Here is a 115,343-nt window from a genome sequence, read left to right as displayed (position 1 = left end):
CTCATGGGCTATCTCTTCCTTCTTTTAGCAATCAGTCTAGGTGAAGCTATTATCCTGCTCAGATCTTTAAGGAGCGATAATAATAAGCCTGATAAAGACCCAGGCTTCCAATCATTGCAGCAAGGTGCCAGGCAAGGACTGTTTAAGCAGTTGGCTATTTGTATCAGCTATTTGCTTATCTTTCTTCCCGTCAGCCAATTAGGCTTCAGCTGGAGTCTACTGAAGGATTTTGATCTCCCTAGCTTGCTAACTCCTTATGGACAAGGGGGAGTGGTTGGCTTTATCGCTTGTTTGATCTGGGGAGTGCTGATTTTCCTCAATATCAGACTTCTCTTCTTTTTACCGCTAACTGTAATAAAGGGCTTAACACCCAGTCAGGCTCTAAAGCAAAGCTGGACACTTTCACGTATTCATCAGTCCTTACTCTTCAAAGTCATCCTCCTCTATACAGGGGTATCTTATTTTCTCTGGACTTTTTGCCGACTGCTTGTAACTTATCTGATAAGCCAACACAGCTTCATCAATAGTCTTGCTCCCTTCTTTTTCTTATTTGCTTCTGTATTGGTGATCCTAGGAAAATGGATACTTTCACTATTAGCTTGTAGCTTAATAAGTCAGGAACAAGCAAAAGTGTCCGTAAGACTATTGAACCAGCCTCTTTCCTATAAAGGATATCATCTAGTTGGTGTCATTCTCTTGCTAGGCTTATTGGGGTTTGGACTGATCACGTCTAGTCTTGAGACCAACTACCGAGACAGTAAAGCTCCACTTCTTATCGCACACCGTGGTTATACCAAAAATGCTGTCGAAAATTCGATAGAAGCGATGCAAGAGGCTCATAAAATTGGTGCTGATTACTCAGAGATGGATATCGTTATGACTAAAGATCAGCAGTTTGTCGTCAGTCATGACAATAATCTCAGGCGTCTGGCCCATCTCAATCGCAATATTTCCGATATGACTCTGAAGGAGGCCAAGACTATTACACTTAGGCAAAGAGGCTTTAGCAGCCATCTTTCTTCTTTGGGAGAATTTTTAAGTGCTGCTAAGGCTAGCCATCAAAAACTCATTATCGAGCTTAAGCCCTACCATTCAGATCCTGACACCTTTTTGAGAGCTTTTATCAGACAGGCCAAGCATGAACATCTATTTAGCACTCATGAGATCATGTCTACCAATCGTTCCCTCATTGAATCACTGGAAGATCAGGTCCCTCAAGCTAAAACCGGCTATATTATGAAATTTGTGGCTGGCAAGCTTCCTGATATTTCGGTAGATTTCTATGCTGTTCAAGAATTCTCTGTGACACCTTGGGCACTACTAGTTTCTCATGAACGGTCCAAGCCTATTTATGCTTGGACTGTCAATCAAACTAGTCAACTACAGGACCTTTCCAAGAGTTCTGTTTCTGGTATCATTACTGACCAACCTGATCTTTATCAAGAAGCAAGGTCTGATCTGTCTTTATCTCCCCCACTTATCAGCAATATAGGAGTTGAGGAATGACAGCTAAAAAGTCTGGACTTTTGGTTCCAGACTTTTTACTATTCATTTGATTGGCGCAGTAGTTGAAAGTAAGATTGAGTTGATATAACTAAGAAGTTATGGCCTGCACCCTTATCACTCATGACTGATTGTTTTTTAGTGCTTGGATCCCACCTGATACCGTCAGATAGACTGTCTAAGTATTAAGTGAAACATTAGCGTCTCTGAGCATTGAGCCAATCGAAGACATTGTTATAGGTTTGGTTATTATAGACTGCCTTAGCATCGCCACCGTGCGTTCTATTGCTGGCAACTATACCGTAATATTGATCCCAGTTTTTAGCATTATCTGTGTTTTGCACACCCGTCACCTGGTCATTGAGGAGATAAACCCAAGACCAGTGACCATTATAGGTTGCAGTTGGGATAAAGCTTCCTTGATTACTTTCAAAGTAAGAGAGCCATTTGTTTTGGGCACCAGCTTTGAGAAGATTCTTATAGAAAGGCAAAGCATTGTTATCTGCTAAGACCGTGTCATCTGCTCTGGTCTGAATGAGCCACATAGGCTGATCATAAAGGGCTGAGAGCGCCTGACTATCAATCGCTGTATTATTCTGACTGAGGTGGCTGTCAAAAGGTGCAGAAATCGGTAATAGAGCAGCAAAATAGTTAGGATAGGCAATTCCCATCTCTGCAACCATGCCGCCACCACTAGAAAGTCCAGCTAGATAGATACGATTAGCATCTACATCTGGATGAGAAGCAACGTATCCCCTAATGACAGACATCAAGCTAGCTGTATCTTCCTTGGTCCACTGAGCAGGTGATTGAAGGGCTAAAACATAAGCTCCTTTTTGGTCTCCATTTCCAGTAGAGCTAAAATGATTTTGAATAGGGTTATAGGTCAACTGGTCTACATCATTAGCCAAGAGTGGAATAGTGATATCGCTACCTGCTTCACCAACACCGTGCAGCCAAATGATTAGAGGATTCTTCTCACCACCACGAAGGCTGGTTGGGGCATAGGCGGCAAAGTTGTAACGGCCTACTGTACCACGCTCATTGAAGCGCTCAGTATCTGGCATGATACGATTTTGAATAGCATTTTGACTAGAGTGAACGACTTGGTGACGGCTAGTCCCTTGTGCTAAGACTTCTAAACCATCGACCGTGACAGTATAATCACTGACCCACTTATTTTGCCATTTAGACAAGTCGAATGTAAAAGGTGAGGCATTGTTGGCTGCATTATTTTGGTCGTAAGGTACTTCTAACTCTAAGGTAACATAATTGCTATCCTTGAGATAAACCACATTACCACGTGCATCAGACACATAAGAATTTGTAACCTTGCGCTCAGCTCCTGCTGTTGTCACCTTAGCTAGGTCATGGATCACAGCTGGTGTCACTGGACGATCGAATTGCAGGACTATCTTAGACACGCTGGGACCAAATTCAAAACTATAAATAACCAGACTAGTATTGACAACGTTAGCCTTGTCTTTAGCACTGGCTTGACCATTAGCGTTAAATTGGTATTCTAAGCCATCAATCTGGCGACTAGTATTTTTAAGCTGAAGTCCCTTAGTTTCTTCGTAGTAGTATTGAAGACCGTCGATCGTTACAAAAGTACCTTTGGCTTGCTTTCCTGTCGCAGGATCAAAATAAAGACTTTGGCCATCGATGGTTTGAGCCCCATAAACCTTGGCTCCGTCACTACCGTGATAGTACCAAGTCTTATCATCGGCCCCCATATGGAAGCGATTGACCCATTTTTCACCAGAATCTGCATCGTAATAGTAGACCTTGTCCGCAATAGTAACTTCCCGACCCTTGACCTGCTTACCATCTGCTTCAAAATAGTAATCTTTACCATTAATATTTTGCTGACCAGTGACATTATTACCGTTAGCATCCAAATAGTACCAATTTCCTTGGCTATCATCTACAAATGTGTTGCTGTAGCGGGTGGAAGCTACTGATTTAGGGCTTAGAGCTGCTGGTTTTGCTTGGCTAGCTTCTCCTTGATTTTCTAGGGGAGCTTGGACAGTCGGCACTTCCTGAGTGCTCACTGTATTTGAGTCTATTGGAGCTGCTTGGGCTGTTGACTCTGTGGTTTTTTGCTCAGGCATAGCTTGTGAGTTCTCAGGAACATTAGTCAGCTCTCCTTGAGTCTGGTAGGTAGAAGAGTCTGCCGGTTGCGTTGAGGATGACTCTTCTGTCACATTTGTCGATTCAAGCTGGACTGGTGCACCTTGGTTAGGCTCATCTGCGTAGACACTGCCCCCAAGTCCAGATATAGCTGTCGCTAAAACGACACTTGCTAAACCGACTGATAGTTTCCGATAACCAAATCGTTGCTTTTTTTCCAACATAATACTACTCCACTTCTACTACTTCATGATCCTATCAAAAGCTAAACACTACTATCTGATAGGAAAAAGGATAAACCCTTTTGGCTACTACTAGTCTAGTCTGTAGGATAGCGACTATTTCTCTCTTTCCCCACTAAGAAATAATCGCATATCCTTACTAGATTACGGGTCAATTTTAACATATCCTTAAAAATTTTTCAGATATTTATCGTTCCTGATCTCTTTAGGATCTTTACATTTTTTCTTCTAGTGCCACATCTGGATATTTGTCTGCAAACCAACGCAGGGCAAAATCATTTTCAAAGAGGAAAACAGGCTGGTCAAACCTATCCTTAGCTAGAATATTACGACTAGAGGACATACGCTCATCTAAATCTTCTGGCTTGATCCAGCGAACCGTTTTATTCCCCATTGGTGTCATAACCACTTCAGCATTATACTCACCTTCCATGCGGTGTTTGAAAACCTCAAATTGCAACTGGCCAACTGCTCCAAGCATATACTCACCGGTCTGATAATTGGTATAGAGCTGAATGGCTCCCTCTTGAACCAATTGCTCAATTCCCTTGTGGAAGGACTTTTGTTTCATAACGTTCTTGGCAGACACTTTCATGAAAATCTCTGGTGTAAAGGTTGGTAGGGGTTCAAACTCAAACTTATTTTTCCCCACAGTTAGAGTATCTCCAACCTGATAAGTCCCTGTATCATAGACACCAATAATATCACCAGCCACTGCTTTCTCCACATTTTCACGACTTTCAGCCATAAATTGGGTCACATTAGATAGTTTGACTCCCTTGCCAGTACGGGTCAAATTAACCCCCATACCGCGCTCAAACTCACCCGACACAATCCGGACAAAGGCAATACGGTCTCGGTGGCGTGGATCCATATTGGCTTGAATTTTGAAAACAAATCCTGAAAAGTTTTTGTCCAAGGGATCAATCACCTGGTCATCGATTGTCTTATGGCCGTGCGGTTCTGGTGCAAACTCTAAAAAAGTATCCAGAAAAGTCTGCACCCCAAAATTGGTCAAGGCAGATCCAAAGAAGACGGGGGTTAAAGCCCCTTTGAGAATGGCTTCCTTAGAGAACTCATTGCCAGCCTCAGTTAGGAGTTCAATATCCTCTTTGGCTTGATCATAGAAAGGATTGGCACTGAACCAGTTGTCTCCTTCTTCGATAGTGGCAAAGCGCTCATCTCCTTTATAGAGCTCCAAGCGGTTATTGTAAATATCGTAAAGCCCTTCAAAAGCTTTTCCCATACCGATAGGCCAATTCATTGGGTAAGCAGCGATTCCCAGCACTTCCTCTAGTTCTTCGAGTAAATCAAGCGGCTCTCGTCCATCACGGTCTAACTTATTGAAAAAGGTAAAAACAGGGATGCCACGATGTTTAACAACCTCAAAGAGTTTCTTGGTTTGTGCCTCGATCCCCTTAGCAGAGTCAACAACCATGACAGCTGCATCTACTGCCATCAGGGTCCGATAGGTGTCCTCAGAAAAATCCTCATGCCCTGGTGTATCTAAAATATTGACGCGCTTACCAGCATAATCGAACTGCATGACCGATGAGGTAACAGAGATACCACGTTGTTTTTCAATGTCCATCCAGTCAGATTTGGCAAAGGTGCCGGTCTTTTTCCCTTTGACCGTTCCAGCTTCACGAATTTCCCCACCGAAATAGAGCAACTGTTCGGTAATCGTTGTCTTTCCTGCGTCAGGGTGAGAAATAATGGCAAAGGTGCGGCGCTTTTTAATCTCATCTTCTAATGTCATATCTTTTTCCTTATCTTTATCTTTTAGTCTGCATGATAGATAGCTACTCAGCAATAGCATTTGCCTAAGCTAGCTAACGTGTCGTAATTCCCACTCATTATAACGAAATTGAGGGAGGTTTTCAATGTGAGTCTTTGGATTAAGCCCCTCTTTAAAACTCGCCTAATAAAAAGAGTCTGAGACAAACGTTCAAACTCTTTGGCACTCTGTTCTATATTACGAGATTGACCTGATTGATTTTCACTTATTCCTAGTCTCATCAAAGGGTTTCAGTCCTAGTAAAAGGTAAGCAATTTTGAGTATCTAAATCAAAATACTGGTTTTCGTCCCACCTCTATTGCGATGAAGCATCGCCACCTGGTAAGTTTAGATCTGTTTCTGAGCTTGCAGGGATATTAGGATCTGTGGAACTGGATGAAGAGGATGATTCTGGGGACTCTGAGGCACTGTCTGCACCACCTTCAGATGTTTCATCAGCTAGGTCTTCTTGATCTTGGGTTTTGGTACCACTGGCGTAAATTCCAACCTCCATATCAATAGTCGCATTACTGCCCACCTTATCTTTTATATCATCATAGTAGGGTAATTTCTTATCAATTTTTGATAGGGGAACTAAGACAGTATTACCGTCTTTCATCGTTAATTTCAGGAGATCTGGGGTCGTCTTAGATTTTGCCAGAGAAATAGTTTCAATCTGACTGACCAAGTCTTGGTCCATCTTGATTATCTTCTTAATAAGGAGAGTTAATTCCTTCCCGTTTTCCAGATTGATCGTCGTGAACTCATCTGGTAAATCACTGGCAGACACTGTATCCAATCTTTGACCACTCTCTAAAATTGGGAGATAGCCAGTGTCGGACTTGGCATAAGCAATGATACTATACTCTTTGACATGGATAGTGAAAGTCACTGGAAAGCGATAGCTAATCGTTGCTGATTTGATCCAAGGATCATTTTGCTTTATATTTTTTTCCAGCTGTCCTCTATCTAAAAAAGTAGATAGGGTATAAGCATCGTCCACCACACCTGTCGATTTTAGAACTTCCTGGGCCGTCGTTTGGTTGGCACCTCTCACTTCAAAGTGTTTGACCTTGCTGAGCGGCGTCATGAAAAAAATAGACAAAACCAGACCTAAAATGGCAGGAACAAGAATGCTGGCCATACGTCGGCGAAACTTTGGTGCTCTGGGATGACTAGGTTTAATGGGTTTAGCTTTTTTATATTGAGACTTTGTTTTAGACCCAGAGGTCTTTGTTGAACTTTCTTTGAACCCGGCGCCTGTTTTCTTAGAATTATTTTGCTGCGTCAGCGTTTCAATGGTTTCTGAGTCAGAGTTACCATTGTCTTTTAGGCGTTTGCGTTTTTCAGCTATCAACTCTTTCTGGAGCTTTTCTTGCTCCTTTTTTTCTTCTTCTTTTTGCTTTAAAAAGTCGAGGTTACGCTTTTGCCATTCAGTAAGCCCTTGATTTCCTTGAGATTTTTTAGAGTCTTTTGGGGGTGTCTTAGCCAACGTTTCCTCCTTCTTATTTCTTATGAGTAATAGCCTCGCTCAACAAGCTATAAAATTCATCTGGCGACTTCAATTCTTTCGTTTGTGCCATGGATTCTAGGTATTGGTCTTGATCATCCAAGAGCTGATCAATAGCGTGGTGGAGTTTATCAAAGGTCAGCTCAGGCTCCGGCAACTCAAGCGCATAGCCTTTTTTCTCAAAGTAGGCTGCATTTTCTAGCTGATCTCCTCTGCTCGCTTCCTTGCCAAGAGGAACAATCACATGCAATTTTTTCATCGCTAAGAGCTCAAATATAGTATTGGATCCTCCCCGTGTTACAACAACATCAGCCAGACTCATTAGGGGCTGATAGAGGTCTGTCACATAGTCAATACGATAGAGATTTTTCTCTAAGCTATTGAGGCTCTTATCACCAGATATATTGATGACATTGTAATGAGCCATGAGCTCAGGGGTTTGGATAATGAAATCATTAAAGACTTTGGCACCAGCTGACCCTCCGATAAAGAGCAGGGTTTTGAGATGCGGATCAAATTGAGCCTTAATGGGCGCTAGGGCTTCTTGGTCCTTGCTTGTCCAAGTAAAGTCCGTTACCTTAGTAATCGCTCCTACATGTTGTGCCTTGACTAGGGTTTGAGGCTGCTCAAATGTTGTATACATTTTTGTTGCAAACTTATAGGCGATTTTATTTGCCAAGCCCATAGATAGGTCTGACTCATGCACAAAGACAGGCACTCCTAATACTTTACTAGCAATGACGGGAGGTACAGATACAAACCCACCTTTGGAAAATAGGGCTTTGGGCCTGATACGAGCAATGATAAAAATTGACTGAAGGATCCCCCAAGCTACTTTAAAGACATCCCACATATTTTGGAATGAAAAATAGCGACGCAGCTTTCCTGTAGCGATATTATGGAAGGTCACTTCCAGATCAGACTTGATTAGCTGTTCATACTCAATTCCATTTTTATCACCAATATAGTGAACTTCCCACCCATCCTTCAAAAATTTAGGGATAAGAATAAGGTTCAAGGTTACGTGACCCACAGTACCACCGCCCGTAAAAACAATCTTCTTAGCCATGATTATTCTCCCTTGAGAGACTCGACGGCAGCAATAAACTCATCTCCACGAACCTCAAAATTTTTATACATATCCCAGCTAGCATTAGCTGGACTCAACAGGACGACATCACCCTTTGCTGCTTCTTGAAAGGCTAGTTGTGTGGCTTCCTTAACATCTTTAGCATCAAGATAGCTAACTCCGGCTTGATCTGCTGCACGTTTCAGACGTGGAGCAGACTCACCTAGGATTACCATCTTCTTTAGCCCTTTTATATCGGCTACTAGCTCATCGAACTCATTTCCACGGTCTAAACCACCTGCGATTAAGATGACTTGACTATTGTCAAAGCCTGATAGAGCTTTTTGTGTTGCTAAAATATTAGTTGATTTACTATCATTGTAGAAGGTGACTCCAGACACCTCTCCAAGCGACTGAAGGCGATGTTTGACGCCACCAAAGCTGGCTAGGGTTTCCTTAATAGCCTGATTGTCAATACCAGATAGTTTGGCAACAGCGATCGTTGCCAGAGCATTTTCTATATTGTGGCTACCTGGAACACCAAGGTCAGCAGCTGCCATAATACATTCATCTTTAAAATAAAGACCGCCTTCCTTAAGATAAGCCCCATCAACTTCTTCATTTGTCGAAAGAGGGACTACTGTGGCATGAGTCTTGGTAGCTAAATCCTTAGCGAGGTCCTGATTAAAATTGAGAACCAGATAATCCTCGGCAATCATGTTCTTTTGAAGATTCCACTTGGCTGCTACATAGTCTTCAAAACTGCCATGATAATCAATATGAGTTGGCATTAGATTGGTCACAACAGCTATATGGGGGTGGAATTGATCGATCCCCATCAGCTGGAAAGAGGATAACTCCATGACTAGTCTGTCTTTGTCTGAAGCCGTTTGAACAACCTCAGATGCTGGGAAACCAATATTTCCCGCAAGAAGTCCTGATTGACCACCAGCATTTAAAACATCCGCAATCATCGTCGTTGTTGTCGTCTTGCCGTTTGATCCTGTAATACCGATAATGGGGCTGTCTGATACTCGGTAAGCCAGCTCCACTTCAGTATAGACAGGAATACCTTTTTCTATAGCTTTTGAAACCATGGGATTATCGTAACGGATACCTGGATTCTTGACCATATAGGCAAAGTCTTCATCCAAGAGTTCGAGTGGGTGAGAGCCACAAATGACCTTAATTCCTTCTTCCAGAAGGGACTGAGCTGAGGGATTTTCCTCAAAGGCTTTCCCATCATTGACGGTTACGATAGCTCCAAGCTTAGACAAGAGACGTGCTGCTGCCTCGCCCGAACGTGCCAAGCCAAGAACCAAGACTTTCTTATTTTCAAAATCTGTAATAGTTTTCATACTGCACCCAATTCTACCTAATATCGTTCTTTATATTTTACCTTTAATCCCATGCTTTTTCAAGGTAAATACAAGGGAGTTTAGCTCCTAGTATATTGACATAAGTTTGAACTTTTGTGATAAAGAATAGCTGTTTTTTCCGTTCTTGTTATCAGTTTTAAAAAGAGCACTAAAAGCACCTCAATTGTTAGATTTTCTACCTGACTTTTTGGAGATGCAGGTCAGATATGGCAGTTTTACATAAAGTTTACTGAGACTTCCTCAAAAATTTTCAATAATCCTATAAGATTTAAAGTAACTAATAATAAAGAAATGAGGTCAGCAGATGAAAAGTTCATTCAAACTTGTGAAAAGCTGTAGTGCATTGCTATTCTCCATTAGCCTACTTGTAGCCTGTCAAAATAATAATGCTATTAGTAACTATAAGCTAGACACCACAGCTGTCAATAATAGTCAGGTAGCTAAAAAAACTGCAAACGGACGAGATGTGCAACTTTACGATACTAATCGTCCCAAAATCGAAGACTACACAAAAGTTAACACTAATCAAGCCAAATATGTTTTTTTGTTTATTGGGGATGGTATGGGAATAACACCTGTGACAGCAGCAGAAAATTATAAAGGTTTTACACAGACAAATAAGGATGAAGTGTACCCTGATTTGATGAATTTTACTGAAATGCCTGTGATTGGTCTGAAAACACAGTACGATTGTCACTCTTTCATTCCTGATTCAGCTTCCACTGCTAGTGCTTTTGCGACGGGGAACAAGACACAGACGAACTCCCTAGGGGTTTCTGGTGATTTTGAAAAGTCATCTGATTCTATCGCAGAGAAGGCAAAAAGAGCAGGAAAATCGGTCGGGATCTTATCCACAGTGACGCTCAACCACGCTACGCCAGCTGGTTTTTATGCCAACGAAGAATCACGCGAATCTTACTATGATATTGGTAAGCAAATGACAAAAACAGATTTTGATTATTTTGCTGGAGGATCATTAAATGAAAGAACAGGTAAAGCTAATAATCAAAGAGATATATATGATATTCTAAGAGATGAAGGCTATACGATTTATGAGACAAAAAAGGATGCCAAGAAAATCAATAAAGATTCCAAAAAGGTTTATTGGGTATCCGAAGATTTGCAGGATGAAGGCTCAATGACCTACGCTATCGATAAAACTAAAAAGAGTCAAGATTTTGGTGACATGGTGGCAAAAGGGATTGAAGTCATGGAAGATGATCCCGAAGGTTTCTTTATGATGGCAGAGTCTGGGAAGATTGACTGGGCTGAGCATGCAAATGATGGTGCGACCACTGTTGAAGAGGTTATCGATTTTCAAAATTCTATTCAGGAGGCAGTTGATTTTTATAATGAACATCCAGATGAGACTTTAATTGTAGTGACAGCTGACCATGCCACAGGAGGTTTTACTATTGGGAATGCTTCAACAGGATATGAAACTTATTTTGATGTATTAACTAAACAAAAAGGCTCACAAGTTGAATTTGATAATATTGTTACAGAAGCATTAAAACAAAATCCACAACTGACTTTTGAGGAGTTTAAATATAACATCGAGGAGTTCTTTGGTCTTAAATTAGAAGCGGATGCTCCATCTGAAAAGGTAAGTAACTCCGATAAAGACTCTTATCAGGAAGAAAAGGCTAATAATCGTATGCTTTGCTCCAAAGAAGAGTATGATCAACTGAGGGCTGCTTTTGAGGAATCTAAAAAGCCATCAGAAGAGCAGAATGTTAGCTATGGTGGCTATGTACCCGTGTCTGTGACAGCCACACGTATTCTTGATAAAAAATCAGGACTAGCTTGGTCAACCAATGACCATTCAGGTGAAAAGGTTCCTGTTTATGCTATGGGATCAGGTGCTTATATGTTTGATGGAGAGTTTGATGATACAGATGTTGCTATCAGGATAGCTGATGCTATGGGATTCAATGGCAAAGTGACCCAACCAACTGATAAAGGTGAAACTAAGACACAAAAACCATCAGGTGTGGGGCAGCAAAAACCAAACTCAAAATAATATTGTGCTATTTTTAACAGTGAAAAGAAATTTCCCTCTAAGCAGGTGTTCCCCTAAAAATTGGATAAGAAATCGTTGAAAGGATCTAGTTCTGTTTACTACAGAACTAGATCCTTTCAATTTTATCTTCATACGTTTTTATAAGTATCGTAAAAGCCAACATAATTAGCTTTTTTATCAAGTGGTTCACTTAGGAATAGTTTGGCTTTCAGTGTTAAACTTTTATTGTCTTAACTTAATGTCATCAGAAAAAATAAGCCTGAATCTATCAGACTTATTTTTTTGAGTGATCATCTTTAGCCTTGAAATAATTACGAATAAAACGATAGCTGCGAGAAAAATACTCAGCATGTTTATTTGGTTTTGGCGATAAGAGCAGGACATCGCGCAGTGTAAAAAATCCAAGCCCTATCATCACTATCCCTAGAAAGACCTCAGGAGGGGATTGGAGTAATTTTGCAAATCCAAGTATCGAGAGGACTAAAAGAATAGCTACGATCCCGATGATCAATATCATATTCATGGTATTCTTTATCGACTTAGGTGCCGCAAAGAAATAATAAAGGGCAATCAATATTGCCACAATAATATAAGACATCTCGCACTCTCCTTACCAGAAGTAAGAACACCATTACTCAGCTGTCTTTTTCTTACGCTTATTAGCCTTATCACGCTCAGCCTTGTTCAAGATTTGTTTACGTAAGCGAATAGACTCAGGCGTTACTTCCATGTACTCATCATCATCTAAGAACTCGAGAGATTCTTCTAGAGTCAAGATACGAGGAGTCTTGATGACAGCTGTCTGATCTTTGGTTGCAGACCGTACGTTGGTCATTTGTTTAGCAGTTGTGATATTAACACCAAGGTCATTTTCACGGGCATTTTCACCGACGATCATTCCCTCATAAACCTCGGTACCTGGATTAACAAAAATCGTACCACGCTCCTCGATCCTCATGATAGAGTAAGTTGTCGCTTTACCAGTATCAATAGAAACTAAGGCACCACGATGACGTCCGCCAATTTCACCAGCAACGACTGGCAAATACTGATCAAACGTATGGTTCATAATCCCGTAGCCACGTGTCATCGATAGAAATTCGGTTGAAAAGCCAATCAAACCACGCGCAGGAACCAAGAATATCAGACGTGTCTGACCATTACCAACCATCTGCATGTCCAGCATATCACCTTTACGTTCAGATAAGGCTTGGATGATAGAACCTTGGTATTCTTCTGGTGTATCGATTTGAACCCGTTCAAACGGTTCACATTTAACCCCATCAATTTCTTTAATGATAACCTCTGGGCGGGATACTTGAAGCTCATAGCCTTCACGACGCATGGTCTCAATGAGAATGGACAAGTGAAGCTCACCACGACCTGAGACCGTCCATTTATCCGGTGAATCAGTCGGATCAACACGGAGAGAAACATCTGTTTGAAGTTCAGCTAAAAGGCGTTCCTCAACTTTACGAGAAGTTACGTGCTTCCCTTCTCGACCTGCAAAAGGCGAATTGTTAGCCAAGAAGGTCATCTGAAGGGTTGGCTCATCAATATGGAGGACTGGCAGGGGTTCTACAGCATCCGTAGGGGTAACTGTTTCACCAACAAAGATGTCTTCCATACCTGAAACGGCAATCAAATCACCGGCCTTGGCTTCTTCGATCTCACGGCGCTCCAGCCCAAAGAAACCAAAGAGTTTAGTAACACGGAAATTCTTCGTTGTACCATCGAGTTTGGAGAGGGTTACTTGATCACCAACCTTTACTGTCCCACGGAAGATACGTCCAATACCGATACGTCCAACAAAATCATTATAATCCAGCAGGGATACTTGGAACTGCAGAGGTTCCTCTGAATTGTCAACGGGTGCTGGGATATGGTTGATAATAGTGTCAAAGATTGGAGCCATTGTAGCTTCTTGGTCAGCTGGATCATCAGACATTGAGGATGTTCCATTGATAGCTGACGCATAGACTACCGGGAAATCAAGTTGAGAGTCGTCTGCTCCCAGTTCGATGAAAAGTTCTAAAACTTCATCCACAACTTCTGCTGGGCGGGCAGCTGGTTTATCAATTTTATTAACCACAACAATTGGCGTCAAATTTTGCTCCAAGGCTTTTTTCAAAACAAAGCGAGTTTGTGGCATAGTTCCTTCGTAGGCATCAACAACCAGTACGACACCATCAACCATCTTCATGATCCGCTCAACTTCACCACCAAAGTCGGCGTGACCTGGTGTGTCCATAATATTGATTCGGACATCATTGTAAGCAACGGCTGTATTCTTGGCAAGAATCGTAATACCACGCTCTTTTTCAAGGTCGTTTGAGTCCATAGCACGCTCATCAAGCTCTTTACGTGCATCTAAGGTTTGCGACTGCTTTAAAAGCTCATCGACCAAGGTTGTTTTACCGTGGTCAACGTGGGCAATAATGGCAACATTACGAATATCTTCTCTGAGTTTTGACATGTTTTCCTCTGTATCTCTATAAAATTTTAGCTTTTACATTGTACCATAAAAATGGCGCCTCTATCAGTATTTTAGTCATGTAAACGTTTTAGATAGGGCAATCTTCTTATATAGCTTTAAGTATTTTTATCAAGAAGGCTATAGAACAGACTTATTTCCTAAATTATTTAGCGTATCGCTTGCAAGACCTTCCTACAAGCTGATTAAAAGGCTATCAGATCTTAGTTATGGATACCTTCTTCAACCAAAGTTTCCAACTCTGTCAGTCTTTCTTCAAAAACTTTGAAAGCTGCTTCTAAATAATCACTCTTGGTCATATCAACACCAGCTTTAGCAATGACTTCAAGGGGATAGGCTGAGCTACCAGCCTTAAGATAATCGAGATAGTGCTGTCTATCGTCATCATTTCCATGGACAATTTTTTGTGCTAAATAATTGGCTGCTGCAAATCCTGTCGCATATTGATAAACATAGAAATTATAATAAAAATGAGGAATCCGGGCCCACTCGTACTGAATTTCAGGGTTATCTTCCTTAGCTAATCCATAATACTTCTCATTGAGTTCAGCATAGAGATCGTTGAGATACTGGCTGGTCAAAACCTCTCCAGCTGCATCAGCGAGGTGGATGGCCTGTTCAAACTCAGCGAAGTGAGTCTGACGAAAGACTGTTCCCTTAAAACTATCTAGATAGTAATTGAGCAGAGCAAAGCGTTCTTTAGAATCCTTGGCTTCCTTAAGCAGGACTTCCGTCAAGATGTTTTCATTGGTCGTTGAGGCGACCTCTGCTAAGAAAATGCTGTAATCACCATATACATAAGGTTGATTTTCACGTGTAAATACTGAATGCATACTGTGCCCAGTCTCATGAACAAGTGTATAGAGATTATCTAGCGTATCTTGCCAATTTAGTAAGATAAAGGCATTGGTATCATAAGATCCACCAGAATAAGCACCTGAGCGCTTGCCTTTATTAACATCCACATCAATCCATCGTTCATGAAAGACCTTGTGGAGATTTTTCTGGTACTCCGGGCCAAAAACAGCTAGTACTTTTTCAGCTTTAGCGATGGCCTCTTCATAGGTCAGAGAGAGGTCCAGCTCAGATAGGGGCGTATAAAGGTCATACATTTTTAATTGCTCTAACCCTAGAATTTTCTGTCGCAACTTCATATAGCGCTGCAAAAGAGAAAGGTGGTCATTAACTGTAGACACCAACTGTTCGTAGACTTGTTCAGGAATGTAGTTATTGGCTAGGGCAGCTTGCCTGGCAGAGTCATAGTGATGAACCTTGGCAGTATAGTTATGCTGCTTAACGCTAGTTGCTAACGTTTTAGCATAAGTATGCTGAAACTGTTGATAGATACTGTAATAGGCTTGATAGACTCTCTGTCTGAGCCCACGGTCTTTCGACTCCATTAGGGTGATAAAGTTACCATGTGTCAGCTCAATACTTTTCCCCTCTTCATTAGTGATCATAGGAAACAAGACATCTGCATTATCCAAGATCTCAAAAGTTTCACCGGCAGCCTCAAAGATCTCTTGGGCACCAGCTAGAAGATTTTCTTCACGTTGAGATAAAACATGAGATTTTTGGGTGAAAATCTTCTCATAAAAATGGTGGTAAAGGCCAAGATTCGCCTCTTGATGACAAAAGGTTTGATAAGTCTCCGAAGGAAGCTCTAACAACTCTGGTTCAAAAAACGAAAAGGTCTGAGCATAATGTGCATATAAGCTAGACGCTTTGGATTGTAGCTCCTGATAGGTACTCACTGTAGTATCTTGATCATTTTTCATCGAAGCATAGACATACAGTTTTTCTAGTCTGCGAGATAAGTTTAAATAGGTTTCTGTTACCTCAAGAAGATCTTTAGCTGAGCGAGATAAACGGCCGGATAAATGCGACGCTTGATCAAGATCTTGAGAAAGCTGAGAAAATTCTGTTTCCCAATCTTGATCGCTGGCAAAAATACTCGTCAAGTCCCACTGTCTTTTGGGATCAATATGCTCACGATTGCTAGACATTGTGCTACCTCTTGCAGGGCTATATACTATCCCTACTACTTTCTAAATTCACTTTGATCTTATTCTAGCATAAAATTTTGGCGGGTATAAAACTTGGATATCCTGCATAGCTTGGCTCTTATAGTAGTCCAAAAACTGGTCCTCATACAAGTCTAAGGCTCTGTCGATTTGAGCAAAGGATCCTTTAGGAAAGCGAACTTGAGGAAAATAATCCTCCAATTTTTTCGTCAAAAGATTCTCTCCTTTATTATAAGCACATTCTTGGCGACGCATCCATTTGGGATTTCTAGCTATCAGTTGCTTTTGAATGTAGCTGAGTAGGTCTCGATCCATCGCTACCTGATAGGATGACATTTTTTGAGAGCGAAAAGGATGGCGGAAAAAATCCATAAGTCCTTTCCCTAAAGGGAACTCTTCAACCAAATAGTGAACCTGGTTATGCCAATCTTCGTAAATAAGATATTTTAATCGAATAGTCTTCTTTGCAAGATCCAATTCCCACAGATGGAAGCCCATATTCTCTGAAAAATATATAAAATCACGATGCAGGGGTGCTAGTCTTTTACCGAGCCATAATTTTTTCCCTAGCAGCCAAAGCACCCGATAGCCATGCAGGTGATAGGCTTTAGTTCGTGTTCTCAGGCGTTCTGATGACAAACGACTGCACTGTACTTCCAGAGCCAGATGATCATTTACCATGAGATCAGCAACCTGCTTTATTTGGGGGATCACTCGCTCCACTTCAACTTTTTCTTGTACTACTAAGGCTTGATAAAGCAGAGCCTTTAAAGAAAGGTGTTCAGCAGATTCATTTTCACTATAGAAAAGACAGTCCTTCAAACTCATATGAGCAAAGTGAGGGCGCATGACTGACCCTTGCCTTAACCTTAAGCGTCCACCACAGCTTGGGCAAAAAAAGTTTTGTTTCTCAGGTGGTAATTCCTCAAGCAAATTGATTAAATATCCCTTGGCATCATAAGCTACTAACATAAGCGTCCTCCTCACCTATTTTATCCGTAAAAAAAGAGAGTAGGACAAGACAAATGAGTTTCCACTTTTGTCCCAAACTCTCTATGTTTTTTCATTTTGTTTACGGAATGCGACCATCTTTTGTAGCTGGCTTTTTCACTATCTTTGTCAAAGGACCAGATAACTTAGTTTCATTTTGTCTTAGAGGTCAGACCCATTAGGATATGCAAGGTTTCATCCCAAGTAGTTTTTTAGAATATTCTTTTCTCGAGTATTTAATTGTCGATATTCTCCAGATTTCAAGTCACCAAGCTCCAAGCCTCCAAAACTGATCCGTTTGAGCGTTGTTACTTTTACTCCATAAGCTAAAAACATCTTTTTCACTTGGTGGAACTTTCCTTCTGATACCGTAACCTCTGCCTTTGATAATTCTGGATGGCTGGATAAAATCCTAAGATTAGCTGGCTTGGTCCTAGTACCATCTAAAAAGATTATTCCCCTTGCAAAGAAATCCTCAGCATCTGAAAGTAAGGGACCATTGACTTCAACATAGTAGGTTTTATCAACATGATACTGGGGATGAAGCATTCGATAGCCTAGAGGACCGTTAGTTGTCAGCAATAAAAGCCCCTGTGTATCACGATCCAAACGACCGACGGGGTAGAGTCCTTGTCTTTGATCTTCTTTGGCAATCAAATCAATGACTGTCCGATGGTTCTTATCACTGACAGCACTCACAACACCTGAGGGCTTATTGAGTAAGTAATAACTTTCTGCCTCGTAGTCAACTTGCCTCTTCCCTACTCTTACTACCTGCAAGCCCGGATCAGCATTTTGACTATCATCGCGGACTAATTGACCATCTATGGTTACCTGCTGGCTCCGTATAAGCTTTTTAACAGCATTTTTAGATCCATAGCCAGCTAAACCTAAGAGCTTATCAATTCGCATAAGTGGATGGTAGTAAGCTGGCAGCAGCTCTATCTAGGATGAGGACGACATCTGGATGAGTTTGTAAGATACTACCTGGGACATCTAGCTTTATAGGCCCACAGACAGTATCAACTATGGCTCTGGCTTTTTCCTCACCGTAGGCAAAAAGAATGATTTTTTTAGCCGATAGAATCGAACTAATCCCCATAGAAATAGCTTGACGGGGAACCTGGTCAGAATTGACAAAAAAACGGCTATTGGCCTGAATTGTACTCTCTGTCAAATCAACGACATGGGTCTGACTATCAAATGGGGTCCCCGGTTCGTTAAAGCCAATATGACCATTGCGACCAATTCCCAATATCTGGATATCTATCCCTAGTCTTCTTACTTGCTTCTCATAGGACTTTACTTCCAGGTCTAAATCCTCAGCCATACCATTGGGGAGATAGCTAGCTTTGAAGGGTTTTGCCCTAAACAAATGGGTCTGCATAAAATGGTGGTAGGATTGTGGATGATCTGCTGGTAGACCAACGTATTCATCAAGATTAATGGAAGTCAGTTTTGAAAAATCGAGATCACTAGCGACTAACTCTTGATAAAAAGCCAGCGGAGAACTGCCTGTGGCTAGGCCTATTGTTTTAGCCCCTTGCTTCATTGCTAGACTCAAGATATCTTTGGCTAGCCTTGCGCCTTCTAGTTGATTGTCTACTGTCTTAATTAACATGGGATTCCTTCTTTCTTCTCGCTAAGGTTCGCTTATCCATGTAGCTTGCTTCATGCCAATTATACCACGTCATGGACTATAGCAAAAGGTGATTGATTCTAGGAGTCATGGTATAATGAGAATGCTAAATAAAGGAGAACTATGACACAGATGAATACTAATGATTTTGATTTTAACCTTCCTGAAGAGCTCATTGCCCAAACACCCTTAAAAGAGCGAGATCACTCTAGATTACTGGTTATCGACAAGGAAAAGCATACGATGGTGGATAGCTACTTTGATCATATTATTGACGAGCTAAATCCTGGTGACGCCTTAGTCATGAATAACACCCGTGTCCTTCCAGCTCGTCTCTACGGAGAAAAGCCTGAAACTCACGGCCATGTGGAATTCCTCTTACTTAAAAATATCGATGGAGATCAGTGGGAAGTGCTAGCAAAACCTGCGAAACGACTTCGCCTTGGTAGCACTGTCAGCTTTGGTGATGGCAGACTGAAAGCTACTATTACTCAAGAGCTTGAGCATGGTGGTCGCGTTGTTGAATTTCATTATGATGGTATTTTCCTTGAAGTCTTAGAAAGTTTAGGAGAAATGCCACTACCTCCTTATATTCATGAAAAATTGGACGATCGTGAGCGCTACCAGACCGTTTATGCTAAAGAAAATGGATCTGCTGCTGCTCCAACAGCTGGACTTCATTTTACCAAGGAGCTCTTGAAAAAAATTGAAGATAAGGGTGTGAAACTGCTTTATCTCACCTTGCATGTTGGGCTAGGAACTTTTCGACCTGTCTCTGTTGATAATATCGAAGAGCATGATATGCACTCTGAATTCTATAGTCTCTCAGAAGAAGCTGCTCAGGTCCTACGTGACACCAAGAAAGCTGGAGGACGTATAGTGGCTGTTGGAACGACATCTATCCGGACCTTAGAAACCATCGGTAATAAATTTGGTGGTGAGATTCAAGCCGACTCAGGTTGGACCAACATCTTTATCAAACCCGGTTACACCTTCAAAGTCGTCGATGCCTTTTCTACTAATTTTCACCTTCCAAAATCAACACTGGTGATGCTCGTATCAGCTTTTGCTGGACGAGAATTTGTCCTTGAGTCTTACAAGCATGCTATTGAGCAGGGCTACCGCTTCTTTAGCTTTGGCGATGCTATGTTCGTAAAATAAGTCCTCTCTTTCGTTCTAGCTTCACTCCAGCAATCGTGTTATCGGCAAAAAGCTACTATTTTGTAAAATAAAGAGAAAGGAGTCTGGAATAAAATCCAGACTCGTTAATATTATTCCAGGTTTCACTAGATTGACAGTCTTTATCTCGAGGGGCGTTTCTATTTTTAGGCGTCTCCTTAAACAGTCCAGTGGCTTTTGGCAGTCTGGGATAGACTGCCAAAGCCTGTCACCGAAAAATAGAAAAGCGGCAGAGACCTGAGACTAGAAATAAAAGAGCGATGAAAATCAAAACCGTGATGTGCTCACGGTTTATTGATTTTCATCCCACTCTCTTTTTACTTAATTTTTTTAATTGCCTGCTTAGCTTCTTTAACCATATAAAGGGAACTATTGGCTTGGGCTACTTTCTTATAGAATTTCTTGGCTTCATCTTTTTTGTGATTTAGAGAGGCATTTTCTGCTTGCAGGTAGTCGAGAAGTAATTGGTCCAATTCATGACTTGGAGATAGATTCTCTAAATCATCTTGGACTTCTTGATCGACCAAAATAGCAGACAGAGCCTCAATAATTGCAGCTGTGAAGGCCTTCTCCTTTTCTTCTTGATCGTTTTGGACGACCAGATCATTAATAGCAGACAGGGTCATTTCTTTCTTCGCTTCTTCACCTTCAAAAACCTTGGTAGCAAAGTCAACCAAGTAATAAGTCAACAGCAGGCTTGTGCGCTCTTTAGCAGATACTCTCACCTTGAGAGGTGCGATCATTTCTAGAAATTCTCTAGCTTTTTTGAAGTCACCTTTGAGCCAAGCTAATTGAGCACGGCGAATAATAATACGATCCCAGTTGGTTTGGAACCTAGTGGTTACCAGGGTTTCTTCTTCTAAGACTTCTTGATAGGTTTCGATATCCAATTCTTCTGTCAAGATAGCGGGAGCTTCCTGACGATAGATATTATTTTCTCTGGCATATTGAACGCCTAAAGCTGCTAAGGGCAACAGCGCTGTGAAGCTAAAAGCAGCTCCCATGATATTGTGAGGATTAAACCACCAGTAAGCTAAAGCTGTTAGGAATAAGATAAGAAAAATCAAGAACCAATTTCTTACAACTGTGAGGTAGGTATACATTCTATTTTTGATATCTTCCAGTTGAGCATCGCGGTAAGATGTCATTATTTTCTCCTTCATGATCCAATAGACTTTTAAGTAAGACAGTGACCCTATTATAGCATATCTAAAATCATCTTGAAACTGGAAATTGGAGCTAGTTCATATTGACACGGTGCCACTCATTAATGACATAAGTCAGCATAGCTAGTTGATTGTAACCATAAGAATTGACTTCTGTTGTTTCCTCAGTTGATCCTCCTAGATAGCGGGTATAGATAGCCACTAGATAGGGACTCTTCTCCATAACGATTGCATCCACATTCAAGGCCTCTCCAACATAACCCGGTTTTTGATAAATGGTCAAATCAGATGGCAAGAAGGTTTTATAGTATTCATCTGGGAAGGATTCTCCTATAAACTTAAGGACATCCTTATATTTTTTTTGATGTTTATAAAGGTAATCAAGCAGCTGAATGTAGTAGCTGGTTGTTGTTTTATTGCCTTTGGTTTCAAAGGCAGGTACTTGTTTATTCTTAGATTTACCATAGTGATCAAATTGGCTGTAAGCCTTCTTACGCCCTCCAAGAATAGAGGCCAGACCGTAAGCTGGGGTATTTTCTGAGACAACCAAGGAGCCATACTGCATCTCAGGTATTGTCATGGCACCGCCGTAATTAGCAACATAGGCGTCGTGCTCGCCTTGATATTCATAGTTCAACTTGGTAATGTCAAACTCTTGCTCATAAGTAAACTGTCCCTTATCCACAGCATCAACAACCAACATGTTTAAAGGGAGCTTATAGGTAGAACCAGCCGTCATCAGCTCAGTATCGTTCATTGAAAAGGACTCATTAGTCTTAGGATTTTTGTAAGAAAAGGCAACTTGACTTTCATCAATCCCTTGCTCAGTCATAAAAGCTTTTACCGTATCAACTAAACTGAGTTTGGCATAGTCATAACGAAGTCCAAGAGCATCCATCTCTGGAGCATCTGCTTCCATGACCGCTTGCTTTTCCTTAGCGGACTTATTCCTCGGTACAACTTTATTTTCAGTTCTCTGCTTTTGCTTATTTGCTTGAAGTTCTTGTTTTTGCTGAGTTGTTTCAATTCCATCCTGCAAATAAAAACTGCCCAGAAATCCAAGGACAATCGCTAAAATAATACTCAAAATAATTGTAAGTTTGTTAGACATAATTTACCTCATATCTATTTTAAGTTAAATTAGCTATTTTTCAAGACTTACGGCCTATTTTTTTCATTTTTTTTAAAATATGATTACAATTAGGTGTCTGAGTAAGATCTTATTATGAGATGGATGCCCTTTGCAACTTGAACAAATAAGGACAAAAGAAAAAGCACCTGAGTGCTTTAAACAATATATTATTTAGCAGCTGCGTAAAGTTCAGCAACCTTATTCCAGTTGATGACTTCAAAGAAAGCCTTGATGTAGTTTGGACGAACATTACGGTAGCTAAGATAGTAAGCATGTTCCCAAACATCCAATCCTAAGATTGGCTTTTGACCCTGCATGATTGGCGTATCTTGATTAGCGGTAGAAGTTACTTCAAGATTGCCTTCTGCATTAACAACCAACCAAGCCCATCCAGAACCAAATCGTGTTGTTGCTGCTGTTGTGAAGGCCTCTTTAAAGGCTTCAAATGAACCGAAAGTCTGATTAATAGCTTCAGCTACTTCTGAAGTAATTTCTGTTTTTTCTGGAGACATCAATTCCCAGAAAAGAGCGTGGTTAAGATGACCGCCACCATTGTTGATAACCGCTTGGCGAATGTCGGCTGGAATTGACTCAACATCAGTTAAGAGGGACTCAAGATCCTCACCAATTTCAGGGTGTTTTTCTAAAGCAGCATTGACATTAGCAACGTAAGTGGCGTGGTGCTTATCATGGTGTAGAGTCATTGTTTCAGCGTCGATATATGGCTCCAATGCATCATAAGCATACGGAAGATCTGGTAGAGTAATAGCCATAAGGATTACCTCTTTCTTTTTTCTAATATATAGGCTTATTTTATAGAAAAGCACCTTAATTTTCAAGGAATTAGTCCTATACCTTAGGTCTGGATAAGCATTAAGCATCTACTGCTTGCTGCCAAGATACTAATTTTAAAAGAGCTAGATCAAATAAGTAATCTTTATCAAACCTACCTTGTTTGATATCATAGTCGGTCTGAATGAGTAACTGCAGCGCTTTTTTTAAAAAAGAAAGGGAGAGATTTCTACTATCTCGGATAGCAAACCTGAGTTGATAAGGATTCATCCTTCTTCCTTGTATATCGGATAAGATAGTAAGCATACTGGACTCGTTTCGGCCTTCATGAAATAGTATTTTTACTTGGAGAAAGAGACGAAACTGTCCGACCATTATAGCCAATAGTTTAATATCGTCTTCTCCCTGCATTCTTAGATCACGCACCAATTCCCTAGCTTCCTCAACACGACCATTTAGTATGAATTGGGTCAAATCAAAAATATTATCTTGCAACGTTTTAGGAATAGCCGTTACTACATCTTCTAAGCTAACCAGATCATCCGATTTGTAGCCCTTTAAAAATAAAAGATTTTTTTGAATATCACTAAAATCAAAGTTAGATTTTATCAGTAGTTGTTCAAAAGCCTGTGATTCAAACCTTAATCCTTGAGTGTGGGCAACTTTTTGAAAGTAAGTCTTGATTTCCGCTTCCTTCAGCTCTTTGGCTTCCAAGATTTTAGCATCTCGTTTAAGTAATTTAACAATCCGCCGTTTGCCATCTAGCTTTCCAGGTGCAAATATGATCAGCCGTGTTGTTGCTACAGGGTTTAATAAATAATCTTCTAGCTGCTGTAGCTCCTTATCATTCAGATAAGATTTTTTTGCCGTCGTTAAATCCGCTAAATTATCTAAAATAACAACTTTTTCATCCGAAAAAAAAGGTAAGCTTTCTAAGTCCATCTGGGCATCAGCAAAGCTAGATTCTGGAAAATCAAAATAAGAATAAGTCAGATCACTATTATCAAAACCAATACTTTCAAACAATCGTTGTTTTATCTGACTGTACTGTCCTAAATCCTCTCCACTAACCAGTGTAATCGGAGGAAGTTTTTCCTTGGTTATTGCTGCTACTTCTTCAATTGCTATCATGTTGCCATTATAGCATATTTCTACACAGGTTTTCCCCTATAGCATCAATAAAAAAAGCTTAGCCTTTGGCTAAGCTTTTCTCATTTATTTCAGTCTTTTAAAACTTACAAACAGTATTAAAGATTACCGATATCCTACCCTTGCGGTGGATTTTGTGGATTTTGTGGCATCCCTGCTACTGGATCCATTGGCTGAGGAACTGCTTGTTGAGGCATTCCTTGGAACTGAGAAGGTTGAGCAGCAGCTTGCGGTTGAGCAAAGGAAGGTTGTCCCTGAGGCTGCATAGGTTGCTGTTGGGGCATTGCTTGCGTTGGCGCTAACGGCCTAGCACCAGGTGCTGCCATTGTGCCATTTGGCATTACTGGAGTCACTTGAGGTTGAGCTTGTACATAAGTAGGAACAGCTGGCTTCACCGCTTTTTCACGGCTTGGAAAAGCGCAGAGAACTACTGCCGGTGCCATAGCAATACCCGCAAGGATAAACCATAGCAAAGCGGCTGATGGAGTAAGAACTGCCACGAGACCGCAAATGTAGGAAGCCACAAATAAAAAGCTAAAAGTCCAATGAAAAGCGGCATCTTTGAGGCGACGAATAGCCACTGTAAGACCAGGTAAAATATGGGCAAGTTCTAATAGAACCCAAACCACTATCACAAAAATAATGCCTGGGGACAAATTAGACCATATAGTTAGACCTTCATCTGAAAGAGCAGCCTCTTTCAACTCTTCTTGTCTTCTGAAGAATGGTAACAGCAATGAAAGCAATAGCATTAGATAAAAACTAATTCGGAAAATACTAATGATTAAAAATGGCCACCAAAATTCCGAGCGTTTTGATCGACTTTTAAAGTCCAACATGTTCTTCCAATATTGAGAATAAGCTGTAAACATAATGATCTCCTAAATAAAATAGATGTTCATAGAATAGCATAATTCACCATTAAATTCAATCTTATAGCAATCCTATTAAAAAATACTTATCCATTAATCCCTTCTAACCGTTTGAATTCGCCACTGTCGCCAACCGATAAGACGAATGGCACCTTGTTGATCTGTACGATAAATATGACTTCCAACTGCTTGCAAACGCTTTAGAGTCTCTTGGTTTGGGTGATGGTATCGATTATCCTTACCTACAGATATTAATGCAATCTTGGGTGATATTTTATTTAAAAACATCTGACTAGAGGATCCTTTCGATCCATGATGAGCAACCTTTAAGACATCTACCGGTAAATTCGGATAACGAGCCATCAAGGCTTCCTCGCCTGATTTCTCCAAATCTCCTGTCAATAAAAAATGCTGGTTTAGTAGCTTTCCATAAAGGACCACAGAATCATTATTGCTGCCATCTCCCACTTCCCAAGGTGAGAGCACTTGCAAATGGCTCCCCATGATAGGCAACCTGTCACCTGCTCTTAAAATTTTAACAGGAATGTTTAAACGCACCAGTCTCTTTTTAAACGCATGGTCTGTAAGACTACCTGGACTTACTAGAAATTCCTTCACTTTTATTTCCTTTGCTAAATCATCTATATCTCCTGTGTGATCACTGTCACTATGCGTTAGTAAAACCTGATCTAACTGAGAAATTCCTCTGCTCTTTAGATAAGGAATTAGGGTTTTAGAAGCATTACTGGACAACTGGCGCTTCCTCCAGGGCTCTTGTTTCTTAAGCTCTGGTCGTCCTCCTGTATCAACTAGAAGGGTCTTCCCCCAGCTATCTCTGATCAATAAACTATCTCCCTGTCCTACATCAATCATAGTAACCTCATTCGTTAAAGGGTGCTTAACACTTATAAAAACGAGACCAACTAAAAATAATAAAAGCCAACGTACTAACTTTTTCGACCATAATTCGTATAAAACAGACAGTAATCCTATCAAAACTATTAAAATAAATGGGCTTGGTTTACCTATTATCCACGGTTTAATCAAAAAAGAGGATAAGAAACCAATGATTTTCTCCAACCAAACAAATAATCCATTAAAAATATCCATAGATAATAAAGGACGCAGGAAAAAGGCCGACAATAATAATGGTAACAGCACGTAATCAAATAATAAGGAAAATACTAGTGTTAGGATAATAGAAAAAGGCTGAAAGGTACTGAATACAAATGTTAATAACGGTAAAGTTCCCATAGATAATTTAGCGCCTTCACGAATTTGTTCAAAAAAATTTACCAGATAATTTGTGTTCAAAATAGCCATCAAAAAAGCAAAAGCATAAGTCAGGACACCAGCAACTGTCATCAAGAAGTAAGGCTGAATGAAAAACATCACACCTATACTCAAGGATAAATTATTGAGTCCTTTAATATTAAATCTCCTGAACATAGCCTGAAGCAGGCTACGGATAACTGAGACCGCAAATCCTGTCATAGCAGCATAAAAAACTGAAAAAACCACTTGGCTATAGTCAACCCAGTCGTCTCGTAATCCTATACGCAGCAAGGATCTACGAAATAAGGCGATAAAAAATCCTACCTGCATCCCTGAAAGGGCGAACAAATGAACAATACCTAGATCTCTGTACTGCTCCTTGATCGAATCAAAAGAGCTATCTAATTCCCCTAGTAAGAGACCCGTCATGTAGTTTGACATTGGTTTTGGAAAAGATTGCTGACAATATAAAAGCGCCTGTCGTCTTAATTTGTGTAACCGTTCAAAATTACTCAGGCGCTTGGGTCGAGTGACCTTATTTATACGAGTAATCGTTATTACCCTGTCAATTCCTTGATAATAGAGGTAGGAGCGATAATTAAAGCCATTAAAGTTTCTAATCGGACTTGCTTCCTCCACCTCACTAGAAATTTGCAAATCTAAAGGGGTATCTAATTTTTCAAAAAAGTTCTTTTGCTCTCGATTCTCTAACTGATAATACACCTGGTAACGTCGATTTCCAGTCTGTCCAAGAAAACTAAGCTGATCACCGTTGATACGAATCGTATCTGGAATAATTCTTATATCATTGACTATTTCTGGTGCCGTCTGATAATGCTGAATTCTGTAGTGATGATAGCCATACCATGCGCCTATAAAAGCGAACCAAATGATGAGGATCCTACTAGCTGATTTTAATGATAACTGTCTAAACAAAAACCAAACAAGACCTATGATTAAAACCAGTAGGAAATGATAACCCACTATAATATAATAACAAGTCACAATAGCTAGAATAGCCAAATAAATCGGCTGAATTTTAAGGTTGGTTATCACACCGTTACCTCATCTTTGATCTTTTCGAAGGTTTTATCACCGATGCCTGAAATATTTTTTAATTCTTCTACCTGAGTGAAGCCACCCTTTTCTTCTCGATAGTTAATGATATCTTGAGCTCGTTTTTCCCCGATACCTGGGATAGTCTGTAGTTCTTGTGCTGTTGCAGTATTTAGATTGACCTTTTCCTTATCACTACTGCTCCCAGGTTCTCCTGAATGTTGAGAACCAGACTGATCTTGTGAGGGCAAGGCTACTTCTTCTCCTATTTTTGCGACATAAATAACAGCTTCGTCCTCTAATTTTTGAGCTAAATTGACAGACCTTTTATCCGCCTCTTTTGTAAATCCTCCCGCCTTGGCAATCGCATCTGTTACTCGACTCTCTGATGGTAATTTATAGACACCCTCATGCTTTACTGCTCCTTTAACATCAACCACAATATCCATCCCCTGTTTACTGCTAGAATTAGCAGCTAGACTAGAACTCGCTGTTGGTATAGAAGACAAACTTGTCAAACTTTCCGAATTTTTATGGCTACCAAGATTACTTGCCATTCCCATTAATAAAACCACAACCAAGCCTAAGAGTATTAGAAGTATTTTACGCTCTTTTAACCAATCAATCCATTCTCTGATCATTTTAAATTACCCCCAAAATAAGAGTCAGCAGACCCAGTAATAGCAAGACCAAACTTAAAAATAGAGATTCATTTTTCATAGATCTTATCCTCTAATTATCTATCCGTAAAAAATAAAAAAAATTAGGAGCAAGCTCCTAATTTTTTTATCATAGATAAAGCCAAAATGATTCAGAGGCTACTCCTATTATTTGAGATGCTTTTCTGGATTCCAAATAAAACTTGCTAAAAAGCTAAATAAGAGCGTCAACAGAATCAATACTATTGCAAGGATCCCTAAGGGAAGACGATAAATATAGGTCAAGGGATTGAGCTTTTTGTGGCTATTATAAATTTCATTTTCCTTATCTAATTGTTCAAAGGCCTGGTTAATCCGATCAGCGATGGTCTCAATCCCTTCATCGTTTAGACGTTTAACATCAGATATATCTATAGCAGGACCAAAGTTCATATCGATCCGCTCACCCTTCAATAAGCCAGATAAAGATCTAGGACCGCTGTAAACTGCTGGTTGAATCTTAACTTTGGCCATCTTAGCAATGACAGCAACTCCCCCTTTTACATCATTAGAGTGACGACTACCACTCGGGAACATAATCAAAGATCGTTGGCTATTTTTTAACATCTTAACTGGATACTTGATAGCCTCCTGCCCTGGATTCTCACGATCGATCGGAAAAGCCCCGCACATGCGAATCCACCAGCCAAAAATTCTATTTTTGAAAAGTTCTTTTTTGGCCATAAAGATAAATTGTTTTGGCTTGGTTGCAAAAGCCAAATAAACAGGATCCCAAAAAGTCCGATGAGGAGATACCAAAATATAGTTATCTTTAGCATGGCGGATATTATCACGATTATGATAATGCGCATTACCGTTGATGACCCAAAGCAAAAAAGAAACTAGACCACGCAAATAGGCATAAAACATCTCTAATATCCTCCTATTTCACTAACTCAGGATCAAAGTCATAGAACCCTGTGTCAAGATTTCGATTGATGGGGTGGAGCTCATGGATGGCCTTATCAAAATTTTCAGCCTTTTCTTTGCTCCACTGTTCTGCCATGAGGAGATCACGCGCCTCGACAAAATACTTGACAATAGCTAAAAAATTATCGCCAGGCGAGTAAATCCCATCTAACTTCCAGTGAGTGTAGCCATGCGCTGTCAACTCATCTAAGTGCATCATCATATCAATATCGTTGTTAGCAAAAATATGGGTGCCATGATTATCCTCATAGATGGAATAATGAGAATTCCCATCATTTGGTTCTGCTAAAAAAAGGTCACGTTGACGAGATTTTTCGTCGTCTATATGGGTAAAGTTGTAGTAATTTTGCAGTAAAGGGCGCTTAGAGTGATGAATGACACTCGCTCCATAGACAAGGATCTCTGCTGGTATTTCCAAATTTTCCGCCATTGCAAATAATTCGGCAGAAGGAATTTCTCGAGCCAATACAGCTTCCTTAACACCACCAACCTTACCCCAAAAGTTAATCTGACGGCTAGAGGTTACCATGGTCGAGGCATCGTAGATGATCTTAAAGGGACGCTCGTCTCTCTGGCAAATATAGATCACTCCAGCATCTCCTACTGTGATATAGTCAGCACCAATTTGCTCTAGGAAATCTAAATATTCTGGTAGGGCATCCATCATTCCCTGGTGCATCAAGGCGTTAACTGCTATGGTCACCTCCTTGCCTGCAGCATGTGCCAAATCAGCAATTTCTCGTAATTCTTTATCTGAAAATGTTTTAGGAAGGCGAAGGCCAAAAGCCTTCTCACCTATATAAATGCGGTCAATGCCGATTTCTAATAATTGTTTAGCCTGTTGTACACTGTCTGCTGTTGCTGTTATAATAATGTCTTCCATAATGTCATTATTATAGCAAATTTTACCCCAATTATCAGGCCTCCGTCAGCTTGATTATTAAAATTATCTAATTTTCCTTTCAATTCTAGCAAATTTTGTGAAATCTACTGACAGGATTCAATTTTTATGATAGAATTATCCAGAAATAAGGAATGGTGTGCATCATTCTTAGAACATTTTATAATCTTTTCTGACCTCTAAATCGGCTAAGATATTAAAATCTAAAGCGAAAGGAGTCTTGTATATGTCTGCCCAAGGCCAACGCGATTATCGTATACTAGACGATCAAGATCGCTATATCCATCAAGACCAAGCCAATCAACCTAGTTATCAAGAATTTTACGAAGTCGATACGCAAAGTGCTAAATTAAGAGAGTTACTCTTTTTTGCTCGTATCACACTCTTTTGCATCTCATCAGTACTACTAAGCTTTCTCTTTTTAAGTCTTGGTCTCGGTACTTTAGTAGCCTTTACACTGGCTATTCTCTTGTCTGTCGCTATCACTTCTACGGTAGCTACATTTATCTTATCTATGAAAAAATAAAAAAAGAAGCCTTTAAAGGCTTCTTTTTTTATTATCTAGTCATCTGTCTCTTCTTTTTTTACAGCCTCGTAGTCGATAATAATATCGCTGTTATCTGCTTCTTCTAGCGCTGTTTCCACTTCTTGCGATGGGACTTCTTGATCTTTCTTGGAAGTGATTTTTTGCCTTAAATTTTGCGCATGATTTGTTGCAAGGCTGCTTGCTTGTAGCACTTTTTCTTTTGCAGCTGCCACCAGATCATCTGCTGTTAGCTCACCTGTTTCAATTTTTTCTTTGTAGCTTTGGAAAGTATGACTAGCCAGATCTCCAGCTTCTGCAAATTTTTGCTTGGCCAGATGATGGTAGGCTTGAGGGTTTTCTTTATAGTCTTGGGCTAATTCTATGCTTTTGGCTTTGATTTCCTTACCTTTTTGAGTTGATAAGGCATAGCCTAGAGCTGCTCCTGCAGCTACTCCTGTTACCAATGTTTTAATAACTTTTCCCATACCGCTATCTCCTTTTTTTCTTAAATAATTTACTAGCAAAGCGTAGAGCTGTTGCAGCTGTTCCTACTTTGGCTGCTCCTGAGCCAACATTTGTTGCTTTCTTTCCTAGACCACGTGCTTGAGTATTTAAATCTGACACACTGAGGGAGAGATCCGCAACCGCCTCAAAGAGGGGATCAATAGTCGCTACTTTGCCATTGATATCATCAACTAAAATATTAGCTTTCGCTACTAATTCATTCGTTTGGTGCAAGGTGACATCTAGATCTGATGTCAAAACATTAATGGTTCGCTTAGTATCATCTAAGGTTTGAGTTAATTTATTAAGAAAAATAATAAGATAGATAACCAAAGCAATAAAAGCCAAGGCAATCAATAATACTGAAATTTCGATCATGTGTTACTCCTTTATATTTTTTGGTGACGATGGATGACTATAAAAGGGTTGTTTTAGACTTTTTCGACCATAAACTGTCAAACTAAGCCCTAGCAAAATGAGTAATAGAGACAGCCATTGGGAGACGCGTAGACTACCTAGCATTAAACTATCTGTACGTAATCCTTCAATGACAAAGCGGCCTGATCCATACCAAATAAGATAAAACCACGCAACTTCACCACGTCTTAATAAATTAAGGCGGCGTCTAGCTACCATAATTAGGAGGAAGCCGAGTAAGTTCCATGAAGATTCGTACAAGAAGGTGGGAAGACGATAACTGCCGTCAATGTACATCTGATCTTGGATAAATTTAGGTAGATAATTCAGATGGGCTACTGCCCGTCCGTAAGCCTCTTGGTTGAAAAAATTCCCCCAGCGGCCAAAACTCTGGGCCAGCATGACTCCAGGAGCAGCAATATCTAAAAAATCATAGGCATTGATTTTTCGCTTCCAGGAAAAGATTAGCATAACCAGAGCTCCTGCTATCAGAGCACCATAGATAGCAATCCCTCCTTGCCAAGTAGCTAACACCTCATCAAAGTGATTTTGATAATATTGCCATTCAAAGGCAACATAGTAGAGGCGAGCCCCTAAAATGGCGATAGGAAAGGCAAGGAGCATAAAATCCAGAACATCATCGGAGGTCATTCCCTTGCGAGGGGCTTCCCGTATAGCCAACCAGACTGCTAAAATCATCCCTGTTACAATACAGATACTGTACCAGCGAATCGCTATGGGACCGGATTGAAAAACGATTGGATCAATAACAGCTGCCATCAGTCAGCACCATTTTCTGTGATCAGATTGGTTAGGCGGTCCTCAAAGGTCTTGGTAGCATCAAAGCCCATCTGCTTAGCCCGATGGTTCATGGCTGCCGCTTCGATAACAACTGAGACATTACGACCAGTTTTAACGGGAATGCGAACTCTAGGAATTTTAACTCCTTGCAGTTCAATTTCCTCATTGCCATTTCCTAGACGGTCAAATTCCTTACCTTGCTCAAAATTTTCTAGATAAATAGAGAGCTGTACTTGAGAAGAATTCCTAACAGCACTGGCTCCGTAGAGGCTCATGATATCGATAATCCCAACCCCACGAATTTCTAACAGATGGCGTAAAATCTCAGCTGGTTCCCCCCATAAAGTCTCTTCGTCTTTGGCATAAATATCCACACGATCATCTGCAACCAAACGGTGACCACGTTTGACCAGCTCTAATCCAGTCTCGCTCTTGCCGATACCTGAGTCACCTTGGATAAGTACTCCCATACCGTAAATATCAACCAGAACACCATGGACACTCGTTCGTTCTGCTAAGCATGAATTAAGATACCAGGACATCTCACCAGCAATGCTAGAAGTCGCTTGATGAGATTGAAAAATGGGAGTATCCTCTTCTTCTGCAGCTTTAAGCATCTCCTGTGGAATCTCTAGATCACGTGCGACAACCAAGGCAGGTGTTTCGGAGCGAAAGATTGCTTTGAGAACTGAATAACGGTTATGAGAAGTCATGGCCATCATATAAGACCATTCTTTCATCCCCATAAGCTGGACACGCTCAGGTGCATAGTAATCAAAGTAACCTGTCAGCTCTAAACCTGGACGAGAAATATCTGACGTGGTGATTTCCTTTGTTAAATGTTCTGGCTTAGTAAAAACAGCTTCTAGCTTAACTTTCTTAGCTAGCATGTCAACAGTAACTGTCATAAGCACTCTCATTTCTTTTTTAATAGGCTTATTATAACACAATTTTTATAGCCTCAATGTCCATGGAACCCCTGAAAAAGAAATTTTTTAAGATGTCTACGAAATAATCAGCCTAGAGGCTGATGTCCTTTGTTGCTAGAGGTAGTATAATACTTATAGAGTTAGGAAAGTAGGGGTAACAGGACCTTCTTTTCAACTACTGCTTAGCAAGAGAGGCGGAAGTTATGACTGAATTCTATAAATTACGGCGTGGTCGTCTTATCTGTGGTGTTTTAGCAGGTATCGCAGATAAGTTTGGCTGGGATATTGTTATTGTTCGTGTTTTATATGTTATTTTTGCATTTATTACAGATGGCTTTGCGATCCTTCTCTATCTCTTGCTGGCTATACTCCTTCCTTACAAGGATACTAAGAGTACTAGTCACTATCAGGATAGCCATCGGCGTCGCAAAGATGCAGATGTTATTGATGTTGACTAACTATGTTATTTTCTTTCCCATTATTTAAGTTCTAAAAGGGCGATCCAGTTGGGTCGCCCTTTTAGAACTTAAAAACAAAATTGTCCCTTCAACTAACCTTCCTTATACAAGATTAGCTTGCCTTGGCATCTGCCACAACGAAATTTATTCGTATTGACTCTTCTCTGACGTTGGTAGGTCTGGGTGCAGGATTGACAGATATAGTGGTACTTATAACTTTGTAGCCTCTTAGGAGCATAGCGTAAGCCCTCCACCTCTTTCAACAATCGTTTGAAATCCGTGTCAGTATGCTTATAACCTTCACCTGCAAAATAGAGATGATAATGACAAAGTTCATGTCGGACAATACCACGAAAAATAGTTTTATCAAACTCCTCGTACATAGCGGGATTAAAATCAATATGACCATCCTTTGGAAAAAAGCGGCCTCCAGTCGAACGTAGACGAGGATTCCAAACAGCCCAATGATTAAAAGGAAGACCGAAATCTTCCCTTGAAATACGTTTTACATAGTCATTAAGATTCACGAGGGGCCACCAATGATAAATTAAGTTTTTCGTGGTCGACATCAACTTTAGAAACCCAGACTGTCACGATATCACCGACTGAAACGATCTGGCTGGGATGTTTGACAAAGGTCTTGGACATTTCTGAAATATGAATAAGACCGTCCTCATGTACACCAACGTCTACGAAAGCTCCAAAGTCTACAACATTGCGGACTGTTCCTTCCAATTTTTGACCGATTTTAAGATCCTTGAGATCTAAAACATCTTGACGAAGGGTTGGTGCCTCAAAATCATCACGTAAATCACGACCAGGCTTAAGTAGATCAGCAATAATATCTTTAAGCGTTTCTTGACCAATAGTTAAGTCTTTGGCTGTCTGGGCAATATCGATATGACTCAATTTTGTCTTAGCTTCTTCATTTAGGTCTACGATTCCAAGACGTTGAAATAGCTCCTTGACCGCCGGATAAGACTCTGGGTGGACTCCTGTGTTGTCTAAGATATTTTTGGAATCAGGAATCCGCAAGAAACCAGCTGACTGCTCAAAGGCCTTGTCCCCTAAACGGGGGACTTTTTTAATCTCTTGCCTAGAGGTTAGTTGCCCATTTTCTTCACGATATTTGACAATGTTTTCTGAAATTGTCTTATTAAGTCCAGCGACGTGACTCAATAAGGCTGGACTAGCTGTATTAACATTGACGCCAACTTGGTTCACCACAGTTTCAACGACAAAGTCCAAATTCTCAGATAGTTTTTTCTGACTAACATCATGCTGATATTGACCAACACCAATAGACTTAGGATCAATTTTCACTAGCTCAGCCAGAGGATCTTGTAAGCGACGGGCAATGGAGATGGCCGAACGCTTTTCTACTGTCAACTCAGGAAACTCTTGACGGGCTAGCTCAGACGCAGAATAAACAGAAGCTCCACTCTCATTGACAATAATATAAGATACCTCTGGAAAATCTTGAAGCACTTCTGCGACAAAAGCTTCACTTTCACGGCTGGCAGTCCCATTTCCAATAGCAATGATTTCTACCTTGAAACTATGAAGAAGCTCCGCAAGTTCCTTTTTACTGGCTGCAATCTTAGCCTGACTGGCAGGGGGAACAGGGTAGATAACATGAGTCGTGAGAAGCTTACCTGTTTCATCCACTACAGCTAGTTTGGCACCTGTCCGAAAAGCAGGATCAAATCCTAAAACCACTTTTCCTTTCAAAGGAGAGACCAAGAGGAGATGACGGAGATTTTCGGAGAAAAGTTGAATAGCACCGTCCTCTGCTTTTTCGGTTAACTCTGTTCGAATTCGACGCTCCATGGCAGGAATAATTTTCGTCTTAGCCGTTTTTGTGATGGCTTCGTCAATATAAGCATTTCTTACCTTGAAGCGTGCTTGATAAAAACGCATAATCTTGTCTAGATTGTGCTCAAATCCAACCTTTAGAACACCTTGTTTTTCTCCACGATTGAGCGCTAAAACTCGGTAACCTTGAATGTCCTTTACCTTTTCAGAAAAATCATAGTAAATTTGATAAATTGATTTTTCATCTAGGGTTTGGTCTTTTAGAATGGATACCAATGAGCTATAGTTCCAGATTTCATTATAGGTCCAGGAACGCAAGCGATTATCCTCTGATAGTACTTCTATAAGAATATCTACAGCACCTGATATGGCTTTTTGTACAGTTGGAAAGGCCTGGCTAGTCATGCTAGCAGCCTTAGCTTCTAGATCGCTGGCATTTTGCAATAGTAAACGAGTCAACTCTGCTAACCCTGCTTCACGCGCCACTGTCGCCTTGGTTCGGCGTTTTTCCTTATAAGGGAGATAGAGTTCTTCAACCTCAGCTAATTTTTCAGCAGTCTCAATAGCTTTTTTGAGCTCGGGCGTCAGTTTCCCCTGCTCCTCAATCTTAGCTAAAACCGCCTCTTTTCGGTCAGACAAAGCTGTCAGAGACTTGTCCGTATCAATAATAGATTTGATCACCACTTCATCTAGATTGCCTGTCATTTCCTTACGGTAACGTGCTATAAATGGAATGGTATTGCCTTCTTGGGTCAAGTTCAAAACTGATTGAACCTGATCCATCTTAATGCCCAAATTCTGAGCAATCACTCTTATATTTGAATTTTCCATAATGCCTTCATTATACCATAAGATCTAACAAGCGCTTGCTAGAAGCATTCACAAACAACTTTCTAGCTTTCCTTTGCCAGAAAGTTATTGATCTCCTCAGTGATTTTTTGCTTAACATTTGGCTCTGAGATATCATAAAAGTGGGTCTTCATGCGGTTTCTAAACCAAGTTAGTTGACGTTTAGCAAAACGACGAGTATGTTGCTTGATCTTATCAATGGCTTCGGGCAAAGTCACTTCCCCTGCAAAAAATGGGAATAATTCCTTATACCCTATCGCACGGGCTGCCTGAGATTTTGGATAAGTCTCATAGAGCCAGGATGCCTCGTCTAGAAGTCCGCTTTTTACCATTGAATCTACACGCTGATTGATCCGCTCATAAAGCTTTTGACGATCATCGTTTAAGGTGATGATATAAGACGCATAAGGACTTGCCTGATTTTTCAAATGCTTTCCAAACTTTTGGAGCTCCAGCGCCCGGATGATTCGCCTTCGATTAGGCTGTTCTGGCTTGTCAGTTAGTTGCGACATTAGAGAAAAGATCGCTTCATCCGATAGGGATTCGAGCTTTTTACGATAATCCATAACAGCTTCTTGATCAACTTCACCACCTAGATGGTAGCCCTCTAGCAAACTCTGGAGGTAGAGACCTGTTCCTCCGACAATGATGGGGAGTTTTCCTTTAGCTTGAATATCTTCAATAGCGGCTCTTGCTTCCTGTACAAAATCATAAGCCGAGTAGGACTCATCGGGATCACGCACATCAATCAGATGATGAGGCACTTGAGCCTGCTCTTGTAAAGTCGCTTTTGCTGTTCCAATATCCAGCTTACGGTAAACCTGCTGACTATCACCACTGATAATCTCTCCATTAAAGATCTGAGCCAAGTCAATTCCCAGGGCAGTCTTACCGACTGCTGTTGGCCCAGTAATAACAATTACTTTTGTTTTCATCTTTTTCCTTGAAATAAATCTAATTTTTGCTAGTATATATTATAACATAAGAAAAAAGGAGAGCTTTATTATGGCTAAAAAACATCCATTCGTACGTGGACTGGCAACAGGTATCATCGGTACTGCAGCTACTGTAGCTGGTGCAGTATTTGCTGTTCAAAAAAAGGTCATCGAACCTGAAGAAAAGAAAATTGCTTTTATCGAGGAAAATCGCAAGAAAGCTGCACGCCGCCGTATCGCACGCTAGACCAATCTAATCTACTGAGCCATTTGGCCATTCAAAAAATAACGACAGCACCCTGTCTGAAATCTGAATAGATTTTGGTGGGGTGCTTTTTACAAGGCCGTGAGGCATCTATAACATTTCAGGACGAATAGAAATAGTTGAAAAGGACTTGAAAAATTTATTTCAGTCCTTTTCTTTATCATTTTATCCCAAAATTTGCTCATCCTTAATGCCATGCTTTTTTAAAAGGGCTTGGATGGCATCAAATTTCAAGCGAAAGTGTTCTAATTTGTGCCCGTCAGATCCTAAAGAATAGGTGTGACATCCTAATTGAGTCAATAGAGTGAGAGCATAGTCATAGAGTTCTTCATGCTCATAGAGATACATACTCTTGGCATTGAGCTCAAAAGCCATATTACGGTCAATCATCTTTTTAAAGATACGCATAAGCTGGTCCTGATAGTTTTTCAGCTCATCGACAGAGACCTCAAAGAGACGAAAGCCATAATCAAAATGAGCTAACACATGGGCATCTACTCGTCCAATGGCAGTTTCTAAGAGATCAAGGTACTCTTGAATAATCTCATTTTTATCACGATCAGCGACCTCATCATCTAGGTAGTCATTAGTTCCATTGTGATGGATAGATAGCAATTTGAGGTCGTATTCCTTGTTTTCTAAAAAGTTTAGAATATCCATTTCTCTAGGCTGGTAATAACCGATCTCGATGCCGCGCTTGATACGATCTCCATAGATCTGTTTGAGCTGGTCAATTTTCAAACTATAGGCTTCATAATCTGGGATATCGTCTTGCTCGGTGTAAGGATTGGATAAGTCATAGTGCTCAGTCGTCACAATTTCACCTTCATAATTTTCCAGATAATCTTCAAAATTGGCATCTGAATCATAGGAAAAGTAAGTGTGCAGGTGATTATCTCGCATCTGGTTTTCCTTTCTCTCGGACTAAGAGTCTTAATAATTTGTTATTTCCTTGCGGTCATGAACATTGGATGTCTTACCCTGACGGGCTCTAAGAACCGCTTCAACATCTTCTGGTTTTACTTCTGTTTCAACCAGCATAACGGCTAAATGATAGAGCAGATCCGCTGTTTCATTGGCAATTTCTTCTTTATCTGTATTTTTAGCTGCGATAACGACTTCAGTCGTCTCTTCACCGACCTTTTTCAAGATTTTATCCAGACCTTTATCAAAAAGGTAGTTAGTATAGGATCCTTCTTTGGGATTAGCCTTGCGGTCTTTTGCTTCTTGGTAGAGTGTTTCTAACATGGTCTTCTCCTTTTAAGTCTAATCTTGATTGTCTTGGTAGATCGTATTGAAAAAACAAGAATATGAACCGGTATGGCAGGCTGCACCGACTTGTTCGACGCTGGCAAGCAAGGTATCGCAATCACAGTCTGTCTTTAAGTTTTTGACATATTGGAAATGTCCGGATGTAGCCCCCTTGTGCCAGATTTCCTGACGCGAGCGACTCCAATAGTGCATCTGCTTGGTTTTGAGGGTTAGTCGGTAGCTTTCCTCATTCATATATGCTAACATGAGCACTTGTCCTGTCTGATAATCTGTGACAATGACAGGGAGCAGCCCATCTTGCTTAGCAAAATCCAGTTTAGTATCTGTCATAATCTTACCTCGATACCATGCTCCAACATGGCTTTTTTGGTATCTGCGAGACTTATCTGTCCAAAATGAAAGATTGAGGCTGCTAGGGCACCAGTCGCTGGGGTTTGTTCAAAAACCTCTACTATATGTTCAATATTTCCGGCACCGCCTGAGGCAATGATGGGAACTTCTACAGCATCAGCTACTGCCTTGAGCATGTCCAAATCAAAGCCAGATTTTGTGCCGTCTTTATCCATGGAGGTCAAGAGGATTTCCCCCGCCCCGAGACTGACTGCTTCTTTGACCCAGTCAAGCAAATCCCTGCCGGTATCCTTGCGGCCGCCTGCTACATAGACATGCCAACTGCCATCTGCTTCTTTTCTAGCATCAATTGCCACCACGACGCATTGATTTCCAAATTTTTGAGCACAGTCACTGATCAGTTGAGGATTAGCCACAGCTGATGAATTAACAGCTACCTTATCAGCACCTGCCTTGAGCATCTTGTTCATATCTTCAACCGATCGGATACCTCCGCCTACAGTAAAGGGAATAAAGACCTGATCAGCAACTGCTCTGACCATATCAACGGTGGTATTGCGTTCCTCATGTGTCGCTGTAATATCCAGGAATACTAACTCATCACAACCGGCTTGGTAATAAGCACGTGCTGCATCAACTGGATCACCAACATCCGTCAGATTCACAAAATTAACGCCCTTGACGACACGGCCATCTTTGACATCTAGGCAGGGAATAATTCGTTTTTTGAGCATACTAACCTCCAAACATCTTTAATTCATCTAGACTGATACGACCATTGTAGTAGGCTTTCCCCACAATAGTTCCTGCTACTCCGATAGCCTCAAGCTCCTTGAGATCACTAGCTTGCGCAATTCCTCCTGATGCGATGATCTGCGCTTGATCCAACTCAGCGACTAAGTTGCGATAATGCTCTAAATTAGGGCCTGTCAGCGTTCCGTCACGGTCTACATCTGTATAGATAAAGAGGCGTACTCCCATTTTTTCCATAGTTTTTGCCAGAGTCAGATAGTCAACGGTACTCGTTTCAAGCCAGCCCTCTGTTGCTACGAAACCCTTTTTAGCATCAATACCGACAATAATCTTTTCGGGGCCGAAGCGCTCTATAACTGCTTGGACAAAAGATGGATCCTTGACTGCCATAGAGCCGATGATGATACGATCAATTCCAACTGAAAGATAATCTTCGATCTGCTCCACAGTGCGTATCCCACCACCGACTTCAACTCTTAGGCCAGAAGTGTCCTTGATTTTGGCAATTAAATCACGATTAGTTGCACGACCCTCCAAAGCACCATCCAGATCCACTACATGTATGAATTGTATCCCTGCCTTTTTAAAAATCTGAGCTTGTTCAAGCACATTCGGATTAACGACTGTCTGATGATTAAAGTCTCCTTTGAACAGACGGACAGCTTTTCCATCTCTAATATCAATTGCTGGTAGAATTTGCATAATATAAGATGTGAGAGCGTCTAAAAGCGAGGGAATTTTAGGAAAGCGGCAAGGAATCCTCATTCCTTAGACGACTTATCTAAACTCCAAGTTTTTAGCTCGAACTCAAGTCCTTTCTATAGTTTATTTCCATCAGTTACACAGGCTCACGAATTTTTCAAGAATCCCTAAGCCCACATCTCCTGACTTCTCCGGGTGAAATTGGACACCAAATACCCTATCCTTGTGGATCATGGCAGGAATATCCAGACCATAATCAGCCGTGACATCAATGTATTGTTCAGGTACATCTGTATAGTAACTATGAACAAAATAGACGGCCTGATTCCCAAGCCCTTTAGTCATGGCGTTTTCCTGTCTGAGAGTTAATTCGTTCCAACCCATATGCGGAACCGGTCTTGCCTGGTTGGCAGGGATTGCTCGACAAACACCTGGAATAAAACCTAATCCCTTGGTTTCATTGTGCTCCAAGCCTCTTTCTGTCAAAATTTGCATGCCCAGACAGATCCCCAATAAGGGGGTTCCTTTGGTTACCGCTTTACTGATAGCCGTTACCAGACCTCGCTTTTCCAGCTCGGCCATAGCAGTCGGATAAGCTCCGACTCCCGGCAAAATCAAGCCATCTGCTGCTAGAATTTTTTTGAAATCTGCTGACAGTTCTGCTTCTATCCCCAATTTATGCAGGGCTCGAAGAACATTAGCTGTATTACCTGCATCATAGTCAATAACAATTATCTTCATAAGACCCCCATTTTATCCGTTACAAAAATTTAGAGCATGCCTTTAGTTGAATTCACCCCATGAATATCCGGGTTAATCGTAATGGCTTCACGTAGAGCACGACCAGTCGCTTTGAAGAGACTTTCTGACTTGTGATGAGTATTTTTCCCATGGAGAATCTTAAGGTGCAGATTCATCTGAAGATTGAAAGCTAGGGCTTGGAAAAATTCCTCTACTAATTCTGTATCAAAATTCCCCAACCGAGGATTGTCAAATTCACAATCAAAGACCAAGTAACTACGTCCAGATAGATCCAAACTTGCCATCCCCAAGGTCTCGTCCATGGGTACGAAACTCGTACCGTAACGATTGATACCTTTCTTGTCTCCAAGAGCTTCCTTGATAGCTTGACCAAGAACGATACCAACATCTTCAACCGTGTGATGACTGTCGACATAAAGATCACCATCTGCCTTGATCTCTAGCGCTATGCGGCTGTGGCGGGCAAACAAGGTCAGCATGTGATCAAAAAAGCCAACTCCTGTATCAATGGCAACTGGTTCTTGGGTGTCTAAGTTGAGATTCAATTTAATTTTTGTTTCTAAGGTATTGCGTTCAATACTGGCTTGTCTCATACAGTCCTCTTTCTATCTTATTGATTGCTACGTCTTGTCTCAATAGCTTTAGCGTGAGCTTGCAGTCCCTCAGCGTAGGCGAGAGTCGTGATATCGTGTTCGGCAAGGTTGACTGCATTCTTGCTATATTGGGTATATTGTATGCGCTTGACAAAATCGTACACCCCAAGTGCTGAAGAAAAACGGCTGGTTGCTGTTGTCGGAAGCACATGGTTAGTTCCTGCATAGTAGTCTCCGATCGGCTCACTAGTGTAGTGGCCAAGGAAGACTGATCCAGCATTGTGAACCTGATCCAGATAATCATAGGCATGTTCCAGAGCAAGCTCTAGATGCTCAGGCGCTACTAGATTCATAAGTTCAAACATGCTGTCCTTGTCTGGAGCAACAATAATGCGGCCATTGTTTTCGATAGATGGACGAGCAATGTCTTGACGTGGCAAGTCTTTGAGCTGTTTTTCGATCTCAACTTCCACCGCATCTGCTAAGGCTAGCGAATCGGTTACAAGAATAGCACGAGCGCGTACATCGTGTTCCGCCTGTGATAGTAAATCAGCCGCCACATACTCAGGCAGTGCTGTTTCGTCGGCAATGACCCCGATTTCCGATGGACCTGCTACCATATCGATGCCAACCTGACCAAAAACTTGCTTCTTAGCAGTTGCTACAAAGATATTTCCCGGGCCGGTAATCTTGTCGACCTTTGGAACAGACTCTGTCCCGTAAGCAAGAGCAGCAATACCTTGAGCTCCGCCGATCTGGTAAATTTTATCGACACCTGCTAGTTTAGCAGCTACCAGAATAGCTGGAACAAAATGGTCCTGAGGCGGGGTGATCATGATGATCTCTTTGACGCCAGCTATCTTAGCTGGAATGACATTCATCAAGACAGAGGAAGGATAAGCAGCTGTTCCACCAGGCACATAGACACCGACACGCTCAATTGGTCGGATCAGTTGACCACGCAGAACACCTTGACTGGGTAGATCCTCAAAGCCAGTTTCCACCTGCTGGCGATGGTAGGACTCAATATTGTCTTTAGCATTTTCAAGAGCGATCAGCACATCCTTATCCACTTCTTCAAAGGCTTGGTCGATCAAATCTTGCCCCACTTCAAAGGTGGTCAGACTAACTTTATCAAACTCCTGACTGTAGTCACGCAAAGCCTGATCACCACGCTCTTTCACCTCATTAATAATATGCTTGACCGTTTCTTCAACGTCAGTGTTTTCTTGGCTCAAGGCCAACTGCTCCTCATAGAGAAGCGCTGCAATTTCGTCATTCGTTCCTGTTAATCGTTTCATTGAAAAGGAACCTCCTCACTTCCAACAATTGTCTCAATTCGGCGGATAAATGGTAGCAGATCTTCATTGTTTTTCAGCGCTGCCTCGTTGACAATCAAACGTGCTGAAATGCGGCAAATATCTTCGTAAACCTGCAAACCATTAGCCACCAGGGTATTACCTGTCTCAACAATATCCACAATAGCATCGGACAAGCCTAGGACAGGCGCAATTTCAACACTACCTTGGATAGAAATAATTTCGACATCTTCACCTTTCTGATTGAAATAGTCAGTTGCAACCCTAGGATACTTAGTCGCAATGCGCTTGCGCTTATGGTCTTCCGGATCGTAGGAATCTGTTGAGGCAAGGGAAAATTTACAAAGGCCAAAATTTAAGTCCAGCATCTCTAAGTAACCGTTGGGGTGCTCAATCAAAACATCTTTGCCAACAATCCCAATATCGGCAACACCGTGACGAACATAGGTCGTTACATCCGGTGCCTTGACTAAAAGGAAACGAAACTTTTGATCTGGACTTTCAAAAATCAAATGACGCCCCTTATCAGCCATGAAGGACATATCAAAGCCTGCTTTCTCCAACAAGGCAAGTGCATCTTTTTCGATACGCCCCTTGGTCAGAGCAATGGTGATTGGTTTAGCTGTCATTTATGTTCACCTCCAAACGTTAAATCATCGTGTACAGCCTGGTAAATCGAATCAATATCCATAGCCCAGCCGACCGCTGTCAGCTCACTGGCTCCAAATCTCTCAAAGAGCTTATCGTAGCGTCCCCCCGAGATAAAGGCATCCGGGACCTTATCTCCGAAGACCTTGAACATCATCCCTGTATAGTAAGGCATGCTAGGCAGTTGGGCCAAATCTAGGGTGGTCTTAGCTAAGGTATCTTTGAGACCTAAGGTCAGGATTTCCAAGCTATCTAAGGCTGTTAACAGCGCTTCATTGCTGGTCAGTTGGCGTGCCCTATCTAATACGGCTCTGGTTTCCCCAAAAAGGAAGGGGAGCTCTTGAATCAAGCGATCAAATTCACTTGGTTCTTGTCTCGTAAATTCATTGAGACCTGTGATATTCTTATCACGAATCAGCTGGGCAAAATGAGAAGCCTGGCTATCGGAAAGGTTCAAGGAAGCAACTATCGTCTGCAGAATTCTGGCATGAGAAAATTCGAACTGATAATGCTTTACACCAACTCTATCTAAGGCTTCTTTGGCAGAAAAGATTGCTCCGCTAAGCGCCTCCGATACTGGAAATCCAATGATTTCAATACCAGCCTGGGTATGCTCATTAGCTAAGCCGCGCATTTCCTCATTGTTTAAAAAGACCTTACCAGAATAGGAGAATTTAATGGGAGTTTGGATATTAGTAGAGGCTATGACACGACCGATCTGACTGGTGATATCGGGACGCAGACTGAGGAGCTCACCTTTTTTATCAAAAAGATGATAATGGTTGGGAACTATCTCATCACCAAAAACTTCAAAGTGTTCTAGGGTCGGTGTTTCGATTCGATTAAAGCCCTGAGCCATCAAGAGATCGCTGATGCTGCGCTCCATATCATACATGGCCTTGGCTCGTTTAAATAATTTATCATGCATTCCAATAGGTAAGGTTGTTTTTTTCATCAGCTAGTCCTCTTGTTTCTGTGTTAATGTCTGGTGGATAACTTCCAGCACCTGCTCCATTTCCCTTCTTGTTCCGATGGAGATCCGTAAAAAATTCTTCAGGCGTTCTACTTTTGGAAAATAACGGACATATATCTTGTTATAAGATAGGATGTCAAACAGTTTGCTGGCCGGCACCCCTTGAGGTTCTACTAGGACAAAATTGGTCTGAGAAGGAAGAACATGGTAGCCTATCGCCCTGAGCTCGCCGATAAACCAGTCCCTTGTTTTCATAATCTTTCGACAATTCCTGCGATAGTATTCCCAAGAGTCGATAGCTGCACAGGCCAGACTCTCGGCGATAGCATTGACATTATAAGGATTGATAGAATTTTTGATTGCATTAATAACAGCCATCAGTTTAGGACTTCCTATGCCATAGCCCACTCGCAGTCCGGCTAATGAAGCATCTTTTGAGAAAGTTCGGGTGATAAAGAGATTCTCATACTTATCTAGCAGAGAAAGAGCTGACTCCCCCCCAAAACTAATATAGGCTTCATCAACAATAACCACCACATCTTGATTGGCCTGTAGAACTTTTTCGATGGCTTCTAAGCTCTTGTAGATACCTGTCGGTGCATTAGGATTTGCCAGTACGATGCCACCATTAGCTGCAATATAATCCTCTATCACCCATTCAAATCGATCGTTTAAGGGAATTTCTTGATAGTTGATGTGATAAAGTTCAGCCCAAACCTTGTAAAATCCATAGGTCAAATCTGGAAACAAAACCGGCTCATCACTGTTAAAAAAAGCTAGAAAGGCCATGGACAGGATATCATCGGAGCCATTGCCCACAATGATTTGATCGGTATCAACCCCTAATTGTTGGGCTAGACGGTAACGTAAACTTTCTTGGGTCAAGCTGGAATATTTACGTAGATCTTCAGCCTTGAACTCCGCTAGTGCCTCATAAACTGCTGGGCTAGGCCCATAGGCATTCTCATTCGTATTGAGTTTGATCATATCCTGATCTTCAGGCTGACGACCAGCAACATAAGGATCAACTTGACGTAAACCTTTTATCATCTCTCCACCCTCTTTCTAGCTATCACCTTATATTTTTAAAGCGTAATATAAAACGCCCTCGCAAAAAAACTTTTGCCAGGACGTTTCCACGTGGTTCCACCTTGATTCGAATGACAGTCACCTGTCACTCCTCATGAAGTCACTATTTGGCGACTTCCAGTTGATAACGAAACTACCCGTCAGATACTACTCTAAACCAATTTCGCATCTGCACTCAAGAATGTGTCGTTTGAGATTGGTACGCTTTCTCAGCTACTAGCGTTCTCTGTCTATAGACTCAAACTTTTTCTTTCAACGCTTTGTTTTATACCATTCTACACTAAAGACTTCTGGATTGCAAGAGAAAATGTATATTTATTCATGCTTATGAAATTTTCTTCCCCTCCTAAATTTACGCAATTTCTACTAAGAAAACAAAGCAGGGGAAGCCAGAGGCAATAGTTGTCACTCGGCTAACAAAAAAAGAGAAACTATCACAAAAAATTTTTGATCCAGCCCCTCTTTTATATACAAGCCATATTTGACATGTTAAGCTTTGACTGCTTCTGGTAACTGTTCACCAATAGCTTCTAGGCGAGCTGCCCATTCTTCACGAGTCAGTCCGTGTTCTTCAACATAGCGGTTGCGCTCATGAGCACGGCATTCTGGAGAGCAGCCTCTGACATATTTGTCTTCTGTTTCTTCTGTCATAAAGATTTGCTTATTACAGAAAGGGTTGGCACAGTTGACATAGCGTTCACATGGCTCACCAGTAATGTGGTCGTGAGAGATAACCGTTGGATTAACTCGGTTAATCGGCACTGAGATTCGGTCATCAAAGACATACATGGCACCTTCCCAAAGATCACCTTGCACCTCAGGATCTTTACCATAGGTCACGATACCGCCATGAAGTTGACCAACATCCTTGAATCCTTCACGGACCATCCAGCCAGAGAATTTTTCACAGCGTACACCACCAGTACAATAGACTACTACACGTTTTTCCATGAATTTTTCTTTGTTATCACGGACCCATTGTGGTAGTTCACGGAAATTGCGGATATCAGGACGCACTGCTCCCTTGAAATGGCCAAGGTCATACTCATAATCATTACGGGTATCTAGCACAATGGTATCCTCATCAAGAAGAGCCTCTTTGAATTGCTTTGGATTTAAGTATTCACCAGTTATCTCAAGTGGATTGATATCCTCGTCAAAGTCATTATCTTCAAGACCTAGATGGACAATTTCTTTCTTGTAACGTACAAACATTTTTTTGAAAGCATCTTTAGGCTCTTCATCAATCTTGAACCAAAGATCTGCAAAGCGCTCATCAGAGTGCACCCAGTCCATATATTTTTGAGTGGTTTCAAAATCACCAGAAACTGTCCCATTGATCCCTTCGTCAGCGATCAATATACGTCCTTTGAGACCAATTGATTTACAAAATTCCAAGTGAACCTTGGCATATTCCTGAGCATTTTCAATCGGTACATATTTATAATAAAGTAGAACACGAATATCCTTAGACATTGTTATCCTCATTTCTTATTAGTATTGACTAACATTATAACACGATTCTAAAAATTTTTTTGCGGAAATGCCTATTAAAGTCCAGTTACTTTTTTACATGGTGAGAAAAAAATAGTAAGATTATGTGAGGAGGGTACCATGAAGAATTTTTTACGGACAGTATTTGCACTGTTAGCACTGTTTCTGGTTGGATTTTGTATTTGGGCTATGACCAGTGAGCCATCCCAAGACGGCTCAAATGCTAAACAGGCTAATAGCCAGAGTGAGTTTCAGCCTGCAACGGAGTCTCAAGCTAGCAAGAGCACAAGCAAGACAAAAGCTTCTAGCTCTAAGAATAAAGCCTCGGATACTGATAAAAAAAAGAAACCATCTACCCCAAAATCATCTATCGATGATGAGGCCCTTGTAGCTGGAGATTATACCGGTATTGTTGGTACCTGGTCCGATGCTACTGGACGCAGCTTGACTATCACGGTTGATGGTCAAGCTGACTATGCTGGTAACGGTGGCAATATTGAAGTTGCTCAAGATGGTAAGGGTGAGTTACTGATGACGGTTTATCTGGAAGATGGAACTAGCCTACCTGTCCTGATCTACAAGGCTGGTCAAGAAATTCCTGATCGTCATTTCCAAGATGGAAAAGACAGTTCTGATCAGGATAAAGATCGTATGGTTATCCCTACTACCGATATTTTAGATGAATCCGGTAAGCAAGCATTCACAGAGCAAGTCCTTTATCGAGAAAGTTAAGAGTTGATCTGCTTGTCCTGACTAAAGGAGTTACTTGTCTTTCATACTTTTCCTACGATATAAAAAAGCTGGGATGTTTTCCCAGTTTTTTTATATGCTTAATCGTTGCTGCCAAACAATCCCAAGATATTGATAAAGAGATTGATAAAATCTAAGTAAAGATTGAGCGCCATAGAAATCACCCAGCCATCTGAAACTTGACCACGCGTTTGTCCATAGACTTGCTTGATCAGTTGATTATCGTAGGCGATAAGCCCTGCAAATACGATAACGGTCAAAGCACTTAAACCAAATTGTAATAGCGTTGATCCCAAAAAGATGTTGACAACTCCAGCAATGATGATCCCAATCAGAATAGCAATTCCAGCCTTAGCTATGCCTGACAAATCTTTCTTAGTCGTTGCTCCAATCAAGGCCATAGCAAAAAATACTAGTGATGAGCTAATAAAAGCACCTGCAATAGTCGTACCGGTGAATCTGAGCAATAAGAAACTTAGAGTAAAACCATTAAGGGCTGAATAGATCAAGAACAAGGGCAAGGATAAGGGACTATTCTTGCGTGCTGCGATACTGGCTACTACGACAAGCCCTAACTCTCCAAAAGTCGCCAAGTAATAAATATAAGGGGCGGTGACCATGACCATCAGGGTATTATCTATAAATGGTCCAAGCATCAGGTAGGATACAATAGCGGTAATAGCAATACCAAAACCTACCATGCCATAAATTTTTGCATAAAAACGATTTAGACCCGTATCAGTCTGTGTGATTAATGTGTTTGTACGATATGATTCCATATTTTTATCTCCTTATTTAACTGGCTCAATGGTGATGTGAACCAAGTTCTTTTCGCTTGAAGCGTTTCCGATTTTTAATTTTTTGACGAAGAGGGTAGATTCCTTCTTTAATCGCCCAATATTTGTCAACCAAGGTAACTACATAAGACTCTTTGAAGCGAGGGGGAGCAGCTGTCGCCCCCCACATGTGCTTGAGGATAATATCCTCTTCTTTTTTAGAGAGGTTGATTAATTTCTTAGCATTCTTAACGGCAATACGGGGATGTACCCAGGCATGACTTTTATTAAACTTTGTATCTCGCCAATCATAGAAAAAGAAATCATGCAAGAGTCCTCCACGTGCTGTCGCCTTGGCATCCCAGCCCAACTTGCGAGATACCTTAAAGCTGGTATAGGCAACATTGATCGAATGCTTCATGCGTGTGGAATGGTAATGATGCGTTATGTCATCTAGCTTTTGAAATTTGGGATTGTCGATCAAATGTCCGACTATCTCCATAAATTCCTTATCTTCTTTATAACTTTCTGTCATCATTCTCTCCTTATCTTATTGCTTCTCTCGATCAGCCAAAATAGCATGATCCCCGTTGCTACAGCTACGTTAAGACTTTCTGCCTGTCCAGGCATGGGAATATGTGCCAAAACATCAGCCTGTACCGCCAGATTCTCAGTGATACCTTGTCCTTCATTTCCCATCGCAAGGACAAAGTTTGCCTCAGGACTGAGTGCTTGATAATCTACCGAATTTTCTGCCAGAGTCGTTGCAATTAGCCTGATTTTAGATCCTCTAATCAGATCTAGTAAATCCCGAATGGGAGCCCGATAGATGGGAAGGTGGAAATGGCTGCCCTGCATAGAGCGCAAGGTCTTTGGGCTGTAGATATCTGCTGTCTTATCTGTGATGAGCACGCCTGATAAACCAGCAGCATCAGCTGTCCGAATCATCGTACCAACATTTCCAGGATCTTGGATATCCTCCAGGAGGAGATAAGAACCGTCTAAACGATCCGGAAGCGTCGAGTCCTCAAGTGCTACCTGACAAACAATTCCTTGAGGGGTAGGACTCTGACTGAGTTCTTTTAAAACCTCCGGTGTCACAAGGGTAACTTGAGAAAATTCATCCTCCAATCGATCCCATTGTTCTTCAACTATGAAAATCTGCTCTATCTTAGCCTGATTGGCTACCGCCTCCTCAAAGAGATGCCAACCTTCGATTAGGTAGGAAGTCTGGCGGTGCTTTTTTTGAAGCAACTTCTTAGTTTTTTTGATGAGATTATTGGATTTTGACGATATAATAATCATATAGCTATTATATCATAATTACGCCTATTATCTGCTAGGTCCCGAGGAGGAATTTTTATGAAAAAAGTAAGACTAGTCGTCTCTGGACGTGTACAAGGGGTCGGCTTTCGCTATGCTACCTATACACTTGCTCTCGAAATTGGGGATATTTATGGTCGTGTGTGGAATAACGATGATGGTACTGTTGAGATATTAGCTCAATCAGAAGATGCTGGTAAGATGGCTAAATTTATTCATGGTGTCCGCAAGGGACCTTCTACTTGGGCTAAAGTTTCTTACGTTGATGTCAGCCTAGCTAATTTTCAAGACTATACTGATTTTCGGATGGCCAATTAAAATTCCAACTTAAGAACTATTGTATAATCCTCTAAAAAACAGTAAAATAGTACAGTATTATTAAAACAAAAGGAAATTAATGTGAAAAACATACATAAACGTTTACTCTTGACAGGATTCTCTCTGAGCCTGCTCTTGCTTTTATCAGGATGTGTTCGTACCGATGAACATCACAAACCTGTCGGTACCATCTGGAATCTCCTTGGTAAGCCCATGTCATCTTTGATCACCTACTTCGCTGATCACCTTGGCTTGGGTTTGGGAATGGGGATTATTCTGGTTACTGTCATTGTTCGCCTGATTATTTTACCACTTAGTCTTAAGCAATCATCTGGTGCTGCCTATCAGACTGCTAAGCGTGAACATCTGGCTCCTATTTTTGAACCTATCAATAAGCGTATTAAAGAAGCTCAGACTAGAGAAGAAAAAATGGCGGCTAATGCTGAGTTGCTAGAAGCCAATCGTGCTAACGGTATCAGTCTCCTAGGCGGTATGGGCTGTTTGCCTTTCCTGATTCAGTTTCCCTTCTTCTCAGCCTTATATTGGGCTATACGTTATACCCCTGGCATTAACAAAGAAAACTTTCTATGGTTCAATTTGGGACAGAGGGATCTATTGTTGATGGCCATCATTACCTTGCTCTATCTATTCCAATCTTGGTTGTCTGTGCGTCAGATGCCACCTGAGCAGCGTGAACAGGTTGGTTCTACTACCTATATGATGCCACTTTTTATGGTTATCTTTGGTTTTGCATCAACATCTGCTTTTGTTCTTTATTGGTTAGTCGGTGGAATCTTCTCTGCATTTCAACAACTACTAACCATCTTTTTCATCAAGCCTCATATGAAGAAAAAAGTGGCAGAAGAATTTAAAAATAACCCTCCAAAAATGCCTCAGGCAAGTCAAAAGGCTCGTAAGGATGTGACCCCAAAGCAATCTGCTCAGGCTATTACTAATCAAAATAAAAAGCGAAATGCTGGTAAACAAAATCGTAAATAATAATCTCAAGCTATTTGTCAACTGTAGTAGGGAGGACTTGTAGTCTAAGTACCAGAGAAGACGAAGTTCGTCTTTTCTTTTTTGATATTCAAAGTGTGGTAAATGTTATGAATTTCTTGAAGTTTTTCCAAGCTTTGATAATTACAAACATTGTACTTAATGTCTTTGAGTTATTTAACAATAAAGATTTAAAAGTTAATAAGTTAATATTTTTTACTTTTGAATCTTCTAAAATCGTTTATGAGATATTTTATAATTTTGTATCATAACTATCTTTGATTTTTACCTAAAAATCTCTGTAAGTCAAATTGTATAACTTTGCCTGAATGGTCGTTTTTATTGCCTGAACGGTAGTTTATTTTGGAATTTTTAGCCATTCAGGTATTTAAATTAACATTTTGAGTAAAAAATGATCATATGCTAAAAATTTTAGTATACTAGCTATGTTGCTTGGCCAAGTTAACAATAATTTTTAGTCATAATGGAGGATATTATGGAATTACATTCAATTAATTATACAAATTTAACTAATAATGAACTATCAGATATTTTTGGTGGTAAAAAGAATAAAGCTGTTGATACAGCACTTAGAATTGCAGGTGGGGCAGCTTCTGGATTTACTTACTGTTCTACAAGTGGAGTATGGCATCCATATGCGCTTGCAGCTTGTGCTGGAGTCGGAGCTGTTGGTGCAGGCCTAGGATACGGTGCCTAGGATACGGTGTAGCTACATAGTGCACGGATAAAAATACGACCATCTGTTTTAATTAAAGATATAAGTCTATAAAATAAAAGCCAGTGTTTAAATACGCTGGTTTTTATTTTGTTTAGTTTATCTCGACCGGCTCTCCCTATGTAGTGTTCGTATGCTTACCACTGTGTTTAATGACCTTCTGACCTTAAATATTAATTACCAATTTATATTTCAAATTTGAATGTTAATCGAACATTGTGAAAACACTCTTACCTCCAAGGTTCTAGTAAGCTCAATAAAAAGTATACCCAAAAGAAAACTTTAGGGGAGGTTCTTATTCTCTGTAAAGTTTGCAAGAACATAAACAAGCCGACCAACATCATGGCTATTATATAGTTGATAGGATCTAACACTTCTATTAAAACAACGGCTAAGAATAAGATCCCCAACAAGGCTGGTCCTGTTCGATACTGTTCCAGCTTTTGAGGCTGTTTTTTGCAAATATAGCCAACGATAAAAATGCCTGCTCCTATCCAAAGAATTTTGGGCATGAGCGTCATCACAATGGACATACTGTATCCTTTCCAAATATTTCATTATGTCTATTTTAGCAAAAATAAAACTAAAGAAAAACTTAAAAAGAAATAACAGGCATAAAAAAAGAATTCGGAAGAGACTTTCCGGATTCCTTTCATTTTATGGTGTCAATAGGACTTACTCTTCTGTTTTACTGACCGTAAGAATTTCAACTTCGTAGCTACCTGCTGGGGATTCAATTACAGCCTTTTCTCCAACTTTTTTTCCGATAAGGGCTTGTGCAATTGGACTTTCGTTTGAAATCTTACCTGAGAAGACATCGGCACCAGCAGAGCCAACGATAGAGTAAGTATCTTGATCGCTTGTTCCTACTTCTTGAACGACAACCGTTTTACCAATAGCAACTTCGTCCGAAGCAACTGCATCACTATCAATAATTTCGGCATAGCGAATTTTTGTTTCTAAAATTTGAATTTGACCTTCGACAAAGGCTTGCTCATCCTTGGCTGCATCATACTCTGAGTTTTCAGAGAGGTCACCGTAAGAACGTGCGATCTTGATACGTTCAACCACTTCTGGTCGACGAACTAATTTCAACTCCTCTAATTCTTGTTCTAATTTTTCCTTTTCTCCGAGAGTCATCGGATAGGTTTTTTCTGCCATTTTCTTTCTCTTTTCTATTTTTCTGAATGCCTAAGCGGCTTTATTTTTTAGAGACTTTTTTATTGACGTAGGTCTCAACATTTTTTTGATGTTCCTTGTAATTGTCTGTGTAGTAGACAGTACCTGTCTCTACATCTGCCACAAAGTAGAGATACTTGGTTTTAGCCGGATTAACAGCAGCTTTAATAGCCGAGAGGCTAGGACTATCAACCGGTCCAGGCATCAAACCTTTGTGCTTATAGATATTATATGGAGACTTGATATTGGTATTGACTTTCGTGTCTTCTTTTAGGGTCGTTTCTTCACCCAGTTTCCCCATCGCATAGAGTATAGCGATGTTAGATTGCAAAGGCATATCTGCTTTCAGACGATTATAAAAGACACTGGCTATATTGCGACGATCCTCATCGGTCTGTCCCTCTTTTTCTATCAAAGAAGCCAAAGCCAAGGTTTCATTGACAGAATAATCCGAGCTTTCAATTTGATCGTAATAATCCGTCAAGTAAGTATCCATGGTTGCAATCATCTGCTCTGCTAAACCTTCCAAGGTAAGATCCTTGCTATAGTCATAAGTTGCTGGGAAGAGATAGCCTTCTAGCTGATAAGTAGCATCCTTCTTATTTGGTATATCTGCTAATAATTTAGGATACTTCTCCTTCATCTTTTTGATAAAAGCATCATTTTTCATCAGCTTGAGAAATTCTTTAGAGCTATAAGGCGTTTTATCGCCTTTAGTTTTTGTCTGGTCATTGCTCTCGATCGCTGTAGCAATCTGCTCAATAGTATAGCCTTCTGGAATAATAATCTTACCTGCTGACGGATCTGTCGGTTTAGCAGTTCCGCCACTTTGCAGTTGCTTGATGATATCATCGATACTCATGCTAGCCTTAAAGTTGTAGAAGCCACTCTGAAGGTTACTGATATTTTTAAACTTGGTATAGTAATTGAAAATATCAGCATTTTTGATAATGCCATTATCTTCTAGGATCTGTCCAATTTGTTTGCTGGAAGCCGAGGACGGAATCTCAATAGAAACATACTTACTCGCTTTTTTATCTAGCGGTTCAAGACTAGATTTAACATAGTAAGTTCCGTAGGCTCCTCCTGCCAAAAGCACTAGAACAATGGCTGTAATAAACCAAAAACTAATGCGCTTGGCTAGGCGTTTTTTCTTCTCACGTTTAGCAGCTCTCCGCTTCAGTCCGTCAAAGAGATCTGTCGAGCCTTCCTCATCCGTCACCGCTTCATCTTCTTTGTCCTCTTGATCAGGCGACTGAGCCTGATCTACTTCGTCAACACTATCAGCTGGAGAATCGTATGAACTGTCAGTTGGTATGACACTGCCACTATCGACCGGATCGGGCAGTGATACTGTTACGACCGATGTCTGATCAGAATCAACCGTCTCAGCCTCATCAATAGCCGATCTAATGTCTGTGATAGGAATTGGAACTGTAAAGCCTGATAGATCGACATCTTCAATCTCATCATCTTGAGGATGAGATGGCTTGGTTGCGGCTAATATCTCTGTTAAATTATCGTTTCCGAGGATATTGCTATCTGGCTTAAGACCAGAGATTTCTGATGATAATTGACCTTCCCTTTGTTGAGGGGTAGTCTGAGGCTGTGCAAATGCTTGCTTTTCAGTCGCACCTGCTTCATTTTCTTTGAGCTGGTTAGCAGCAGCCTGCCAATCAAATTCAGAATTATTTTTATGCTGACCATAGCCATTAACGTTGCTTGCAGTAGATTGATTTCTACCATCATTATAGAGGCCTTTCTCCTGCTTTGCCTCTTCTAATTCGCTCAAAATCTGTTCTTTGAAATTTTCAGATTCAGACCTTGATCGTCCTTTATTCAAATCAGTCAAAGCTTTTCCTCCTCATAATTATCAGTCGCCATTATATCTAAATTTAATGACAAATGCAAATCTTGGCGGCTAAGCCTTTAAATGCGGGTTGTCCCAGACCATGTTGAACCATTCTTGATCACCATGTGTCGAATCAGATTCTCCCTCATCACTAAAGCCATTTGCCTCATAATAAGCAATCAAGTCTGCATGACAGGTTAAAGTAATGCCTAAACGCCCTTTAGCAACAGCCAAATCTTTCATAGCTGCGAGTAAAGCTGCCCCCAGACCTTGGCCTTGGTAGGACGGTGCTACAGACAGAGATTGAACTTGGATATAGCCACCTGTCTTGGGATTAGAAGTCACTTGGGTAAATATTTGATCGTCTAAGTAGCGTTCTTGCCCAACCGGACCTACGATATAGGCAACAAGTCGACCGGATTGCTCAGCCACTAAAAAGGTATCTGGGAGGTACTTCATACGCTGAGCCAGCACTTGGGGGCTTGCCGCTTTTTGGTCAGAAAAATTAGCCATTTCGATATCAATTATTTCTCCTAAATCATCACGATCTACCTGTCTAATGCTTAGCATAAGATCATTCTCCTTTCTAGTCTTGATAAAAGCGAGTGGATATCCACTCGCCCTATTTATCATTGGGTATTTTTGGCTAGATTTGCAATCAGTTCTTCAAAGGAGCGTTCGTATAGTTGAATATCCCCAGCTCCCATAAATACGTAGACAGCGTTATTATGATCTAGCAGTGGTGATACATTGTCTACGGTAACAACCTTGGCAGGTTTCTTGATTTTGTCAGCCAAATCTTCAACCTTAACATCACCCTTGTCACTCTCACGGGCTGAGCCGTAAATTTGGGCTAGATAGACGCTATCTGCCTCATTGAGAGCGTCTGCAAACTCATCGAGTAAGGCAATGGTACGGGTAAAGGTATGGGGCTGGAAAATAGCGACAATTTCCTTGGAAGGATACTTTTGACGAGCAGCATCCAAGGTTGCGATAATCTCAGTTGGATGGTGAGCAAAGTCATCGATGATAGTTGTATCATTAATAATTTTTTCCGTGAAGCGACGTTTAACACCGTTAAAACTTCGGAGATGCTCAGCGACCAGGTTCATATTAAAGCCTGCCACGTAAAGATTAGCAATAACTGCTGTCGCATTTAAGATGTTGTGGCGGCCGAAGGCAGGTACATGGAAACTACCTAGCTCTTCATTATTATGCTTAACCTTGAAATCAGAGCCATTGGTCGTACGAACAATATCATAGGCGACAAAGTCATCCGTATCCTCAAAGCCATAGTAATAGATAGGGGCCTTGGCCGTAATTTTTCTTAGGTAGGGATCTTCACCATAAACAAAGAGACCTTTTTGAACCTGCTTAGCATAATCATTGAAAGCACTGAATACATCATCAATAGAAGTGAAATAGTCAGGATGGTCAAAGTCAATATTAGTAATAATAGAGTAGGCTGGATGATAAGGCATAAAGTGGCGCTCATACTCATCAGACTCAAAAACAAAGTACTGACTATTGGCGGAACCACGTCCTGTACCATCACCAATTAAGTAAGAGGTATCTGTGATGTTACGCAAGACGTGAGCTAACAGGCCTGTGGTCGAGGTTTTACCATGAGCACCTGCCACGCCAAGACTGATAAACTGATTCATAAACTCACCTAGGAATTCATGATAACGTTTAAAATTGTAGCCCTTTTCCATAGCATAGGCTATTTCAATATTGTTATCTTGTCTAAAGGCATTCCCTGCAATCAGCTCGACATCACTAGTGATATTGGCTTGATCAAAAGGTAAGATCGTGATACCAGCTTGTTCTAGCCCTCTTTGTGTAAAGTAGTACTTGTCCACATCGGAGCCTTGCACCCTGTGTCCCATTTGATGGAGCATCAAGGCCAAAGCACTCATCCCTGATCCTTTAATACCAATAAAATGATAAGTTTTAGTCATGCGATCTCTTTTCTAATACTCACTGTCAAACATCAAATTGAGCTCCTTAGCAATTTGATGACTGCGGCGCTCTTGTGTCTCTTTTTGATTGTAGATTTGGCTTCGTTTCAAGAAGTCATAATTGTTTTTTGTATGTTTTTTTGCAGATGGATTACTAGGCTCATGATAGACCTTGGGAAGCTCTGCTAAAATATAACTCTCCTGATGAAGTTTGCGATTGAGCCTCGTCAAACGATCAGTCGGCAGCTCTTCTTTATGTCTAGCATTGGCCTTACGTCCATTAAAAAAGGCTGTCGGGAGTTGGGAGTCAGAGTTCTGCTGATTTTTTCGCCGCTGAAAACTGAGTTTGCTCGGAATTTTAGTTTCCTGAGCAATCTGTGTCTGACGCTTACGCTTGAGGTCTTGTTTGGCTTGCTCACGTACAATCTCAGCATAAGATTTTTCTTCGGTCTTTGCAGGCTTTTGACTAATGGAGGACGCCTTAGGCACCTGGGTTGTGGCTGTTGGTTCTTGGCTGATTAGCTCATGATTGTCAGGATAGGTCTTACCTGCATAATCTCCATGAATATTATTAATCAGATCTTTGTTATCGTAAAGCTCCATCCTTGGGGGTGAGGAGATGACTAACTCTTCATCTGCTACCAAGGGAAACTGTCGTTTTTTTCTAACCATAGTCACTCCTTTCCTGCCAAATCCTTAGCGTGACACTAACGCTTCTATTATACCCTAAATCATGAGCATGTCAAAATGATTAGGAACTGATCCCTAAAATTTCCTTGATCTCTTCAATGCTCATGTTGCCTCGGCTTTCGTCACCATCTAGAACCGTTGTGACAAGGTTGCGCTTGGATTCTTGCAGTTCTAAGATTTTCTCTTCTATAGTTCCTCTAGTAATCAATCGGAAGACCTCAACATTTTGCTGTTGACCGATCCTATGAGCTCGGCTGATCGCCTGCATCTCAACCGCAGGATTCCACCAGAGGTCGATGAGTATGACCGTGTCTGCCCCGGTAAGATTCAAGCCTACACCTCCTGCTTTTAGAGAAATCAGGAAAACGTCCTTGCTCCCATTATTGTAAGCTTTGGTCATTTCCTGACGTGCCTTGGATGGTGTCGAACCTGTAATCTTATAGGTTCCCAACCCTAGTTCTTCAGATAGATTTTCAGCAATATCTAGCATATTTCTAAACTGTGAAAAGATCAAGGTTCTATTGCCGCTCTCTTTGATCTGAAGTAGGAGCTGTCTTAGACTATCAATTTTACCACTCTCACCTTTATAATTCATAAAAAGAGCTGGTGTATCACAGATTTGGCGCAGTCGAGTAATACCAGCTAAAATTTGAATCTTCTGGCTGTTTAACTCACTATCGCTCGCCTGTTGAATATCGGCTTGCATCTGACGTAGCTGGGCCAGATAAATAGCTTTTTGCTGGTCATCTAATTCATTGTAATAAGTCGTCTCAATAAGATCTGGCAGCTCAGGAAGAACTTCTTCTTTGCGACGACGTAAAATAAAGGGAGTGATCAGCTTGGCGACTTCCTTTGGTTCAAGCTTGAGAAAAGCTTTTTTATTAGGAAGAAGTCCTGGAAGTACAATTTGGAAAATGGACCATATTTCCAGTAGCTTATTTTCGATGGGGGTTCCAGAAAGGGCAATGCAGTTACCTACTTCAAATTCCCGTAGATTTTGAGCAATCTTGGTTTGGGTGTTTTTCATCACCTGGGCTTCGTCCATGATCAAATAATCATAATGACTGGCTTTATAGGTCTCAAAATCCTGCCTAAAGGAGGCATAACTGGTGATAGTGACTTGATGCCCTTGATTAATATCTGCCAGACGATCGTCCTTAGGACCATAGGCCACAGCGACATCTATCTGCGGAGCAAACTTAGTAAATTCATCTTTCCAGTTATAAATCAAGCTAGAGGGAGCTAAGACGAGAACTCTTGATTGCCCTGTCAGACGTGAACTCAAAAAAGCAATGGTTTGAAGGGTTTTTCCCAGTCCCATATCATCAGCTAAAATACCACCGAAGCCATAATGATCCAACATAGACATCCATTTAATCCCTGTCAGTTGGTAATCCCTCAATTCTGCTTGGACGCTGACTCCACTGATGTCAAAATCTTGGGGGTGGGTCAAGTCATGGGCTAATTGCTTGAAATCTTCCGAAAAATCGACACGACTGAATGATTCAAGGGTATCAGTTAATTGAAAAGCCGACAAGGTTGATAAGGATAGATGCCCTCTACCTGCTGCTTTAGCTCTAAGATCTTTTAGGGATTTGCTGATGCGTTTGGTTTCATCATCAAAAACAACTAAGCGTCCTTTAGCATTGATAAAATAAGGTTGATTTTGTGTCAGAGCGTTCATAGCCTGGTCGATATCTCCCTCTTCCAAACTAGAGAAATCAAAGGAGACATCCAATAAACCTGCACTAGTCGTTACAGAGACTTGTGGCGTCTCTGTCAAGTAGAGATCTTCTAGGCGCTGACTCAGCTCAACATCCCCAAATTTTGACAGACGTGGAATGGTTTGGGTGAAAAATTGATAGAGCTCTATTCCTTCCAGAGGCTGACGGCGAGCATTAAAATAGCCAGTAAAACCTTGGCTTTCTATAAGGCGTCTAATTTGTTCCTCGTGCTTAAAATTACTTGCAAAAGGCAGATTGGATAAGGTAGACTTATCTGATACCTGAATGCCGTTATAATCATAGGTTAGCCTGAGAAGAACGTCACCATTATCGGATAGGTCTAACTGAAATAGTGGCTTAAAATCACGAATTTGAAAGGTTTTAGGTGCTTGGACTAAACCAATTTCTGAGAAATCTAGGAGACTGGCAGCCAGCTTGGCTTGATCCTCTAAACCCAGGTAAACATGCTTATTAAGATCCGCCTCGATAACCAAGGTTTTTAGTGCCTTTACTAGCTTGATCTGCTTATGGTTGAGATGGTAAAAGGTGTTGCGGTGGAGCAGGTAGGTTTGCTCAAAGAAATCCTGATGAAATTTCTCAACAATAATTAACTCAATCGATTGCTGATGAACCTCTACTTTAAAGGTGTAAAGGCCATCTTCACCTTCCAGCTCCTTAAATTGTAGAGATTTATACTCTTGCTGGTTGATGTTGACCTGAAAGTCATAGAGTGACTGCAAGAGGTGGACGCCCTCCTCAAAGAAGCCTGCAGGAAGAGCAAGGTATCTGGCCTTACTAGGAAGGAGATAGTCTAAACGACTGATCTCTTCGTCAGGAATCAAACGATTCAAAAAATCAAGAACCTCTCGACTTGCTTCATCAAAATTCAAATAAGACAACGATTCAAAGTAATTTTTTCCAATTTGGTAATGATCTTCTTGGTCAATGATTTTTAAAAAACTTTTGATGTCTCTGATAACATAACGTCTATTATCAGGAAGACGATTGATATAGAATGTCCACCAGATGGTTGCGTGATAATCATCTTGTTCGCCCACTACTGATAGGCGATATTTCAGGCTGTCGTCATCATTGATTGATAGACCATCTAAAAAGAGGTTCCCAAAGGAAAAGAGATTTTCTTGATGCTTTTGGTATTGATCCTCACTATTGAATTTTTCTAAGATCTCTTGGCCTTCAGGACTCGTTTTCAAATAATGCTCTACAGCTGCAATGTGCTGGCAATAATTCTTCTCCCTAAAGAGATCACAGCTACAGTCCATCTGGTCATCATCGAAGTCAAAGGTTAAGGTTAAGCCATCTACTTGGGCTTTAATAATTTTATCTACTGTTGATAAAATGGTCACCTTTCCCGCTTGAGATAAGGCATTTCCTTCGTTGCGTATCCGACCAGGAATCAATCGTACCATATCACATTTCCAATCTACTTTTAAGATAACTTATCCCTTGATTATACCAAATCTATACGGAGTTCACACAAAAATAGTGTCTTTTGGGGCTTTATGTTATACTACGACTAAGGTATTATCCTTTTTGCTTATCAAGGAGAACAGATTATGGCAATCACTATACGCCTTGCTCAAGAAAGCGATGCTCAGGATCTTTTAGCAATTTACAATTTTTATGTGCAAAATACTGCTATTACTTTCGATTATCATTCACCTGACCTAGATATATTTCGGCTCAACATCGCTAATATTTCTAAAACTTATCCTTATTTGGTCGCCCAAGAGGGGAATCATATTTTGGGCTATGCCTACGCTTCTGCCTTTCACCGCCGTCCTGCCTACCAATGGTTAGCAGAGGTTACGATCTATCTGGCGCCAAATGCAAGGGGAAGGGGAACAGGTAAACGTCTCTACCAAGCTATCGAAGAGGCTTTACAAGAACAGGGAATCCTAAAGAGCATGGCTTGTATTGCAACGACAACTGAGGAAGACCCTTATCTCAACAATACCAGTTTGGCCTTTCATGAACATTTGGGCTACAAAATTGTCGGGAGCTTTAATCAGTCTGGATACAAGTTTGGACGTTGGTATGACATGAAATGGCTAGAAAAAAGCCTAGCCTCACTACCTGATAAGCCACTGCCTATTATCCCCTTTGTTCAAACACCCAGCTATAATTGTTATCAGAGCAAGGAAGCAGAAATCGATAATGAAAAAAATTGATTACTCAGTAACCTGCCTATCTAGCCGTTAGGCATTGAGATTGCAGCGACAGGGATTAGTTGGAGATTGAGCCTAAGCAGTAAGAGAATAAGGAAATTTAGGATCATGCTTTTTTCGCACGACTTACTCATATCCTTTTTTAATGTGATCAATCAGCTCTACTAGCTTGTAGAGATTTCGCTCCTCAATATGGTAGGTTGCTTGCTGTTGAACAATCGGTTTAGCACAAAAAGCAATCCCGATCCCTGCTGCTTGGATCATGGGGAGATCGTTAGCGCCGTCTCCCATTGCAATCGTTTGGGAGAGGGACAGATGATTCTTGTCCGCCCATTCCTTAAGTTTTTGCAGTTTGACCTCTTTCGTGACGATTGTGCCCTGAGTACGACCGGTCAGCCTCCCTTGGACAACTTCTAGACTATTGGCCTCAACATAATCAATGTCCAGTTCCTTGGCTAAACGATCAACCGTCTCATGAAACCCTCCAGAAACCAGACCAATTTTATAACCACGTTCATGCATTTCCTCAATCAAAGCTTTAGCGCCAGGTGTTAAATGGATCTGGGTATAAACCTTATCTAGAATAGTTTGTGGCAGCCCTTTCAGGCAAGCAACACGCTCTGCTAGAGCTTGCTTAAAATCCAACTCGCCTTGCATGGCACGCGCAGTAATGTGAGCTACCTGATCTGCTAGCCCTGCTTCATGACCTAATAAATCAATGACCTCTTCTTCTATTAGAGTGGAGTCCACATCCATAACTAAGAGTCCTTTAACTGTTGTCATTATTGTCTCCTTTATCTGCTCGACTATTTCTTTTACTATAGCAAACGAGGGCTTTTCCATCAAGGAAGCCCCGACTTTTTCTCCTTATCATTCGTAAAAAAGGGTCAGATGCCTTTGTTAGGCTTCTGACCCTTTTTACTAAAATATAATGAATATCCTTCTCTTACAAAACTACTTGCGTTTGCGTGCGATAAGGTGGATCGGTGTCCCCTCAAATTCGAAAGATTCTCGGATTTGGTTTTCTAAAAAGCGCAAATAAGAAAAGTGCATGAGTTCTTCTTCATTGACAAAGATCACAAAAGTCGGTGGCTTGACAGCTACCTGAGTAGCATAAAAAATCTTAAGACGACGACCCTTGTCTGTCGGTGTTGGATTGATGGCTACGGCATCCATGATCACATCATTGAGGACTGCAGATGGAATGCGAGTATTTTGACTTTGACTAATGCGCTTAATGAGCTCTGGTAGTTTGTTCAAGCGCTGCTTGGTCTTAGCCGAAACAAAAACGATTGGGGCATAGGAAAGAAACTGAAAATTATCTCTGATATCAGCCTCCCACTGACTAACAGTGTGGCTGTCTTTTTCAAGGGTGTCCCATTTATTGACGACAAGGATAATTCCTTTCCCAGCTTCATGCGCAAAACCTGCAATTCGCTTATCGTACTCACGGATGCCCTCTTGTGCATTAATCACAACAAGGACGATATCTGAGCGATCAATAGCTCGCATGGAGCGCATGACAGAGTATTTTTCAGTATTTTCATAAACCTTACCAGACTTGCGCATGCCCGCTGTATCAATCATGGTGTACTCTTGGCCTTGGCTATCCACGAAATCTGTATCGATGGCATCACGGGTAGTACCAGCAACAGGACTGGCGATGACCCGCTCTTCGCCTAGCATAGCATTGATAATACTGGATTTTCCTACATTAGGGCGTCCAATCAGGCTAAAACGTATGATATCAGGGTTTTCCTCTTCCTCTTCGGTTGGAAGATTGTTGACAATAGCATCTAAAATATCACCGGTGCCAATACCATGCGTGGAAGATACCGGATAGGGATCCCCAAGTCCTAATGAGTAGAAATCATAAATGTCACTGCGCATCTCTGGATTATCTACTTTATTGACTGCTAATATCACAGGTTTGTGCGTGCGGTAGAGGATCTTTGCGACATACTCATCTGCATCCGTCACGCCTTCTTTACCAGAGACCACAAAGACAATAACGTCGGCCTCTGTCATAGCGATATTAGCCTGGTGCTTAATCTGCTCCATAAAAGGAGCATCTACATCATCAATTCCTCCTGTATCAATCAGGCTGAACTGGCGATTGAGCCACTCAGCCTTGGTATAGATCCGGTCACGTGTGACACCTTCAACATCCTCGACAATAGAGATACGCTCACCGGCAATACGGTTAAAGAGGGTCGATTTTCCAACATTAGGACGCCCTACAATAGCAACTGTTGGTAAAGCCATTTGCTTTCCTTTCTGAATCTATCTGTACTTTGTATTTAGCGACGGTTTTCTCCTTGGAGATGGACTGGTTTTGCTAGATAGCGTATCCGCTCCATCACACGCTTGCTCTGCCAACTTTCGTCTGTTCCACGGATATTTCCCATCTTAGCCTCTAGATCGTCAAAGCTGTAATTTGACGTAAAGAAGGTTGGTAATTCTTCAAGCATACGATGTTGCAAGATAACCTGCAAGACCTCATCACGTACCCAAGATGTCGTCTGTTCCGCTCCAATATCATCTAATATAAGGACTGGTACAGACTTAACAGCATCAATTTCATCTTTGACACTGCCACTAGTGATAGCATTTTTGATATCAATCACAAAGCTAGGGTAATGAAGCAGCGTCGTTTGAGCCTGTTTTTTCTCCGATAGCTCGTGAGCCATAGCTGCTAGCATGAAGGATTTACCAATTCCCATATCACCATAGAGGTAGAGTCCCTTTTGTTGGGGATCAGGATAATTGGCTACAAATTCTACTAAGTCTTTTAGTACTTGGGCACGACTTCCAGTCCAATCCACTTCTTCAAAAGTAATTGTTTTATAGGATTTAGGCAGACTGACAACCTGGATACGATCTGCAATAGCTTTTTGAGTTTGTGCTTCCTTTAAGGCCTTGGTCTCACGATAAGAGACATCCGCATAACCCTCGTTCATGACAAGGATAGGCTCATAGCCTTTAGCACTGTAGGATTGATCTGCAGTCTGATACTTAAAGCGCTCACCTAGATATTGGTTAAACTTCGGTAAGCTGCGCTTGATTTGCTCTTGGGACATCTGATGTTCTGCGATAAAGGCTGCAATAACAGGATCCGTCATAATCTGATTGGTCAGTTCATTAAGATCAATACGACCACTCATTTGTTCGGCTATAGTTTTTCCTACAGGTTCCATCTAGTCATCCCCCTTTCCTAATTTGGCTAACATCTGACGCTTCATATCGTCCAGTCTTTTCTGCTCTTCTGGTGTGGTCTCTTCCTTGAAATCTGGATTGCTCCACTCAGGAACACTGCTGCCCTTCTTTTGAGGTTTTTGCTTACTAGCACTAGCAGAGGACTGAGACTGATTCTCTCTCATCTTAAGGATAGCTGATTGGGCCGTTTTGATCTTTTGATACAAAAAGTCATTGGCCAACTTCATGATATAGCGACGATTGAGATTGGCTGATTTGGTTTTATTAAAAGTGTAGAGAACCATGATATTGATCACTTCATCTAAAAAGCTCATTTCAGCTAATTCCGCTAAAATTTTCCGCTCATCACTGGTCACCACCATGGCTTGCCGGCCTTGTTTTATCTTGGCTAAGAAATGATCAGCCGATGTTGTTTGGGCTTCCTTTAGAACGATTTGTTCCTGCTGAGTCAAATCTGATAGCGCCGCTTCTTGAGGCTGCTCAATCTTGGCCAGGATACGTTTTGGCATGATTTTATGCCGACTGGCTGTATCTTTGGCTAGCTGATAAAGCTCAAACCAGGTTAACTTAAAGCGTTCAGATAGGTTATACAGTGCAATAACATCCTGCTTTTCTTGGTTAAAGCTGAGGCCGTCTGCCAGCATGCGCTGCTTGAAACTCTCCAGATCAAAATCATTTTTCATGCGTGTGGGCTGGAGGTCAATATCTCCCTTGTCAGAGAAGACTTCTGAGAATTTCTTAGAAAGATCCTGAAGGTCTCTTTGAGCTAAGTCTTCGGGAAGAAGCTCTGAAGCAGCTAGATCCCCAATATGGCTAGCCAACAATCTGCGGTAGACAGCATGGGATAGAAATTGATCAGTATCCAAGGGCTCCTTGAGCTTAATAAGGTAGTGGTCTAAATCCTTATACAAGGTCACCAAATCCATCCCAGTCAAAATAGCCAGAGCTTTCTCAAAACGCGGCAGATCAAAAAGAGTATGATTTAAAATATCTGAAATTTTATGGCGTCTCTTGCCATCATCATAAAAACTAGTCAGATACTGATAGACTATCACTGCATCACTCCCCACAATAGGCAGGTAGAGACGAATCAAGTTGGTCATATCTCGGCTGACTTGATTATTCTTTAAAAAAGAAAAATCATCAATCGGTTTCATGCTTATCCTTTATTTTTATTGCGGCTACGAACACGACTGGTAATCTCTTGTAGGAGATCCTCAATCTCATCGACATCCTTGAAACTACGATAGACGCTGGCAAAGCGTACGTAAGTGATTTCGTCAAGATCCGCCAATTCATCCATCACTAAGTTTCCGACGACCTCACTGGATACCTCGCTGTCATATGCACTGCGGATCTTTTGCTCAATTCGGCTGATAACTTTTTCGATATCATCACTTGAGACCGGGCGCTTTTGGGCACTTTGGATGATGCCATTGAGAATCTTATCTCTGGAAAATTGCTCTCTGGTACCATCTTTTTTGACCACTAGGAGTGGCATCTCCTCAATACGCTCAAACGTTGTGAAGCGAGCACCACAGTTATCGCACTCACGACGTCGTCGAATTGTTTGACCATCATCTGCCTGACGACTGTCTATAACACTGGATTTATTATGATTACATTTGGGACAACGCATACAATCCCCATCCTATCTTCTTTTCTGGTAGCTTATTGTACCATAATTTAGGGTATAAAAAAAGCTGGACACTCAGGTCAAGCTCGTATTGAAGGACTTTTTCATCCTTTTATGACATACCCTCTACTGCGAACCGTTTGGATATAGGATTCCTCTCCTGGAATGTCGATCTTTCCACGAATATAGCGAATGTAAACATCGACAACATTGGTTTCAACGGTGCCCTCACTTTGGCCCCACACGATATCCAATAGTTCTTCACGTCCCATAACAGTATTACGGTTTTTTAGCAGGGTGGATAAGAGGGTATACTCACGGTTGGTCAAGGGAATCGATTCTCCTCGACGAATAACGGCACGGTTGGATTCATCTAGAATCAAATCACGATAGGAGGAGACAGCATGCGATTGTTGGGGGACCCTTTGGGATAAAAGTTCCTCAACAAGGGCTAATACCTCTTCGACAGTAAATGGCTTAACTAAGAGCCCATCAGACAGAGATTCTACCTGCTTGGGCAGACTAGATAAGCCTTCTCTGTCTACCAAGATCACGATGGCTATCCTTCGCTCTTTTTTTAGCTGATTAAGCTGTCCAAAAGTTTGATCATCCAAGAGATTGTGATCAATAAAGATCAGTTCAACACCCTTGTTAAAAGCTGTCGTTAGCCCATCTTGGCTAGCCTGACTCGTTTTTACTTGGTAGCCCTTTTCTTGTAGCTTCAGCGATACTAAACGAGAGACTGGCCTCTCGTTTTCAATCATAAGGATTCTCTTAGCCATCGTCAACCTCCATTTCATAATCTCCTAATCTATGGTTAAAAGCGGAAATGTCTAATGATAACACTTCCACACCATTTATAAATCCTAAACCTATTCATCATCGAACAAGCCATCCAAACTTGCAAAAGGATTGCTTGCTGCCTTTTTCTCTTCCTGAAGGGATTGGTACTGCGATTCGGTCAATACTGTCCAATCCTGTCCGGAAGGGAGCGTATCACTTGCAGCTTCCTCATCTGTTAATACCTTGAGAGGGATATTCAAAAGAATATTATCCATAACGCTCTCAGCTAAATCAATCTCATCTGACTCTAGTATTAAGACCAGATCATCATCGACTAATTCTTGCTTGGAGGCGACATCTGAACCTTCAATAAACACTTCTGATACAAAAAAGGACATCGCTAACTCTACTGGTGTCATAGAGCGGCTTGACGGGAGAGTCAGTGTATAGGAGAGGTCATAGTTTAGCAAGAAAAGGCCGTCATCATAATTGACCAATCCCTTAGCTACTACATCTCTCACTGCCGAGATGTCCGAATTTCGCCTTTTCAACTCCTCTTCGATAGCAAGCTGTTCATCGAAGTGAATCCCATCTGGGTTCTTTTTTAATTCCGTCGTATAAAACATGTCTTCTCCTTAACAATCAAGTAATCCCTGTATTTTAAATCTGGGTTGATTGGATCCAGCGCTATTGCCCTTTAATATAACAGAAATAGTTTGCAATTTCTTTACATGTCAGCAAGTTTCTCTAAATCGACATACTGCTGTAAAGATTATGATTTTTGCAGGCGGGCAATTCTGTCTTCTATCGGTGGGTGAGTAAAGAATAATGCCTGCATCCCTCTTTTTTTCTTAGGGTCACTGATATAGAGAGCAGCACTAGCATCATCAACTTGATGGCTCATGGGCTGGGATTGGTCTAATTTGCGCAAGGCATTGATCAAGCCTTGGGGATTTCTGGTCAATTCAACTGAACTGGCATCTGCCAAGTATTCACGCTGGCGGGAAATCGCCAACTGAACTAAACTGGCTGCTAGAGGGGCTAAAATCAGCGCTACTAATGAAAAGACCAGCATCAAGGCACCGAGGCTACCGCTATTGTTATTATTGTCGTTAGAGCGACGAGAGGTGCCACCACCCCACCAAAGCATACGCGTTCCAATACTTGAGATCAGGGTAATCGCACTGGCTAGCGCCACTGCGATGGTTGAAATCCTGATATCATAATTGCGAATATGGCTGATTTCATGACCGATCACTCCCTCCAACTCCTCACGATTCAAGGCTGCCAGAATACCTGTCGTTGCAGCAACGGCAGCATTATCTGGTGATGAGCCTGTCGCAAAGGCGTTTAAAGATGGATCCTGGATAACAAATACTCTGGGCATGGGGACTTGTGCAACGAGCGCCATATCCTCTACGATATGATAATAATCTGGGTAATCCTTGGGACTAATCTCTCTGGCACCATTCATGGACATGACCACATTGGTAGATTGAAAAATCATAGAAGCCGCATAGATCAAGCCGATCACAAAAGCAATTATGGCACCGCCATAGCTGGAGCCTAGCCAGAGATAACCCGCTGCTGCACCAATCAGGCTCAATAGACTAAAAAATAGGAGCAGCAATAGATAAGTGCGGCGTTTATTTGAGGCGATTTGTTGATAGAGCATAGGCTAGACCTCAATTAAAATCAACTTTTGGCACAGCTTTTTCTTCCTCGGCTGTTTCAAGAAATTGTGAGGGTTTAAAGTTAAAGAGTTTCCCAATGATACTGCTAGGGAAGGTTTCCAACTTGGTATTGTAATTAGCGGTTGTTGAATTAAACAGCTGACGTGAGTAAGAAATCTTATTTTCTGTGTTGGCTAGCTCTTCTTGAAGAGAGACAAAGCTCGTGTTAGCTTTTAGATCTGGATAGTTTTCTGCCACTGCAAAGATGCCAGAAACTTGTCTTGTCAGGGCATCACTGGCCTGCATGGCTTCTGCTGGTGTTTGAGCCTTAGCTACCTGGGTGCGCAATTCAGAAATCTGAGTGAGGGTCTTTTCTTCATAAGCTGTGTAGCCCTTCACTGTTTCAATAAGATTGGGAATCAGGTCATTACGACGCTTGAGTTGAACATCAATTTGACTCCAAGATTCTTTGGTCTGCATGCGCAGACGTACTAAGCCATTGTAACTAATGACAGCAAAAATAACGAGAACAATAAGAATGATTAAAATAATCCATGGTATCATGTGTTTTCCTCCATAAGGGTAATTATAGTTGTTTCCCTATTCCTCTCATTATACCATGCTAAGTAGTAATATAAAGTTTTTTAGTGCTATTTATCCCTTTCTTACCGCTAGTATCATCTAGGGTTAGAAAGATATCATGTCTTTTAAAAAAATGATAGAATAAGAGAGATCGATCACGATATAAGAAAGGTAAAATTATGACTCCCCAAGAATTCTATCAGCGTCTAGCTGAGGATGGCTTTGATATTACCGACCATCAAAAAGAGCAGTTTAACCGCTATTTTCACCTACTCATTGAGTGGAATGAAAAGATCAACCTCACTGCCATTACTGATGAGGAAGAGGTCTATCTCAAGCATTTCTATGATTCACTAGCACCGGTGCTTCAAGGACGTATCAGCAATTCTTCCATTAAGTTATTAGATATAGGAGCTGGTGCCGGCTTTCCCAGTCTGCCTATGAAAATTCTTTGTCCAGAGATTGAAGTGACCATTATCGACTCGCTCAACAAGCGTATCACCTTCCTTAAGGCATTAGCTGAGGAATTGGACTTATCAGGTGTCCACTTCTACCATGGACGCGCTGAGGACTTCGGGCAAGACAAAATCTTCCGTGCTCAGTATGACTTGGTTACTGCTCGCGCTGTTGCTCGCTTGCAGGTTCTACTTGAGTTGACCATTCCCTTTCTCAAGGTCAAGGGGCAGTTAATCGCTCTCAAGGCGGCAGCTGCTGATGAAGAAGTCAGCCAGTCTAAGACAGCTCTTTCAGCCTTATTTAGCCAAGTACTTGACAATAGCACTTATCAACTGCCAAACGGGGACAAGCGTACTATCACGGTGGTTGAAAAGAAAAAGGAAACTCCCAATAAATACCCACGCCGTGCTGGTATGCCTAATAAAAAACCACTCTAAGGAGCCAGGTCATGACTAAGTTTTTCAGACATCTTTCTATCGTTCAGATGATTAGTTTGAGTTTTCTGGCTGTCATTCTAATCGGTAGTCTTCTTTTGTCCTTGCCAATCATGCATTATGACCAAGCTCCTAGTACTAGTTATTTAGATCATCTCTTTAATACGGTCTCTATGGTCTGTGTCACGGGCTTATCTGTCTTTGCTGTCGGAGAAGTCTACAATGGACTTGGTCAGCTCCTAGTCATGCTACTGATGCAGATCGGTGGACTTGGTCTGGTGAGTTTGATTGCAGTGGGTTACTATAGTATCAACCTCAAGCTCTCGCTTAGAGATCAGGAGCTCCTCCAATCCTCTATAGGTAATAACTCAAATGCTGATCTGAAGGAGCATCTCTTTCGAATTTATAAAATCACTTTTAGCTTAGAAGCCTTGGTAGCTTTGACACTAATGGTTGATTTTATTCCACGCTTTGGTCTAGGAAACGGGATCTTCAACAGCCTCTTTTTAGCCATCTCTGCCTTTTGTAATGCTGGCTTTGATAACCTAGGCAACAGCAGTCTCATCAATTATAAGCTCAACTGGGTCATCAATCTAGCAGTTGCTTTTGCTATCTTTGCTGGAGGTTTTGGCTTTCAGAATTGGATGGCCTTGATCGACTTGACAAAAGGCTATCTCTCTCAAAAACCTCGTCAGCTTAAAGTAGCTCTGAGAAAGCTAAGCGTCCAGACCCGCCTGGTCTTAGCCATGACAGCTGTAATTCTCCTAGGAGGAAGTCTTTTGGCTTGGGTACTCGAAAGGGATAATCCAGCAACTATAGCTAATCTCAAGGGGAGCCAGCAAGTCTTGGTCAGCTTCTTTCAGACTGTAACCATGCGGACAGCTGGCTTTGCTACGATTGACTACACGCAAGCTGGACATTCTTCCAATGTTCTCTTTATGATTCAAATGCTGATCGGTGGAGCTCCCGGCGGTACGGCTGGAGGGATAAAGCTGATTGTCACAGCTATCGTCTTTTTAGTGATTCGGGCAGAATTTTTGGGACAGAGCAAGGTCAGTGTTTATCATCGAACCCTCTCAACCCAGCTCATCAAGCAGGCTATGACTATCTTGGTTGCTTTCTTGGGGGTTTTACTAAGTGCCTATGTTGTCCTGTTAGAGCTGGAGCCTGATCTCTCACCCTTTCGCTTACTCTTTGAAGTCTGCAGTGCCTTAGCTACTGTGGGAGTCTCTATGGATATTACTAGTCATCTCTCAGCAGGGGGACGTTGGGTTATCATGGCCTTGATGTTTATTGGACGTGTCGGTCCGATCACTGTTCTTCTCAGCTTACGTCAAAAGACTATGACAACCATTAACTACGCTAAAACAGATCTCACATTAGGATAAGGAGGACGCTATGTCACAACACATCATCGGAGTCTTAGGTCTAGGTATCTTTGGCTCCACTGCTGCTGAAAAATTAGCGGCATCTGGTCAAGAAGTCATCGCTATTGATAACAATCCTGAGCATGTCGAACCTTTAGCTGATAAGGTTAGTAAGGCTATTATCGGCGATATCACTGATCTTGATACCCTCAAGAATGCAGGTATTGCAGAGTGCCAGAAGGTCATTATCGCTACAGGTAATCATTTGGAAAGTTCAGTATTAGCTCTTATGCACTGTAAAAAATTGCAGGTTCCTTATATTGTTGCCAAAGCTAAAAGTAGTACTTTTGAGGAGGTTCTGCATGAAATAGGGGCAGATCAGGTCATCTCACCTGAACGAGAAACAGGCCTGCGTTTAGCCGCTAATCTGATGCGTGAGCATATCCAAAATATCTTTTATATAGAGGATGGTTTACGCCTGCTAGAGTTCACACTGCCCCAATCCTGGAAGAATCATTCTCTTAGCCAGCTCAATCTTCGCCAAAAATACGATCTCAATGTCATCGGTTATCGCCTCAATCCCAAGGGGGATTTGCAAACAGATCTATCACCTGATACTACTTTTACAGATCAGGCTATTCTGATTGCTGTCACTGGTTCTGATACCTTTGAAAAATATGATGCTCTGAAACGTATCAAATAAAATTGACCATATAAATAAGGCTGAGAACTTTTGTCTCAGCCTCTTTTTTATAGTTTAAGCAGCTTTTTTCTTCCAAGAAGAGTATTCAGCCACTGCTGTAAAGTAAACATCTGTTGACGAATTAAGGGCTGTTTCACACGAGTCTTGGATAACACCAACGATAAAACCAGCTCCCACAACTTGCATGGCTGTATCATTATCAATCCCAAATAAGCTACAGGCTACTGGGATTAAGAGCAAGGATCCCCCAGCCACTCCAGAAGCACCACAGGCTGAAATTGCTGCGACAACGCTGAGAAGAAGGGCTGTCAGAAAGTCAACATGGATACCAAGGGTGGTTGTAGCAGCCAGTGTCAAGATATTGATAGTGATAGCTGCACCCGCCATATTAACTGTAGATCCTAGCGGAATAGACACTGAATAGGTATCTGGGTCTAGGCCTAGGTCCTCACAGAGCTTCATATTTACAGGAATGTTAGCTGCGGATGAGCGTGTGAAAAAGGCTGTAATCCCAGACTCACGCAGGCAGCGCAGAACCAAAGGATAGGGATTTCGTCCCATCATGACAAATCCAATTAAAGGATTGACTACCAAGGCTACAAAGATCATAGTACCAACCAGGACTAGGATCAAAACGCCGTACTTGGAGAGGATTCCGACACCATTTTCAGCGATGGCCTTAAAAACTAAACCGAGGATACCAAAGGGGGCTAAGTTAATGATCCACCGCACCACCTGACTGGTTGTTTCAGCCATGGTATTGAGCAAATCCTTGGTGTGCTCACTGGCTGTACGCATGGCAAATCCAAAGACAACAGCCCAAACTAAAACACCGATATAGTTTGCTTGGGCAATGGCATTGATTGGATTGTCTACCATATTTAAAAGAAGGGACTGAAAAACAGAGCCAATGCCCTTAGGCGACTGAGCTACGTCGGAGGCAGCTTTCGCTGCCTGCTCTGAAAGAGGGATAGTGATAGGAAAGATATAATGGGAAACAACGGCGCTCAAGGCCGCTGCAAAGGTCCCAAATAGGTAGAGTAAGACAATAGTCAGCATATTGGACTTTTGACCCTCGCGTGTTTGCGATAAAGCATTGGCCACGAGGGCAAACACTAAGAGCGGTGCTACCGCTTTAAGTCCACCTACAAATAGCTCACCTAAAAGTCCAATAATCGTAGCCTTACGGGCAACAATCCCTAGAATAGCACCTAGCAGGACACCGATAGCGATGCGCTTGAGCAGACTGGTACGATTCCAGACTGTAAAGATATGTTTCATCAGAAGATCTCCTTATTTATCGAATGCCTATTATCAGAAAGTTTTCACTATAGACCCTCTAATCATAATATAATTCTAGTAGCAGGTCAATCTCATTTTCATAAGAAAAGGCCTAATGGCCTTTCTAGCGAGACTAACGGTGGCTGATCTTTCGTGAAAGCCAGTCACCAGAAAATTGGATAATGATGATAATCAATAAAATCAGCAGGGTCGCTACTAAAGTGACATCCGTTTGGTTATACTGATCCCCAATATTGATAGCCATATCTCCTAAACCACCAGCACCAATGGCTCCTGCCATGGCTGTCTCACCAACAACTGAGATCAGTGTCACGGTAGAAACACGAACCAGCTCTGGTAGTCCCTCGCTTAAGTAGACCTTGATAATGTCCCAGAGGTTGGCTCCACTCGCTTGAGAGGCTTCGATGACGCCTGAGTCTAACTCAGAAAAGATCACCTGTACCTGACGAGCAAAGAATGGGAAAGTCGCAAAAGATAGGGGAACAATCGCTGCAGTAGCTTCGATGGTGGAGCCCACCAGTACCTTAGTGAAACCACCTAAAACTGCTACTAAAATAATAAAGGGGATAGCCCTAAAGATCGAAACGAACTTGTCCAAAATCCAGTAGATAGGACGGTTAGCAATCACACCACGAGGACCCATCAAGACTAAAAATAACCCTGCGATCAGACCGGCTGTCGCACCGATGAGAAAGCCCCAAAAAGTCATATAGAGGGTTGCCTTAATAGCATCCCACCAACCATCAGTTAAGCCACCTGTCCAGCCAATATCATAGACATTTGGCAAATATGTTTTAATCCAATCCATCATGCACGATCTCCTTTCAGAATGGCAACACTAACGTTTGATTTTTCAATCTCCTTGAGTGCTTCTGAGACCTGCTGGCCAGACAGCACGACGATCATCTCACCCACAGGCGTATTGTCTAAGATTTCAATATTGGCATAGAGAATGTTGGCTGTGACCTGAAATTCTCTGTAAATGGTATTAAGCAAGGGTTCATCCGTTGAGGCACCTGCATAGCGTAAGCGCACTAGATAGTCTCCTGCAGCCAGATTTTCAACAGCTTCTTGCTGGTTAATCTTGTCCAGTGCTTCATCAATACCGGTTGCTGTCTTGATAAAGTCTTGAGTTAGCTCTTCTTTTGGATTAGCAAAGATATCTAAAACACTGCCTTCCTCGATCAGGTGACCATTTTGCATAACGGCTACACGGTTGCAGATATCCTTGACAATCTGCATTTCATGAGTGATCATGACGACCGTCAAACCGAGTTTTTTATTGAGATCCTTTAGCAAGGCCAGAATTTGCTTAGTCGTTTTAGGGTCCAAGGCAGAGGTCGATTCATCTGAAATCAAAATTTTAGGGTCATTAGCTAGGGCACGTGCAATGGCTACCCGCTGTTTTTGCCCCCCTGAAAGCTGGGCAGGGTAATTTTCTGAGCGATCTTCTAACCCAACTAAGTGTAAGAGATCCTCGACTTTTTTAGCCTTTTCTTCCTTACTCAAATGGGAATGCTTGAGGGCAAAAGCGACATTGTCTCGTACATTTTTTTGAGACATGAGATTGAAATGTTGAAAGATCATACCAATATCCTGACGCTTTTGGCGCAAAGCAGTCCCTTTAAAGGAAACTTCCTGCTGATCAAAGAGAACATCTCCTGCTACTGTCACTTTTCCAGCAGTTGGAATCTGCAAGAGGTTGATGACTCGAACTAAGGTCGATTTCCCAGCACCAGAATAGCCGACAATACCATAGATATCCCCTTGATTAATCTCAACTGAGACATCTTTGACGGCTTCTATGATACGTTTTTTCTGGTGGAAGGTGATATCAATATGCTCTAAGGATATAATGGGTTTATTCATAAGATTTTATTAACTCCTTAATCAATTCTATGTGGGTATAGTAATCCGCAATGGAGACATTCTCATCTCCCCCATGGTCACGGCTGTTGGGATTGCCAAGACCAAACTCAGCCATGGGAATACCAAGTGCTCGGTGCATCTTGTGCATGGGACCAGTACCTGCAGAGGTCGGTAAGATAGAGATACCAGCTTGATAAAATTGCTTGGCCAGCTCTGTTACACGAATAATAGCATCGGCGGACATATCTGAGCGGTGACTTTCCTCACCCAGGGTATAGATCACTTTGACACGATCAAATCCTTTATCTCTGAGATGGGCTTTGATACATCCTAGGACATAATCCGGTGTCAAGCCGGGCACCAGACGCATCTCCATCTTGGCACTAGCCTGAGAGGGTAAAATTGTCTTGACCCCTTGACCTTGATATCCTGATTGGATCCCTTCGATGGATAAGGCTGGCTCAAAATAGTAGGTCTTTAGAAAATCACGTCTTTCTGACTTAAGGGTAGGGAGGCGCAGCCCATATAATTTATGGAGATGCTCCCCATTTTCAATGGCATAGGTCTCCACTAGATCCAGCTCTCGCTGAGTCGGGGGAATGACCTTGTCGTAGATCCCATCAATTAAGATGCGACCTGATTGGTCACGCATACTTTGAAGGGCATTGATCAAATACCAAGGAGCTGATTCAATCACGGCACCAAATTTAGAATGAATATCTACTTCTGCACTCTCAACACTGAGATCAAAAGTCACAATTCCTTTATTGCCCCCTGAAATTTCAAACTGGCCTAAGCTATTTTTTATTCCCTGCTCCCATACCAAAAGATCGGCTGGTATAAGTTCATTGCGATACTTCTCTAAATACTTATCCAGATCCGTAGAGGCTGACTCTTCTGCTCCCTCAATGATAAAGGTGATGTTAACCGGCAGCTCTCCCTCCTCACGGAGGTACTTGCGTACGGCTGTCAGACGAGCCGTAATATGTCCTTTGTCGTCATCAACACCCCGCCCATACATATAACCATCTCGAATGCTCAAGGTAAAGGGATCGTGGGTCCAGGGCTGGTCGCTATCAGCCGGAACTGTATCATAATGATTGTAGAAAATAATAGTCGGCGCCTCTGTTCTTGGACTCTTGAATTTGGCCATAACAAAGGGAGCTGTATAGGACTCATCGATGGTCACTTGGGCACCAACACTGGAAAAAATCTCTCCTAGATAAGCTGCCACCTCTGCTAAACCAATCTGCTGAGCAAAAATAGATTTTTTGGCAATCAAGGTCCGCAGGACTTCAAAATAATGCTGGGCAATATCGTCATTTCTAAATTTTTCAATCTGCTCATCTGGACTGGAAACTGTCATGCTTTCTCCTCATAAAACACGAAATAGAGGCTGAGACGAACCGTCCCAGACCTCTATTGTATCGTCTAGGGTGCTGTTACTTGCTTGATGCTGTTGTATCTGGGGCACCCTTCCAGATTGGAACATCAACACCATTTGATGATTCACTAATTAATTGGCCAATTTTCTTCGTTTGATAGACCTTGACTAAGGTCTTGATAGCATCTGCCTTGTCTGATTTTTTCCAATCGCCATTGGCACTGATGACATTGATAAATTTCTTAGAGCTTTCGCCTTTGACATCTTCAGTATAGATCGTTGTCTTATAGTCGATTTTAGAGGCTTGAGCGTAAGAGTTATTAATAACGGCAGCATCGACATCACCACTGCGAAGAATCTTAGGAAGCTGACCGCCATCAACCGTTGTAAAATCAAAGTTGTGTGGGTTATCAGTGACATCTTTGACTGTTGCTAGGTCCCCTTCTTTGGTTGATAATTTAATCAAACCAGCAGACTGTAGGAGAAAGAGGGCACGGCTTTGGTTAGACGCTTCATTGTTAAAACCGATTTTAGCACCATCTGGGATATCTTTGACATCAGAGTAAACTGCTTTATTACCCTTGGTCTTAGAAAAGAGGCGGATAGGGCTGATCAAAGTATCACCTACAGAAACGATATTAGTCTTATGAGTATCGTTCCACTCATTCATGAAGTCGTAGGTTTGGAAGGCATTGACATCAATATCACCAGAGTCTAGCGCATCATTAGGTTCAGAGTATTTTGCAAACTCTACGAACTCTAATTTGACTCCTTCCTTCTCAGCATCTTTTGCAACCTGATCCCAGATAGGTTTAGACACTTCATCCAGAGTCATAACACCGACTCTCAGGGTGCTTTTATCGCTTTCTTTATTACCACAAGCTACAAGAATAATGGATGCTAGGGCGATGAGCCCAAAGGCACCTAAAAATTTTTTAAAGGTCATAGCTAGTCTCCATTTCTATTAGTTATGTCCCTATTATCCCACAGCCCTCTTGTCCTTTCAAATTGTTTATAATTGTATATACATATAGGTAAAAACTATAGGATGTCTCTAGACAGAAGAAAAGAGGGAATTTGGGATAACTTTTAAAAATAAAAAACAAGGAGGATCATATCCTAAACGGATTGATTCCTACCTCGCTATTATTAATTATTATTTTGTAGGGACTTTCATTTCATCGGCTACTGGTGCATAGTCTTCCTTACCTAGGTATTTCTTAGATAATTTAGCCAGGGTGCCATCTTTTTGAAGCTCTACCAAACGCTTATTGACAAAGTCTTGAAGGTCTTTTTGATCATTTCCAAAGACAAAATAAACAGAGTCATTAATATCAGCACCGATATCTTTGGTATCAAAGTCGATCAGTTTAATGTCTTTAAGGTTTTGTTCTTTGACAATTGATTTAACTGATTGAGTTTCAAAGATCTTATAGTCATACTTACCATTGTTGACATTGCTCAGCATTTGACTGATATCTTCCTTGGTATAGTTTACCTTGGTTTGATCATTACTGTTCTTCTTGTTGTAGTCTTCTAGCATAGAAGCTGTTGATGTCCCAGCAACAACCTGTGTAGACTTACCAGTGATATCATCAATACTATTGATACCGCTATCCTTGTTAACCGCTAAGACCAAAGGATTTTTGGCAATAGGGTTAGAATAGAGGAAGTTCTTACGTTCTTCATTGTAACTAATATTATTACCTGCCATTTGGAATTTACCTTGCTGGACACTGGTGAAGAGCGATGACCATTCCGATTTTTTGAATTCTACTTCATACTTATCAGAATCCTTAAAGACAGCCTTTGCGACTTCAATATCGTAACCAGTCAACTCGCCCTTTTTTTCTGAGTAAGAGAAGGGGCGAGTAGTCCCTACTGTCCCGAAGATAACTTTCTCTTTTCCGGAATTAGAAGATGACTTGCCTGAACTACATGCTGCCAAGATGGCAACAGAAGCCATTGCAACAGCACTGATCTTCAAAATATTTTTAAGCTTCATGTTACTTCTCCTCTAGTTATATAGTGAATTAATCATAGCACCTTTACAAAAGGACTACAAATATTTATAACTTATCAAGGTGATAAAAAATAATTATCACCTACCTCATATCAGGCTACCTTAGCTGGTTTAGGCTTGGCACTAAGACAGCTCTAAGAAGCAGGCGAGCAGGATTTTCTCACAGGAGCTCTGTCCCTGATGAATCTTGCTTGATCTTTCCTGCCTTCATGAGACTGCCTAGCGCCTTTTTAAATTGACTCTTAGAAATAGCAAACGTCGCCTTGATATCCTCAGGTGAGGACTTATCATTGAGGGTCATAAATCCTGCATTGGCCTCTAAGTAGGTCAAAATCATTTGGGCATCATTTTCTAACATTTCAAATGAACGTGGTTTCAATGACAGATTAAGTGTACGATCTGCCTGTCTAAATCCAATAACACGGGTCTGAAGTTCCTCACCCAGACGAGGCTCTTGATAGCGTTCACTGGGATGGATGAAGCCCAACATATTATTGTCAGGCAGATAGACAAAAGTTCCAGATAATTTTAGGCGGTAGACAATCGCTCGTAAATTTTGATTGTGCATATTATCATAGGCTGGTCTGGCTATATGTTGGAAGACTTCTGGATCTGCTGGTGTAGCCCAAATACGGTCTTTTTTATCCAACTCTAGCTTGACATAGAGTTTATCCCCTTTTTTGGGCCAGAGTTCCTTAAGTTCTGGCAAGACATCTAAGGATACTACGACTTGCTTGTCAGGAAGTCCCGTATCAACAAAGACACCTAGATCACGACGAACCTCTGTCACTTCACCCCAGCCATAGCGATCACGGGACGCTGTGATAGGAAGTGTGGTCAGGCGCAACTTTTGGTGCTGATCCATATAAGCAAATCCCTGGACCATATCACCGAGGGCATACTCTCCCTCGCTTTTATCTAGGGCTAAGGTTTGCCCATCTTTTTGGGCAAAGTAAAATCTGTCATTTTCATCTGTGACCATAGCCATGATGGTCTGCGCTAGTAAGTTATTCATCTTATATCCTCTTGAAAAAGCCCGAGACGTTCATGACTACCTCAGGCTATCTTTTTTATTATTAAACTGTTAGGATTTCTTTTTCCTTCTCAGCAATCATGCTATCAATTTTCTTGATCGCTTCATCCGTCGCTTTTTGGATATCATTTTCCAGAGTCTTCAACTCATCTTCTGTGATTTCTTTGGCTTTTTCTTGCTTTTTAGCTTCATCCATGGCATCACGGCGGATATTGCGGATGGCAATTTTAGCGTTCTCACCAGTCTTCTTGACTTCCTTGGCTAACTCTTTACGAGTTTCTTCAGTCAGAGCTGGAATCACCAAACGGATGACAGAGCCATCATTAGCGGGGTTAATCCCAAGATCAGACTCATTAATAGCACGCTCGATATCCTTGATAGATCCCTTATCAAAAGGTGAAATCAAGAGAACACGTGCTTCTGGCACAGTGATGGAAGCTAGCTGATTTAGAGGAGTAGGAGCACCATAGTACTCCACTTCGATACGATCCAGAAGGCTAGCATTAGCACGGCCAGCACGGATAGCAGAAAATTCCCGACCAAGGGAATCATGTGAGTGGGTAAAACGTTCCTTTGCAGTTTCTACGATTGGGTTTGCCATGTTTTCTCTCCTTATTGCTTATTTTGATGGGTTATTTGAAACTGTTGTCCCGATGGTTTCACCAAAGACAACACGCTTGATATTGCCTGGCTCATTCATATTGAAGACTACTAAATCAATATCATTGTCCATGGACATGGTTGCTGCGGTGGCATCCATAATCTTGAGCCCTTTCTTGATGACTTCGACATGGGTCAGTTCGTCAAACTTAACAGCATCCGCATTTTTACGTGGATCATCATTATAAACCCCGTCAACACCATTCTTAGCCATTAGGATGGCGTCAGCTTCGATTTCCGCTGCACGAAGGGCTGCGGTGGTATCGGTTGAAAAATAGGGGGATCCAATGCCAGCACCAAAGATGACGATGCGCCCTTTTTCTAGATGACGAAGGGCACGCCCCCGGATATAGGGCTCTGCTACAGACTGCATGGCAATAGCTGTCTGCACACGTGTATCAACGCCAACCTGCTTGAGACTGTCAGCCATAACCAGAGCATTCATGACAGTACCAAGCATACCTGTATAATCGGCTTGAACACGATCCATACCAGCATCGGCCGCTGGCTCTCCACGCCAGAGATTGCCTCCACCGATAACTAAGGCAATCTCAACGCCAGACTCATGGACTTCTGCGATTTCCTTAGCCATCTTTTGGACAGTAGGAAGATTGATACCAACACCTTTTTCCCCTGCCAAGGCTTCGCCTGAGAGCTTGATCAGCACGCGCTTATACTTTGGTTCTACCATTTCCTTCTCCTTCTATCATATCTTAAGTGATGATTGACACTAGCGGTATTTTCCCTAGAACTATGAAAGGAACATCTATACTAATAGATGAGGGAGTTCCACTCTTTCTTAAGGAAAACAGCCGTGTCTCCACTTGACCTTATCCTATTTATTTTATCATAAAAAAAGGTGTTCTCCTAGCAGTTTTATAGATAAAATTTCTTCTAAGATAGGGGATAAGGTTTGACTTAGTCCAATCTCTTATCCCCATTGGCCCTAGCAATTTTATTTTTCTGTTATAATGGTCGGTAATAGATACCCGCATGCACAAAGGTAGGACTAATAATGATAAATGCACGAAAACTACTACAAGAAAACTATCTCACTAGGCTAAAAACAGATTCTCGTCTCTTTATTGGTGTTGAATTTGAATTTCCCATTGTTAGCCTGGATAAATCCTCGACTAATACTAATGTCACCAAGGCTCTTCTTGACTACCTTGGAGGGTTAGAGGCTTTTACGATTGGAAAACGTGACCAAGATGGACATGCTATTGAGCTGATTCACAGTCCCAGTCAAGACCATATCGTCTTTGAATTTTCCTATAATGTGATCGAGTTTGCCTTTGAAAAAGCAGAAAACATTGAAGAGATCGAGAGACGCTTCAAGGACTATCTGGCCCTCATCCAGCCTTGGCTAGCTGAAAGAGGGCATGCTCTCCAAGGACAAGGTATCCATCCAAGCTGGGCTGAGAATGATAATAGTCCCATCAAGACTTCTCGCTACCTCATGCTCATGCGCTATTTACAACTTGGCAAGACCCTAGAAAGAGCTGACTTTCACCATTTTCCAGACTATGGAGGCTTTATCTGCGGCAATCAGGTTCAGCTGGATGTAACGGCAGCTAACTATTTAGACGTGCTCAATGCGTTTAACAAGGTCGAAGCCGTCAAGGCCTATCTTTTTGCCAATTCGCCCTTTGACGGTGCAGACTGGGACACCCTGATTTCTAGAGATATTTTCTGGGAACAATCTATGCACGGTTATTATGAAGAAAATGTCGGCATTTTTCCACGAGAGTTTGCCGATACAGAAGACTATCTGGATTGGCTGGAGCTCAGTTCGATATACACGGTTGAGCGTGATGGTCAGATTTATTATTTTTCACCGATTCGTGCTAGAGACTTTTTAGCTCAAGAGAGCGTCTTAGCCTATGCTCTTGATGGTAGTCAACATGTCATCGTCCCTCGTCCCGAAGATTTTCGCTGGCACCGTGCCTACCACTATCAGGACTTGACCAAGCGGGGGACTGTTGAATTCCGTAGCACCTGTGCTCAAGCACTCGATCAGTCTTTTGTTCCTGTTGCCTTTCACTTAGGTCTTATGGCCAATCTAAATCGTCTCAAAGATCTCCTCAGGGATGAGCCGCTGTTTCACTCCTTTGATCATGACTACAGGGCTATGAGACGCTACTTCTCAAAACCAAGACTTGAGTCACACTATTTAAAAGATATTCACGCCCTTAGCCAACGTGTCTTGGACTGTGCAGAAAGTGGACTCAGGCAACGTGGTTATGGTGAGGAAAGTTATCTAGCTGATCTCATAGCCAAATTAAAATCTGACTACCTACGCTAGTTTGGATTGACTTTTCATCTTTAAAAACCGCTTCTCTAAAGGATAAAATTATCTCTAACCTTTGGGAAGCGGTTTTTGTACGGGGGTTATGATCTTGTGATTTGAACGCTGGTTCCTTGACCAACTTGACTGCTAATCGCAATAGTCAAGCCAAGCCTGTCCAAGATTTGCTTGGTCATATAGAGACCTAACCCTGTAGCCTTCTGGTGCTCGTGACCATTATAGCCTGTAAAACCTTCTTCAAATAGTCTGGGAAGATCTTCCTGTAATATCCCTATTCCTTGGTCACTGATAGATATACCTTGCTCAGTCATGGTCAAGGTGATTTGGCTATCGTCATGGGAGTATTTAATAGCATTGTCCAGAATCTGGGCTAGGGCAAAGGTCAGCCATTTTTTATCCGTCTCGACCTGCCAATCACCCTCAATGCTCACCGATAGATTTTTAGCAAGGCAGAGGGTGCGATAGGTCTTAACAAGATCGACAGAGAGCTCTCGCACAGAAGTCTTCTCAAAACGAAAGTCATCATTGTACTGGCTAAATTTTAGGTAGGCTAATAAGGTGTTGAGATAGTTTTGGAGCCGTTGCAGTTGCTGCTCGACTTCGTTCTTGTCCAGCTGCTGAGTTTGGGCCATAAGCGATAGAGCAGAGATCGGCACCTTCATCTGATGGGACCACATTTTAATCATGGCTTCTAGACGATTGCGGTCTTGCACTGTATCCAATAGGATCTCAGCTTCCTTGGCTTTTAGATCAGCGATAATAGCCTGGTAACTTTTGTCACTAGGGGACTGCCATCTTTTAAAATCCGACAGTTCAACATGAACCGCAGTATTATTTAGCTGTTTTAACTTGCTGGAAAAACGGCTATAAAGCCAGAGACTAAAGCCAAGAAACATCAGAGTATTAAAAGCTAGCGTATTGATAAAATAGATCAGAGGCAAATGGTAGAGCCAAAAGTTCAAAAGGAAGAGGACAACCATGAGAGCGTATATCAGATACCAAAGCCCATATTCCTTGATAAATTTCCTAATCATTTGATGATATAGCCTACTCCTCTCACTGTATGGATATGGTTGAAAGCCAAGGGGCTGACTTTTTTACGCAGACGGGTCATATTGACATTTAAGGTGTTTTGGTCGATAAAACTCTCATTTTCCCAGAGCTTTTCCAGCAATTCTTCCTTGGAAACCACTTGATCCTTGTGGGAAAGTAAAATGGTTAAAATCTTATTTTCGGTTGGTGATAAGGTCACCTGCCTATCACCGTTAGACAAAAGACCGTCACGTGTCAGACTAAATTCACCTATATGCAGAACATCAGCCGTAAACTGCTGGGCTCTGCGTAGAAAAGCTGAGATTTTAGCATCTAAAAGGGGCAGCGAAAAAGGTTTGGCAATAAAATCATCACCGCCCATATTGAGTGCCATGACCATGTCCATCTCATCGTCGCTAGAGGAGATAAAGATAATAGGCAGAGTCATGGACTTGCGAATCTCTGTTGTCCAATAAAAGCCATTGAAATAAGGCAGGGTAATATCCATCAATATGAGATCAGGTTTGAACGCTTCAGCTTCTTGACGGACATCACGAAAATTGCGGACACTGGCCACCTGATAGCGGTCTGATAAATGCTGGCTAAGGAGCGATACGATGGTCGGATCATCTTCAACCAGATAAATTTTCCCTTTGGACTGATTCATAGGCGTCCTTTCTAAAGCTAATTTCTCTAGGGAGATTATTAGTCATTTTAACATAAAAGGCCCTGAGTCGAAACTGCCGACCCAGAAGCCCAGGGAGTAATTCTTTGAGATTAGCGCTCAATCAGACGGTAGTATGTGCGACTGGTTAAGCGATAGATGATAAAGTAGATCAAAGCGATAAGCGCAACCGTTATAAGGCTGACAAGGTAGACCAGATTGGAGCTGGATACACCAAAAGCTAGAAGCAGCTGCTTAAGCATGGGAATAGCCATGACAAAGTGCAAGGCAGCAAAGGCCAGGGGCATAAAGAAGACAAGGATAATTTGTGAATTGATGGTCTTTTTTACCTGTCCTTCACTCATACCGACTTCTTGCAAGATACGATAGGACTTCTTGTCTTCATGCCCTTCAGAATATTGTTTATAGTAGATAATCAGGGCTAAGCCCAAAATGAAGCTGCTGCCTAGAAGGACACCTGTGAAGAGTAGCCCGCCGAATATCCTATAGCCTTCTGCTAGGTAGTCTTGGCGCGTGTCCAAGATCCCATCATCACCAATAATGCTATTATTGACATCTGGCGCAACTTGCTTGATCTCCTTATCAGATAAATCCAGATAGGCTGTATAATTTTCACTAATTTCTGTCATCTTAGATAGATAGGGGTTGTAAGCTGCTACTATAGCCTTGGCTTCCTGGCGATTGGAGACGACTAGGACACCTGAATTGTAGGTCGTTGCAGCGTCTGGCATCTTCACATCTTTAAAGTTTTTGACAACGTCGTAATGCCGATCAAATAGATCAAGGCTTTTTAGCTGGCTGTTCCCCTTTTGGATATAGAAGGCTGCTTGTTTCTTTTTCAGGTTGGGGAAAGCGTTTCCTAATCTACGGAAATCAGATTGGGTGATAACATAGATAAACCCTTGCTTTATAGCACCTTGAGAGATAGTATCAGCCGTCACTTGGATAGACTTTTGCTTGCCTACGGGCATAAATATCATATTGGTTGTATAGTCTATCAGGTTCTTGTCTGATTTATCCAATTTGTCTAGAACATTTGCTTGTAGCTGTTTACGACCATCAGCATTCTTGGTACTATACCTAATTCGAACAGACTTTGGGAAGGTCTCTCTAGCTATATTTTGGGTATTGCTGTAGAGGGACACTGTGGTGGCGATGGTGACCAGAGCCATGACCGCTAACAGGGTGATGCTAGCTAGCCCTGTCGCATTTTGCTTCATGCGAAAGATCATCTGCGAGGTGGTCACAAAATGTTCGGGCTGGTAGTAATAAGCCTTGTTTTTACGACGGTGCTTGAGGTACCAAGTCATAAAACTGATGTAAAAGAGATAGGTCCCTGCAATAACCAATAGCACAGCGATAAAGAAACGGTAGAGGACCACGAGAGCTGCAGAATCGGTAGATGTTAAAGCAAGATAGTAAGCCCAACCCAGTGATAAGAGTCCAGCTGCTGCTAGGATAATATTGCCACGAGGTTCTTTTTCCCCTTGCTCCTGCTTACTGAAAAGGTTTAAGGGAGAAGACTTTCTGATATGCCAGAGGGCTGTCAGCTCCAAGACTAGAAAGATCCCTGCAAAAATCAGAATGGTCAGAATAAAGGGCAGGATGGTCAGTTTTAAATTAAGCCTGTTATAGTCGATAATATTGACAAAAATGAGGTAGAGAAACTTTGAGAAAACGGCACTGAAGACAGAACCTATGAGAGTTAATCCCAAAAAGATGATCCCCAGCTCCAGCGTCGCTATAAAACTGACTTGGGTCTTGTTCATTCCCAACATATTGTAGAGTCCGAATTCACGGCTGCGCTGCTTGAGTAAGATCTTGTAACTATAGCGCTCCATGATGATAGAAAAGATGGTCAGGACAAAAAGTCCTAAAACCAAGGTCGTAGCTCCAGTGCTCATCTCTTTTCCCATAGGGCTGAGTAAAATCAGCCACGATGAACAAAGCAGGGAGAAAAGCAGGAGGCTGGCCAGCATGAAGGGGCCGTACTGACTCGTGGAGTTTTTGAGGTTGCGAACAGCCATTTTTAGATAGAACATCCTACTCACCTCCTAGTAGCGCTGACATGGCTAGCGAAATTTCCTTACTAAAATCTTTATTGCTTTTCTCACCACGGTAGAGCTGGTGGAAAATCCGACCGTCCTTGATGAAAAGAACACGCTTGGCATGACCTGCAGCATTGGCCGAGTGGGTGACCATGAGCAAGGTCTGACCATCCAAATTAATAGTTTCAAAAAGATTGAGCAGGTCTTCCGAGTTACGATAGTCTAGGGCTGCTGTAGGTTCATCAGCTAGCAGAACCTGAGGATTGGCCATAAGGCTTCTAGCTACGGCTACTCTTTGCTTTTGCCCACCGGATAGCTCAAAAGGGCGCTTGTCCAATAATTCTTGGATCCTGAGCAAGGGAGCCAGTTCATTTAAACGGTGATTCATTTCCTGATAGGGTTTTCTATCCAAGACCAGAGGCAAAAAGATATTGTCTCTTACAGAAAGGGTATCCAGCAGGTTAAACTCCTGAAAGACAAAGCCTAGATTTTTCAGCCGAAAACTAGCCAGCTGGCTCTCTTTGATCTTAGTAATATCACGACCATTAAGCATGACGGAGCCTTCCGTTGGTTTCTCTAGGGTCGCCAGAATATTTAAAAGCGTGGTCTTACCAGAACCCGACTCGCCCATAATGGCGATAAATTCGCCATTATCAATCTTAAAGTCGACATCTTGCAGCGCATGGGTCTCTTCCTTGGAAAAGCGCGTGCGGAAAACTTTCTTGAGATGATTAATTTCTAATAGCATTGCTAGCCTCTTTTCTATTTATGATAAGCCAAAATGACTCTCAACATGCAGCTGGAGTGAGCCAAATGGACTTCTTATCTTTAACCACCTTTAGTTTACCGAAAATTTCCTCCCTGAACCTTACAATTTGGCTCTGCATTCTTACAATTTTGTAAGAAAAAGACACTTGCTGTTGGAGTTTTGAGGATAATAAAACCAAGCCCATAATAAGATGGACTTGGTTTTAATTTTTTCCCTTAAATCTATAAACCTCTGAGCGTTTGGCTACATGGACATTCATAATGATAAACTTTTCATCATCAACCTGAGCAATGATTCGATAGGAACCTACACGAAAACGAACATAACCTGAAAGATTTCCTGTTAGGTATTTCCCTGGTGCTTTTGGAAAGTTAACATCTACCAAATGTTTATCAATCCATTTGGCAATCACCTTCTGTGTTCCCCTATCCAGTTTATCCATGGCCTTGAAAAAGGTCGAAGCATAGCGAACCTGATATTTAGCCATAACGCTTCATCATGTCATCGTGAGAGTAAGTCACTTGTCCATCATCAAACCACTCCTGCATAGCCAAATCAGCTTCCTGGATATCATAGAGATCTTCCAATTTTTCTGCCAAAACCTGCGCAATAAATTCGGATTTGCTAATATTGTGGGAACTCGTCCACAAAGTCAGTTTTTCATTTAACTCATCCGACAAACGAACTGAAGTTGGTACAGCCATGAAATCACTCCCTTTAAATTTTTATTTTGTAGTTATATTTTACTACAAAATGGAATAGGAAACAAGTGGAAAGGCGTGCTTTGCTTATTATTCGGAAAAATATCAAAAAAACTTATATAAACAAAAAGATTTAAAATAAAGAATATACTACAAATAAATTTTACTTTTTCATTAATTCATTAATTAGAATTCTTGAGCTACCAAATTCATTCTCAAACATTTGATCAATAATATCTAAACACATTTCAGCAACTTCATCTCCCTTATGTTCATCGTAAAGAGTTAGTATTAGTTTTGAGATGCGCTCCTCCACTAATCTAATATAATAAGGTTCTATTTCTAAATCCAAATTTTTAGATAAAAGTTTTGGTACTGTTTCAAAAATAATTTCCTCATATTCTAAAATTGATACTTGTTTTTCAAGAAACTTTAAAAAATAATAGTATAACTTTCCTCTATATTTAGAGGTTAATAAGCTAATTATCAAATCTTTATCTTCTTCAACATCCAGCAAACCTTTTAAAAATAATTGCGGTAGAATGTTTTCTAAATTAACATCATCATTTACTAAATAATATGATACGATGTCCTTTGCTTTTCCTTTATTGTCTTTTATTTTTAAATAGTTAACCGCCATCTGACAAATACTTTCTGCTTGAAGTTCATCCCCACCGTAAACTTTTGACTTCATATCTCCTTTATTCAAATAAATTTCTGTAATCAAAGAGGATGATTTTTTGACAAGTAATTTATCATTTGAAGTAAATCCTGACTGTAATAAATCCTGAATTTTATCTTTATAATTATCATAAAATTTATGCACGATGTAATTACTACACCAATGTGCTAACATTCGTTCATCCTTATCATAAACTACTTCAAAAAGCTCTTTAGCAAATTCTTTGTCTGTTTCTAAGATAGTAGCAATAAGAAAAATAGAATTAAATCTTACATAATCAGTCTGATCGATAGCGAGTAAATATATAGTATCTCTAAAATATGGAATAGAATTTGGTGACAATGTTATTAATTTATCCAAAGCATGAATCCCATACCCTCTTAAAGTAGAATATGATTGTCTTACATAATCTTCTAAATTTTCAATTTTACTAAATTTATCTAAAGTATCTAATTTTGTTTGTTTTAAATACTCTTGCAATCTCTCTAGTACACTTGCGGACCAATTGACCTCTGGATGCTTATCTATTATAGCAAAGAAATGATATAGACTATCATAACTTTCTGAATCAATATAGTTCAGAAGAATCACCTCGATATCAGCTAATAAACTATCTGAAATCTCTTTCAGATCTTTGATAGCTCCCAACAGACCATAAAGATAATGTTTATTTATTTTATGCTCATAAGATAATTTTAAAAATAAAGGTATGTAGGTATGAGGTTCTTGAGAAACTGTATCTCTAAAATTTCTTGATAATTCAGCAGGTGAAGATTCAACAAAAACATGACGTTTTTCATCCCATTTAGATTGCCTCCTATCTTTTCTATTAATAAGAATTCTCTCCCATGACTTAGTAGAGACTACTTTACCATTTAATGGCGAAATCACACTTCCACTTCTTGACTCATAAAAAGAATCTTGAAAATTATTACTACGTTCTAAAACTTGCAATAATTCAGTTGCCTCTTTACTCATTCTTTCTTGTGGCAAAATCGGCAACAATCTATATTGAAGCTCTCCCCAAAACGGCCAATAAACTACATAATTATTTTGTGTTTTATTAGTATCAATGCGGCTTTGAAGCCTTTGCAATGCTTTAGGTGATAGGTAATGAATAATTTTATATTCTAATTGATTGTATAGTTCTAGTGAACAATTAGCTGATACTTTACCAATTAATCGTTTAGCTAAGACCATTTTTCTCTCATATCCCTCTGACTGCTCAAAGAGTGTTTTATCAAAGTCAACTAGTAAATATTTAATACATTTATCAGCATAGTCAATTGGTAAATAGTAAAGTGCATCTAAGATTAACTCGTTATAAAAACAATCACCTTTTCCCATATAATCTTTGTAATGTGTAAAGAAGGCCTCGGGTTCCTTATATGCGAAGTATTTATTTGCTTTATGGAGTATACTAATATAAAATCTTTGCACTCCATCTCTTTCTATCAATGCAAAATTATATTTCGATAAATTGATTTTTGAGAATTTTTTAGCAAATGGTAATAGGCGATTAACAATATAACTGTAATTTTCACTTATATACTCTTTAGAAATTTCATCAAAAATTTTCGATTCACTATAAAATCTATCTGTGTTATCTTTCTCTTGATACTGTTCTAGGAATAAAACTAAAATATCAATCGTATATCTATTAATATTTTTATAAAAATCGTCAAACCAGTCTATATTCCTCACACAAGTTTTCCAGTATTCTAATCTTAATTGAAAAAAATCTTCCGAGTCATTATGATAATCACTAAAAAAACAACCACGCCACTCATCTTTATTATCAGAAGTTCTAATTGATTGAGAAATAAATTCAATACTGTCACTTGTATAGTTTGGGGAAATACTGCTTAACAAATTAATAACCAATATTTTATTTTCAACTAACCACTTTGGTAAAATTCCTTCTTTTACTAAAAAATTAACGTATGAAGGATGTCCACTAATAACAGTTTGGCATATATGATTTTTAAATTTTGATTTTTGAATTAGTCCCCCTAAATATTGTAATATCTTTTCGGAAGGATTTTGTATACTAGCAATAATCTCGAAGAAAACAAATTTAAAATTAAATCTTATATCATCATTTTTTATTAATATATCTCCAAAATCCAAAAAATCTTTTTCAGATTCTTCCATCAGAGATTGTAGAAAAATTTGAAATTGATAACGCCTAGTAGGATTCTGCTGTTGCTTATTTCCAACTATATCATTCATACTCTGGCCAGAATAATAAGCGTCAATCATTTGCTCAGCAACAAAACAGTCTAAAAATGATTGATGACTGAAGGAAACCTTATTAGATTCCTCCATTAACATTCCTTGGCTAATCAAATATCGTAAAGCTCTCTCGCTCCCTCTAATCCTTCTTTTACTAAATACAATTTCTCCTGTATCAATAAATAAATTGACGAACTGTTCTTTTAAATTATTTAGGTCATCTTCACTTAAACCTGCTTCCCAGCATTTTTCAGATAAATCTCCCCACCATTTATCTACTAGATTATAGGTACTAGTTATTTGATAATACTCTGTTACATCACTAATCTGTTCCCAAATATAAAGATTGCTTGGTGTTTTTAATAACTGTTGTAGTTTACGAGGATAGCCTTGATATTTACCTCCTAAAATTCTCTGAACTTCTTCTTCTGAAAATTCGTCAACTGCAATTTTTTGCCAAAATTCATTATTATCTTTGTTTTTTTGCTCAAAAAGTGACATTATTCCACTATCATTAGCTAAATCATAACTCCTGCACACAAAAATAATAGAAATCTTGTTTTTTCTCTCTAGATTAACACTTTGTATTTCTCTAATCAACTCCAAACAAGTTGCAATAGAATTTTTAGAATTTCTAGCAGTCCATCTTAATGCGTCTAACTGGTCTAAAATTAATACTAAATGATCTTCCTTAGAAATAGCATCTAAACAAAAACTAATACTTGCCGGAAAACCTAACTCCTCACTCCATGACTGGGTTGAATTTTTAGGAATATGACTGTCGAGCTTTATATCTAAATGGAAAATCTGATTTTCATCACACCAATCAATAATATTTTCTGTTAAACCACTTTTTCCATTACCAGCTTTCCCATGAATAATAATAGACTTTCCTTCTTGAATATAATTTATACATTGTTCAAGTTGTTTACGAATTTCCAAACCAGAATTCAATACTTTAAAACGATTTTTATATTCATCATTTAATGCCCTTATTCTAGGCATTATCCGTGTGTCATGCGCTAAATTTCTATATTCTATTTTCTCCTTCTTAATAAATGATTCTAAATCTGTAATCGAAATCCACTTGCCAAAGATTTCACCATTTAAAATTAAATTAATAAATTTCGATTTTATACTATTAGCATCATCCAAAAAATATTGACTAATTCTATCGATTATAAACTCCTCATTCTCTGGATTAGGCTCTTGCCTAATTACTGTCCTGTTTAAAAAATCAATAATTTTATGAACGTCATTTTCAGTAGATAGTTTCATATATCTGATATAGTTATCAAATAATTTTTTCATCTCAGAAGATGTTTTAATTTGATAATCAATAAAAGACTGGACATTATCGTTTGTTTTAGCTCTATAAATCAAATCAGAAAAGTTCAAAAAAGGAAGAGGACTGACTAAAGCAACTTCTGTTCGTGAATCCCGTTCTAAGTGATTTCTCCAATTCTCCAGTATGCCTTTTTGATTTAAATCAGAGATAGTCCAAATTTCTTTCGTACCATTACGTCCCTTACACTGTTGCGCCTCTTTGTGTCCATCTTTATATTTTATCCAAACATCAACTCCTCTTTCATCCTCTCCAATAGCTTCAATTTTTATAGCCTCGATCTTTTCAGTAATAATATCAATAAATTTCAGCACAATCCAATTAAGTTCATACCTATTTCCTAATTTATCCGCTCTTCCTCCTGATTCAAATGGCATTACTAACTCTCCTTTTAGATAATATATACTCATTGTTATTATACCAAAAGCCCAACCTTTTAGGCTGGGCTTCATGTGTTTATCTTTCAAGCTTCTCCATCTCTTTAATCCGCTCTACTGTTGCATCGTATTTGGCTTGGTAGTCGGTTTGTTTGTCGCGCTCTTTTTGGACGATTTCTGGTTTGGCGTTTTGGACGAAGCGTTCGTTGCCGAGTTTTTTAGCAACCATGTCCAGTTCTTTTTGCCATTTGGCCAATTCTTTGTTTAGGCGTTCTAACTCTTCTTGGACATTGAGCAGGTCTGCCAGCGGCAGGAAGATTTCGGCGCCTGTGATGACGGCTGACATGGCAAGGTCTGGGGTGTCGATATCACTTGAGATTTCAAGTTTTTCAGGATTGGTGAAACGCCTGATGTAGTTGACATTAGCATTGAAGAAGCTTTCCAAGTCGCTGTCGCTGGTTTTGACAAGGATAGTGATTGGCTTGCTTGGTGCTACGTTGACTTCAGCACGCGCATTTCGAACACTACGAATCAAGTCTTTCAAACTTTCCACGCCTTTATGCGCAGCCTCATTTTCAAAAGCAAGATTAACCGTCGGATAGGCTGCTGTGACGATTGAGCCATCTGCATATTGTCCAAAGATTTCTTCCGTCACAAACGGCATGATTGGGTGGAGGAGGCGCAGAATCTTGTCTAGCGTGTAGAGGAGGACTGAGCGGGTAATCACCTTCTCGTCTTCATCGTCACTGTAGAGGACTTCCTTGGTCAATTCCACATACCAGTCGGCGAATTCATCCCAGATGAAATTGTAGAGGATATGACCGGCCACTCCAAACTCAAACTTGTCAAAGTTTTCCGTAACCTTGCCAATGGTCTCATTGAGGTTGTGGAGAATCCATTTGTCCGTGACATTTCCTGCTGTCCCCGCAGCAACCTTATCGACATTGGCTGTCGCTTGATCAAGTGTCAAGCCTTCATTGTTCATGAGAATATAGCGGGAAATATTCCAGATTTTGTTAATGAAGTTCCAAGCAGCATCCATCTTTTCGTAAGAGAAGCGGACGTCTTGCCCCGGCGCAGAGCCGTTTGAGAGGAACCAGCGCAGGGCATCGGCACCGTATTTATCGACAACATCCATGGGGTCGATACCGTTTCCGAGGGATTTGGACATCTTACGTCCCTGCTCATCGCGAATAAGACCGTGGATGAGGACATTCTTGAAAGGCTGGCGGCCAGTGAATTCCAAGGATTGGAAAATCATACGAGACACCCAGAAGAAGATGATGTCATAACCTGTGACAAGGGTTGAGGTTGGGAAGTAACGCTTAAAGTCTTCTGCTTCCGTGTCAGGCCAGCCCATGGTTGAAAATGGCCAGAGAGCCGAGCTAAACCACGTATCAAGGACATCTTCGTCTTGTGTCCAGCCGTCGCCTTCCGGTGCTTCTTCCCCGACATACATTTCACCATTGGCATTGTACCAAGCAGGAATCTGGTGACCCCACCAGAGCTGGCGGGAGATAACCCAGTCGTGGACGTTCTCCATCCATTGCAGGAAGGTGTCATTAAAACGTGGCGGATAGAAGTCCACACGATCGTCTGTATCTTGGTTGGCAATAGCATTTTTAGCCAGCTGATCCATTTTGACAAACCATTGAGTAGACAGGCGAGGTTCAACCATAACACCAGTACGCTCTGAGTGACCGACCGAGTGGGTCATTTTTTCGACTTTGACAAGGGCACCAATTTCTTCTAATTTGGCAACCGTAGCCTTGCGAGCTTGGAAGCGATCCATGCCGACAAATTCACCAGCCAGTTCATTCATAGTACCGTTGTCATTCATGACATTGACTTGCGGCAGATTGTGGCGCTGACCGACCAAAAAATCGTTAGGGTCATGAGCAGGCGTGATTTTAACGACACCAGTTCCAAATTCAGGATCCGCATGCTCATCGGCAACGATTGGAATTGGTTTGTTAACGATTGGCAGGATAACATTTTTGCCGATCAGGTCCTTGTAGCGATCATCATTTGGATTAACCGCTACCGCAACATCACCAAACATGGTTTCCGGACGAGTGGTTGCGACCTCAAGGGCGCGTGAACCATCTTCCAACATGTAGTTCATGTGGTAGAAGGCGCCTTCGACATCCTTGTGGATAACCTCGATGTCAGACAGAGCCGTACGAGCTTTGGGATCCCAGTTGATGATGAACTCACCACGGTAGATCCAGCCTTTTTTATAAAGCTCAACGAAGACCTTACGAACAGCCTTTGACAGGCCTTCATCAAGAGTGAAGCGCTCACGTGAGTAATCGACAGAAATCCCCATCTTGCCCCACTGCTCCTTGATGGTTGCGGCATATTCGTCCTTCCATTCCCAGACCTTGTCCAAGAAGTTTTCACGGCCGAGGTCGTAACGGGAAATCCCGTCTTCAGCCAAGCGAGCTTCGACCTTGGCCTGTGTAGCGATACCCGCATGATCCATGCCAGGCAGCCAAAGGGTATCAAAACCTTGCATGCGCTTTTGACGGATAATGATATCTTGAAGTGTCGTGTCCCAAGCATGTCCAAGGTGCAATTTCCCAGTGACATTTGGTGGTGGAATCACGATTGAGTAAGGCTTAGCCTTCTTGTCGCCAGACGGCTTGAAAACATCTTGGTCTAACCAAGTTTGGTAACGCCCAGCCTCAACCTCAGCTGGATTGTATTTTGGTGAAAGTTCTTTTGACATTAGTTTTGCTCCTTTAAATTTATTTTCTCATCATTTCCATAACTTCATCAATTGAAGTGTTTAAATCATATTTAGCTTTTCCTACATTCTCCTCATCAGTCTTACTTATATTTTCATTATCCTCAATATCCTCTATACCTCTATCATAATTGTTAAAATATAAATCAGATAACCACCTTAAAACAATTAGTTTGCTACAGTTTTGTCTAATAGGGTCATATTCGCTAATCTTGATATCGTCTATTAGTTGTCTAGCTTCAGTTAGTGTCCAATCAATATTTTCTATTATCGTATAAGTTTTATAACATTTTTCATAGACTTTATCTGTTCTTTCAAACAAATTCTTCATTTCAATATTTTGTAGACGAGCACTTAAAAAAGGCACCACATTATTATGTGAATTTGTCGCACGATCAATCTCTTCACAAAATTTTTCAATCCTTGGCGTTAGCGTGTTCTCGTACTTATTAAAAGCTTCTAAATAGTCTCTCCAATCATCTGATTCTTTAGGAATATCATATTTTTCAAAAATAATACTTTCAAAAGAATGAAATTCTCTTGAAGAAGCGAAAATCTCTTGTAAAGAATTTTGATAAGGTACTATCCCCTTCCAAAAATAGGCTTCTAGGTTACCTTTCTGGTTATTTTTATAATTTAAATACTCAAAAGGAACCGATACCATTAATGAAACCATTGCACCAATAATCGCACCATTAATGAGTTCTTTGACACTTATAAAACCAGTCCAAGTTAAATAGGTAATAACTAAGATTGCTATCAAAGATATTAATAACAGAGTTTGAAGATTTCTTTTCATATTTTTTCCCTTTTGTACATCTGGTTTCTTTGCTGAACTGTTCGATTTTTCCGAACAGTTCAACCTGTGCAAAATTTACACAAGTTTCTAATTCTCCTTCCTACCTCTCCCCTTCCCACTCAGCATAAAACTGCTGGAGATAGGTTTCCATAAACTCGTGTCGACCTTGGGCTAAGCGTTTACCTTCTTTTGTGTTCATGAGGTCTTTGAGTTTGAGGAGCTTTTCGTAGAAGTGCATGATGGCGGTGTCCTCACCCTTGCGGTAGTCCTCTAGGCTAAGATTTTCTCTTGGCTTCATGCTAGGATCATGGATTAGGCGTCCTTTATTACCTGAGTAGGCAAAGGTTCTGGCCATGCCGATAGCGCCGATAGCATCGAGACGATCGGCATCTTGAACAACCTGACCTTCTAGGGAAAGCTGGACGGTGTTGTGCCCTCCCTTATAGGAAATCCCTGTCATGATACTGATGATTTCAGTGATTTGGACTGGTGATAATCCTTGCTCAGTTAGAAAATTCTCAATCTCAGCTAGAGCTTTGCCTTCATCAAAGAGCTTGCTGTCAGCCATGTCATGTAGCAGTGCTCCCATCTCCACGGTGAAGAGGTCAGCATTTTCAGCACGACCGATAGTCAGAGCAGTCTTAGTAACACGCGCAATATGCCACCAGTCATGACCGCTTCCCTCACCTTCTAGGCGCTCTCTGACATAGCGACGGGTAGTGTCGAGTATCTTTTTTGGGTCCATAATCACCTCCTACAATAGCAGTTTCTGTTTGGTTAGTGGACTGTGTCAAACCACTTATTTCTCTTTGAAGGGCTTAACGGCTCAGCGATCTATATAAAAATCCCTGCCTAACATTAGTTAGACAGGGACGAATCTATAATCCGCGGTACCACCCACATTCAGAAAAAACGAGCTGATAGAGCCAGTCTTTTTCTGCAACTTAATTATACAGTTGTGATCTATCAGCAACCCGCAAGAGCTATCTGTACGGATTTCTCAACGGCTACCGCTCTCTGTGACAGATACCTGCTCTTACTCCTCTGATAGGGGGCTTCTTTTAGGCTTTGAAGCTAACGCCGTTTTCTTGCAATTTCTTGACTGTTGCTGGCCCGATACCCTTGAGACCAAGCAGGTCTTTTTCAGTCCAGTTCGCAAAATCAGCTGCTGATGTGATTCCTGCTTCATAGAGAGTTTCTACAAGGTTGGCACGGATATCAGCAACGGCTGTTGAAGCAGCAAACTCATCCAATGAACCTGCAGTAGCTTTAGGGGCAAGGTCTTGCTGAGGAGCAGCCTTAGGGGCAGGAGCTGGCTGAGCTACAGGTGCTGTTGATTTAAGCAGACCTTGGCGCTTCATTTGTAATTTCAATGCTTTTTTGCGATTTTTCTTCTTAGACATGTCTTTCTCCAAAAAACTTTTATTTACTTCCCTAGTATAGCAGTTTCTTATCAAAAAATAAATAGTTTTAAGCAGAGAAAATGCGATAACTAGGGCTTTTCAAGGCTATTGATCTAAAAAATGGACATTTTTAGCTTGGCTCTTTTCATTTAGTATCGTTTTTCACCAAAAAGTCCATCTGGAAGATCGTGGAAGCCCTTGCCTTGATGGTAGTTGGCAAACTTCCCTTGGATAAATTCATAAGCATCCAGGCGGCTTTCATAACGGACCATGGCATCTTTGGCACGTTGGTCTTTGTCCTCATCCCAAACCTTTTTACTAGCTTCCATGGCTGTCTGATTGACTGTCACTTGGGTATGGATCCAGTCTTCAAAGTCTTTTAAAAATTGTTGATCGAAATTCATGCCTATCTCCTCTTGATACAAAAAAATCTAGTAACCCGTGATTACCAGATCTTACTTACTGCCACCACCGAGAATCGAACTCGGAACGGAGCATTACCATTGCTCTATTATACCATTTAACTATAGCGGCTACCTGTCTATAATAGCATAACTGCTAAATTCTGACAAGATGCAAAACTCAAGACATTTATAAGTTAAAAAATTAGGGAGATTTCAGCAGAACTACTTGGTTCTGCCGTCCCAATTTTCAAACCCCGATTCCAGGACATAAATATCTCTAAAGCCCGCCTTTTTCAAGAGCGTAACAGCTTTTGGAATTCCTTGGGTGCGAACATTATCATAAATTAGAACAGGTCTGTCCTTACGCAGGGCTGAAAGTGACTCTTTGAACTGGGTCATTTGGAAGTTCCTAGCTCCTAGGATATGCTTATCATGAAATTGTGCACTGCTGCGGATATCAATGACCTGTCCTTGATGCATGAGTGTTTTAAACTCATCATTATCGATAAATTTAGCAGCACGACGGATTGATAAATAACGCCAAAGCGCCCAGCCAATAAAAGCTAGAATGATGAGAATGGTCAAAATCCAATTAATCACTTGTGATGACATAGCTCCAATAACTCCTTTAAGCGTTTAATTGACGGGCTAGGCTAGCCGCACCGATGATACCGGCATCATTACCTAGCTCAGCAATTTTAATTTTTGTTGAGGTCTTAACAGCTGGAAAGGCAAACTGTAAGAAGTAAGATTCTACACGACTGCGCAAGAATTCACCAGCAGCCGATACACCACCTCCTAATACAAGAGCAGACGGATTGAGGGTATTGCTGAGATTGGCAGCTGCCAAGCCCAGATAAAAACTAACTTTCTCAACGACTCTGTCTGCAAGAAGATCTCCCTTCTCAGCAGCTTGGAAAATCTCTTTGCTGCTAATTGTCTCTCCATTATCAATAGCCTGCTTGATAGGGGAATCTCCGGCGTAGCTCTCTGCTAGTTGGCGTGCCACACGCACAATACCTGTCGCAGAAGCCACCGTTTCTAGGCAGCCCTTGTTACCACAAGTACACTCGAAACCACCCTCTGGCTCGACATTGATATGGCCGATTTCGCCAGCTGCACCAGCCACACCATGAATTAAGTGACCATCTGCAATAATTCCGCCACCTACACCTGTTCCCAAGGTCATCAAGATCACATCTGGCTGATTGCCACCAGCACCTGTCCAGGCTTCACCAAGAGCAGCTACATTGGCATCATTATCGATAGCAAAGGGGATGCCTATTTCTGCTTCAATCTTGGCACCGACCTCTTGGAGCTCAGACCAGTTGAGATTAAAAGCACCTGTGACTGTCTTGGCCTTACGGTCTACTGCACCAGGTGAACCCATGCCAATGCCAACAAAGTCTTGTGCTGTCATCTGATAGAGGTCTAAACGGTGCTTGATCGAGGCAATAATATCTGGCAGAATATGGCGTCCGCCTTCTAAGATATTGGTCTCAATCGCCCATTTCTCCTGAATTTCACCAGCTTGGCTGACGATACCAAACTTGATCGTTGTTCCACCTAGATCAATCCCCAGTAATTTTTTTGACATTTTTGTCTTCACTCCTTACTTCTTCTTAATTCCAGTCTGTGCTCACGTCTCAATATCAACTCGGCTTCCAGGTAGTCTGTCTGATCTAGCAAGCCTCCCTGATACAGCCTTTCTAGCTCAATTTTCATCATTTCAATATCGTAGAGCCGCTTGCCCAGATAAACGATGATACCAAAGCCTTTTAGTAGTTGTTGAACATCATATAGGGTTTTCATGACCTTGATTGTAACAAATTATGAGACCGTTTTCAACAGTCTCATTTTTACTTTTCTTGGCAGCAAAAAAGAGCAGATCTGACATCTGCCCTTTTATTATCTTATAAACCTGGTGCTTGGCCGATTTCTGCCTGAAGCATCCAGATGGTCTTTTGTGCTTCTGCTTGTGCTGCTGTAAAGATATCATTGGATGGGGCATCGCCTTCTTCATCTGTAATATCTAAGCCGACTTGATAGAGATTTGACAAGTATTTGTAAACGTCAACGACACGAGTTAAGTTTTCAGACATTGTCTTATCGAATGAGCCAACTTGCTCCTCGAGGTTTGATGCTTGGTCAAACTCTTTGAGTGTCGAATATGGAGCACCACCAATAGTGATCAAGCGCTCACTAATTTCATCGAGGTGATCATTCAGAGCATCCATCAAGTCATCCATTTTAGGGTGTAGGTAGTAAAATCCTGAGCCTCGCATATACCAGTGAACTTGGTGGACAATAGACAGAGCCTTAGACAGATCAGCTACCGATTGGTTTAAAACAGCTTTTGTTTTAGCATAAGCATCGTTCGTTGCTAGATCTGTATTTTGCAAGTTAGCTAAAATTACTTCTTCAGTCATCGTTAATCCTCCATTAGATTATAAGCTCAGTAGATCGAAACCTACTGTTTGAAAAGGTCTTCTTATTTAGAATCATTATAAATAATTCCACCCTTATTGTAGCAAAGCAAAAAAATATTGCAAGGAAAAATCCATTTGCGGATAAATAAGTATGGCTATCATTTTAATATTTTTCTTCGGCGCTAGTTTAGGATCTTTTAGCGGGGTCTTAGTTGATCGTTTTCCTGAGCATTCCATCGTGACACCTGCCAGTCACTGCGACTACTGTCAACATAGGTTAAGCTCCCTAGATCTTATTCCTATTTTATCTGCGTGTGCTAACCATTTTCAATGCCGTTACTGCCATCATAAATTTCCTGTTTCCTATAGTCTTTTAGAAGGAGTTATGGGATGGCTTTTTTGTCTAGGATGGCTGGACTTTTTGGAGTGGTATCAGGTCTTTTTGCTCGGCCTTGGATTAGTACTGAGTCTCTATGATTTAAGAGAGCATGCCTATCCTTTTATCCTGATTCTCTTAGCTATTTTGGGAGTCGGCTTCTTTGCGCCTTGGCAGGTACTCAGTATAGCTTTACTGCTCTTGGCGCTTTTGAGTCAGCTGTTGCCCTTAGGCATAGGATCTGGAGACTTTTATTATCTCGGTTTAATGGGGTTCTTTGTCCCTTTTAGAGAATTGCTTTGGGTTGTGGAGGTGGCTAGTTTGATAGGAATTATCGTTTTATTTATCCAAAAAAAGAAAGGGCCCTTGGCCTTCCTTCCCTTTGTGATGATGGCTTATCTGATTGTTTTGATCCTAAAAACCCTCATATTTAGTCTATGACAGCTGGCTATAGTCCTTCATCCATCTGGTAATTTCATGGCTGATCTGAGTTGGTAGAACGACGTAGTGATCCTTTGATAGATCTTGAGCGATAGCTGAGTGTAGATAGGTTGCAGCTGCAACGCTTTCAAATGTATTATTGGTAAACTGGGCTAGAAAACCAGCTATCATCCCTGCTAAGGTATCCCCCATGCCTCCTGTTGCTTGGTAGGGACCGCCAACTGTAATAGTTGCTTGAGGATTTCCCAGCTGGTAGAGACTGGTATGATGAGACTTAGCGACTAAGATAGTCTCTGGCGGAAAAGCCTCTAGAGCTTGCTGATTGGCAAGTGGGGTTTGCTGATCTATCGCTAGACCTGATAAGCGCTCCCATTCCTTTTGATGAGGAGTTAAGATCAGATTGGAGCTGGGCCATTTATCCATCCTTTGATGCGCAATTATATTAAGAGCAGATCCGTCAAGAACGAGACTCTGGTGAGTGTCTGCCTGATGTATGACTGTGTTTAAAACCTGATGGGCAAGGGCTGATTCACCCAATCCCGGTCCGACTAGGAGGACATCAGCTTGACGAATCTGTTTCTCTAGGCGCTCTCTATCTTCAGCGTCAAAAGCCATAGCCTCAGGCAGTAGAGCATGTAGGGATGGTATTGTCTGGGGCTGTGTTGCAACGGTGACTAGACCTGCTCCACTATTTACTGTTGCCAGCGCTGCCATGATAATGGCACCACTGTAAGGATAAAATCCACCGATTAGGAGGACTCGACCATAGCTTCCTTTGTGGCTCTTTACTTGTCGAGGCTGAATCACTCTTTTTAGAATTGTATCATCTATTTTCATTGTTCCATACGTCTCTTGGCTGCTTGGTAGGTCTGCTCCAGAAGCATAGTGATCGTCATAGGCCCGACACCCCCGGGTACTGGTGTTATGAAGCTGGCAATCTTTGAAACTGCATCAAAGTCAACATCGCCAATAAGTTTACCATCCTGATTGCGATTCATACCGACGTCAATCACAACAGCTCCTGGCTTGACAAAATTTTCAGTCACATAATGACCACGGCCGATCGCTACGATCAAGATATCGGCTTGGCGACAAACATCCTCTAGATTCTGCGAGCGTGAATGGGTCAAGGTCACAGTCGCATGCTTGTCTAGTAAGAGCTGGGCCATGGGTTTACCAACAATATTGGAACGTCCAATGATCACGGCACGCTTGCCTTCGATAGCTACCTGGTATTCCTCTAGCAAGGCTATGATGCCAGCTGGAGTACAAGGTACCATGATCGGCCGTCCAGACCATAGATGTCCTGTATTCATGGGGTGAAAACCATCGACGTCCTTGTCTGGGTCAACTGCCAAAATAACTTTTTTGTCATTGATATGTGCTGGTAGAGGGAGTTGGATGAGAATACCATGGATACTGTCGTCCTCATTATAACCTTTAATAGTATCTAGCAAGTCTGCCTCGCTAATACTTTCTGGAAGTCGGAGAGTCTCGCTTTTAAAGCCCACTTTTTGAGCGGCACGCTCCTTGTTTCTTACATAGACCTGGCTAGCAGGATCATCGCCAACCAGGATAACGACCAAGCCAGGAACAACTCCATCATTAGTAGCCATCTGCTCTACTTTTTCAGCCAGCTGATCTTGCATTTTCTGGGCCAGCGCTTTACCATCCATTTTCTTTGCTGTCATAGAACCCTCTCTCCTTAGTTTTGTCTTTATATTATACACAAAAAAAGAGTCTGGGACAAAAATCAGTAAACCGTTAGACAATCACGGTTTTGATTTTGTTGTCCCAGACTCTTTAGCTTAGTTACTCTCTATAACACATAAATTATAGTACCTTGCCCAAGAAGTCCTTGGTCCGCTCTTCCTTGGTTTCATCAAAGACCTGCTCAGGACTTCCTTGTTCAATGATGCTACCACCATCCATAAAGATAACCCGATCCGCTACTTCCTTAGCAAATCCCATCTCATGGGTTACGATCACCATCGTCATACCTGACTTAGCTAAATCTTGCATAACAGCTAAAACTTCACCAACCATCTCAGGGTCGAGGGCTGATGTTGGCTCATCAAAGAGAAGGACATCAGGATCCATAGCTAATCCACGTGCAATCGCGATACGTTGCTGCTGACCACCAGACAGAGAAACAGGATGAGCCTTTGCCTTATCTCTAAGACCTACCTTATCAAGCAATTCATAGGCCTTATCCTCAGCATCCTTCTTAGTTTGTCCCTTTACCTTGGTTGGTGCCAGTGTGATATTATCTAGTACGGTCATATTGGGAAAGAGATTGAACTGTTGAAAAACCATCCCCATCTTTTCACGCATCTTGAAAATATCGTTAGTCTTATCTGTAATATCCACACCTTCAAAGCTGACTGTACCCTTAGTAGGAACTTCGAGGAGATTCATTGTCCGAAGAAAGGTTGACTTACCAGAACCGGACGGGCCGATAATAACAACGACCTCCCCCTTATTGATCTCCAGGTCGATTCCTTTTAGCACCTGGTTGTCTCCAAAATACTTGTGCAGATTTTTAATTGAAATTAAGGTCTCTGTCATTATTTTTGTCCTTTCCCAAGGCGATTTTCAAGTGCCTTTTGACCAGCCGTCAAAACTGTTGTCAATACGAGGTAGTAGAATGCAGCAAACAAGAGGGGCTCAAGCGGAATATAGGTGGATGACATCACAGACTGTGCTCCATTCCACAATTCCATAATACCGATCGTTTGCAACAGGGAACTGTCTTTAATAATAGTGATAAACTCATTGCCTAGGGCTGGAAGAATATTTCTAAATGCTTGTGGCAGTACCACATAGCGCATAGCTTTAGCTGGCTTGATCCCTAGGGAGTAGGCAGCTTCCAGCTGACCTTTTGGTACAGCTTCAATACCTGCACGTACAATCTCAGAAATATAGGCACCACTGTTCAGTGATAGGATGATAACCCCTGGGATCAAACGTGAAAAGTCTAACTCAACGGTTCCAAATCCAATAGAAGGGGCATTTTTAAAATCCATCCATAAGAAGGCGATCATGATTTGAACAACCATTGGTGTCCCACGAAAGACCCACACATAAAGACTAACGATCCAGTTTAAAATCTTGCTCTGTGAGCGTTTGGCCAAGGCGACCAAGACACCTAGGATGGTCCCAAACAAAACCACACAGATAGAAATGGCAATGGTGACGATAACGCCGTAATTGAAGTAACCCCAATATTTGGGTAAAAATGAAAAATCAAAGTTCACTAGACTATTCCCCTTGTTATGCTGATGGTCTCTCTATGCAAGCCAAAACATTAGTTGGTATAGAGATTAGTTATATTCATCCAAAAGAGCAGTAATAAGGATGAATTATTGTATATAGTTTAGCATAATTTGTATAAACATACAATAACTATTGATAAAAAATAAAAAAACAAGTCTATGACAAAAGTCCAGACTTGTTAACAGTTTTTTGTCCGACTCTCTTTTGATGGCTAATGCTCATTGTGAGAGTCTGTCGGAATACTATTTCTAGCTTATCTATTTAATAAATAAGATCATAGATTTCCATAGCGATGAGGTCAATGCTGTCAAATGTATATGTTTCACGAGCATTGACATCACGCAATGTGAAGACCGGTCCATTTTCTGGATCGTTAGCAAATGATACTTCTGCTACGACAACACCTTCGCGCTCAAAATTACGCTTCAAATTATTACCATCAGTGGCCATTAATTGAAGACGATCAATAATTCTCACCAAATGTGATTCCATATCGTTTCTCCTTAGCTAAGACACAGCTTTTATAACGAAGCTAGCCCCAATATGTTTTAATCTTTTTTATTTTACCATAAAGTCTGTTATTGTCATAGATGAAAGGTTAAAACATCTGTAAATTTCAGAAGCGGTTAGCCTCTCTTAATCACTTTTATAAGAATTATAGATAATAGCCTTGATCGCATGCATACGGTTCTCAGCCTCCTGAAAAATGTAGGGACTATATTTTTGAAAGACTTGGTCTGTAATTTCTAGCTCACTGTAGCCATATTTATCATAGATCTCTTGACCGATAATCGTCTGCGTATCGTGAAAAGCTGGCAGGCAGTGCATGACGATAAGATCAGGATTTTCAGCAGCCATGATTAACTCTTGGTTAACCTGATAAGGCAGCAGTAAATCGATCCTATCCTTAAAATCGACCTCTTCTCCCATGGATACCCAAACATCAGTATAAATAATATCTGCTCCCTTAACTTCTGCGACATCATCTGTTATAACTAGCTCGGAGCCTGTATTATGCTGATGAGCCAAGTCAATGATGGCTTGCTCAGGCTGCAGAGATTCAGGAGCAATAATTTTACAATCTATTCCCAAAATAGCTGAGGTCACTAACAGAGAATTGGCCATATTATTGCGTCCATCCCCCATATAAACCAGTTTTAAACCATCCAGATGGCCGAATGTTTCTTTTATGGTCAGAAAATCTGCGATCATCTGGGTCGGGTGCCAGGTATCCGTCAGGCCATTCCAGACAGGAACGCCTGAGTAGGTTGCTAAATCTTCTACATCGGCTTGCTTATAGCCACGGTACTCAATGCCATCAAACATAGAACCTAGGACTTTAGCCGTATCCCTTACAGATTCTTTTTTGCCTAGTTGGATTTCATTTGCACCTAAGTAGGTCACCTGCATTCCTAAATCTTGGCCTGCTACTGTAAAGGCTGAGCGAGTTCTGGTCGAAGCTTTCTCAAAGATCAGGGCAATATTTAGCCCTTCTAGGTACCTGTGGACTTGTTTATCCTTTTTTAGTTGCTTAAACTTAGCGGCTTGATCGATTAACTCTAGCAGCTCTGCTTTGGTGAAATCTACTTCTTTTAAAAATGACTTAGCCATATTCTTTCCTCATTTTTGTATTTTTATACATAAATATTAGCATTTTATCGAATTTTGTCAAGATTTTATTGAATTTTATACATATCTTGATGTTTTAGCACTCTCTTCTATCGACTGCTAATTTTCCGATCTTTTTACTTGCTTTCTAACCTGTGAATGATATAATGACATCATAAGATTTGACCTTTATTGACTATAGAGGCCAGTCAATCCTCAGGAGGTATTCCTATGTTATGTCAAAATTGTAATCTCAATGATGCTAGCATTCATCTATATACTAATGTTAATGGGCAGCAAAAGCAGATTGATCTTTGCCAAAACTGTTATCAAATTATGAAGTCTGATCCTGAAAATCTCATCAACCAAAATCCAAGTAATCAATCTATGGAATCTTTCTTTGATGACTTTTTCGGAGATTTAAATAACTTTCGTGCTTTCAACCAAGATTTACCCAATACACCGCCAACCCAAGCTGGATCTGGTGGTAATGGTGGAAATCGAGGAGGACAAGGTAACCGGCGTCGTCCTCAACAAGAAGCTCCTAAGCAACCTCAAGGTCTCTTAGAAGAATTCGGTATTAATGTTACAGAGATCGCACGTCAGGGTAATATTGATCCTGTCATTGGACGTGATCAAGAGATCGTGCGTGTTATTGAAATTCTAAATCGCCGTACCAAAAATAATCCTGTCCTAATCGGAGAACCTGGTGTGGGTAAAACGGCTGTAGTCGAAGGTTTAGCCCAAAAAATTGTCGAGGGCAATGTGCCACAGAAACTGCAGAATAAGCAGGTCATTCGTCTGGATGTCGTCAGCCTAGTTCAAGGAACAGGCATTCGTGGTCAGTTTGAAGAGCGGATGCAAAAACTTATGGAAGAAATTCGTCAGCGTCGAGATGTCATTCTTTTTATTGATGAGATCCATGAAATTGTCGGTGCAGGTGGTACCAGTGATGGTAGCATGGACGCCGGTAATATCTTGAAGCCTGCTCTAGCACGTGGTGAACTGCAGTTGGTTGGTGCTACAACCCTCAACGAATACCGTATCATTGAAAAGGATGCGGCGCTTGAACGTCGTATGCAGCCAGTTAAAGTAGATGAACCAACGGTGGAAGAGACGATCACTATTCTACGTGGTATCCAGCCTAAATACCAGGATTACCACCACGTCAAGTATACTGACGACGCTATTGAAGCTGCGGCTGTTCTTTCCAACCGCTACATTCAGGATCGTTTCTTACCCGATAAGGCAATCGATCTACTAGATGAAGCCGGTTCTAAGATGAATTTGACCCTCAATTTTGTCGATCCGAAAGAAATCGATAAGCGTTTGATTGAGGCAGAAAATCTCAAGGCTCAGGCAACGCGTGATGAAGACTTTGAAAAGGCAGCTTATTTCCGTGATCAAATCGCCAAGTATAAAGAAATGCAGCAGCATGAGTTGACTGATCAGGAGATTCCAGTTATTACTGAAAAGCATATTGAAGCCATCATCGAGCAAAAAACTAATATTCCAGTCGGTGAATTAAAAGAGAAAGAGCAATCGCAACTGGTCAACCTAGCTGATGATCTCAAATCTCATGTCATTGGCCAAGATGATGCTGTTGATAAGATTGCCAAGGCAATACGCCGTAATCGGGTCGGTCTAGGTTCCCCAAATCGACCAATTGGTAGTTTCCTCTTCGTTGGTCCTACCGGTGTAGGTAAAACTGAACTGTCTAAACAACTAGCTATTGAGCTCTTTGGTTCTGCAGATAGTATGATTCGCTTCGATATGTCTGAATACATGGAGAAACACGCTGTCGCTAAACTTGTCGGAGCTCCTCCAGGATATGTCGGTTATGAAGAAGCCGGTCAATTAACCGAGCAGGTGCGTCGAAATCCTTATTCTCTTATTCTCTTAGATGAAGTAGAAAAAGCTCATCCTGATGTTATGCATATGTTCTTACAAGTACTGGATGATGGTCGTTTGACTGATGGTCAAGGACGGACTGTCAGCTTCAAAGATACTATCATCATCATGACTTCTAACGCTGGTACTGGTAAGGTTGAGGCTTCAGTTGGTTTTGGTGCTGCCCGTGAGGGACGGACTAACTCTGTTCTTGGTGAATTGAGCAATTTCTTCAGTCCAGAATTTATGAACCGCTTCGACGGTATTATCGAATTCCAGTCTCTCAGCAAGGATAACCTTCTGCACATTGTTGATCTTATGCTTGCTGATGTCAACAAACGCTTAGCAAGTAATTCTCTTCACTTGGAAGTGACCGATAAAGTCAAAGAAAAACTAGTTGATCTTGGTTACGATCCTAAGATGGGGGCTCGCCCATTACGTCGTACAATTCAAGATCATATCGAAGATGCTATTACCGATTTTTACCTTGAAAATCCTCAGGAACACAATTTTAAAGCGGTCATGACATCAAATGGCAATATTGTGATCAAGGCTGCTAAAAAAGCGGAAGAAAAATCGATTGATGAGCCTAAAGAAACTAGCTCTATTACTCAGTCTGATAACTAATACAAAATAAAAAGAAGCTTAGATCCAAGTAGGTTTTAAGCTTCTTTTTATGAGCACTGGCCTTCATCTAAAAGTTTGGTATAATGAAAGGGACGATAATACTTTTAGAAACGAGGTGCTCGTATGAATCGGCAACCTATATTTGGTCAAAAACTGGAAGGACAAGACTATGTTGAGCGCTATGGTGTTTATGCGGTCATTCCAAATCAGGATCGCACTGAGATTATTCTAGTTCAAGCTCCAAATGGTGCTTGGTTCCTGCCTGGTGGTGAGATTGAAGCCAATGAAGATCACATGCAGGCTCTCAATCGGGAATTGCTTGAAGAGCTTGGTTTTAGCGCTCAGATCGGTTCTTACTATGGGCAGGCAGATGAATACTTTTATTCTAGCCATCGTGATACCTACTTCTACAATCCAGCCTATATTTATGAGGTCACTCATTTTACGCAGATCAGTCAACCCTTGGAAGATTTCAATCATTTAGCCTGGTTTCCTATCGATCAAGCGATTGAAAAACTCAAAAGAGGCAGTCATAAGTGGGGGATCCAGCAGTGGAAAATTGACCATGACAACTAAAGATCCCCAACCAATTTGAAAAATAGTGCTATAATGGTTGTATATAAATCAAAGGGAATACCTCAGGCAGGCTGAAAAGATTTTTGATTGTACCTATCTTTACAGATTGCCCTTGGTCCGTCAGTTAGAGGAGATTAGATTACTATGAGACTTATCAATACAACTAGCAGCCACCCCACCTTAGTGCGCAATCAATTAACTAATACCGATGCTACCCTTGTTGAAGTCTACTCTGCTGGTAACAGTGATGTCGTTTTCTCTCAAGCGCCTGGTCATTATGAGCTTATCATTTCCAACCGTCACCGTGCCATCAAAGATAATGAAATTGAGACTATTCGTGAATTTTTCTTTAAGCGTAAAATTGATCCTGACATCATTATTCCTGGACAAATTCAATCTAGTCATACTGAAAAACTGATTGAAATTTCGATTCCTACAAAACAGTAATGAGCCATTAGGTATCTGGACAAGTGTCTAGATACTTTTATTTGTAAACAAAACCAAAGGGCCTGGAGCTTAGCTCCAAGCCTTTTCGTTTTATATAGAATTCACCAGATTCAGGTAAGGGGATAAAATCTGACTTAATTTTACTCCTGCACAATCTGCTTAGCAACAAGGGACACTGCTGATTTATTTTTTGTCATTGGGATTGTAACCGCCCAACTTAAACGGTTTATCAGCCTAGAAAGGCTAGTGATATTGGCTATTTATCAGTCACTTCAAAACCTTGAGCAAGGGCTTCTGGGAAATTATTCTCAATAATCTCTGCACAGTGGTCACAAACTGTTGCATGGTAGCTACGTTCTTTCGTTGTCTGATCGTTGCGGCGGCAGCGATCACAGACATCACCTGACGCATGCTCTACTCCAAAGGCTACTCCATCGAAGGTTACTACTGATTCTGGAGCATTTTCTTCACTAATTGTTAATTGTGAGACAATCAATAACTGGGCAATGTCACTCTTTAGACTATCTAGGAGAGCTTTTATCTGTGCATCTGCATAGATGGTTAAATGAGCTTCTAAAGACTTACCAATAACTTTAGCATTACGGGCTTCTTCCAAAGCTTTTTGAGCTTGTGTCCGCAGAGTCATAAAGGCTTCCCAAGTTTCAAGAATCTGCTCTTGACCAGCAAAGTTTTCTACTTCTGGCATTTCAGCTAGCTGGACAAATTCTTCATCCTCTTGATCCAGATAAGACCAGATCTCCTCTGCCGTATGCGGAAGGATTGGGGTCAAGAGCTTAGTGATCTTCACAAGAATATCATAGAAAACAGTCTGCATTTGACGGCGGACTAGGCTATCGGCTGCTTCAATGTAAACCACATCTTTCGCAAAATCTAAGTAGAAAGCTGATAAATCAACCGTTAAGAAGTTGTTGACTGCCTTATAAACAGCCATGAAATCGTATTGATTGTAAGCCTCTCGTATAGTTGCGACCAAATTATTGAACTTGATTGTCATGTATTGGTCAACAGGTCGAAGATCCTCGTAGGCTACTGCATCTGACTTTGTAAAGTCTGAAGTATTGGCCATCAAGAAGCGCAAGGTATTACGGATTTTACGATAGCTTTCGGATGTCTGTTTCAGGATATCCATGGAGATACGGACATCATTGCTAGTATCAACAGTTGATACCCATAGACGTAAGATTTCGGCACCAAACTGCTTTTCAATATCACTAGGAAGAATTGTATTTCCAAGTGATTTAGACATCTTTTCTCCCTTACCATCCAAAACGAATCCTTGGGACAAGACGGCTTTGTAAGGAGCATGCCCATTGACTGCAACAGAAGTAATCAAGGAAGAATTGAACCATCCACGGTACTGATCAGATCCTTCTAAGTAGAGATCTGCAGGATAACCTAGGTCTTCACGCTGATTCATGACGCCATTCCATGAAGAACCTGAGTCAAACCAGACGTCCATGATATCTGTTTCTTTGGTAAATTCACCATTGGGTGAACCTGGATGGCTATAGCCTTCTGGTAGGAGATCCTTGGCTTCCCAATCCCACCAGATCACGGATCCATGTTTCTCAAATAAATCAGCTACATGATCTGTTACATCCTTGGACATGATGGCAGTCCCATCTTCAGCATAAAAGATAGGCAGCGGTACTCCCCAAGCTCTCTGACGAGAAATAACCCAGTCACCTCGATCACGGATCATATTGTAGAGACGTGTTTTTCCCCAAGATGGTGAGAAGGTTGTCTTATCAATTTCATCTAAGATCTCTTGGCGGAATTTTGAAACTGAAGCAAACCACTGTGGAACAGCTCGCCATATAATTGGCTTTTTAGTCCGCCAGTCAAATGGGTAAGAATGAGAAATTTCTTCTTGAGCTAGAAGCAGGTCTCCCAATTTTTCAACAACCGTTGGAAGAACTTTATCGTAGAACTGTCCTTGGAAATCTGGCCCAGCTTCCTGCGTCATGATACCACGTCCATCGACTGTTACAGAAATTTCCAGGTTGTATTTGAGTCCAACATTATAGTCATCCTCACCAAATCCTGGTGCTGTGTGGACAATACCTGTTCCGGAATCAAGGGTGACATGCTCACCTAGCATAACGACTTCTTCTACAGCAGTATCCCAAGGGTGATCTGTCGTGATATACTCTAATTCATTACCCGTGTGCCGCTCTACAACACTGTAAGATTTCCAGCCAAATTTTTCCGCTAAGTTTGGCAGTAATTCTTCAGCCAAGACAAACTTGCGATCATCTCCTTCAACTTCGACAGTTGCATACACAAAGTCAGCTCCTACTGTCAATCCTCTTGAAGCTGTTACAGTAAAGGGAGTTGTTGTCCATACAACAATATAGGTATTATTGTCCAAAACACCCTTGCCATCTCGAACTTTGTTGGCATAAAAAAGTGAATTCGACACCAAATCATGATATTCAATTTCTGCTTCAGCCAGTGCAGATTCTGAAGACCAAGACCAATAGACCGGTTTAGCACCCCGATAGATATATCCTTTATCAGCCATTGCACCAAATACACGAATTTGGGCAGCTTCATAATCTGGTGTCAAGGTGACATAAGGATTATCCCAATCAGCCGATACACCCAAGCGTTTGAAATCCTCACGTTGCTTATCAACTTGAGAAAGCGCATAATCACGACACATTTTGAGGTATTCAGCTCGATCGATTTCTTTACGTTTAACACCCTTCTTAGCCAATACTTGCTCGATTGGCAAACCATGCGTATCCCAACCTGGATTATAGGGAGCACGAAAGCCCATCATGGATTTAGAGCGGATGATGATATCTTTAGAAATCTTGTTCAGGGCATGGCCAGCATGAATATTTCCATTAGCATAGGGAGGCCCATCATGAAGGAAAAAGCTTGGTTTATGCGCATTTAACTCCTGACGCTTTTGATACACTCCTGCCTCTTGCCAAGCAGCTTGCCATTGCGGTTCTTTATTGGGAAGACCTGCCCGCATAGGAAAGGCTGTCTTACCTAGATTCAATGTCTCTTTTAATTTCATGTTGCCTCCTTTTAAGCCTTAACAGTATTTTTTCAACTATGATTACCACGAGTAAAAAATAAAAAGCCTTCATCACATAAAGGACGAAAGCTCGCGGTACCACCTTAGTTCAGATTAGGCAAGCTAAGCGCCTAATCCCTTTAAATGATGATAAGGTAATCAACCTTCTATCCTACCTATCAGATAGAAAACTCTGGAATGATGATGACAATTCGAGAGATTGTAGGACTCACACCATCTCCTACTCGCTGATAATATCGAATTGTCCCCGTGTTTCCATTAGTCTTGAATATTTAATTTAAAAGTTTGCGTATGTCCAGCCGCTAAATCGCTTGCTGAACGCTCAGTCGTATCTTCAATAACGACCGTGTTGGTTTCTTCTGTTTCTTGTTCTGGTGTTAGATCAACCTGAGGTGCTTGAACTGCCTCGACATCTTGCATCCCATTCTCAGCAGCGTCTAGAGCAGCAGTTATTTCACCTAGATCAATCCGTTGGGTTTCTTCTAAAATACGACTACTTTCTTCAACACGTCGGTGAAGCTCATCCATCTCTGCACCCGTGAATTGACGCGTAGCATCACCAGCGACATCAGGTTCCGCAGCTAAATGTGATTCATCAATAATCCCATTTGATTCAGCCGGTTCGTCTAGCACTTGCTCAACCACTTCACGGAAGGCTTCGTCAGAATTTTGGAGATAGACTGCTGTTGGTTGTAGCAACTCATTCCATTCTTGAGAGTTAATCATATTCAACTGGCCTTCAAGCGTGCTCATCAAGCGTTGATGGAAAACACGACTTTGACGCTTCAAAGCCTCTGTCTCGATAGCAACACTTTTAGCTTGATCAGTGGTATCCCGTAAGATATCACTCGCACGTTTTTTAGCCTCGTCAATTAATTGATTAGCATCATAATTAGCCTTGCTCAATAGATTTGTTGCTTGAGTATTAGCTGATAGCTTAACCTTCTCAGCCGTTTCTTGCGCAAGAATAACTGACTGACTGAGTGATTCTTTCATCTCTTCGTAGTAAACTAGCTTTTCTTCGTAATTTTGTATTTGTGATTCTAACTCACGATTTTTTTCAGCCAATTCTTCAAAATCATCTGCTAACTTGTTTAAAAAGTCTTTAACTTCTTGTTCGCTATAACCACGAAAACTTCTGTGAAATGTAATGTGTTTGATATCGCGTGATGGCACTACCATATCATTCCTCCTTATTTATTATCCCTATAAAATACTGCTCTAAAGAGCCTCTTATCTTTTAAAGCTCAATCACATTGCTGTGATTTCATTTTCTCGAAAATTTGTTGATAATCAGTTTATGCTTATTATTCTTAGAAAGTCCATTGTCCTGACTCAGTTCAAATCGACCAAATCCCCTAACACTTACTAAATCTCCCAATTCTAGTACTTCTGCTGATTTTGTTGTTACAGCATAGTTGAGTTTGACCTTTTCATGGTCAACTAATTTAGTCGCCTGAGAACGAGAAATATTGAAAACTGCTGCAATGACTTTATCTAGACGTCTACTAGATGCCACTATATTGACTACTTTGGCGTTGGTGATTTCTCTTTGAATGATCTGTTTAAAACTTACTTCCTTGATCGAAACACTAGCCTTAGCAATCTTTTTCACTGTTGTAAAATAGTCAACTAGTGAGCGATTGATGATGACTTGTATCTGACCATCTTGCAGCAAGATATCTCCAAAAACTGATCGTTGTATTCCCAAACGATTGAGCAGACTGCCCATCACTTGTGAATGAGTAAGATGATTAAACTTAGCATTGTAAGAAATATCAATCAGTGCTAGCTCAAAATCTTCAAAGTCTACTGTATAATAGTCCGGTGCTACTATCAGCCTAGCATATTCCATCGCAATAAAATCACTCGAAACATAGCATGCTAACCCCATTTGAGCACAGATGCTCTTTGCAATCTGAACTTGCCTAGGGTCTAAAAACTCGGTCACTTGATAGCTATAAGTCGATTCAACTCGATGAACAATGTCATACATCTTATCGATGAAGGTTCTTTCTTCCTTTCGGAAGTGCTGATAAATATCACGTTCTGCCATATTA

At 41.2% G+C, this 115,343-nt stretch carries 111 protein-coding genes, 1 tRNA gene and 1 pseudogene (2 of these 113 only partly in view); 19 read left to right on the top strand and 94 right to left on the bottom strand.

Translation table 11 applies throughout. The features are described 5' to 3' along the window. Positions 1-1,506: the 3' portion of a glycerophosphodiester phosphodiesterase family protein gene (locus AC4HAJ_RS04095; RefSeq protein WP_491078888.1), read on the top strand. Its footprint begins 222 nt before the window's first position; the window shows 1,506 of its 1,728 coding nt (coding positions 223-1,728); its start codon lies beyond the left edge, outside the window; its stop codon occupies positions 1,504-1,506. Positions 1,507-1,700: 194 nt separating this feature from the next. Here AC4HAJ_RS04095 and AC4HAJ_RS04090 read toward each other — a convergent pair whose 3' ends face one another. The 5 genes from AC4HAJ_RS04090 to murD form a co-directional block, all read right to left on the bottom strand. After that, entirely contained in the window at positions 1,701-3,863 is a 2,163-nt protein-coding gene (locus AC4HAJ_RS04090; protein WP_491078967.1) for a PHB depolymerase family esterase, read from the bottom strand. A 229-nt stretch (positions 3,864-4,092) separates the two neighbouring features. Next, positions 4,093-5,637 (bottom strand): peptide chain release factor 3, encoded by a 1,545-nt coding sequence (locus AC4HAJ_RS04085; RefSeq protein WP_491078887.1) that lies wholly within the window; start codon positions 5,635-5,637, stop codon positions 4,093-4,095. 334 nt (positions 5,638-5,971) lie between these two features. Beyond that, entirely contained in the window at positions 5,972-7,147 is a 1,176-nt protein-coding gene (locus tag AC4HAJ_RS04080; RefSeq protein ID WP_491078886.1) for a cell division protein FtsQ/DivIB, read from the bottom strand. Positions 7,148-7,160: 13 nt separating this feature from the next. Continuing rightward, a complete protein-coding gene (locus tag AC4HAJ_RS04075; protein WP_491078885.1) occupies positions 7,161-8,234 on the bottom strand; it encodes a UDP-N-acetylglucosamine--N-acetylmuramyl-(pentapeptide) pyrophosphoryl-undecaprenol N-acetylglucosamine transferase in 1,074 nt (357 codons plus the stop codon). A 2-nt stretch (positions 8,235-8,236) separates the two neighbouring features. Further along, on the bottom strand, positions 8,237-9,592 hold the full coding sequence (murD, locus tag AC4HAJ_RS04070; protein WP_491078884.1) for a UDP-N-acetylmuramoyl-L-alanine--D-glutamate ligase: 1,356 nt from the start codon (positions 9,590-9,592) through the stop codon (positions 8,237-8,239). A gap of 325 nt (positions 9,593-9,917) precedes the next feature. Here murD and AC4HAJ_RS04065 point away from each other — a divergent pair, with 325 nt between their 5' ends. After that, the gene (locus AC4HAJ_RS04065) at positions 9,918-11,636 is read left to right on the top strand and encodes an alkaline phosphatase (protein ID WP_491078883.1); all 1,719 of its coding nucleotides are present in this window, start codon (positions 9,918-9,920) and stop codon (positions 11,634-11,636) included. A gap of 274 nt (positions 11,637-11,910) precedes the next feature. On the opposite strand, the gene AC4HAJ_RS04060 is transcribed toward AC4HAJ_RS04065, so the two are convergent. From AC4HAJ_RS04060 to nagB, 6 genes are all read right to left on the bottom strand, one after another. Further along, positions 11,911-12,234 carry a DUF3165 family protein gene (locus AC4HAJ_RS04060; protein WP_491078882.1) on the bottom strand — a complete coding sequence of 108 codons (324 nt, stop codon included), beginning with the start codon at positions 12,232-12,234 and terminating at the stop codon, positions 11,911-11,913. Positions 12,235-12,267: 33 nt separating this feature from the next. Next, on the bottom strand, positions 12,268-14,112 hold the full coding sequence (typA, locus tag AC4HAJ_RS04055) for a translational GTPase TypA (protein WP_491078881.1): 1,845 nt from the start codon (positions 14,110-14,112) through the stop codon (positions 12,268-12,270). A 221-nt stretch (positions 14,113-14,333) separates the two neighbouring features. Then, positions 14,334-16,136, bottom strand: coding sequence for an oligoendopeptidase F (pepF, locus tag AC4HAJ_RS04050; RefSeq protein ID WP_491078880.1), 1,803 nt, complete (start codon positions 16,134-16,136; stop codon positions 14,334-14,336). A 48-nt stretch (positions 16,137-16,184) separates the two neighbouring features. Further along, a complete protein-coding gene (locus tag AC4HAJ_RS04045) occupies positions 16,185-17,126 on the bottom strand; it encodes a competence protein CoiA (RefSeq protein ID WP_491078879.1) in 942 nt (313 codons plus the stop codon). Positions 17,127-17,339: 213 nt separating this feature from the next. After that, the gene (locus AC4HAJ_RS04040) at positions 17,340-18,056 is read right to left on the bottom strand and encodes a pseudouridine synthase (RefSeq protein ID WP_491078878.1); all 717 of its coding nucleotides are present in this window, start codon (positions 18,054-18,056) and stop codon (positions 17,340-17,342) included. Next, complete coding sequence (nagB, locus tag AC4HAJ_RS04035; RefSeq protein ID WP_491078877.1) at positions 18,046-18,765, bottom strand: glucosamine-6-phosphate deaminase; 720 nt, start codon at positions 18,763-18,765, stop codon at positions 18,046-18,048. Before nagB ends, AC4HAJ_RS04040 begins: the two co-directional genes overlap by 11 nt. 150 nt (positions 18,766-18,915) lie before the next feature. Between nagB and queA the strand changes: the two genes are divergently transcribed. Continuing rightward, positions 18,916-19,944: a tRNA preQ1(34) S-adenosylmethionine ribosyltransferase-isomerase QueA gene (gene queA / locus AC4HAJ_RS04030; protein ID WP_491078966.1), complete on the top strand. Its 1,029-nt coding sequence runs from the start codon at positions 18,916-18,918 to the stop codon at positions 19,942-19,944. Positions 19,945-20,279: 335 nt separating this feature from the next. Here queA and AC4HAJ_RS04025 read toward each other — a convergent pair whose 3' ends face one another. From AC4HAJ_RS04025 to AC4HAJ_RS03985, 9 genes are all read right to left on the bottom strand, one after another. After that, entirely contained in the window at positions 20,280-21,113 is an 834-nt protein-coding gene (locus tag AC4HAJ_RS04025) for a hypothetical protein (RefSeq protein ID WP_491078965.1), read from the bottom strand. Between the two features lie 88 nt (positions 21,114-21,201). Continuing rightward, positions 21,202-22,239, bottom strand: coding sequence for a serine hydrolase (locus tag AC4HAJ_RS04020; RefSeq protein ID WP_491078876.1), 1,038 nt, complete (start codon positions 22,237-22,239; stop codon positions 21,202-21,204). Positions 22,240-22,427: 188 nt separating this feature from the next. Then, positions 22,428-23,033 (bottom strand): superoxide dismutase SodA, encoded by a 606-nt coding sequence (sodA, locus tag AC4HAJ_RS04015; RefSeq protein WP_491078875.1) that lies wholly within the window; start codon positions 23,031-23,033, stop codon positions 22,428-22,430. Positions 23,034-23,133: 100 nt separating this feature from the next. Beyond that, positions 23,134-24,183: a DNA polymerase III subunit delta gene (gene holA / locus AC4HAJ_RS04010; protein WP_491078874.1), complete on the bottom strand. Its 1,050-nt coding sequence runs from the start codon at positions 24,181-24,183 to the stop codon at positions 23,134-23,136. A gap of 134 nt (positions 24,184-24,317) precedes the next feature. Then, complete coding sequence (locus tag AC4HAJ_RS04005) at positions 24,318-25,073, bottom strand: DUF805 domain-containing protein (protein WP_491078873.1); 756 nt, start codon at positions 25,071-25,073, stop codon at positions 24,318-24,320. Between the two features lie 93 nt (positions 25,074-25,166). Continuing rightward, complete coding sequence (locus tag AC4HAJ_RS04000) at positions 25,167-27,404, bottom strand: DNA internalization-related competence protein ComEC/Rec2 (protein ID WP_491078872.1); 2,238 nt, start codon at positions 27,402-27,404, stop codon at positions 25,167-25,169. Continuing rightward, positions 27,401-28,045, bottom strand: a complete 645-nt coding sequence (locus tag AC4HAJ_RS03995; RefSeq protein WP_491078871.1) for a helix-hairpin-helix domain-containing protein — start codon at positions 28,043-28,045, stop codon at positions 27,401-27,403. Before AC4HAJ_RS03995 ends, AC4HAJ_RS04000 begins: the two co-directional genes overlap by 4 nt. 186 nt (positions 28,046-28,231) lie before the next feature. Beyond that, positions 28,232-28,972, bottom strand: coding sequence for a lysophospholipid acyltransferase family protein (locus AC4HAJ_RS03990; RefSeq protein WP_491078870.1), 741 nt, complete (start codon positions 28,970-28,972; stop codon positions 28,232-28,234). A 13-nt stretch (positions 28,973-28,985) separates the two neighbouring features. Next, positions 28,986-29,915, bottom strand: a complete 930-nt coding sequence (locus tag AC4HAJ_RS03985; protein WP_491078869.1) for a peptidase U32 family protein — start codon at positions 29,913-29,915, stop codon at positions 28,986-28,988. A 244-nt stretch (positions 29,916-30,159) separates the two neighbouring features. On the opposite strand from AC4HAJ_RS03985, the gene AC4HAJ_RS03980 reads away from it, so the two are divergent. Next, positions 30,160-30,459: a DUF3270 family protein gene (locus AC4HAJ_RS03980; protein WP_491078868.1), complete on the top strand. Its 300-nt coding sequence runs from the start codon at positions 30,160-30,162 to the stop codon at positions 30,457-30,459. A 35-nt stretch (positions 30,460-30,494) separates the two neighbouring features. Here AC4HAJ_RS03980 and AC4HAJ_RS03975 read toward each other — a convergent pair whose 3' ends face one another. Genes AC4HAJ_RS03975 through hprK form a run of 4 tightly spaced genes read right to left on the bottom strand, consistent with a single transcriptional unit; the run spans position 30,495 to position 33,089 of the window. Further along, positions 30,495-30,944 carry a YtxH domain-containing protein gene (locus tag AC4HAJ_RS03975; protein WP_491078867.1) on the bottom strand — a complete coding sequence of 150 codons (450 nt, stop codon included), beginning with the start codon at positions 30,942-30,944 and terminating at the stop codon, positions 30,495-30,497. A gap of 4 nt (positions 30,945-30,948) precedes the next feature. After that, complete coding sequence (locus AC4HAJ_RS03970) at positions 30,949-31,341, bottom strand: DUF948 domain-containing protein (protein WP_491078866.1); 393 nt, start codon at positions 31,339-31,341, stop codon at positions 30,949-30,951. A gap of 3 nt (positions 31,342-31,344) precedes the next feature. Continuing rightward, positions 31,345-32,160 carry a prolipoprotein diacylglyceryl transferase gene (lgt, locus tag AC4HAJ_RS03965; RefSeq protein WP_491078865.1) on the bottom strand — a complete coding sequence of 272 codons (816 nt, stop codon included), beginning with the start codon at positions 32,158-32,160 and terminating at the stop codon, positions 31,345-31,347. Then, on the bottom strand, positions 32,160-33,089 hold the full coding sequence (gene hprK, locus AC4HAJ_RS03960; RefSeq protein ID WP_491078864.1) for an HPr(Ser) kinase/phosphatase: 930 nt from the start codon (positions 33,087-33,089) through the stop codon (positions 32,160-32,162). Before hprK ends, lgt begins: the two co-directional genes overlap by 1 nt. A 224-nt stretch (positions 33,090-33,313) precedes the next feature. Between hprK and AC4HAJ_RS03955 the strand changes: the two genes are divergently transcribed. Then, entirely contained in the window at positions 33,314-33,568 is a 255-nt protein-coding gene (locus tag AC4HAJ_RS03955) for a PspC domain-containing protein (protein WP_491078863.1), read from the top strand. Positions 33,569-33,660: 92 nt separating this feature from the next. Here the strand turns inward: AC4HAJ_RS03955 and AC4HAJ_RS03950 are convergent, their stop codons facing one another. The 3 genes from AC4HAJ_RS03950 to miaA form a co-directional block, all read right to left on the bottom strand. Continuing rightward, complete coding sequence (locus tag AC4HAJ_RS03950; protein ID WP_491078862.1) at positions 33,661-34,095, bottom strand: SprT family protein; 435 nt, start codon at positions 34,093-34,095, stop codon at positions 33,661-33,663. Continuing rightward, a complete protein-coding gene (locus AC4HAJ_RS03945; RefSeq protein ID WP_491078861.1) occupies positions 34,085-36,214 on the bottom strand; it encodes a Tex family protein in 2,130 nt (709 codons plus the stop codon). The genes AC4HAJ_RS03950 and AC4HAJ_RS03945 overlap by 11 nt, the downstream gene beginning before the upstream one ends. Positions 36,215-36,276: 62 nt before the next feature. After that, the gene (gene miaA / locus AC4HAJ_RS03940) at positions 36,277-37,167 is read right to left on the bottom strand and encodes a tRNA (adenosine(37)-N6)-dimethylallyltransferase MiaA (RefSeq protein ID WP_491078860.1); all 891 of its coding nucleotides are present in this window, start codon (positions 37,165-37,167) and stop codon (positions 36,277-36,279) included. 70 nt (positions 37,168-37,237) lie between these two features. Here miaA and AC4HAJ_RS03935 point away from each other — a divergent pair, with 70 nt between their 5' ends. After that, positions 37,238-37,414: a DUF3042 family protein gene (locus AC4HAJ_RS03935; RefSeq protein ID WP_491078859.1), complete on the top strand. Its 177-nt coding sequence runs from the start codon at positions 37,238-37,240 to the stop codon at positions 37,412-37,414. 183 nt (positions 37,415-37,597) lie between these two features. On the opposite strand, the gene AC4HAJ_RS03930 is transcribed toward AC4HAJ_RS03935, so the two are convergent. From AC4HAJ_RS03930 to trhO, 12 genes are all read right to left on the bottom strand, one after another. Then, positions 37,598-38,335 (bottom strand): PHP domain-containing protein, encoded by a 738-nt coding sequence (locus AC4HAJ_RS03930; protein WP_491078858.1) that lies wholly within the window; start codon positions 38,333-38,335, stop codon positions 37,598-37,600. Positions 38,336-38,365: 30 nt separating this feature from the next. Continuing rightward, positions 38,366-38,680: a phosphoribosyl-ATP diphosphatase gene (gene hisE, locus AC4HAJ_RS03925; RefSeq protein ID WP_491078857.1), complete on the bottom strand. Its 315-nt coding sequence runs from the start codon at positions 38,678-38,680 to the stop codon at positions 38,366-38,368. A gap of 18 nt (positions 38,681-38,698) precedes the next feature. Then, the gene (hisI, locus tag AC4HAJ_RS03920) at positions 38,699-39,034 is read right to left on the bottom strand and encodes a phosphoribosyl-AMP cyclohydrolase (protein ID WP_491078856.1); all 336 of its coding nucleotides are present in this window, start codon (positions 39,032-39,034) and stop codon (positions 38,699-38,701) included. Beyond that, entirely contained in the window at positions 39,031-39,789 is a 759-nt protein-coding gene (gene hisF, locus AC4HAJ_RS03915) for an imidazole glycerol phosphate synthase subunit HisF (RefSeq protein WP_491078855.1), read from the bottom strand. The genes hisI and hisF overlap by 4 nt, the downstream gene beginning before the upstream one ends. A gap of 1 nt (position 39,790) precedes the next feature. Next, positions 39,791-40,510 carry a 1-(5-phosphoribosyl)-5-[(5-phosphoribosylamino)methylideneamino]imidazole-4-carboxamide isomerase gene (gene hisA / locus AC4HAJ_RS03910; RefSeq protein WP_491078854.1) on the bottom strand — a complete coding sequence of 240 codons (720 nt, stop codon included), beginning with the start codon at positions 40,508-40,510 and terminating at the stop codon, positions 39,791-39,793. A 132-nt stretch (positions 40,511-40,642) separates the two neighbouring features. Next, positions 40,643-41,251: an imidazole glycerol phosphate synthase subunit HisH gene (hisH, locus tag AC4HAJ_RS03905; protein WP_491078853.1), complete on the bottom strand. Its 609-nt coding sequence runs from the start codon at positions 41,249-41,251 to the stop codon at positions 40,643-40,645. Positions 41,252-41,280: 29 nt separating this feature from the next. Continuing rightward, positions 41,281-41,865, bottom strand: a complete 585-nt coding sequence (hisB, locus tag AC4HAJ_RS03900; protein WP_491078852.1) for an imidazoleglycerol-phosphate dehydratase HisB — start codon at positions 41,863-41,865, stop codon at positions 41,281-41,283. Positions 41,866-41,882: 17 nt separating this feature from the next. Continuing rightward, positions 41,883-43,166, bottom strand: coding sequence for a histidinol dehydrogenase (gene hisD, locus AC4HAJ_RS03895; RefSeq protein WP_491078851.1), 1,284 nt, complete (start codon positions 43,164-43,166; stop codon positions 41,883-41,885). Then, complete coding sequence (hisG, locus tag AC4HAJ_RS03890) at positions 43,163-43,813, bottom strand: ATP phosphoribosyltransferase (protein ID WP_491078850.1); 651 nt, start codon at positions 43,811-43,813, stop codon at positions 43,163-43,165. Before hisG ends, hisD begins: the two co-directional genes overlap by 4 nt. Then, a complete protein-coding gene (locus tag AC4HAJ_RS03885; protein ID WP_491078849.1) occupies positions 43,810-44,787 on the bottom strand; it encodes an ATP phosphoribosyltransferase regulatory subunit in 978 nt (325 codons plus the stop codon). The genes hisG and AC4HAJ_RS03885 overlap by 4 nt, the downstream gene beginning before the upstream one ends. Positions 44,788-44,790: 3 nt before the next feature. Next, positions 44,791-45,855 (bottom strand): histidinol-phosphate transaminase, encoded by a 1,065-nt coding sequence (gene hisC / locus AC4HAJ_RS03880; protein ID WP_491078848.1) that lies wholly within the window; start codon positions 45,853-45,855, stop codon positions 44,791-44,793. Between the two features lie 528 nt (positions 45,856-46,383). Continuing rightward, positions 46,384-47,370 (bottom strand): oxygen-dependent tRNA uridine(34) hydroxylase TrhO, encoded by a 987-nt coding sequence (gene trhO / locus AC4HAJ_RS03875; RefSeq protein WP_491078847.1) that lies wholly within the window; start codon positions 47,368-47,370, stop codon positions 46,384-46,386. 138 nt (positions 47,371-47,508) lie between these two features. Between trhO and AC4HAJ_RS03870 the strand changes: the two genes are divergently transcribed. Beyond that, positions 47,509-48,120, top strand: coding sequence for a DUF6287 domain-containing protein (locus AC4HAJ_RS03870; protein WP_491078846.1), 612 nt, complete (start codon positions 47,509-47,511; stop codon positions 48,118-48,120). A gap of 98 nt (positions 48,121-48,218) precedes the next feature. Here AC4HAJ_RS03870 and AC4HAJ_RS03865 read toward each other — a convergent pair whose 3' ends face one another. The 3 genes from AC4HAJ_RS03865 to AC4HAJ_RS03855 are packed head-to-tail and all read right to left on the bottom strand — an operon-like array spanning position 48,219 to position 50,219. Then, a complete protein-coding gene (locus AC4HAJ_RS03865) occupies positions 48,219-48,917 on the bottom strand; it encodes a Bax inhibitor-1/YccA family protein (RefSeq protein WP_491078845.1) in 699 nt (232 codons plus the stop codon). 25 nt (positions 48,918-48,942) lie between these two features. Continuing rightward, positions 48,943-49,449 (bottom strand): HD domain-containing protein, encoded by a 507-nt coding sequence (locus AC4HAJ_RS03860; RefSeq protein WP_491078844.1) that lies wholly within the window; start codon positions 49,447-49,449, stop codon positions 48,943-48,945. Continuing rightward, positions 49,449-50,219, bottom strand: coding sequence for a TrmH family RNA methyltransferase (locus AC4HAJ_RS03855; protein ID WP_491078843.1), 771 nt, complete (start codon positions 50,217-50,219; stop codon positions 49,449-49,451). Before AC4HAJ_RS03855 ends, AC4HAJ_RS03860 begins: the two co-directional genes overlap by 1 nt. A 57-nt stretch (positions 50,220-50,276) precedes the next feature. Between AC4HAJ_RS03855 and AC4HAJ_RS03850 the strand changes: the two genes are divergently transcribed. From AC4HAJ_RS03850 to AC4HAJ_RS03840, 3 genes are all read left to right on the top strand, one after another. Next, positions 50,277-50,555, top strand: a complete 279-nt coding sequence (locus AC4HAJ_RS03850) for an acylphosphatase (RefSeq protein WP_491078842.1) — start codon at positions 50,277-50,279, stop codon at positions 50,553-50,555. Between the two features lie 81 nt (positions 50,556-50,636). Next, on the top strand, positions 50,637-51,554 hold the full coding sequence (gene yidC, locus AC4HAJ_RS03845; protein WP_491078841.1) for a membrane protein insertase YidC: 918 nt from the start codon (positions 50,637-50,639) through the stop codon (positions 51,552-51,554). A 493-nt stretch (positions 51,555-52,047) separates the two neighbouring features. After that, positions 52,048-52,269 carry a Blp family class II bacteriocin gene (locus AC4HAJ_RS03840; RefSeq protein WP_491078840.1) on the top strand — a complete coding sequence of 74 codons (222 nt, stop codon included), beginning with the start codon at positions 52,048-52,050 and terminating at the stop codon, positions 52,267-52,269. A gap of 248 nt (positions 52,270-52,517) precedes the next feature. On the opposite strand, the gene AC4HAJ_RS03835 is transcribed toward AC4HAJ_RS03840, so the two are convergent. The 7 genes and pseudogenes from AC4HAJ_RS03835 to AC4HAJ_RS03805 form a co-directional block, all read right to left on the bottom strand. Beyond that, positions 52,518-52,820, bottom strand: coding sequence for a hypothetical protein (locus tag AC4HAJ_RS03835; protein WP_491078839.1), 303 nt, complete (start codon positions 52,818-52,820; stop codon positions 52,518-52,520). A 142-nt stretch (positions 52,821-52,962) separates the two neighbouring features. Continuing rightward, positions 52,963-53,448, bottom strand: coding sequence for a transcription elongation factor GreA (gene greA, locus AC4HAJ_RS03830; protein ID WP_491078838.1), 486 nt, complete (start codon positions 53,446-53,448; stop codon positions 52,963-52,965). 40 nt (positions 53,449-53,488) lie between these two features. Next, positions 53,489-54,643, bottom strand: a pseudogene (gene mltG, locus AC4HAJ_RS03825) (endolytic transglycosylase MltG); the annotation flags it as partial. Between the two features lie 744 nt (positions 54,644-55,387). Next, positions 55,388-55,888, bottom strand: coding sequence for a GNAT family N-acetyltransferase (locus AC4HAJ_RS03820; RefSeq protein WP_491078837.1), 501 nt, complete (start codon positions 55,886-55,888; stop codon positions 55,388-55,390). A 59-nt stretch (positions 55,889-55,947) separates the two neighbouring features. Continuing rightward, a complete protein-coding gene (murC, locus tag AC4HAJ_RS03815) occupies positions 55,948-57,279 on the bottom strand; it encodes a UDP-N-acetylmuramate--L-alanine ligase (RefSeq protein ID WP_491078836.1) in 1,332 nt (443 codons plus the stop codon). Between the two features lie 12 nt (positions 57,280-57,291). After that, entirely contained in the window at positions 57,292-57,951 is a 660-nt protein-coding gene (zapJ, locus tag AC4HAJ_RS03810) for a divisome accessory protein ZapJ (protein WP_491078835.1), read from the bottom strand. A gap of 79 nt (positions 57,952-58,030) precedes the next feature. Then, a complete protein-coding gene (locus AC4HAJ_RS03805; RefSeq protein WP_491078834.1) occupies positions 58,031-61,123 on the bottom strand; it encodes a pilus expression-regulating Snf2 family helicase in 3,093 nt (1,030 codons plus the stop codon). 147 nt (positions 61,124-61,270) lie between these two features. Between AC4HAJ_RS03805 and AC4HAJ_RS03800 the strand changes: the two genes are divergently transcribed. Next, a complete protein-coding gene (locus AC4HAJ_RS03800; protein ID WP_491078833.1) occupies positions 61,271-61,885 on the top strand; it encodes a GNAT family N-acetyltransferase in 615 nt (204 codons plus the stop codon). A gap of 123 nt (positions 61,886-62,008) precedes the next feature. Here the strand turns inward: AC4HAJ_RS03800 and serB are convergent, their stop codons facing one another. From serB to AC4HAJ_RS03755, 9 genes are all read right to left on the bottom strand, one after another. After that, complete coding sequence (serB, locus tag AC4HAJ_RS03795) at positions 62,009-62,665, bottom strand: phosphoserine phosphatase SerB (RefSeq protein WP_491078832.1); 657 nt, start codon at positions 62,663-62,665, stop codon at positions 62,009-62,011. A gap of 171 nt (positions 62,666-62,836) precedes the next feature. Further along, positions 62,837-64,147, bottom strand: a complete 1,311-nt coding sequence (gene der / locus AC4HAJ_RS03790) for a ribosome biogenesis GTPase Der (RefSeq protein ID WP_491078831.1) — start codon at positions 64,145-64,147, stop codon at positions 62,837-62,839. Positions 64,148-64,182: 35 nt separating this feature from the next. After that, on the bottom strand, positions 64,183-65,079 hold the full coding sequence (gene dnaI / locus AC4HAJ_RS03785; RefSeq protein WP_491078830.1) for a primosomal protein DnaI: 897 nt from the start codon (positions 65,077-65,079) through the stop codon (positions 64,183-64,185). Continuing rightward, the gene (locus AC4HAJ_RS03780) at positions 65,080-66,255 is read right to left on the bottom strand and encodes a DnaD domain protein (RefSeq protein WP_491078829.1); all 1,176 of its coding nucleotides are present in this window, start codon (positions 66,253-66,255) and stop codon (positions 65,080-65,082) included. A gap of 2 nt (positions 66,256-66,257) precedes the next feature. Further along, a complete protein-coding gene (nrdR, locus tag AC4HAJ_RS03775) occupies positions 66,258-66,737 on the bottom strand; it encodes a transcriptional regulator NrdR (protein ID WP_491078828.1) in 480 nt (159 codons plus the stop codon). Positions 66,738-66,838: 101 nt separating this feature from the next. Then, the gene (locus AC4HAJ_RS03770) at positions 66,839-67,516 is read right to left on the bottom strand and encodes a response regulator transcription factor (RefSeq protein ID WP_491078827.1); all 678 of its coding nucleotides are present in this window, start codon (positions 67,514-67,516) and stop codon (positions 66,839-66,841) included. 90 nt (positions 67,517-67,606) lie between these two features. Continuing rightward, positions 67,607-68,143: a YceD family protein gene (locus AC4HAJ_RS03765; RefSeq protein ID WP_491078826.1), complete on the bottom strand. Its 537-nt coding sequence runs from the start codon at positions 68,141-68,143 to the stop codon at positions 67,607-67,609. A gap of 146 nt (positions 68,144-68,289) precedes the next feature. After that, positions 68,290-69,192, bottom strand: a complete 903-nt coding sequence (htpX, locus tag AC4HAJ_RS03760) for a zinc metalloprotease HtpX (protein ID WP_491078825.1) — start codon at positions 69,190-69,192, stop codon at positions 68,290-68,292. A gap of 10 nt (positions 69,193-69,202) precedes the next feature. Further along, positions 69,203-69,754 (bottom strand): LemA family protein, encoded by a 552-nt coding sequence (locus AC4HAJ_RS03755; protein WP_491078824.1) that lies wholly within the window; start codon positions 69,752-69,754, stop codon positions 69,203-69,205. A 197-nt stretch (positions 69,755-69,951) separates the two neighbouring features. On the opposite strand from AC4HAJ_RS03755, the gene rsmG reads away from it, so the two are divergent. Genes rsmG through AC4HAJ_RS03740 form a run of 3 tightly spaced genes read left to right on the top strand, consistent with a single transcriptional unit; the run spans position 69,952 to position 72,732 of the window. After that, complete coding sequence (rsmG, locus tag AC4HAJ_RS03750) at positions 69,952-70,665, top strand: 16S rRNA (guanine(527)-N(7))-methyltransferase RsmG (RefSeq protein WP_491078823.1); 714 nt, start codon at positions 69,952-69,954, stop codon at positions 70,663-70,665. A gap of 11 nt (positions 70,666-70,676) precedes the next feature. Next, entirely contained in the window at positions 70,677-72,050 is a 1,374-nt protein-coding gene (locus AC4HAJ_RS03745) for a TrkH family potassium uptake protein (protein WP_491078822.1), read from the top strand. Positions 72,051-72,060: 10 nt separating this feature from the next. Beyond that, entirely contained in the window at positions 72,061-72,732 is a 672-nt protein-coding gene (locus AC4HAJ_RS03740; RefSeq protein WP_491078821.1) for a potassium channel family protein, read from the top strand. 54 nt (positions 72,733-72,786) lie between these two features. Here the strand turns inward: AC4HAJ_RS03740 and sstT are convergent, their stop codons facing one another. The 9 genes from sstT to pyrH all read right to left on the bottom strand — a co-directional run bounded on the left by sstT (position 72,787) and on the right by pyrH (position 81,694). Further along, on the bottom strand, positions 72,787-74,013 hold the full coding sequence (gene sstT / locus AC4HAJ_RS03735; protein WP_491078820.1) for a serine/threonine transporter SstT: 1,227 nt from the start codon (positions 74,011-74,013) through the stop codon (positions 72,787-72,789). A 133-nt stretch (positions 74,014-74,146) separates the two neighbouring features. After that, positions 74,147-74,845, bottom strand: coding sequence for a methionine ABC transporter permease (locus AC4HAJ_RS03730; RefSeq protein ID WP_491078819.1), 699 nt, complete (start codon positions 74,843-74,845; stop codon positions 74,147-74,149). Continuing rightward, positions 74,842-75,903, bottom strand: a complete 1,062-nt coding sequence (locus AC4HAJ_RS03725; protein WP_491078818.1) for a methionine ABC transporter ATP-binding protein — start codon at positions 75,901-75,903, stop codon at positions 74,842-74,844. The genes AC4HAJ_RS03730 and AC4HAJ_RS03725 overlap by 4 nt, the downstream gene beginning before the upstream one ends. Beyond that, positions 75,896-77,269, bottom strand: a complete 1,374-nt coding sequence (locus AC4HAJ_RS03720; RefSeq protein WP_491078817.1) for a M20/M25/M40 family metallo-hydrolase — start codon at positions 77,267-77,269, stop codon at positions 75,896-75,898. Before AC4HAJ_RS03720 ends, AC4HAJ_RS03725 begins: the two co-directional genes overlap by 8 nt. Positions 77,270-77,345: 76 nt before the next feature. After that, entirely contained in the window at positions 77,346-78,233 is an 888-nt protein-coding gene (locus tag AC4HAJ_RS03715; RefSeq protein ID WP_491078816.1) for a MetQ/NlpA family ABC transporter substrate-binding protein, read from the bottom strand. A gap of 210 nt (positions 78,234-78,443) precedes the next feature. Next, positions 78,444-79,292 carry a transporter substrate-binding domain-containing protein gene (locus AC4HAJ_RS03710; RefSeq protein ID WP_491078815.1) on the bottom strand — a complete coding sequence of 283 codons (849 nt, stop codon included), beginning with the start codon at positions 79,290-79,292 and terminating at the stop codon, positions 78,444-78,446. Between the two features lie 178 nt (positions 79,293-79,470). Further along, positions 79,471-80,325: a CvfB family protein gene (locus AC4HAJ_RS03705; protein WP_491078814.1), complete on the bottom strand. Its 855-nt coding sequence runs from the start codon at positions 80,323-80,325 to the stop codon at positions 79,471-79,473. 61 nt (positions 80,326-80,386) lie between these two features. Next, a complete protein-coding gene (frr, locus tag AC4HAJ_RS03700; protein ID WP_491078813.1) occupies positions 80,387-80,944 on the bottom strand; it encodes a ribosome recycling factor in 558 nt (185 codons plus the stop codon). A gap of 18 nt (positions 80,945-80,962) precedes the next feature. Then, positions 80,963-81,694 (bottom strand): UMP kinase, encoded by a 732-nt coding sequence (gene pyrH / locus AC4HAJ_RS03695; protein WP_491078812.1) that lies wholly within the window; start codon positions 81,692-81,694, stop codon positions 80,963-80,965. Positions 81,695-82,018: 324 nt separating this feature from the next. On the opposite strand from pyrH, the gene AC4HAJ_RS03690 reads away from it, so the two are divergent. Beyond that, positions 82,019-83,308: a glutamate-cysteine ligase family protein gene (locus AC4HAJ_RS03690; protein WP_491078811.1), complete on the top strand. Its 1,290-nt coding sequence runs from the start codon at positions 82,019-82,021 to the stop codon at positions 83,306-83,308. An 86-nt stretch (positions 83,309-83,394) separates the two neighbouring features. Here the strand turns inward: AC4HAJ_RS03690 and AC4HAJ_RS03685 are convergent, their stop codons facing one another. The 17 genes from AC4HAJ_RS03685 to AC4HAJ_RS03605 form a co-directional block, all read right to left on the bottom strand. Continuing rightward, a complete protein-coding gene (locus AC4HAJ_RS03685) occupies positions 83,395-84,345 on the bottom strand; it encodes a sensor histidine kinase (protein WP_491078810.1) in 951 nt (316 codons plus the stop codon). Beyond that, positions 84,342-85,010 (bottom strand): response regulator transcription factor, encoded by a 669-nt coding sequence (locus tag AC4HAJ_RS03680; protein WP_491078809.1) that lies wholly within the window; start codon positions 85,008-85,010, stop codon positions 84,342-84,344. Before AC4HAJ_RS03680 ends, AC4HAJ_RS03685 begins: the two co-directional genes overlap by 4 nt. Positions 85,011-85,120: 110 nt before the next feature. Beyond that, positions 85,121-87,070 (bottom strand): ABC transporter permease, encoded by a 1,950-nt coding sequence (locus tag AC4HAJ_RS03675; RefSeq protein WP_491078808.1) that lies wholly within the window; start codon positions 87,068-87,070, stop codon positions 85,121-85,123. 1 nt (position 87,071) lies between these two features. Further along, positions 87,072-87,824, bottom strand: a complete 753-nt coding sequence (locus AC4HAJ_RS03670; RefSeq protein ID WP_491078807.1) for an ABC transporter ATP-binding protein — start codon at positions 87,822-87,824, stop codon at positions 87,072-87,074. Positions 87,825-88,047: 223 nt separating this feature from the next. Further along, entirely contained in the window at positions 88,048-88,332 is a 285-nt protein-coding gene (locus tag AC4HAJ_RS03665) for a type II toxin-antitoxin system RelE family toxin (RefSeq protein ID WP_491078806.1), read from the bottom strand. Next, complete coding sequence (gene relB / locus AC4HAJ_RS03660; RefSeq protein ID WP_491078805.1) at positions 88,325-88,549, bottom strand: type II toxin-antitoxin system RelB family antitoxin; 225 nt, start codon at positions 88,547-88,549, stop codon at positions 88,325-88,327. Before relB ends, AC4HAJ_RS03665 begins: the two co-directional genes overlap by 8 nt. Before the next feature lie 160 nt (positions 88,550-88,709). Next, positions 88,710-93,275: a hypothetical protein gene (locus tag AC4HAJ_RS03655; RefSeq protein WP_491078804.1), complete on the bottom strand. Its 4,566-nt coding sequence runs from the start codon at positions 93,273-93,275 to the stop codon at positions 88,710-88,712. After that, positions 93,265-95,916 (bottom strand): valine--tRNA ligase, encoded by a 2,652-nt coding sequence (locus tag AC4HAJ_RS03650; RefSeq protein ID WP_491078803.1) that lies wholly within the window; start codon positions 95,914-95,916, stop codon positions 93,265-93,267. The genes AC4HAJ_RS03655 and AC4HAJ_RS03650 overlap by 11 nt, the downstream gene beginning before the upstream one ends. Before the next feature lie 19 nt (positions 95,917-95,935). Beyond that, entirely contained in the window at positions 95,936-96,733 is a 798-nt protein-coding gene (locus tag AC4HAJ_RS03645) for a hypothetical protein (RefSeq protein WP_491078802.1), read from the bottom strand. Positions 96,734-96,833: 100 nt separating this feature from the next. Then, entirely contained in the window at positions 96,834-97,478 is a 645-nt protein-coding gene (locus tag AC4HAJ_RS03640) for an HD domain-containing protein (RefSeq protein WP_491078801.1), read from the bottom strand. Between the two features lie 316 nt (positions 97,479-97,794). Then, the gene (locus tag AC4HAJ_RS03635) at positions 97,795-98,136 is read right to left on the bottom strand and encodes a helix-hairpin-helix domain-containing protein (RefSeq protein ID WP_491078800.1); all 342 of its coding nucleotides are present in this window, start codon (positions 98,134-98,136) and stop codon (positions 97,795-97,797) included. 149 nt (positions 98,137-98,285) lie between these two features. Further along, positions 98,286-98,540, bottom strand: a complete 255-nt coding sequence (locus tag AC4HAJ_RS03630; RefSeq protein ID WP_491078799.1) for a DUF1912 family protein — start codon at positions 98,538-98,540, stop codon at positions 98,286-98,288. A gap of 59 nt (positions 98,541-98,599) precedes the next feature. Beyond that, a tRNA-Thr gene (locus AC4HAJ_RS03625) sits at positions 98,600-98,670 on the bottom strand. Positions 98,671-98,762: 92 nt separating this feature from the next. Beyond that, on the bottom strand, positions 98,763-99,152 hold the full coding sequence (locus AC4HAJ_RS03620) for a rhodanese-like domain-containing protein (RefSeq protein ID WP_491078798.1): 390 nt from the start codon (positions 99,150-99,152) through the stop codon (positions 98,763-98,765). Positions 99,153-99,168: 16 nt separating this feature from the next. Then, a complete protein-coding gene (locus AC4HAJ_RS03615) occupies positions 99,169-100,137 on the bottom strand; it encodes an ROK family glucokinase (protein WP_491078797.1) in 969 nt (322 codons plus the stop codon). 8 nt (positions 100,138-100,145) lie between these two features. Further along, on the bottom strand, positions 100,146-100,352 hold the full coding sequence (locus AC4HAJ_RS03610) for a YqgQ family protein (protein ID WP_491078796.1): 207 nt from the start codon (positions 100,350-100,352) through the stop codon (positions 100,146-100,148). Positions 100,353-100,453: 101 nt separating this feature from the next. Beyond that, the gene (locus tag AC4HAJ_RS03605; RefSeq protein ID WP_491078795.1) at positions 100,454-100,969 is read right to left on the bottom strand and encodes a Dps family protein; all 516 of its coding nucleotides are present in this window, start codon (positions 100,967-100,969) and stop codon (positions 100,454-100,456) included. A gap of 151 nt (positions 100,970-101,120) precedes the next feature. Between AC4HAJ_RS03605 and AC4HAJ_RS03600 the strand changes: the two genes are divergently transcribed. After that, positions 101,121-101,786, top strand: a complete 666-nt coding sequence (locus tag AC4HAJ_RS03600) for a prepilin peptidase (protein WP_491078794.1) — start codon at positions 101,121-101,123, stop codon at positions 101,784-101,786. Here AC4HAJ_RS03600 and AC4HAJ_RS03595 read toward each other — a convergent pair. The 6 genes from AC4HAJ_RS03595 to argF all read right to left on the bottom strand — a co-directional run bounded on the left by AC4HAJ_RS03595 (position 101,781) and on the right by argF (position 106,673). Further along, positions 101,781-102,623 (bottom strand): NAD(P)H-hydrate dehydratase, encoded by an 843-nt coding sequence (locus AC4HAJ_RS03595; protein ID WP_491078793.1) that lies wholly within the window; start codon positions 102,621-102,623, stop codon positions 101,781-101,783. The two genes, AC4HAJ_RS03600 and AC4HAJ_RS03595, sit on opposite strands and share 6 nt — an antisense overlap. Further along, entirely contained in the window at positions 102,620-103,477 is an 858-nt protein-coding gene (locus AC4HAJ_RS03590) for a bifunctional methylenetetrahydrofolate dehydrogenase/methenyltetrahydrofolate cyclohydrolase (protein ID WP_491078792.1), read from the bottom strand. Before AC4HAJ_RS03590 ends, AC4HAJ_RS03595 begins: the two co-directional genes overlap by 4 nt. Positions 103,478-103,619: 142 nt before the next feature. Beyond that, positions 103,620-104,354, bottom strand: a complete 735-nt coding sequence (locus tag AC4HAJ_RS03585; protein WP_491078791.1) for an amino acid ABC transporter ATP-binding protein — start codon at positions 104,352-104,354, stop codon at positions 103,620-103,622. Then, positions 104,354-105,043, bottom strand: coding sequence for an amino acid ABC transporter permease (locus AC4HAJ_RS03580; RefSeq protein WP_491078790.1), 690 nt, complete (start codon positions 105,041-105,043; stop codon positions 104,354-104,356). Before AC4HAJ_RS03580 ends, AC4HAJ_RS03585 begins: the two co-directional genes overlap by 1 nt. 280 nt (positions 105,044-105,323) lie before the next feature. After that, positions 105,324-105,554, bottom strand: a complete 231-nt coding sequence (locus AC4HAJ_RS03575; RefSeq protein WP_491078789.1) for a YkuJ family protein — start codon at positions 105,552-105,554, stop codon at positions 105,324-105,326. A gap of 144 nt (positions 105,555-105,698) precedes the next feature. Continuing rightward, positions 105,699-106,673, bottom strand: a complete 975-nt coding sequence (gene argF / locus AC4HAJ_RS03570; protein WP_491078788.1) for an ornithine carbamoyltransferase — start codon at positions 106,671-106,673, stop codon at positions 105,699-105,701. 228 nt (positions 106,674-106,901) lie between these two features. Between argF and AC4HAJ_RS03565 the strand changes: the two genes are divergently transcribed. The 3 genes from AC4HAJ_RS03565 to AC4HAJ_RS03555 all read left to right on the top strand — a co-directional run bounded on the left by AC4HAJ_RS03565 (position 106,902) and on the right by AC4HAJ_RS03555 (position 110,210). After that, positions 106,902-109,187 carry an ATP-dependent Clp protease ATP-binding subunit gene (locus AC4HAJ_RS03565; RefSeq protein WP_491078787.1) on the top strand — a complete coding sequence of 762 codons (2,286 nt, stop codon included), beginning with the start codon at positions 106,902-106,904 and terminating at the stop codon, positions 109,185-109,187. A 123-nt stretch (positions 109,188-109,310) separates the two neighbouring features. Continuing rightward, complete coding sequence (locus AC4HAJ_RS03560; protein WP_491078786.1) at positions 109,311-109,763, top strand: NUDIX hydrolase; 453 nt, start codon at positions 109,311-109,313, stop codon at positions 109,761-109,763. Positions 109,764-109,907: 144 nt separating this feature from the next. Continuing rightward, entirely contained in the window at positions 109,908-110,210 is a 303-nt protein-coding gene (locus AC4HAJ_RS03555; protein ID WP_491078785.1) for a DUF1827 family protein, read from the top strand. A 256-nt stretch (positions 110,211-110,466) separates the two neighbouring features. Here the strand turns inward: AC4HAJ_RS03555 and ileS are convergent, their stop codons facing one another. The 4 genes from ileS to AC4HAJ_RS03535 all read right to left on the bottom strand — a co-directional run. Then, positions 110,467-113,262, bottom strand: coding sequence for an isoleucine--tRNA ligase (gene ileS, locus AC4HAJ_RS03550; protein ID WP_491078784.1), 2,796 nt, complete (start codon positions 113,260-113,262; stop codon positions 110,467-110,469). Positions 113,263-113,541: 279 nt separating this feature from the next. Beyond that, positions 113,542-114,465 (bottom strand): DivIVA domain-containing protein, encoded by a 924-nt coding sequence (locus AC4HAJ_RS03545; protein ID WP_491078783.1) that lies wholly within the window; start codon positions 114,463-114,465, stop codon positions 113,542-113,544. Positions 114,466-114,550: 85 nt separating this feature from the next. Next, entirely contained in the window at positions 114,551-115,339 is a 789-nt protein-coding gene (locus tag AC4HAJ_RS03540) for a YlmH family RNA-binding protein (RefSeq protein WP_491078782.1), read from the bottom strand. A gap of 1 nt (position 115,340) precedes the next feature. Further along, positions 115,341-115,343, bottom strand: the 3' portion of a protein-coding gene (locus AC4HAJ_RS03535; protein ID WP_491078964.1) for a YggT family protein. Its footprint extends 237 nt past the window's final position; only the last 3 of its 240 coding nucleotides appear in the window; its start codon lies off the right edge, out of view; it ends in the stop codon at positions 115,341-115,343.

This window comes from Streptococcus sp. ALY_211 (assembly GCF_058314555.1).
This window is presented reverse-complemented; position numbering and strand designations above follow the sequence as displayed.

Excerpts from the sequence above, each read along its gene's own strand:
- AC4HAJ_RS04085 (WP_491078887.1), bottom strand. The coding sequence starts at position 5,637 with ATGACATTAGAAGATGAGATTAAAAAGCGCCGCACCTTTGCCATTATT.
- AC4HAJ_RS04075 (WP_491078885.1), bottom strand. The coding sequence starts at position 8,234 with ATGGCTAAGAAGATTGTTTTTACGGGCGGTGGTACTGTGGGTCACGTA.
- murD (WP_491078884.1), bottom strand. The coding sequence starts at position 9,592 with ATGAAAACTATTACAGATTTTGAAAATAAGAAAGTCTTGGTTCTTGGC.
- AC4HAJ_RS04065 (WP_491078883.1), top strand. The coding sequence starts at position 9,918 with ATGAAAAGTTCATTCAAACTTGTGAAAAGCTGTAGTGCATTGCTATTC.
- AC4HAJ_RS04060 (WP_491078882.1), bottom strand. The coding sequence starts at position 12,234 with ATGTCTTATATTATTGTGGCAATATTGATTGCCCTTTATTATTTCTTT.
- typA (WP_491078881.1), bottom strand. The coding sequence starts at position 14,112 with ATGTCAAAACTCAGAGAAGATATTCGTAATGTTGCCATTATTGCCCAC.
- pepF (WP_491078880.1), bottom strand. The coding sequence starts at position 16,136 with ATGTCTAGCAATCGTGAGCATATTGATCCCAAAAGACAGTGGGACTTG.
- AC4HAJ_RS04045 (WP_491078879.1), bottom strand. The coding sequence starts at position 17,126 with ATGTTAGTAGCTTATGATGCCAAGGGATATTTAATCAATTTGCTTGAG.
- AC4HAJ_RS04040 (WP_491078878.1), bottom strand. The coding sequence starts at position 18,056 with ATGCGAATTGATAAGCTCTTAGGTTTAGCTGGCTATGGATCTAAAAAT.
- nagB (WP_491078877.1), bottom strand. The coding sequence starts at position 18,765 with ATGTTAATTAAGACAGTAGACAATCAACTAGAAGGCGCAAGGCTAGCC.
- queA (WP_491078966.1), top strand. The coding sequence starts at position 18,916 with ATGAATACTAATGATTTTGATTTTAACCTTCCTGAAGAGCTCATTGCC.
- AC4HAJ_RS04020 (WP_491078876.1), bottom strand. The coding sequence starts at position 22,239 with ATGTCTAACAAACTTACAATTATTTTGAGTATTATTTTAGCGATTGTC.
- sodA (WP_491078875.1), bottom strand. The coding sequence starts at position 23,033 with ATGGCTATTACTCTACCAGATCTTCCGTATGCTTATGATGCATTGGAG.
- holA (WP_491078874.1), bottom strand. The coding sequence starts at position 24,183 with ATGATAGCAATTGAAGAAGTAGCAGCAATAACCAAGGAAAAACTTCCT.
- AC4HAJ_RS04005 (WP_491078873.1), bottom strand. The coding sequence starts at position 25,073 with ATGTTTACAGCTTATTCTCAATATTGGAAGAACATGTTGGACTTTAAA.
- AC4HAJ_RS03995 (WP_491078871.1), bottom strand. The coding sequence starts at position 28,045 with ATGATCAGAGAATGGATTGATTGGTTAAAAGAGCGTAAAATACTTCTA.
- AC4HAJ_RS03990 (WP_491078870.1), bottom strand. The coding sequence starts at position 28,972 with ATGTTTTATGCCTATTTGCGTGGTCTAGTTTCTTTTTTGCTTTGGGTC.
- AC4HAJ_RS03985 (WP_491078869.1), bottom strand. The coding sequence starts at position 29,915 with ATGGAAGACATTATTATAACAGCAACAGCAGACAGTGTACAACAGGCT.
- AC4HAJ_RS03980 (WP_491078868.1), top strand. The coding sequence starts at position 30,160 with ATGTCTGCCCAAGGCCAACGCGATTATCGTATACTAGACGATCAAGAT.
- AC4HAJ_RS03975 (WP_491078867.1), bottom strand. The coding sequence starts at position 30,944 with ATGGGAAAAGTTATTAAAACATTGGTAACAGGAGTAGCTGCAGGAGCA.
- AC4HAJ_RS03970 (WP_491078866.1), bottom strand. The coding sequence starts at position 31,341 with ATGATCGAAATTTCAGTATTATTGATTGCCTTGGCTTTTATTGCTTTG.
- lgt (WP_491078865.1), bottom strand. The coding sequence starts at position 32,160 with ATGGCAGCTGTTATTGATCCAATCGTTTTTCAATCCGGTCCCATAGCG.
- hprK (WP_491078864.1), bottom strand. The coding sequence starts at position 33,089 with ATGACAGTTACTGTTGACATGCTAGCTAAGAAAGTTAAGCTAGAAGCT.
- AC4HAJ_RS03955 (WP_491078863.1), top strand. The coding sequence starts at position 33,314 with ATGACTGAATTCTATAAATTACGGCGTGGTCGTCTTATCTGTGGTGTT.
- AC4HAJ_RS03945 (WP_491078861.1), bottom strand. The coding sequence starts at position 36,214 with ATGGAAAATTCAAATATAAGAGTGATTGCTCAGAATTTGGGCATTAAG.
- miaA (WP_491078860.1), bottom strand. The coding sequence starts at position 37,167 with ATGAAAACAAAAGTAATTGTTATTACTGGGCCAACAGCAGTCGGTAAG.
- AC4HAJ_RS03935 (WP_491078859.1), top strand. The coding sequence starts at position 37,238 with ATGGCTAAAAAACATCCATTCGTACGTGGACTGGCAACAGGTATCATC.
- AC4HAJ_RS03930 (WP_491078858.1), bottom strand. The coding sequence starts at position 38,335 with ATGCGAGATAATCACCTGCACACTTACTTTTCCTATGATTCAGATGCC.
- hisE (WP_491078857.1), bottom strand. The coding sequence starts at position 38,680 with ATGTTAGAAACACTCTACCAAGAAGCAAAAGACCGCAAGGCTAATCCC.
- hisI (WP_491078856.1), bottom strand. The coding sequence starts at position 39,034 with ATGACAGATACTAAACTGGATTTTGCTAAGCAAGATGGGCTGCTCCCT.
- hisF (WP_491078855.1), bottom strand. The coding sequence starts at position 39,789 with ATGCTCAAAAAACGAATTATTCCCTGCCTAGATGTCAAAGATGGCCGT.
- hisA (WP_491078854.1), bottom strand. The coding sequence starts at position 40,510 with ATGCAAATTCTACCAGCAATTGATATTAGAGATGGAAAAGCTGTCCGT.
- hisH (WP_491078853.1), bottom strand. The coding sequence starts at position 41,251 with ATGAAGATAATTGTTATTGACTATGATGCAGGTAATACAGCTAATGTT.
- hisB (WP_491078852.1), bottom strand. The coding sequence starts at position 41,865 with ATGAGACAAGCCAGTATTGAACGCAATACCTTAGAAACAAAAATTAAA.
- hisD (WP_491078851.1), bottom strand. The coding sequence starts at position 43,166 with ATGAAACGATTAACAGGAACGAATGACGAAATTGCAGCGCTTCTCTAT.
- hisG (WP_491078850.1), bottom strand. The coding sequence starts at position 43,813 with ATGACAGCTAAACCAATCACCATTGCTCTGACCAAGGGGCGTATCGAA.
- AC4HAJ_RS03885 (WP_491078849.1), bottom strand. The coding sequence starts at position 44,787 with ATGAAAAAAACAACCTTACCTATTGGAATGCATGATAAATTATTTAAA.
- hisC (WP_491078848.1), bottom strand. The coding sequence starts at position 45,855 with ATGATAAAAGGTTTACGTCAAGTTGATCCTTATGTTGCTGGTCGTCAG.
- trhO (WP_491078847.1), bottom strand. The coding sequence starts at position 47,370 with ATGTCTAAGGATATTCGTGTTCTACTTTATTATAAATATGTACCGATT.
- AC4HAJ_RS03870 (WP_491078846.1), top strand. The coding sequence starts at position 47,509 with ATGAAGAATTTTTTACGGACAGTATTTGCACTGTTAGCACTGTTTCTG.
- AC4HAJ_RS03865 (WP_491078845.1), bottom strand. The coding sequence starts at position 48,917 with ATGGAATCATATCGTACAAACACATTAATCACACAGACTGATACGGGT.
- AC4HAJ_RS03860 (WP_491078844.1), bottom strand. The coding sequence starts at position 49,449 with ATGACAGAAAGTTATAAAGAAGATAAGGAATTTATGGAGATAGTCGGA.
- AC4HAJ_RS03855 (WP_491078843.1), bottom strand. The coding sequence starts at position 50,219 with ATGATTATTATATCGTCAAAATCCAATAATCTCATCAAAAAAACTAAG.
- AC4HAJ_RS03850 (WP_491078842.1), top strand. The coding sequence starts at position 50,277 with ATGAAAAAAGTAAGACTAGTCGTCTCTGGACGTGTACAAGGGGTCGGC.
- AC4HAJ_RS03840 (WP_491078840.1), top strand. The coding sequence starts at position 52,048 with ATGGAATTACATTCAATTAATTATACAAATTTAACTAATAATGAACTA.
- AC4HAJ_RS03835 (WP_491078839.1), bottom strand. The coding sequence starts at position 52,820 with ATGTCCATTGTGATGACGCTCATGCCCAAAATTCTTTGGATAGGAGCA.
- greA (WP_491078838.1), bottom strand. The coding sequence starts at position 53,448 with ATGGCAGAAAAAACCTATCCGATGACTCTCGGAGAAAAGGAAAAATTA.
- AC4HAJ_RS03820 (WP_491078837.1), bottom strand. The coding sequence starts at position 55,888 with ATGCTAAGCATTAGACAGGTAGATCGTGATGATTTAGGAGAAATAATT.
- murC (WP_491078836.1), bottom strand. The coding sequence starts at position 57,279 with ATGACTAAAACTTATCATTTTATTGGTATTAAAGGATCAGGGATGAGT.
- zapJ (WP_491078835.1), bottom strand. The coding sequence starts at position 57,951 with ATGGTTAGAAAAAAACGACAGTTTCCCTTGGTAGCAGATGAAGAGTTA.
- AC4HAJ_RS03805 (WP_491078834.1), bottom strand. The coding sequence starts at position 61,123 with ATGGTACGATTGATTCCTGGTCGGATACGCAACGAAGGAAATGCCTTA.
- AC4HAJ_RS03800 (WP_491078833.1), top strand. The coding sequence starts at position 61,271 with ATGGCAATCACTATACGCCTTGCTCAAGAAAGCGATGCTCAGGATCTT.
- serB (WP_491078832.1), bottom strand. The coding sequence starts at position 62,665 with ATGACAACAGTTAAAGGACTCTTAGTTATGGATGTGGACTCCACTCTA.
- der (WP_491078831.1), bottom strand. The coding sequence starts at position 64,147 with ATGGCTTTACCAACAGTTGCTATTGTAGGGCGTCCTAATGTTGGAAAA.
- dnaI (WP_491078830.1), bottom strand. The coding sequence starts at position 65,079 with ATGGAACCTGTAGGAAAAACTATAGCCGAACAAATGAGTGGTCGTATT.
- AC4HAJ_RS03780 (WP_491078829.1), bottom strand. The coding sequence starts at position 66,255 with ATGAAACCGATTGATGATTTTTCTTTTTTAAAGAATAATCAAGTCAGC.
- nrdR (WP_491078828.1), bottom strand. The coding sequence starts at position 66,737 with ATGCGTTGTCCCAAATGTAATCATAATAAATCCAGTGTTATAGACAGT.
- AC4HAJ_RS03770 (WP_491078827.1), bottom strand. The coding sequence starts at position 67,516 with ATGGCTAAGAGAATCCTTATGATTGAAAACGAGAGGCCAGTCTCTCGT.
- AC4HAJ_RS03765 (WP_491078826.1), bottom strand. The coding sequence starts at position 68,143 with ATGTTTTATACGACGGAATTAAAAAAGAACCCAGATGGGATTCACTTC.
- htpX (WP_491078825.1), bottom strand. The coding sequence starts at position 69,192 with ATGCTCTATCAACAAATCGCCTCAAATAAACGCCGCACTTATCTATTG.
- AC4HAJ_RS03755 (WP_491078824.1), bottom strand. The coding sequence starts at position 69,754 with ATGATACCATGGATTATTTTAATCATTCTTATTGTTCTCGTTATTTTT.
- rsmG (WP_491078823.1), top strand. The coding sequence starts at position 69,952 with ATGACTCCCCAAGAATTCTATCAGCGTCTAGCTGAGGATGGCTTTGAT.
- AC4HAJ_RS03745 (WP_491078822.1), top strand. The coding sequence starts at position 70,677 with ATGACTAAGTTTTTCAGACATCTTTCTATCGTTCAGATGATTAGTTTG.
- AC4HAJ_RS03740 (WP_491078821.1), top strand. The coding sequence starts at position 72,061 with ATGTCACAACACATCATCGGAGTCTTAGGTCTAGGTATCTTTGGCTCC.
- sstT (WP_491078820.1), bottom strand. The coding sequence starts at position 74,013 with ATGAAACATATCTTTACAGTCTGGAATCGTACCAGTCTGCTCAAGCGC.
- AC4HAJ_RS03730 (WP_491078819.1), bottom strand. The coding sequence starts at position 74,845 with ATGATGGATTGGATTAAAACATATTTGCCAAATGTCTATGATATTGGC.
- AC4HAJ_RS03725 (WP_491078818.1), bottom strand. The coding sequence starts at position 75,903 with ATGAATAAACCCATTATATCCTTAGAGCATATTGATATCACCTTCCAC.
- AC4HAJ_RS03720 (WP_491078817.1), bottom strand. The coding sequence starts at position 77,269 with ATGACAGTTTCCAGTCCAGATGAGCAGATTGAAAAATTTAGAAATGAC.
- AC4HAJ_RS03715 (WP_491078816.1), bottom strand. The coding sequence starts at position 78,233 with ATGACCTTTAAAAAATTTTTAGGTGCCTTTGGGCTCATCGCCCTAGCA.
- AC4HAJ_RS03710 (WP_491078815.1), bottom strand. The coding sequence starts at position 79,292 with ATGAAGCTTAAAAATATTTTGAAGATCAGTGCTGTTGCAATGGCTTCT.
- AC4HAJ_RS03705 (WP_491078814.1), bottom strand. The coding sequence starts at position 80,325 with ATGAATAACTTACTAGCGCAGACCATCATGGCTATGGTCACAGATGAA.
- frr (WP_491078813.1), bottom strand. The coding sequence starts at position 80,944 with ATGGCAAACCCAATCGTAGAAACTGCAAAGGAACGTTTTACCCACTCA.
- pyrH (WP_491078812.1), bottom strand. The coding sequence starts at position 81,694 with ATGGTAGAACCAAAGTATAAGCGCGTGCTGATCAAGCTCTCAGGCGAA.
- AC4HAJ_RS03690 (WP_491078811.1), top strand. The coding sequence starts at position 82,019 with ATGATAAATGCACGAAAACTACTACAAGAAAACTATCTCACTAGGCTA.
- AC4HAJ_RS03685 (WP_491078810.1), bottom strand. The coding sequence starts at position 84,345 with ATGATTAGGAAATTTATCAAGGAATATGGGCTTTGGTATCTGATATAC.
- AC4HAJ_RS03680 (WP_491078809.1), bottom strand. The coding sequence starts at position 85,010 with ATGAATCAGTCCAAAGGGAAAATTTATCTGGTTGAAGATGATCCGACC.
- AC4HAJ_RS03675 (WP_491078808.1), bottom strand. The coding sequence starts at position 87,070 with ATGTTCTATCTAAAAATGGCTGTTCGCAACCTCAAAAACTCCACGAGT.
- AC4HAJ_RS03670 (WP_491078807.1), bottom strand. The coding sequence starts at position 87,824 with ATGCTATTAGAAATTAATCATCTCAAGAAAGTTTTCCGCACGCGCTTT.
- AC4HAJ_RS03665 (WP_491078806.1), bottom strand. The coding sequence starts at position 88,332 with ATGGCTAAATATCAGGTTCGCTATGCTTCGACCTTTTTCAAGGCCATG.
- relB (WP_491078805.1), bottom strand. The coding sequence starts at position 88,549 with ATGGCTGTACCAACTTCAGTTCGTTTGTCGGATGAGTTAAATGAAAAA.
- AC4HAJ_RS03650 (WP_491078803.1), bottom strand. The coding sequence starts at position 95,916 with ATGTCAAAAGAACTTTCACCAAAATACAATCCAGCTGAGGTTGAGGCT.
- AC4HAJ_RS03645 (WP_491078802.1), bottom strand. The coding sequence starts at position 96,733 with ATGAAAAGAAATCTTCAAACTCTGTTATTAATATCTTTGATAGCAATC.
- AC4HAJ_RS03640 (WP_491078801.1), bottom strand. The coding sequence starts at position 97,478 with ATGGACCCAAAAAAGATACTCGACACTACCCGTCGCTATGTCAGAGAG.
- AC4HAJ_RS03635 (WP_491078800.1), bottom strand. The coding sequence starts at position 98,136 with ATGTCTAAGAAGAAAAATCGCAAAAAAGCATTGAAATTACAAATGAAG.
- AC4HAJ_RS03630 (WP_491078799.1), bottom strand. The coding sequence starts at position 98,540 with ATGAATTTCGATCAACAATTTTTAAAAGACTTTGAAGACTGGATCCAT.
- AC4HAJ_RS03620 (WP_491078798.1), bottom strand. The coding sequence starts at position 99,152 with ATGTCATCACAAGTGATTAATTGGATTTTGACCATTCTCATCATTCTA.
- AC4HAJ_RS03615 (WP_491078797.1), bottom strand. The coding sequence starts at position 100,137 with ATGTCAAAAAAATTACTGGGGATTGATCTAGGTGGAACAACGATCAAG.
- AC4HAJ_RS03610 (WP_491078796.1), bottom strand. The coding sequence starts at position 100,352 with ATGAAAACCCTATATGATGTTCAACAACTACTAAAAGGCTTTGGTATC.
- AC4HAJ_RS03605 (WP_491078795.1), bottom strand. The coding sequence starts at position 100,969 with ATGACTGAAGAAGTAATTTTAGCTAACTTGCAAAATACAGATCTAGCA.
- AC4HAJ_RS03600 (WP_491078794.1), top strand. The coding sequence starts at position 101,121 with ATGGCTATCATTTTAATATTTTTCTTCGGCGCTAGTTTAGGATCTTTT.
- AC4HAJ_RS03595 (WP_491078793.1), bottom strand. The coding sequence starts at position 102,623 with ATGAAAATAGATGATACAATTCTAAAAAGAGTGATTCAGCCTCGACAA.
- AC4HAJ_RS03590 (WP_491078792.1), bottom strand. The coding sequence starts at position 103,477 with ATGACAGCAAAGAAAATGGATGGTAAAGCGCTGGCCCAGAAAATGCAA.
- AC4HAJ_RS03585 (WP_491078791.1), bottom strand. The coding sequence starts at position 104,354 with ATGACAGAGACCTTAATTTCAATTAAAAATCTGCACAAGTATTTTGGA.
- AC4HAJ_RS03575 (WP_491078789.1), bottom strand. The coding sequence starts at position 105,554 with ATGGAATCACATTTGGTGAGAATTATTGATCGTCTTCAATTAATGGCC.
- argF (WP_491078788.1), bottom strand. The coding sequence starts at position 106,673 with ATGGCTAAGTCATTTTTAAAAGAAGTAGATTTCACCAAAGCAGAGCTG.
- AC4HAJ_RS03565 (WP_491078787.1), top strand. The coding sequence starts at position 106,902 with ATGTTATGTCAAAATTGTAATCTCAATGATGCTAGCATTCATCTATAT.
- AC4HAJ_RS03560 (WP_491078786.1), top strand. The coding sequence starts at position 109,311 with ATGAATCGGCAACCTATATTTGGTCAAAAACTGGAAGGACAAGACTAT.
- AC4HAJ_RS03555 (WP_491078785.1), top strand. The coding sequence starts at position 109,908 with ATGAGACTTATCAATACAACTAGCAGCCACCCCACCTTAGTGCGCAAT.
- ileS (WP_491078784.1), bottom strand. The coding sequence starts at position 113,262 with ATGAAATTAAAAGAGACATTGAATCTAGGTAAGACAGCCTTTCCTATG.
- AC4HAJ_RS03545 (WP_491078783.1), bottom strand. The coding sequence starts at position 114,465 with ATGGTAGTGCCATCACGCGATATCAAACACATTACATTTCACAGAAGT.
- AC4HAJ_RS03540 (WP_491078782.1), bottom strand. The coding sequence starts at position 115,339 with ATGGCAGAACGTGATATTTATCAGCACTTCCGAAAGGAAGAAAGAACC.